This window comes from Arthrobacter sp. ASL1, from assembly GCF_056680475.1.
On record NZ_CM155284.1, the window covers coordinates 57672 to 171719 of the forward strand.

Below are 114048 nucleotides of genomic sequence, written 5' to 3' on the forward strand. Positions count from 1 at the left end.
CGCTGTTGCCGATAGCCGTGCACCTGCTCGTATACCGCTGGCGGGGCAGCCTCGTTCCTGCCGGCTGGGTCGTGGTTCGGGCGGCGGTGCCCTATGCGGTCATGGCTGGGGGCCTGCTGGCGGCCCGCGGCATCACCGCACAGCTGGAGCCGAACCTGCTCGTGCGTGCTGCCAGCAGCCCCGCCATCTGGCTCGTGGTGGCGTGCCTGGCGGCCCACTTCGGCCCGGGACAGCGCGATGGGTCCGCCGGCCGCGACGGGGCACGTTTCGACCACCGCGCGGCGGCGGCCTACCGCAGCTGGAAGCCTGTAGGCATCGTGACCCTCTGCTTCACGGTGCTTGGATCCCTGCTCGCGGCGACCGGCATGGGTGCCGCGCTGGGTGCGGCCCTGGCCAGGATGGGCGGCAGCTACCTGATCCTCGCGCCCTCGGTGAATGCACTGGCGGGATTCATCACCGGGTCGAACACTGCAGCCAATGCCATGTTGACGGTCACCCAGGCCCAGGTCGCCACCGAGCTGGGCAGTTCGGTCCTCCAGATCGTCGCCGTCACCAATGTGGCTGCTTCCCTGGCCACGATGGCCGCCCCATCGCGCCTCCTGCTCGCCTATGAGCTGGCCAAGGCGACGCCGGCTCCTGCGGTGACCACCCCCGGAGGGCCTACTGCCGCAGGCCCCGCTGCCGCCGATTCCGAATCCCGGGTCAACCGATGGGTCCTGCCCCGGGTCTTCGCCCTGGTGGCGTCGGTGTCGCTGCTTCTCGGACTCGCCACGTGGTGGATGGCCTAGCCGGTCTTGTTGAGCGTGTCCGTCGCCACGAGGGCGGGCTCCGGTGCTTCCGGCGGGTAGACCCACGTCACCAGAACCACCGAAATGATCATCAGGAGCAGCCAGGAGCCCAACTTGGCCACGGAGACCAACTGCCAGCCCGCAAGCTGGTCGGGGTAGGCCCAGGCATTGGACCAGGTGGCGATGTTCTCGGCGAGCCAGATGAACACGGCCACCAGGAGGAAGGCCAGGACCAGCGGCATGCGCAGGCGCACGCGGAAAACCCGGAAGTGCATCCAGCAACGGGCGAACACCACCAGGACGGCAGCCAGCAGCGGCCAGCGCAAATCCCAGATGTAGTGGTGGGTGAAGAAGTTCAGGTAGATGGCCGTGGCCAACAGGGCAGTGACCCACCGGCGCGGATAGCGGTCGAATCGCAGGTCGAAGAGGCGGAACACGCGGACCATGTAGGAGCCGACGGCCGCATACATGAAGCCGCTGTACAGCGGGACGTTGCCCAGGTGGAGGAACCCCTCGCCCTGGTAGATCCAAGAGCCGACACTGGTCTTGAACAGCTCCATTCCGGTACCCACCAGATGGAACAAGATGATGACCCGCAGCTCCCGCAGGGTTTCCAGTCGGAACGCCACCATGAGGACCTGGATGACGATGGCTGCCAGTGTGACGGCGTCGTTGCGGGCCAGGGAGATGCCGTCGGGGTACCAGAGGCGGGTCGCGAAGAGCACGGCCAGCATCGCGGCGCCAAAGACGCATGCCCACGCCTGCTTGAGCGTGAAGACGGCGAGCTCGACGAGGATCCTGGCCCCCGTGCTCTGCGGGAACCTCGCAATCACCCGATGGGCGGCGGCGTCGATCCGCTGCTCGAGTGGTGTGGTGGTACTCCCGTTCACCAGGGTCTCCTTCGCTGGGCCGATGAGGGAAACCTACCGTAAACGGGCAACTGCGCAGGCATCCTGTCCGGCCGGGGCAGACCGGTCTACGCTGGGGCCAGTACACGGGAAAGGGGCCAGGCCATGGCCACTGTCAGGGTCCGTTACATCGTCGACGATGTCGATGCAGCCCTGGAGTTCTATTGCGGCGAGCTGGGCTTCACCGAGGACATGCATCCGGCGCCGACTTTCGCCATGCTGTCCCGTGGCGGACTCCAGCTGGTGCTCAGCGCGCCGGGCGGACCCGGCGGCGGTGGGAGCGACATGCCCGATGGCAGCCGTCCGGGGCCGGGTGGGTGGAACCGGTTCGTGCTGGAGGTCCGGGACCTGGATGACACCGTGGCCATCCTCCGCCGGCACGGGGTGGGGTTCCGCAACGACGTCGTCACCGGCATGGGCGGGCGGCAAATCCTGGTCACGGACCCCTCCGGCAAACTGGTCGAGCTCTTCGAGCCGACGATCCCCGCGGCGTATCTCGCCGGCGACTGATGTGCCGACGGCGGCGCGGTTTCCGGCCGTTCTAACCGGCGGCAACCTCCGCGCGGATGGCCGCGGCGAAGCGGTCCACGTCCTCCTCGGTGGTGTCGAAACCACACATCCAGCGCACTTCCCCGGTGGCTTCGTCCCAGTCGTAGAACCGGAAGTCCTCCCGGACGCGGTCAGCGGCGGCCGAGGGCAGCTTTGCGAACACGGCGTTGGATTCGGTCGGCTGGGTGACCTCCAGCCCGTCGATGTCCTCGACCGCGGCGCGCAGTCGTTGGGCCATGGCGTTGGCGTGGGAGGCCGAACGCAGCCAGAGGTCGCCCTCGTAGAGCGCGATGAGCTGCGCGGAGATGAAGCGCATCTTGGAGCCGAGCTGCATGTTCATCTTGCGCAGGTACTTCAGGCCGCTGGCAGCCTCCGGATCCAGGACGACGATGGCCTCGCCGTACATCAGCCCGTTCTTGGTGCCGCCCATGCTCAGGATGTCGATGCCTGCGTCGCGGGTGAAGGCGCGGAAGGGAACGCCCAGTGCGGCCGCGGCGTTGGACAGCCGTGCGCCGTCCATGTGGACCTTCATGCCCCGTTCGTGGGCGTGGGAGGTGATGGCCTTCAGCTCCTCCACCGTGTAGAGGGTGCCGAGCTCGGTGGACTGGGTCAGCGACACGGCCAGCGGCTGGGCGCGGTGCTCGTCGCCCCAGCCCCAGGCCTCGCGGTCGATCAGTTCCGGGGTCAGCTTGCCATCGGGCGTGGGCACGGAGAGCAGCTTCATCCCGCCGATGCGCTCCGGGGCACCGTTCTCGTCGACGTTGATGTGCGCGGTATCGGCGCAGATGACAGCGCCCCAGCGGGGGAGTACTGACTGCAAGGAGGTCACGTTGGCGCCGGTGCCGTTGAAGACCGGGAAGGCCTCGGCGGCGGGGCCGAAGTGCGAGAGGATCACATGGCCGAGACGTTCGGTGTATTCGTCCTCGCCGTAGGCGATCTGGTGCCCGCCATTGGCGGCATTGATGGCTTCCAGGACTTCCGGGTGGACGCCGGAGTAGTTGTCCGATGCGAAACCGCGGACCATGGTGTCGTGCAGGGAAGTGCTCACGTTTATCCTCAGGAGTTGCTGGCGGGAAGTGGATTCAGTCTATGCCCGGGGCACCAGTGACAGCCGGGTGCCGTTCAGTGCCGCGGCGTCCGCGTCGAACAAGCCGGCGACCGCGGTTCCGAAGTCGGCCACGTCGGTGAAACCGGCGAAGTCATTGTCCGGCTCCCGGCGGCGGGCTGCGGGGTCGACGAAGGCCTTGATGACCAGCACGACGGCGGCCGAATGCTGGGCGACGGGGTCCGACTTCTTGCCGGACTGGGCCGCCCGCAGGCCGGCCGCGGCAGCCATGGTCCAGGCCTCGGCCGCAGCCTTGGCGGCGACGTAGTTCGCCCCGGAGCCGGTGGGGTGCTGGACGGCGGTCGCGGAGACGACCGCCAGGCGCCCCACCGGCGAGGCGGCGATGTCGGCGTAGAAGGCCCGGGAGGTGTTGCGCAAGGTGGTGACCACGTTGCGGTGCAGGAAGTCGTAGTCCTCGTCCGACTGCCCGGCCAGCCCCTTGCCGCCGCGCCATCCGCCGACGAGGTGGATGAGCCCGTCGAGGGCGCCGAAATCGCCGTGGATCCGGTCGGCCAGTGCGTTCGTGGCCGCCGGATCCGCCAGGTCGGCGGCGTACCGTGCCGCGGCGAAGGGCAGGCGCTCGGCGAGCCGCTCGGCACTGGTGCCGGCGACGAGGACCCGGGCACCGGCGTCGTGCAGGGCCTGTGCGGCGGCGACGCCGGAGGCGGAGGTGGCTCCGGCGATGAGGACGGTGGGGGACTGCGCGGTGGTCATGGGTGCAGTCTAGGCCGCGGCCGGCTCATCGGCTGCGGTGATGCCCAGGGTGGACTCGATGACCGGCTTCATCTTCTTGTCCAGCGCCTCGTAGAACATTGAGAGCGGGAACTCGTCGTCCAGGACCTGGTTGGTCATCTCCTTCAACGGTTCCGTCAGCGGCAGCGCGTCCTTGCCCTTGGCCCAGACCGAGGCAGGGTGCGGGGTGACGGTCGCGGTGACGAGCTCGTAGGCGGCCAGCCAGTGGGCGAGCTTCGGGCGGTCGATGGAGCGCCAGTAGAGCTCGTCGATGGCATCGCCCAGGGCGCAGACGACGTCCGGGACGGCATCCCAGTCGATGGTGAGCTTCGTGTCGGTCCAGTGCAGGACGTGGTGCTGGTGCATCCAGGCGAAGAGCAGCTGTCCGCCCAGTCCGTCGTAGTTGCGTACCCGGTTGCCGGTGATGGCGAAGCGGAAGATGCGGTCGAAGATGACCGCGTACTGCACCAGCCGGGCGTGGCGGGCGGCCTCGGGTGCGGAGTCCGGGTTGGCGGCGATCTTGACGCATTCGCGGAACGCGGTCAGGTCGCAGCGCAGCTCCTCGAGCGAGTAGAGGAAGAAGGGCATGCGCTGCTTGATCATGAACGGGTCGAAGGGCAGGTCCCCGCGCATGTGGGTGCGGTCGTGGATCATGTCCCACATGAGGAACGTCTCCTCCGCCAGGCGCTGGTCCGCGACCAGTTCGGCGGCCTCGGCGGGCAAGTCGAGGCTGGTGATCTCGGCGGCGGCGGCGACGACGCGGCGGTAGCGGGCCGCCTCGCGGTCCTGGAAGATGGCGCCCCAGGTGAACGCCGGGGTCTCGCGCATGGCGACCGATTCGGGGAAGAGGACAGCGGAGTTGGTGTCGTAGCCGGGGGTGAAGTCCAGGAAGCGCAGCGGGACGAAGAGCCGGTTGGAATAGGCCCCGGCCTCGAGTTCGGCAATGAAGTCGGGCCAGATGACCTCGACCAGCAGGGCCTCCACGAAGCGGTTGGCCGAGCCGTTCTGCGTGTACATGGGGAACACGACCAGGTGGCGCAGCCCGTCGACGCGGTCCAGCTGCGGCTGGAATGCCTGCAGCGCGTCGAGGAAGTCGGGGACGCTGAAGCCGGCGTCGGCCCAGGCCCGGAAGTCCTCCACGACGTGGTCCAGGTAGGCTCCGTCGTGCTCGAAGTGGTGGCGCAGCCCGGCGATGGCAGTGGTGATGGTGGCGGTCAGTTCAGCGGCCCGGGCGTGGTCGGCCGGTTCGGGGACCGAACCGTCCTTGACCTGTAGTTCCTGCAGTGCGGTGGCCGCTGCCTTCAATTGAAGCCAGGCCGGGTCGCGGGCGAGGTCGCCGTCGTGTCCGGTGTGGGTGTCGTGCGTGATGGTTGCCTGGGACATCGTCCTGCACCTCGAATCGTCTCCGGGGCCGCGCCGGTTGCTGCGGCCTGCTGCCGTGATGGTCTTTCCAGCGTAGGAGAGATCAAGCAGCACTGGCGTCGAGATGGAACGAGCCTAAGAATCCGTCATGCTCGGGAGCCGGGGCGGACGCCGCAGGCCCAGCGGACGTCGCGCTCCCTAGGCCTGGGCGGGACGCAGGTTCAGCGAGACGGAGTTGATGCAGAACCGCTGGTCCGTGGGGGTGTCGTACCCCTCGCCCTCGAAGAGATGGCCCAGATGCGAATCGCACGTGGCGCACCGCACCTCGACGCGCTCCATGCCCAGGGTCGAATCGTGCAGGTACCGCACGGTCCCCTCGGCCAGCGGGGCGTAGAAGGAGGGCCAGCCGCAGTGCGAACCGAACTTCTCCTTGCTGGTGAACAGCTCGGCACCGCAGGCGCGGCAGGCGTAGACGCCCTCGGTCGTCGAGTCCCAGTACTCGCCGGTGAAGGGCCGTTCGGTTCCCGCCTGGCGCAGCACCTGGTACTCCTGCGGCGTCAGCTCTTGCTTCCATTCGTCGTCGGTCTTGACCACGGGGACGGCTGGGGCGTTCGAATCAGAAAATGTACTCACACCCACCCCAACGTCCCGGACCGCCGGGTCATTCCCGAACGAGCCGCGCAGCCGGCGCCGACCGCGCCGGAACTTGGCCGCGAACCGATGACTTGCAATGATGGGGTCATGCGCGAGTACACGTCGACCGCCGCCCCTGCCGAGACCAAGGCCCCCCTGCTGCGGTGGGCCGTGCTGGGTGCCGGCGTGGGCGTCGCGGCCGGATCCCTGCTGGCGGCCAGCGCCTCGGCACTGGCCGGATACTTCGCCCGTCAGGTGGTGACCCCGGGCCGCAAGACCGAGGACCTGGCGATCCTCGCCGTCGTGCGCGGTGCCGAGGGGCTCGAGGTGATCCTGCCGGCCACCGCGGAAACCACCGCCCCCGGAACGTATTCGCTCTACTTCCAGGTCGGCCGCGGCCATGCCCGGATCGGCGAGGTCCTCTCCTTCGCCCCGGCCGAGGGCACCGTCGCCCGTCGCGTCGAGCACGTCTACGCCGGGGAACTGGCCACCGCGGTGCGCGGCTGGTGGTCCGGCGTCGTCTACGAGACCCCCGAGGACGCCGGCGTCACGGCCGAGCGCGTCGGGATCCCCACCCCCGTCGGCGAGGCCCCGGCCTGGCTGGTCGGCGGGACGGCCCGGCCCGACACCTGGGCGATCATGGTGCACGGGCGGGGCGCCTCGCGCACCGAGGGGCTGCGCGCGCTCGCCACCACCGGCGACCTGGGCATCACCTCGCTGCTGATCTCCTACCGGAACGACGGCGTGGCCCCCTTCGCCGCGGACCAGCGCTACGGGCTGGGCAGCACCGAATGGGAGGATGTCGAAGCGGCCATCGACTTTGCCTTGGCCCAGGGGGCCCGCGACATCATCCTCATGGGCTGGTCCATGGGGGCGGCGATCTGCCTGCAGGTCGCGGACCGTTCACGGCACAAGCGCCACATCCAGGCGCTGGTGCTCGACGGGCCGGTGGTGAACTGGATCGACGTGCTGCTGCACCAGGCGAAGGTCAACCGCATACCGGAGGCCGTGGGCCGGATGGGGCAGTGGATGCTGTCCAACCGGGCCGGCCGTGCCATCACCGGGCTGGCCACCCCGCTGGACCTCAAGGCGCTGAACTGGATTGCCAAGGCCGACCAGTTGCGGGTCCCGACGCTGATCCTGCATAGCGAGGACGACGATTTCGTCCCCGTCGGCCCCTCGGCCCAGTTGGCCGAGCTCAATCCGGACATGGTCACGTTCGAACGCTTCACCGTGGCCGGCCATACCCTTGAATGGAACGTCGACCCGCAGCGCTGGGAAAGCACGGTCACCGAGTGGCTGGCCCGGATGATGCGGGCTCCGCGACCCGGTGCCGGCCAGGGCGGCCGATCCGCCGGCTAGGACCCGGCCAGCGGTGCCGTCACCGCGCCCGCCAGGCGGATCAGGTCGTCCGGGGCCAGCTCGATTTCCAGCCCCCGGCGCCCGCCGGAGACGAAGATGGTTGCCCAGGTGGCCGCTGATTCATCCAGCAGGGTGGGGGAGCGGTGGCGTTGCCCCAGCGGCGAGATCCCGCCGAGGACGTAGCCGGTGCGGCGCTGGGCATCGGCCGGATCGGCCATCCAAACCTTCTTGGCGCCCAGCGCCGTGGCCGCCGCCTTCAGGTCCAACGACCCGTTGACCGGCACGATGGCCACCGCCAGGGCATCGGCGCCACCGCGACCGGTGTCGAGAAGCAGGGTCTTGAACACCCGGGCGGGGTCCACCGCCAGGGACTTGGCGGCCTCCATCCCGTACGACGGCGCCGCCGGGTCATGGGCGTAGGCGTGCGTCATATAGGCCACGTCCCCGGCATCCAGGGCCAGGGTGGCCGGCGTCCCGGAAACTTCATGGCGGCGGTGGGCCCTGGACATCGTTGTGGCGCCGGCTAACCGGCCAGCGCCTCGTTGACCTTGCGCTTGATCCGGGCGAGCATCGAGGTCATCCCCCGCATGCGCAGCGGGGTGATGGCGCGGGTCAGGCCCAAGCGATCGGGCATGTCGTCGGGCACCGCGAGGATCACGGCGGCCGGCAACCCGTCGAGCCCCTCCTGCAGCACGCCGGCGAAACCCCGGGAGGTCGGCGCCTCCGGGGGAGCGGAGAAGAACAGGCTGACCTCGTGGGCGTCCGTTGCGGCGATCTCCACTGTCAGGAACAGCGGCGCCTGGCACTCCATGACCTGCTCGAGCAGTTCCGGATGCTCGGAGAAGCGCTCCGGCAGGGCGGGCAACTCGTCGGAAAACTCCAGCAGCAGTTCCAGGCGTTCGCGCTCGGTCACCGCGTTGAAGTCGTCGATGATCTCCGCCAGGGCTGCGGGAACGGCTGTATCGCTCATGGGCGGATGCTCCTTCGTTGGCGGTGGTGGGTCAGTCGCGGGCTGAGGCGGGCACGGCGCCGCGGTCGGTGCCGACGGCAATGGGGGCCCGAACAGCGTTGCCCCATTCGGTCCAGGAGCCGTCGTAGTTGCGCACCGTCTCGAATCCGAGCAGGTGCTTGAGCACGAACCAGGTGTGGCTGGAGCGTTCGCCGATCCGGCAGTAGGCGATGACGTCGTCGCCGGGGGCAAGCCCGGCTTCGCCCAGGTACAGGGCCTCCAGCTCGGCGCGGTCGCGGAACGTGCCGTCCGCGTTGGCCGCCTTGGCCCAGGGGACCGACGCGGCGGTGGGGATGTGTCCGCCGCGCAGCGTGCCCTCCTGCGGGTAGGCCGGCATGTGGGTGCGTTCACCGGTGTACTCCTCGGGCGAGCGCACATCGATCAGCGGCTTGCCGAAGTGGGCGGTGACGTCCTCGCGGAAGGCGCGGATGGCGTCGTCATTGCGCGGCACCACCGGGTAGTCGGCCGGTGCCGGCGACGGCGCCTGGCGGGTGGTCGCGCGTTCCTCGGCCAGCCACTTGTCGCGTCCGCCATCGAGCAGGCGGACATCCTCGTGGCCGAACAGGGTGAAGACCCAGAGGGCGTAGGCGGCCCACCAGTTGCTCTTGTCGCCGTAGACCACGATGGTCGTGCCGCGGGAGATGCCCTTGGCCGACATCAGCGCCGCGAAGGCCTCCCCGTCGATGTAGTCGCGGGTGACCTCGTCGTTCAGGTCGGTGTGCCAGTCGATGTTCACGGCCCCGGGGATGTGCCCGGTGGAATAAAGCAGGATGTCCTCGTTCGACTCCACCACGACGATCCCCTCGTCACCCAGATGCGCGGCCAGCCAGTCGGTGGAGACCAGGCGCTCGGGGTGGGCGTAGGCGGCGAACTTCTCGGCGGTATCGGGGGCAATGCTCATGACTGTTCCTCACTTCACGCGACGGTAGGGATCTGGCATCCAGCCTAGTCCGTTGCCCCCCGGGAGCGGGCCCCGTGGGTCATCTGCGGCGGCCGATTGCGCGTGGGGCGTAAACTTGGCCCCGGTGCGCCCCGCGCGCCGGCCCGTCCCCGCACCTAAGGAACCGACCCAGCCCGTGGCACACATCGAACACCTGACCGAACGCACACCTCAGGTCTCCCCGGATGAGCTCCTGGCCGGGTTCCACCCCTCGTACCGGTTCGGGGTGGTGTCCTTCGATACCTATCGTCCGGACCCGGCGCAGCCGACCCAGACCGAAGCGGTCCAGGCCCTGGAGGCGTTCGCGGCCGGCATTGGCACGGGGAAGAAATCCCTGATGGGACGGATCTTCGGTGGCAAGGCGCCCAAGACGAAGGCCGGGATCTACCTCGACGGGGGTTTCGGCGTCGGCAAGACCCACCTGCTGGCCTCGCTCTGGCATGCCGCGCCCGGGCCCAAGGCCTTCGGGACGTTCGTGGAATACACGAACCTGGTCGGCGCCCTGTCCTTCCGCAAGACCGTCGAGGTCCTCAGCGGGTACCAGCTGGTCTGCATCGACGAATTCGAACTCGACGACCCGGGCGACACCGTGCTGATGTCCCGGCTCATGCGTGAATTGTCCGACGCCGGGGTGAAGCTGGCCGCGACCTCCAACACGCTGCCCGGGTCCCTGGGCGAGGGACGCTTTGCGGCAGTGGACTTCCAGCGGGAGATCCAGGTCCTCGCCGACCAGTTCGACGTCCTGCGCATCGACGGCGACGACTTCCGCCACCGCGGCCTGGCCGAGGCACCCGAACCGGAGGACGACGCCTCCCTCGAGGACACCGCCATTGGGCGGTACCCGGACCAGGTCCTGGCCGTCGACGATTTCGGCGCCCTCGTCAAGCACCTGGCCACCGTGCACCCGAGCCGCTACCGCCAGCTGGTCGCGGACATCGACGTGCTGGTGCTGCACAACGTCCACACGATCACCGAACAGGCCCTGGCGCTGCGCTTCGTGGTCCTGGCCGACCGGCTGTATGACAAGGACGTCCCGATCGTCGCCAGTGGCAAGCCCTTCAGCGAGCTCTTCACCGAGGAGATGATGGCTGGGGGCTACCAGAAGAAGTACCACCGTTCCGTGTCCCGCCTGACGGCCCTGGCACGCGAGGGGCAGCAGGTCGAGGAAGCAGCGCTCTAGGAAGTTTCTCCGCCCCTCGGTAGAATGCCCCCACGGGTCCCAAGCCCAGCGCGGACCGCGCCCGCGGCCGCGACAGCAGGTGGTGGCGATGACCGAATCTGCAGCCCTCGGGCTGGCACGAACGGCCTTCCGGGAGCGGTCATGGGCGGAGGCGCACCGGCAATTCGGGACGGCGGATCTCGGCGGGGACCTGTCCTCGACCGACCTCGAGTCCTACGCGCGGGCCTGTTCACTGATTGGCTGCGACGACGACTGCGTGCAATTGCTGGACCGGGCCTTCCGCCAATGGATCGACAGCGGGGAACGCGAACAAGCCGCCGAATGCGCCTTCTGGCTGGGATTCAACTTGATGAACCAGGGCCAGATGGCGCCAGCCGGTGGCTGGTTCGCCCGGTCGGGGGAGCTGGCGGGGGCCGGACCCGACACATCGGCGCTGCGCGGCCTGCTGCTCCTGCCCCCGGCGCTGCTGGAGCTCATGCAGGGGGACGCGGCGAGCGCACTCGGGCTCTTCTCGAGGGCCCACGAGGTCGGGCGTACCGTCGGGCATGCGGAACTATTGGCCCTGAGCGGTCTGGGGATCGGCCAGGCGAAGATCGCCGTGGGCGAATGGGCCGCGGGTCTGGTCAAACTGGACGAGGTCATGGTGGCGGTCACGGCCGGCGAAGTCTCGCCGATCGTAGCGGGCCTGGTGTACTGCGCCGTCATCATCGCCTGCCATGACACCTTCGACGTGCGTCGGGCCGCGGAATGGACCGGGGCGCTCAGCCGATGGTGCGCGGCGCAACCGGCCCTGGTCCCGTTCCGGGGTGAATGCCTCGTCCACCGCGCCCAGATCCTCATCCTGAACGGCGACTGGCACGAAGCGGCGGAACAGGTGCGCGATGCCTGCCAGCGCCTGGCGTCCCCGCCCGGGCAACCGGGCATCGGCACGGCCTACTACGAGGCGGCCGAGCTGCACCGGCTGCGCGGCGAATTCGCCGCCGCCGAAAACTCGTATCGCCGCGCGAGCGCATGCGGACACGAGATCCAGCCGGGGTTCGCGCAGCTCCGTCTCGCCCAGGGCCGCGTTGATGCGGCGCTGTCTGGGATCCGGCGGGCACTGGAAGAGCCCGGGCCGGCGTTTAGCCGCCCGCGGGCCCTGGCCGCTTCCGTGGAGATCGCGCTGGCGGCGGGACAGACCACGCCCGCCCGTGCCGCGGCAGAGGAACTCGCAGCCATCGCAGCCGCAGGGGAGGTGCGGCTCCTGCAGGCGATGTCCAGCCAAGCCGTCGGGTCCGTGCTCCTCGCCGAGGGCGATCCCCGGCGGGCGCTCGACGAGCTGCGCCGTGCCTCCGATATCTGGCGGAACCTCAATGCCCCCTACCAGGGAGCCCGTGTTCGAGTCCTCCAAGGCGAATGCTGCCGGGAACTGGGCGATCTGGACGGCGCGCACATGGAGTTCGATGCAGCCGCGACCGTTTTCGGGCAACTCGGCGCCAGACCGGACACGATGGCGTTGCAGGGGGTGGCCACGCCGGGTATCGAAACGGAAAGGCAAAGCCTCACACCACGCGAGATCCAGGTGCTGCGCGCCGTGGCCACGGGGAACACCAACCGGACGATTGCCGAGACGCTGTTCCTGAGCGAAAAGACCGTTGCCCGGCATCTCAGCAACATCTTCGCCAAGCTCGACATCTCCTCGCGCTCCGCCGCCACCGCATATGCCTACCAACACGAACTGATGTAGCTTCCAGCCCCGGTCCGCCCACGCGGGCGTACATCAAATGACCCATCGTCCGGGCCTGTGGAAATGGGAAATTCGCCCGACGCGCCCAATGCATCCACCGGCCTAACTTTAAGGAGTTGGCGAGGCGGACGGGAGGTGGGTGCGGTGGAGTTGACCCTTCCCCTGGTCGCTGGATCGCTGTCCACGGCGATCTTCGCCATCAGCACGCTACCGATGCTCGTCAAGGCGGGCCGGAGCAGGAACATGGGCTCCTACAGCCTGGGGAACATCGCGCTGGCCAATGTCGGAAACCTGGTGCACTCCGTGTACGTGTTCAGCCTTCCGATCGGACCCGTGTGGGTCCTGCACTCCTTCTACCTCGTGTCCACGGTGCTGATGCTGGTCTGGTACCTGCGCTACGAGGGCTCCCCGGCACACCGGAATGCCCCCTCGGGCGCTCATCCGGATCCGGCCCACGCGCCGGACGGACCCCCGACACCGCAAACCCTGCGCTGAACGGCCACACCACTACTGCAGGAGAACATCATGAACACCCAGACAGAACGCCCGGACCAACATTTCGACGCCGTCGTGATCGGCGCGGGCCAGGCAGGGTTGGCTGCCGGCTACCATCTGCAACGCCACGGAGCGAAGTTCATCATTGTCGACGCCAACGGTCGAGTCGGCGACAATTGGCGGTGCCATTGGGACTCGCTCCGGCTCTACAGCCCGGCAGGGTACGATCGGCTCCCGGGGCTTGATTTCCCGGCGGAGCCGCACTCGTATCCGACGAAAGACGAAGTGGCCGACTATCTGGAAGCCTATGCCGGGCGATTCGACCTTCCGGTGCGCCACCACAGCCCGGTGCGGCGCCTGGCACGCAACGGACCAGGATACGTCGTTGAACTTCCCGGTCGCCGGTACGAAGCCGACAACGTCGTGATCGCGACGGGGACCTTCGGCCGCAGTCCGCGCCTGCCGTCGGCCGGTGCCGACCTCGACCCGCAGATCGTCCAGCTGCACTCGAGCGAGTATCTCAACCCCGGGCAATTGCGCGACGGAAAAGTGCTCGTCGTGGGGGCTTCGCACTCCGGGGCGGACATCGCCATGGAAGTGGCACGGTCCCATGAGACCGTCCTCTGCGGCCGGGACACCGGTCGGATCCCCATCCGCCCGGATTCCCGCCGGTTCCGGGTCGCCTTCCCCGTCATGTGGCAGGTGTGGGGGCACGTCCAGTCGGTGCGGACCCCCATCGGCCGGAAAACCCGGTCCTTCGTGCGTACCCACGGGGCCCCGCTGCTCCGCGTCACCAATTCCGACCTGGAGGAGGCGGGCGTTGAACGCGTGGTCGAACGGCTGACCGGTGTTCACGAGGGGCTCCCGGTCCTCGGCGAGAACCAGGTGGCCGGCGTGGCCAACGTGATCTGGTGCACCGGATTCCAGCACGACTTCAGCTGGATAGACGTGCCGGTCATCGGCGATGATGGATGGCCGATGGAAGAGCGGGGCGCGGTCCCCTCGGCGCCGGGGCTCTATTTCACGGGGCTGTCGTTCCAGTCCTCGTTCCGGTCGATGTTGATCGGTGGCGCGGGAGCGGATGCCGAACATGTCGTCAGCCACCTCTTGTCCCGGTCCCATGCCCGCCAATCGTCCTCCGCGGCTGCGGACTGAGGCTGGCCACCGCGGCGGCGCCCCCACATAGCACGGTGCCGGTCCCGTCTCGCGACGGTACCGGCACCATGTTTGCCGTGCTCGTGGGCAGGCATGCGCCCTTGGCGCGCTGGGAAATCCTAGGCGGGTGGGGCGGTGTCGTTGCCGCCAGCCTTGTCGAGCAGGCCGTTGGCCGAATCCTGCAGGTGGTTCACCTGGTCGGAATACTTGCCACCGGTCTTTTCGTCGACAAAATCGCCAACGCCATCTACGGCACCGCGGAGCTTTTCGGCTCCGCCCTCGGCCGCCTCGGCGGCCTTGTCCTTGAGTTCCCCGGCCTTGCCCTTGAGCTCGTCAAGAAAAGCCAAGTGGCACCTCCTCTCATGCGGGAGGCCAAAGACGCCTCCATGTAACAACCATCCTAGGGAGGTGGATCCGGAAAATTCGAGGGGTTGACGGAAAAACTTCTGCGCCATCGGCGAAATGTCGTGGAATCGACGTGGCGGCGGAAGGTTGGCGATGCGGTTTGGGGGAAGCAAAAAACCGCCGGGGCCCAGGGGGCCAACCGGCGGTTCGTGGAGCGGACAACGAGATTCGAACTCGCGACCTCCACCTTGGCAAGGTGGCGCTCTAGCCAGCTGAGCTATGTCCGCATAAAAAAACTCCGCCGTGGCGGAGCCTTTTCAGTGGGCGATACTGGGATCGAACCAGTGACCTCTTCCGTGTCAGGGAAGCGCGCTACCGCTGCGCTAATCGCCCTCTTCAGGGTGCAACATTACCGTATGTGAGGTGGGGACGGGATTCGAACCCGCGTATACGGCTTTGCAGGCCGCTGCCTAGCCACTCGGCCACCCCACCGTGACCCGAATTGGTTTCCCGATTCCGGCTTGGACGACGAATCGACCATTACAGTGACTTGCGAGCGGACAACGAGATTCGAACTCGCGACCTCCACCTTGGCAAGGTGGCGCTCTAGCCAGCTGAGCTATGTCCGCATGTTGATTTCCTGCACCGTTTCGGCCCTTTTTGAGTTGCCGTTCCGCTGCGTTCCAACGAGTAAAAACTCTATACGACGTTTCCCCGAAGTTCCAAATCGACACGACCGCCGCAGCGTGTCCCGCGGCTTTTCGGGGAAACTGCCCTTCCACAGGGCACGACGCCGGTACGCAACCCGTCGGGACGGCATGCCAGAATCGTGGTCATGACTTCACCCGCCCTGGCCCACCAGACGTCGTATGGCCGCATGTACTCCCGCAAGATCGACGGCCTGCCCGAGGTTCCCTCGATCACCACGGTGATCGGGCAGGCTTCCATGTCCCTGGACGGGTGGATCGGGCACATGGCTGCCACCGCGGTCACCCAGGACGATCGTTTGGCGGCTGCTGTCGGCAACGCCGCCAAGCTGCGCACCGTCGCCCGCGACGCCTCGAACGCCGCGGAGGTGTACCGCAATTCCGCGGCCGAACGGGGGGACCGCGTCCATACCTACTGCGAGCAGGTGGCCCTGCGGGCGCTCGGCCGCCCCCACACCGCGGCCGAAGCGCGTGAGGCCCTGCTGGAGAAGGACGAGGGCGGGTTCGCCTCGCGCTTCGATGACTGGTGGGACCTGTACCGGGTCGAGCCCATCGCGGCCGAGGTCACCGTCTGGAACCACACCGTCGGTTATGCCGGGACCCTTGACCTGGTGGCCCGCATTGGCGGGCGGCTGTGCCTCATCGACTACAAGACCAAGGGCACGGACCGGGACGGGCGTGTGAAGGCCCTGGATCCCAAGGTCGTCATGCAGCTGGCTGCCGGGTACAAGGCCGAGGAAGTGGTCGTCGATGCCACGTCAGGCACCTGGGAACCATGGCCGCATGGCGATGACCCGATGCTGCTCGGCGTCGCGGTGGGCGAGACGGAGGTGCGCACGCTGATGGCCGCCCCCGAGGTCCTGCCCGCCTATTGGAGCCGGTTCTTTGCCCTGCGGCGCGTGTGGGAATCGGGCATGAAGGTCGCCGAGGCCGGGGCACCGCTGCGTCCCGTGGGCCCGCCTCCGGCCCCGTAGACTGGTGGGGCGCATCGGACCGGCCCCCAGGGCGTCCGTGCGACTTTCCACAGCACATTGCCGGGCACTCGGCGTCAGGAGCATGAAGTCATGACGATTCTGGAAATCCGCATCGTGGGCGATCCCGTCTTGCGCACCCCCGCCTCCGAGGTCACGGCCTTCGGGCCCGAACTGGCCCGGCTCGTGGGGGACATGACCGAGACGATGGACGCCGTCGACGGCGCCGGGCTGGCCGCACCCCAGGTGGGGGTCGGCCTCCGCGTCTTCACCTACCGGGTCGACGGACATGACGGACATGTCGTCAACCCCGTTCTGGAAATCGGCGGAACCGAGGACCACGGTGCATCCGAAGGCTGCCTTTCGGTCCCCGGGCTCGGATACCGCCTGCCGCGCGGCAGCTGGGCCAGGGTCACCGGGTACGACGTCACCGGTGGCCCGGTCGTCGTCGAGGGCGAAGGCACGCTGGCACGCTGCCTGCAACACGAAACCGACCACCTGGACGGCCGCCTCTACATCGACCGTCTCCGCGGACAGGACAAGAAGGACGCGTGGGGCAAGATCCGCACCACCACCTACAACGCCGTGGCCGACCGGACCCGAAGCGACCGGGCCCCTTCGGTCGGCTCGAGCTTTGGCGGCACGTTCGGAGCCGACCGATGAGGGTCCTGTTCGCGGGCACCCCCAGCGTGGCCGTGCCCTCCCTCGACCGCCTCATCGCCGACGGCCTGGACGTCGTGGCAGTGCTGACCCGCGAAGACGCACCCCAGGGCCGCAAGCGCGTCCTGGCCCCGTCGCCGGTGGCAGCCCGTGCCGTCGAGCTCGGCCTGCCGGTCATCAAGGCCAACCGGATCGATGCGGCAGCCATCGCGGAAATCACCTCGGTGGTGGCCGACGTCGCGGCCATCGTCGCCTACGGGGGACTCGTCCCCGCCGGGGCACTCGACGTGCCACTCCACGGTTGGGTCAACCTGCACTTCTCGCTGCTGCCCGCCTGGCGTGGCGCGGCACCGGTCCAACACGCGATCATCCACGGCGACGATGTCACCGGCGCGGTGACCTTCCGGCTCGAGAAGGGCCTGGATACCGGACCCGTGTACGGCACGCTCACCGAGGACATCAACCCGGACGACACCGCCGGCGTCCTGCTCGACCGGCTCGCCAGGAGCGGATCCGTCCTGCTGTCCCAAACGCTGCACGGGATCGACGCGGGCGCGTTGGCACCGGTACCGCAGACCGGCGACGTGAGCCTGGCCCCCAAGCTACTGCTCGAGGACGGCCACGTCTCCTGGGGCCAACCGGCACTGGCAATCCGTCGTCGCATCAACGGCACCACCCCCGAGCCCGGCCCCTGGACGGAACTGGACGGGCAGCGGTTCAAACTCGGCCCCGTCACCCCCTGTCCGGACGTGACCGACCTGGCCCCCGGCGTCGTTCGGGTCCTGCCCGGCCGCCAACCCCAGGTGCTGGTGGGCACCGGTTCCCACGCCGTGGAACTCGGGCAGGTCCAGCCACCGGGTAAGAAGATGATGCCAGCGGCCGACTGGGCCCGCGGGCTGGGCGCCGGAACCACCGATACCGGGAAGCAGGTCTCCTTCGCATGACCAACGAACCACGGCGTGAACGCCGCAATGACGCCGGCCGCCAACGCAACCGCGGCGGTACCGGAAGCCGCCACTTCAGCACCGCAGCGCCCTCGCAGCGCCGCCGCATCGCCGACCCGGCCCGGCTGGCCGCCTACGAGGTGCTGCGCGCCGTCGTCGAGCAGGACGCCTACGCCAACCTCGTGCTTCCCGGCCGGATCCGTGACCATGGATTGAGCGGCCGCGACGCCGGGTTCGCCACGGAGCTGGCCTACGGGGCATTGCGCGGCCGCGGCCTGTACGACGCCATCCTCGCCCGGTGTGTCGACCGTCCGCTGGACAAGCTGGATCCCGCCATCCTCGACGCGCTGCGCCTCGGGGCGCACCAGCTGCTGGCCATGCGCGTTCCCCACCACGCGGCACTGGACGAAACCGTCGCCCTCGCCCGGGCGGTCATCGGCGCCGGGCCCTCGGGGCTCGTCAACGCCGTGTTGCGCAAGGTCGCCCGCCAGGACGCGGCCGCCTGGATCGTGGAACTGCTCGATGGCGTCGAGGACCCGGTGGCCCGTCTCGCGCTGGAACACAGCCATCCGGAATGGGTCGTCCGGGCCATGCGGCAGGCGCTGGTGGCCCACGGGCGCACGGCGGATGACGTCACCGCGTTGCTGGAGGCGGACAACCTGGCCCCGGTGGTCAACCTCGTGGCCCTGCCCGGCATCGGCTCCCTGGACGAGGCGTTCGAATCCGGGGCCACGCCCGGTACCCTCGTCCCCGATTCGGCCTACTACGCCGGCGGGGACCTGTCGAGGATGTCCTCGATCCACCGCGGCACCACCCGCGTCCAGGATGCCGGTTCGCAACTCGTCGCCCGGGCCGTGGCCGCGGTGGCCATCGAGGGTCGGGACACGGACTGGCTGGATCTCTGCGCCGGCCCCGGTGGCAAAGCCGCGCTCCTGGCCGCCCTCGCCGCCGAACGCGGCGCCGAGGTCACCGCCAACGAGCCGGCACAGCACCGCGCCGAACTCGTCCGCAAGGCACTGCGTCCCGTGGACCATGACGCCTGGAACGTCGTGGTCGGCGATGGGCGCCGCTACGTGGACGTCCCCGCCGACCAGCGCTTCGACCGCATCATCGTGGACGCACCCTGCAGCGGGCTGGGGGCGCTCCGCCGGCGTCCGGAATCCCGCTGGCGAAAGCGCCCCACGGACATCGCCGAGCTCACCACGCTGCAGGGTGAACTGCTCGACGCCGCCCTGAAGGCGCTGCGCCCCGGCGGCGTGCTGGCCTACGCCACCTGCTCGCCGCATCCGGCAGAAACGCTGGCCGTCCTCGACGATGCACTCCGGCGCGCCCCCGGGGCCCGCCTGCTCGATACGGCAGCGACGGTCAACGCCGTCGCCCTGGACGGCGGGATCGAGGGCACCGCCCATGTTTCCGGCGGCACGACCGTCCAGCTCTGGCCGCACGTGCACTCCACGGACGCCATGTTCCTGGCCCTGATCACGCTCGACGCCGACGAAAACCCCGCGCCAACGAAAGGCTGACCCATGTCCGGTTGCCGGATCCACCCCAGCATCCTCTCCGCAGACTTCGCCAACCTCGAGGCGGAACTGCACCGCATCGACACCGCAGACGCCGTCCACGTCGATGTCATGGACAACCACTTCGTCCCGAACCTGACGTTGGGCCTTCCCGTCGTGGAACGGATCGGCCAGGCCAGCCCGCTGCCGCTGGATGTGCACCTGATGATCAGCGACGTCGACCGGTGGGCACCCGGCTACGCCGACCTCGGGGTCCAGTCCGTCACCTTCCACGCCGAGGCCTCGGCGGCCCCGGTCCGGCTCGCCCGGGAACTGCGCTCCCGGGGCACCCGGGCGGCCATGGCCCTGCGCCCGGCCACCGCCGTCGAACCGTACCTGGACATGCTCGAAGAGCTGGACATGCTCCTGCTCATGACGGTCGAACCGGGTTTCGGCGGCCAGTCGTTCCTGGACATCGTCTTGCCCAAGATCCGCCGGGCCCGTGCGGCCATCGACGGCGCCGGGCTGCCCCTGGCGCTGCAGGTCGACGGCGGCATCACCCGGGACACGATCCTGCGCGCCGCCGAGGCGGGGGCCGACGTCTTCGTCGCCGGATCCAGCGTCTACGGCACCGAGGACCCGGCCGCCGCCATCGACGCACTGCGACATGTAGTGGCAGCGGGCGGAACGGGACTATAGTTTAGCTTTACAAGTAAACACACGTGCTCCGGGGTCGGTGTAAGTCCGAACCGGCGGTTATAGTCCGCGACCCGAGGTGCCTCATGGCGCCACGGTTGAACCGGTGGAATTCCGGTACCGACAGTTAAAGTCTGGATGGGAGAAGCACGTACAGGGCTGGTCCGTTGACCGGTACGTCACCGACGTCCCGCCAACGATTCCCTCGCTGTCGTACCCCCGGAGCCGCCGCGGCTCACGAGGAGGAACGATGGAAGCCCTGCGGTGGCTCATTGATTTGTTCAACGCCAACATCCCCGTCGGCAACAGCTCGCTGCTGGTGCGCGAGGTCGTCGGGAACGTTTTCGGCCTGGCCAGTGCCATCGGCGGCATGCGCCGCAAGGTCTGGGCCTGGCCCGTCGGGATCATCGGCAACCTGCTCTTGCTCACCGTTTTCCTGGGCAGCGTCTTCGATACCGGCCATGCCGCCAACCTCCTCGGACAGGCCGGGCGCCAGATCATGTTCATCGCGGTGTCGTTCTACGGCTACCACCGGTGGAAGCAGGCCCGCGGATCCGGCTCCGGGACCGCCATTTCGCCCCGCTGGGCCACGCCCCGCGAACGCTGGACGCTGCTCATCGTGCTGGTGGTCGGGACCATCGCGCTGACCCCGCTGTTCCGCATCCTGGGCTCCTACGAACCCGTGTGGGCCGACGCCTGGACCTTCGTCGGTTCGCTGCTGGCCACCTGGGGGATGGCCAAGGGGTGGGTCGAGTTCTGGTTGCTCTGGGTGGCCGTGGACATCGTCGGCGTCCCGTTGCTCTTCAGCGCCCAGTACTACGCCAGCGCCTTCATGTACCTCTTCTATGGAGGCTTCACGCTCGCCGGATTCTTCGTCTGGTGGCGGGTCAGGAACCGCGAACAGGCCATCGTGCAGACGGCGATGCCCGACCCGATCACCCGGAGCACGCCATGACCGGGCGTCCCGCGGCCGCTGGCTTCAACTCCTCCGAACGGGCCGGCATGGAACGCGCCCTCCACCTCGCCGGACAGGGGGTCCGCGGCGCCAACCCGCTGGTCGGCGCCGTCATCCTCGATGAGGACGGGACAGTGCTCGCCAGCGGGACACACCACGGGGCGGGAACGCCCCACGCCGAGGCCGCAGCCCTGGCCGAACTCGGGCCCCTGCCCGCCGAACGTGCGGCCCGGCTGACCATGCTGGCCACGCTGGAACCCTGCAGCCACACCGGCCGGACCGGGCCCTGCGCCGAGGCGATCATCCGTGCCGGCATCGGCCGCGTCGTCTACGCCAGCGCCGACGGCACCGACCGGGCCGGTGGCGGGGCCGGCATGCTGGAGCGGGCCGGCATCGGGGTCGCCGGTGGGCTGTTCGGCGACAGGGCGCGGGAGCTGAACCACCGCTGGTTCACCGCCCGGGCCGCCGGCAGGCCCTTCACCACCCTGCATCTGGCCCAGAGCCTGGATGGACGGATCGCCGCCGTGGACGGCACCAGCCAGTGGATCACCGGGGAGGGGGCGCGCGGGCATTCGCACGCCGTCCGCGCCCGGGCCGAGGCGATCATCGCGGGCACCGGCACCATCCTGGCCGACAACCCGCGCCTCACCGCCCGGACCCCCGAGGGGACGCCGGCGGCCCGGCAACCGTTGCGCGTCGTCATGGGCCACCGCGACCTGCCCGCGGGCGCCGCCGTCACGGTCGGGCCGGCGCCCCTGCACCTGCGCGAACACGATCCCGCCGCGGTGCTGGCCACCCTCGCGGACCGGGGCATCGACCACGCCATGGTCGAGGGCGGCGCCTCCATCGCCACCGCATTCCTCGCCGCCGACCTCATCGACGAGATCTGGCTCTACCAGGCCCCGCTGTTTCTGGGCAGAGGACGCCACGCCGTCGGGGACCTGGGGGTCGGCACGCTTGCCGATGCCACCCGCTGGCGATACGACGACCGCGGCGGCCCGGCCCACCAACTGCTGGGCGCGGACGCCGTCCTGCACCTCGAACCCACGCCCCTACCCCGACCCGTACAGGTCACCGAACACGAAAGGACCCGCTAATGTTCACGGGCATCATCACCGGACAGGGCCGCGTCGACGACGTCGCGGATGTCCCCGGCCAGGACGCAGCCGTGCTGCGCATCAGCGCCCCCGGCCACGCCGCGGATCTGGGGATCGGCGGCTCCATCGCCGTGAACGGCGTCTGCCTGACCGCCACGGCCATCGACGGCGACACCGTGGATTTGGACGTCATGGGGGAGTCCCTGCGCCTGACCACCACCGGCGCCCTGCGGGCCGGCGACCCGGTCAACCTCGAACGCTGCGTGCGCGCCGGCGGACGGCTGGACGGCCACGTCGTCCAGGGCCACGTGGACGGCACGGGCACCGTGCTCGAACGCGAGGACGAGGGCAACTGGGTGCGCCTGCGCTTCGGGTTGGCCCGCGATCTGGCCCGCTACGTCGCGCGGAAGGGATCCATCGCCGTCGACGGCGTCTCCCTGACGGTGACGGCCGTCTCGGACGCGGGGGACGCGGAGCAGTACTTCGAGGTGGGCGTCATCCCCACCACGCTGCGCGAAACCGTCCTGGGCGCCCGCAAGCCCGGGGACGCAGTGAACCTCGAGGTCGACGTCATGGCCAAATACGCCGAACGACTGGCCGCCTTCGCGGACGGGGCGACACGATGAGCGCCCCGCAGGGCGGCGGCACCACCGCCGCGGATCGCGACGGCAGCCTGCTGGACCCGGTGGACGCCGCGATCGCCGCGATGGCCGCCGGACGCCCCGTCGTCGTCGTCGACGACGAGGACCGCGAGAACGAAGGCGACATCATCTTCGCCGCCGAATTCGCCACCCCCGAACTGCTGGGCTGGACGATCCGGTACTCCTCCGGCGTGCTGTGCGTGCCGATGAACGGGGACCGCGCCGACCGCCTGGGCCTGCCGCCCATGGTGGAGCACAACCAGGACGCCAAGGGGACCGCCTACACGGTCTCCTGCGACGCCGCCGCCGGGGTCACCACCGGCATCAGCGGCGCCGACCGCGCCCTCACCGCCCGCATCCTGGCGGACCCGGCCAGCGAGCAGGGCTCCATCAACCGGCCCGGCCACATGTTCCCGCTGCGCGCGGTCGACGGCGGCGTCCTGGAACGCCGCGGCCACACCGAGGCCAGCGTCGATTTGTGCCGCCTGGCCGGGGTCCAGCCGGTCGGGGTCATCGCCGAACTCGTGCACGACGACGGGACGATGATGCGGGTGCCCGCGCTGCGGGCCTTCGCCGACGAGTTCTCCATCCCGCTGATCAGCATCGAGGACCTGGCCGCGCATCTGGCCCGCAACGGCGCCACGTCTCCCGAACCGGCCAGCTCCTCGGCGGTGCTCGGCGGCCCGGTGGTCGCCGTCCCCACCGCCCACGGCACCTTCGCCGTGCAGGCCTGGACCGAACGCGGCAGCGGGCAGGAACACCTCGTGCTGACCGCACCGATCCCGCAGCACGCCGGCCCCGAGGCCCCGCTGGTGCGCCTGCACTCCGAATGCCTGACCGGGGACGTCTTCGGTTCCTACCGGTGCGACTGCGGCGAACAGCTCGACGCCGCGCTGGCCGCCATCGCCGAATCCGGGGGGACCATCGTCTACCTGCGCGGCCACGAGGGACGGGGCATCGGGCTGGCCAACAAGATCCGCGCCTACTCCCTGCAGGACGGCGGGGCGGACACCGTCCAGGCCAACGAACAACTCGGCCTGCCCGTCGATGCCCGGCGCTACGATGCCGCCGCGGCCATCCTCCATGGGATGGGGCTCGAGCGGATCCGACTGCTCACCAACAACCCGCTGAAGGCCGCCTGGTTGCGAGAGGCCGGCATCGACGTCGTCTCGCTGGTCCCGAGCACCATCGCCGCCCGGCCGGAGAACACCCGGTACCTGCAGACCAAGCGCGAACGCATGTCCCACCAGATCCTGGCCGAGGCATTCACCGCGGCCACCCCCGATACACCGGAAACATCCACCACGAAGGAGCACCACTGATGAGCGGACACGGAGCACCCACCACCGGGACGGAGCAGCTGGCGGCTGCAGGACGCGCCGGGTTGCGCGCGGTGATCGTCGCGGCCAGCTGGCACCAGGAGGTCATGGACGGGCTCGTCGACGGGGCCCTGCGGGCAGCGGTCGACGCCGGCATCGCCACACCGGAGCTCGTCCGCGTTCCGGGGACCTTCGAGCTGCCGGTCGCCGCGGCCCGCTTCGCCCACAACTTCGACGCCGTCGTGGCCCTGGGCGTCGTCATCCGCGGGGGGACCCCGCACTTCGACTTCGTCTGCCAGGGCGCGACGGCGGGGCTCACCGATGTCTCGGTGCGCACCGGCACCCCGGTCGGCTTCGGGGTGCTCACCTGCGACACCGAGCAGCAGGCCCTGGACCGCGCCGGGCTGCCCGGTTCGGTGGAGGACAAGGGGCACGAGGCCATGTCGGCGGCACTGCTGACCGCCCTGGCGCTCTCGGGCAGGTAGCCCGCCGGGCGGCCGCTGACCCGCCCGTCGCTTTCGTCACATTGAAACCGGCGAGTCGGGACGGCGGCCCGCCAACGGCTACCCTTGAGGGGTGAAAACCTTTGACACCCTCTTTGCCGAACTGGCAGACAAGGCACGGGAACGCCCCACGGGCTCCCGCACCATTGCGGAGCTGGATTCGGGTGTCCACGGCATCGGCAAGAAGATCGTGGAAGAAGCCGCCGAAGTCTGGATGGCCGCCGAATACGAAACCGATGCGGAAGCCGCGGAGGAGATCTCCCAGCTGCTGTACCACCTGCAGGTGATGATGCTGGCCAAGGGCCTGTCGCTGGAGGACGTCTACAAGCATCTCTAGCCGCCACGCCCCGCCATCGACGGGGCAGGCGGCAGGTGATGCCAGAGGACCGACCACCAGCACAGCCAGCACAGAAAAGAGCACTTCCATGTTGCGAGTAGCCGTACCGAACAAGGGCGCCCTCTCCGAGGCCGCCACCGCCATGCTCAACGAATCCGGATACCGCCAGCGCCGCGACAACCGCGAACTGGTCATGGTCGACCCGGACAACGACGTCGAGTTCTTCTACCTGCGCCCGCGCGACATCGCCGTCTACGTCGGGCGCGGCATCCTCGACGTCGGCATCACCGGACGCGACCTCTTCCTCGACGCGGGGGTCAACGGCGACGCCGAGGAACTGCTGCCCTTGGGGCTCGGCGCCTCGACGTTCCGCTTCGCCGGACCCGTCGGTGACTTCTCCTCGGTTGGCCAGCTGGACGGCAAGCGAATCGCCACCAGCTACGACGGGTTGCTGCGCGACTACCTGGACCGGGAAGGCATCGACGCCTCCGTCGTCCGCCTCGACGGTGCCGTGGAGTCCTCGGTCCGGCTCGGAGTCGCCGACGCCATCGCCGACGTCGTGGAAACCGGCAGCACCCTGCGCGCCGCCGGCATGGAGACCTTCGGGGATCCCATCCTCGAATCCGAGGCGGTGCTCATCGGCCGCACCGGGGAGAACCCCCATGGCCTGGAGATCCTCACCCGCCGCCTGCAGGGTGTGCTGGTCGCCCGGCGCTACGCCATGCTGGACTATGACATCCGCAAGGACCTCGTCGAGCGGGCCTGCGCCCTGACCCCCGGGCTGGAGTCGCCGACCGTTTCCCCGCTGCAGGACGGCGACTGGGTGGCCGTCCGGTCGATGGTGAAGCAGGCCCAGGCCAACAACATCATGGACGAGCTCTACGAGTTGGGCGCCCGCGCCATCCTCGTGACCAACATCCACGCCATCCGTATCTAAGAGGACCATCCCGTGAGCGTAGCCATCCGTGTCATCCCCTGCCTCGACGTCGATGCGGGACGCGTCGTGAAGGGCGTGAACTTCGAGGGCCTGCGCGACGCCGGGGACCCCGTCGAACTGGCCAAGCGCTACAACGCCGCAGGTGCCGACGAACTGACGTTCCTGGACGTGACCGCCAGCTCGGGCAACCGCGAGACCACCTTCGACGTCGTGCGCACCACCGCCGAGGAGGTCTTCATCCCCCTCACCGTCGGCGGCGGGGTCCGCTCCGCGGACGACGTCGACCGGCTGCTCCGTGCCGGCGCCGACAAGGCATCGATCAACACGGCAGCCGTCGAGCGGCCCGACGTGATCCGGGAAATCACCCACCGCTTCGGATCCCAGGTCCTGGTGCTGTCCGTGGACGCCCGCCGCAGCACCGACCCGTCCCTGCCGTCCGGGTTCGAGGTCACGACCCACGGGGGACGGACCGGCTCGGGCCGGGACGCCGTCGAGTGGGCGCGGGAAGCCGCCGACGGCGGAGTCGGCGAGATCCTGTTGAACTCCATCGACGCCGACGGAACCAAGGAGGGTTTCGACGTCGAGCTGATCGCCGCCGTCAGGGCCGCAGTCAACGTGCCGATCATCGCCTCCGGCGGTGCCGGTGCCCCCGGACATTTTCCAGCGGCGATTGCCGCGGGAGCCGATGCGGTCCTCGCGGCCTCCATCTTCCATTTCGGCCCGGTCGACATGATCGCCCGGGTCAAACAGGCCATCAAGGAGGCAGGTTACCCTGTTCGCTGAACCAGAAGAGCTCGACCGGCTGATGGATGCCGCCTGGCCCGCCCTGGAGAAGAGCGCCCTCGGCGGGTGGACCCTGCGGTTCTCCGCCGGCATCACCCAGCGGGCCAACTCGGTCCTGCCGATCGCCATGCCGAACGACCTCGCGGCCGCGGTCGCCGAGGTCGAGACGCGCAGTGCAGCGCGGTGGCTCAATTCCATCTTCCAGATCAGCCCGGCAGCCCAGCCGACGGGCCTGGACGACTACCTGGCCGCCCGGGGATACACCGTGGGCACGCCCACCCTGGTGCAGGTCATGGACGGCTCCGAACTCGGACGGTTCGCCGAGATCCACCCGGATCCGCGCATTGAGTTCTCCGATGAACCCTCGCAGGAGTGGCTCGAGGTGTTCTGGTATCAGGATGGCCCCGCGGCACCGGATGACCGCGAGGTCTCCCGCCGCATCCTGAAGGGGTCACCGGCCGTCTACGTCGGGCTCCGCGTGGATGGCCGCATCGAATCGATCGCCCGGATGGCAGTGGTGGGGGAGTACGCCGGCATCTACTGCGTGACCACCCGGCCCGAGGCCCGCCGACGGGGCTATTCCCGGCTGATCATGGAAGCCGTTCTCAACGAGGCCTACCGTCGGGTCCTCGGCGGGGTGTGGCTGCAGGTCCGCGAATCCAATGTCGGCGCGATCGTCCTCTACAACTCCCTGGGATTCAGCACGGCCTCGAGCTACCACTACCGCACCCGCAGCCTCTGAGGGCCGGCACCGGACGAACCACGGACCACCGCCAAGCCCCGCCTAGGGGAGGGAACTGGAGAACAGGGCCAGCGCGTCGTCCGATCCCTCGAAGGTCACCAGTGCGTGGTCACGCCGCCCATTGGCGTGCATCATCAACTCGCCCGGAACCCCGGTGATGGCCACCGAGGTGGCCGCCTTGCGGACCACATGCCGCTGGCCGTCCGGGCGGCGCAGGATGATCCCGACGTCGACCCCGCGGTAGTAGAGGGCGGCCCGGCGGATCAGCGCCTCCCACAAAACCTCCGAGTATTCGGCATCGAGCACGCGCGGTGCCCAGCGGTCGACGCCGCGCCGCACGTCCTCGGTGTGGACAAAAAATTCGATGAGGTTGGCCGCGTGCTCCACGGCCGGCAAACCCAGCGGGGACCAGAGCGAGGGACCGCGGCGGAACCGGTCGACGAGTTCGGCATAGTGCCCTGGATCCTCGGCACGGCGGGCCAATCGAGCCAGACGCCGTTCCATGGGGGCCTGGAGCGGGGGAACCGCCAGACCGGCCGCCCAGGGGCTGTGCTCTCGCAGGACCAGATGCGCGGCGAGGTGGCGGGTCTGCCATCCAGCGCACAGCGTCTCCTCATCGGGCCCGGCGGCCTGCAGGACCTCGGCGAGGACTTCACGTGAGGGGGGTACGTATCGCATTACCGTCAAAGTAGCACGATCCCGGGCCCAACGGCGGGTATCTGGGGGCCCCGGACTGCGTGGCGCGGCCCAATCCCCAGTAGACTGGACACGATGCCGCAGAACCCAGACCCCCAGCCCCCGGAACCTGCCCTCGACCCCGGGATCGCCGCGGGACTCAAACGCGACGCCGACGGTCTCGTGGCGGCCATCATCCAGCAACACGACACCGCGGAGGTGCTCATGCTGGGATGGATGGACGACGAGGCGTTGCGGCGCACGCTGACCACCGGACGGGTCACCTTCTGGTCCAGGTCCCGGCAGGAATACTGGCGCAAGGGCGACACCTCGGGCCACCAGCAGCTCGTCCGCTCGGTCGCGCGGGACTGCGACGGGGACGCCCTGCTGATCCGGGTCCACCAGATTGGTGCCGCCTGCCACACCGGGACCCGCACCTGTTTCGAGGGCCGCGCCATCCCTGCCGTCCAGGGCCCCGACCCGGACCCCGTCTAGACCCGCCGACCACGCAAGGAAACCCAGTACAGCATGCATGAATTCGGTGTCATTTCCCCCAGCCTCAAGCAGTTCAGGGGACTCGCGCGGGACCGTAGCGTCATTCCCGTGACCCTGCGCGTCCTGGCGGACACCCTGACGCCCATCGCCGTCTACGAACGGCTCGCCGGTGGCCGGCCGGGCACGTTTTTGATGGAGAGCGCCGCCGCGGGCGGTGTCTGGAGCCGGTTCTCGTTCATCGGATGCGGCTCCCGGGCCACCCTGACCACCCGGGACGGGCGGGCGCATTGGCTCGGGTCCCCACCTGCCGGCGTGCCCACCCAGGGCAGCCCCGTGGAGGTCCTGCGGGACACGGTCGCGATGCTGCGCACCGAACCGCTGGAGGACCTGCCGCCGTTCACCTCCGGTATGGTCGGGTTCGTCGGCTGGGAAAGCGTGCGCCATTGGGAAAGGCTCCCCGACCCGCCACCGGATGACCTGGGGCTGCCGGAACTGGCCATGAACCTGGTCAGCGACATGGCCGTGGTGGACAACCGCGATTCCACCGTCACCCTGATCGCCAATGCCATCAACCAGGACGGTGCCGACACCGGTGTCGACGAGGCCTACGCGGACGCCGTATCGCGACTACATGCCATGCTCGACGGGCTCACCGCACCGGCCCCCGGATCCGCCTCGGTCTTCTCGGGAACCCAGGTCCCCTCCGCCGAGCTCATGGAAGCCGTGACCCATAGCTGGGACGAGGATGGCTACCGGCAGGCGATCCTGCGCGGCAAGGAGGCCATCGTCGACGGCGAGGTCTTCCAGGTGGTCGTCTCGCGGCGGTTCGAACTCGAATGCACCGCCGACCCGTTGGACGTGTACCGCATATTGCGCACCACCAACCCCAGCCCCTACATGTACCTGTACAACCTCCAGGACGCCGACGGAGGCGCCTACGCCATCGTCGGTTCCTCCCCGGAGGCGCTGGTCACCGTCAACGACCGGGACGTCGTGACCCATCCAATCGCCGGCTCGCGGCCACGCGGCGCGACCTATGAAGACGACCACCTGCACGAGAAGGACCTGCTCGCCGACGAGAAGGAACGCGCCGAGCACCTCATGCTCGTGGACCTGAGCCGCAATGACCTATCCAAGGTTTGCGAACCCGGCACCGTGGAAGTCACCCAGTTCATGGAGGTCGAACGCTTCAGCCACATCATGCACCTGGTCTCCAATGTGGTCGGCCGGCTCGACGCCCAGTCGACGGCCTACGACGTGCTGGCGGCGACGTTCCCCGCGGGAACGCTATCCGGCGCCCCCAAGCCGCGTGCCCTGCGCCTGCTGGACGAAGTCGAACCGTATCGCCGCGGCGTCTACGGCGGTGTCGTGGGGTACCTGGACTTCGCCGGCGACATGGACATGGCCATCGCCATCAGGTCGGCGCTGCTCAAGGACGGTCGGGCCTACATCCAAGCCGGGGGCGGGATCGTCGCCGACTCGGACCTGGATGCCGAATCCCAGGAAAGCATCAACAAGGCGGCCGCACCGTTGCGCGCGGTCTGGGCGGCACGCACGCTGCGTCCGGCCATCGCCGAGGAGGACGCATGAGCACCAGTCAAACGCCCACGGAACCGGGACGAAGCTCCGGGAGCCGGTGGATATCCAAGAGATACGTGGTCTTCGCCGGGGTCCTGGGGGGGATCGCCGGCCTTGCCATGAGCACCCGCACCTGGATACACGTGGTGCCGGCACGGGGCGCCATCAACGTCCAACCCTTCGACGTTTCCGGCCAGGATGCGGCGACCGCCGTCGCGGCACTGGCGGTCGTCGCCCTGGCCGGGTCCGTCGCCGCCGCCATCGCCGGTCGTCTGGCCCGCTGGATCATCGCCGTACTGGTCCTCCTCTCCGGGCTGGGTATCGCCGCATCCGCGCTCAGCGCCTTGTCGGACCCGGTGGCCGCCTCCGTTTCGAAGGTCGGTACCGCGGCCGGCACCATGCGGATCCAAGGTGACTACCAGATCACCTTCTGGCCCTGGCTCACCGTCGTCATCGGCGTTTGGATCATGGCCTCGGCCATTTGGCTCGCGGTGGCCGGCCGCCGGTGGAAGACAAGCCGCAAATACACTCCCGCCGTGGGTGCACCGGGTGGAACCGCCGACGATTCCGCCTCGGCGGTGTCCGCGACGGAAGCCGGTGACGGCGATATCCCGGCAGCTGAGCCACACGAATCGACAGCCCTGGACGAAATCGACGGGTGGGACAGCCTCTCGCGGGGCGAGGACCCCACCCGGTGACATGGGCAGGCCACTTCCGCCGCAACATGGCGGCATCGCGCCGAAAAGAGTGGCAGAATAGTAACCAGTTTGGCCCGGTACGACACCGGGATACCCGAGGCACCGAGGAGTAGATCAGAACATGTCAAGCAACGTGACCGCCCGGAACGCAGAGGGTCTTGACCCGGTTCTCACCGAACCCGTCGGACACGGCAACAGCATCGCCGCCTGGACGGCCGTCGGCGTCATGCTCATCGGAACGCTTGTCGGTTGCATCGCCTTTGCACTGCAAGCCGCCATCGGCGTCTACATTGGCATCGCCATCATCGTCATCGGCCTGATCGCCGGTGGCATCATGCGCCAGATCGGTTTCGGCGTCGGTGGCCACCGTTCGAACGGCAACGGCCACTAGGAGTGACCGTTCTCGAGGACATCATCATCGGCGTTCGCGAGGATCTGCACGAACGCCGGCTCCAGGTCAGTGACGCGGCCATCCGTGCCCGCGCCCAAGCGGCCCCGCCGGCCCGCGACGCCTACGCCGCGCTTGGCGGCCATCGTGACCAGAGCCAACGGGACCAGACGCTGCGCGTGATCTCCGAGGTCAAGCGCCGCAGCCCCTCGAAGGGGGCGCTGGCGGACATCCCGGAGCCGGCAGAACTGGCCCGGCAATACCGCGACGGAGGTGCCTCGGCAATCTCGGTGCTCACCGAACAGCGCCGCTTCGGCGGTTCCCTGGCGGACTTCGACGCGGTGCGCGCCGCGGTGGACACCCCGCTGCTGCGCAAGGACTTCACGGTCGACGCCTACCAGATCCACGAGGCCCGCGCCCACGGCGCCGACCTGGTGCTGCTGATCGTCGCCGCGCTGGATGACCACGACCTCGCCTCCTTCCTGGACCTGACCCACGACCTGGGCATGAACGCTCTGGTGGAAACCCACACCCCCGGGGAAATCGAACGCGCCATCCGGGTTGGAGCCCGCATCATCGGGGTCAACGTCCGCAACCTCAAGACGCTCGACGTCGACCGCGACAACTTCGCCCGGCTGGCCGGCGACATCCCGGACTCCGTCGTCATCGTCGCCGAATCCGGCATCCGCACCAGCGACGACGTCGCGCTGTACGGGTCCCACGGTGCCGACGCCGTCCTGGTGGGCGAGGCCCTGGTCAAGGACCACGACCCCATCACCGCACTGCGGTCCTTCATCGAGGCCGGCAACGCCGCCAAGCCACCGCGCGGGCGCTGAACGAACCCGTCGACCCGCCATCCACCCCGCCAGACGTAAGGACGGCCACGCATGAGCCAGACCCCAGAAGAGCCCGACGCAACGACCGGGCAGCCCGCTGATGCCTTCCTGGCCGGACAGCACAGCCTGCGCCACGCGCCAGGCCCGTATTTTGGCGACTTCGGTGGCCGATGGATGCCCGAATCGCTCATCGCCGCCCTGGATGAACTCAACGACACGTTCGAGAAGGCCAAGGCCGATCCGGAATTCATCGACGAGGTCAACGAGCTCAACCGCAACTACTCGGGCCGGCCCTCGTTGCTGACCGAAGCCAAGCGTTTCTCCGAGCACGCCGGCGGCGTGCGGGTTTTCCTGAAGCGGGAGGACCTCAACCACACCGGCAGCCACAAGATCAACAACGTGCTCGGCCAGGCGCTGCTGGCCAAGCGCATGGGCAAGACACGCATCATCGCCGAAACCGGTGCCGGCCAGCATGGCGTCGCCAGCGCGACGGCCGCGGCCCTCATGGGCCTGGAATGCGTCGTGTACATGGGCGCCGAGGACACCCGCCGCCAGGCCCTGAACGTGGCGCGGATGCGCCTGCTCGGAGCCGAGGTCGTCCCCGTGACGGTGGGTTCCCAGACGCTGAAGGACGCCATCAACGAGGCCCTGCGCGACTGGGTGGCCAACGTCGATAACACGCACTATCTGCTGGGTACCGCCGCCGGGGCCCACCCGTTCCCCGCCATGGTGCGCTACTTCCACGAGGTCATCGGCGAGGAGGCCCGGGAGCAGATCCTGGCCCAAACCGGCCGGCTGCCCGACGCGGTCTGCGCCTGCGTCGGCGGCGGCTCCAACGCCATCGGCCTCTTCCACGGTTTCCTCGACGACCCCTCGGTGGCCATCTACGGCTTCGAGGCCGGCGGCGACGGGGTGGGCACGGGGCGCCACGCGGCCCCCATCACCCTGGGGCGGAAAGGCGTGCTGCACGGGGCGCGCAGCTACCTCATGCAGGATGAGGACGGGCAGACCATCGAGTCGCATTCCATCTCGGCGGGATTGGACTACCCGAGCGTCGGCCCGGAACACTCCTACCTGCACGATATCGGGCGTGTCACCTACGAACCGGTCACCGACACCGAGGCCATGGATGCCTTCAGCCTGCTCTGCCGCACCGAGGGCATCATCCCGGCCATCGAGTCGGCCCACGCCCTCGCCGGAGCACTCCGTGTCGGAAGGCAGCTCGCCGAGACCGGCGGCGACCCGCAGGAGAAGACGATCATCGTGAACCTCTCGGGCCGCGGCGACAAGGACGTGGGCACCGCCGCCGACTGGTTCGACCTCATCGACACGCAAGCAGGTGAAGCCAAATGACCCGCATGACCTCCGAGGCTGCGATCGAACGCGCCCGCGGCCAGGGCCGCCCGGCCCTCATCGCCTACCTGCCCGCCGGTTTCCCCGACGTACAGACCACCATCGATGCAGCCGTGGCGGTCGCCGAGAACGGTGCCGACGTCATCGAGATCGGCATCCCCTACTCGGATCCGGTCATGGACGGCTCGGTCATCCAGGCCGCCACCGCACAGGCGCTGGCCCAGGGGTTCCGTGTCGCCCAGGTCTTCGACATCGTCCGGGCCATCACCGACCGCTGCGACGCCGCGGTGCTGGTCATGACGTACTGGAACCCGGTCCTGCGGATGGGCGTCGATGAGTTCTCCCGGCGTCTCGCCGACGCCGGGGGCGCCGGCCTGATCACGCCAGATCTCATCCCCGACGAGGCGTCCGAATGGTTTGCGGCCTCCGACAAGTACGGCCTCGAACGCGTCTTCCTGGTCGCCCCCAGTTCCACCCCCGAGCGCATGGACACCACGGTCAGGGCCAGCAGTGGTTTCATCTACTGCGTCTCCATCATGGGCGTCACCGGCGCCCGGACCTCGGTCTCCTCCGCCGCCCGTGCGGTGGTCGAGGCGGCCCACCATGCCGGCGCCCCGCGTGCCTGCGTCGGCCTCGGCGTCTCGAAGGCGGAGCATGTCCGCGAGATCGGCGAGTACGCCGACGGCGTCATCGTCGGCACCGCGCTCGTCGCCGCCCTGCGCGACGGCGGCGTCGAGGCCGTGGGCGCACTTGCCGCCGAACTCAGCGGCCGCAGCGCCTCCCCGGCGCGCTCCTGAGTACCGCCGAGGACGGCGGGACCCACCCGCCGTCGTCGGCTTCCCCCCACGGTGCCCTACTGCTTGCCCCCACATGGCACCGTGGCGGCCGCGGCCGGGGCACCCTGCCACGACACAATTGCCCGTCGAATGTAAACGTTATGTTTCCGGCAGCGGCCGCGGGTCTTTGAGGTGCTAATCTCCCTTTAAGTTTCCCGCCCGATCGGCACGTCTGCGATCCCGTGGGAACAGCGGAAGCAGCCCCACCGGCCACCACAAGTGGACGCGGCTGCCCTTCACGACGACGTGGACCCGCCGGCCCGGTCCCGATTCGCCATCCCCTGGCATCGACCCCGCCGGCCGAAGGCCACGATGCTCCACACCCCAGGTTCAGCGTCCTTCGGGCCCCCTGCCACCGCCCGCACCCCGTCCTGCCCGACGGGGCCCGGGCATCCCGATTGAGAGGAACCCCATGAACCTGACTGGAGACCAGCAGAATGCCTCGCGAGTCCCAGGCGAGGTCGCGACCTCGCCCTTCACCCGCTTTGCAGCACTACCCGAGGCACAGGGCCTCTACCACCCCGACCAGGAAAAAGACGCCTGCGGGCTGGCCATGGTCGCCACCCTGCACGGCAGGCCCACGCACCAGATCGTGGACAACGCCTTGCGCGCACTTCGCAACCTCGAACACCGCGGAGCCGTGGGCGCCGACGAGGGATCAGGCGACGGTGCCGGGATCCTGACGCAGATGCCCGACGAGTTCTTCCGCGCCGTCGTCGACTTCGACCTCCCCGCCCCCGGCCGCTACGCCGCCGGGATGGCGTTCCTGCCCGATGAACCGGCCGCCGAGGCCGCCACCCGCTCCGGCCTCGAGGAACTGGCCGTCCAGCAGGACCTGCAGGTCCTGGGCTGGCGCGAGGTCCCCATCGACGGCGACCTGATCGGTGCCATGGCCCGCTCCTGCATGCCCCGACTGGTCCAGTTCTTCGTCGGAGTCGACGCAGCGGACAACGGGATCGACACCGCAGAACTCGACGCGCGGGCCTTCCGGCTGCGCAAACGCGCCCAGAACAAGCTCGGTGTCTACTTCCCCTCCCTCTCCTCCCGGACCATGGTCTACAAGGGCATGCTCACCACCGCCCAGCTCGAACCGTTCTACCCCGACCTGTCCGATCCGCGCTTCACCAGCGTGCTGGCCATCGTGCACTCGCGCTTCTCCACCAACACGTTCCCCTCCTGGCCGCTGGCCCAGCCCTTCCGCACGATCGCCCACAATGGCGAGATCAACACCGTGCGCGGCAACCGCAACTGGATGCGTGCCCGGCAGTCCCAACTGGCCGCACCGTTGTTGGGGGAGGACCCCGAGGAGCTCTTCCCGATCTGCACCCCCGGCGCCTCGGATTCGGCGTCGTTCGACGAGGTCGTCGAACTGCTCATGCTCTCCGGGCGACCCATCACCCAGGCGATCATGATGATGATCCCCGAGGCGTGGGAGAACCACACCACGATGGACGAGGACCGCCGCGCGTTCTACCGGTACCACTCCATGCTGATGGAACCGTGGGACGGTCCCGCCGCCGTCTCCTTCACCGACGGCCGGCTGGCCGGGGCGGTGCTGGACCGCAACGGCCTGCGACCGGCCCGCTACTGGGTCACCGATGAGGGTCTGGTGGTGCTGGCCTCCGAGGTCGGCGTCCTGGACATCCCCGAGGAACGCATCGTACGCAAGGGCCGGGTGTCACCGGGCAAGATGTTCCTCATCGACACCGATGCCGGACGCATCGTCGAAGACGAGGAGATCAAGGCCGAGGTCGCCGCCGCCAACCCGTGGCGCGAATGGGTCCAGGAGAACCTCATCTCGCTGGCCGACCTGCCCGAACGCGAGCACGTCTCGCACAACCCCGCCTCCGTCCAGCTGCGCCAGCGCACCTTCGGCTACACGGAGGAGGAGAAGCGCATCCTGCTGGCCCCCATGGCACGCGCCGGGGCCGAACCCCTCGGCGCCATGGGCACCGACACCCCCATCGCGGTCCTCTCCCAGCGACCACGACTGCTCTTCGACTACTTCGTGCAGTCCTTCGCCCAGGTCACCAACCCGCCGCTGGACTCCATCCGCGAGGAACTGGTCACCAGCATGTCCACGTCGATCGGGCCCGACGGCAACCTGCTGGACCTGGAACAGGTCGGCACCCGGCACGTCTCGCTGGACTTCCCGGTCATCACCAACGACGAATTGGCCAAGATCGCGAACATCCGCGGCGCCGACGGCGCCAAGGCCTCGCTGAAAGTCCGCGGGCTGTACCGTCCCGAGGGCGGGGCGGCGGAGCTGAAGAACCGGCTGCAGGAGATCTGCGAACAGGTCTCCGCCGCGATCAACCGTGGCGTGAAGTTCATCGTCCTCTCCGACCGTGATTCCAACGCCCAGTGGGCACCGATTCCGTCGCTGCTGCTGACCTCCGCCGTGCACCACCACCTGCTGCGCAGCGCCAACCGCACGAAGACCTCGCTGGTCATCGAGACCGGCGACGTCCGCGAGGTCCACCACGTGGCCGTACTCATCGGGTACGGCGCCTCGGCGATCAACCCCTACCTGGCACTGGAGACGGTCGAGGAGATGGCCGACGCCGGGATCCTCGGCGGCGTCGGTGTCGAGGCGGCCCACCGGAACCTGATCAAGGCGCTCGGCAAGGGCGTGCTGAAGATCATGTCCAAGATGGGCATCTCCACGGTGGCCTCGTACTGCGGGGCCCAGACCTTCGACGCCCTCGGGCTCTCGGGCGCGGTCATCGACCAGTACTTCACCGGAACCCACTCCCCGCTCGGCGGCGTCGGCCTGGACGTCATCGCCGCCGAGACCGCCGCACGCCACCGCTTCGCCTACCCCTCCGACGGGGTCGAGGAGCCGCACAAGCGGCTCGAAACCGGCGGCGAGTACCAGTGGCGCCGGGACGGGCCGTCCCACCTGTTCAACCCGGAGACGGTGTTCCGCCTCCAGCATGCGACCCGGGAGCGCCGCTACGACATCTTCCAGGCCTACACCCGCGGCATCGACGACCAGTCGAAGGAGCTGATGACCCTGCGCGGGCTGCTCAAGTTCAAGACCGGCGTCCGCGAACCGGTCCCGATCGAGGAGGTCGAACCCGTCGCCGAGATCGTCAAGCGCTTCGCCACCGGGGCGATGAGCTACGGCTCCATCTCCCAGGAGGCCCACGAGACGCTGGCGATCGCCATGAACCGGCTGGGCGGCAAGTCCAACACCGGCGAGGGCGGCGAGGACGTCGACCGGCTGATGGACCCCGAACGCCGCTCCGCGGTCAAGCAGATCGCCTCCGGCCGATTCGGGGTGACCAGCCTGTACCTGACCCAGGCCGAGGACATCCAGATCAAGATGGCCCAGGGCGCCAAACCCGGCGAGGGCGGCCAGCTGATGAGCCAGAAGGTCTACCCCTGGGTGGCCCGCACCCGGCATTCCACCCCCGGCGTGGGCCTGATCTCCCCGCCCCCGCACCACGACATCTACTCGATCGAGGACCTCGCCCAGCTGATCTACGATGCCAAGCGCGCCAACCCGCGGGCCCGCATCCACGTGAAGCTGGTTTCCGGAATCGGGATCGGCACCGTGGCCGCCGGCGTGACCAAGGCGCGTGCCGACGTCGTGCTCATTTCAGGGCACGACGGCGGCACCGGGGCCTCGCCACTGAACTCGCTCAAGCACGCCGGCGCCCCCTGGGAGCTCGGGCTCGCCGAGGCGCAGCAGACGCTGCGGCTCAACGGGCTGCGCGACCGCGTCGTCGTGCAGGTCGACGGGCAGCTGAAGACCGGCCGCGACGTCGTCATCGCCGCCCTGCTCGGAGCCGAGGAATTCGGCTTCGCCACCGCCCCGCTGGTGGTTTCGGGCTGCGTCATGATGCGTGTCTGCCACCTGGACACCTGCCCGGTCGGCGTCGCCACCCAGAACCCGCTGCTGCGCTCGCGCTTCACCGGGAAACCGGAGTTTGTGGTCAACTTCTTCGAGTTCCTGGCCCAGGAGGTCCGCGAACTGCTGGCCGAACTGGGGCTGCGCAGCATCGAGGAGGCCATCGGCCAGGCCCACCTGCTGGACACCGCCGAGGCCATCCGGCACTGGAAGACCGAGGGCCTGGACCTCACCCCGGTCCTCGACGACTCCGTCGGCGGCGACGCACCGGTGCGCAACCTGGTGAAGCAGGACCACCAGCTCGAGGCGCACTTCGACAACCAGCTGATCGAACTCAGCTCCGACGCCTTCGACACCCGGCAGCCGGTGCGCATCTCGCTGGATGTGGTGAACACCGACCGTTCGGTGGGCACCATGCTCGGCCACGAGGTCACCCGCCGGCTCGGCATCGAGGAACTGGCGACCGACACCATCGACGTCACCCTGACCGGCAACGCCGGGCAATCGCTGGGCGCCTTCCTTCCGGCGGGTATCACGCTGCGGTTGAACGGCGACGCCAACGACTACGTCGGCAAGGGGCTCTCCGGCGGTCGGGTCATCGTGCGCCCGGGCCGCGGAGAACGCCTGGTCGCCGAGAAGAACGTCATCGCCGGAAACGTCATCGGCTACGGCGCCACCAGCGGGGAAATGTTCATTCGCGGGCTCGTCGGCGAACGCTTCCTGGTCCGCAACTCCGGGGCCACCGCGGTCGCCGAGGGCATCGGCGACCACGGGTGCGAGTACATGACCGGCGGCACGGCCCTGATCCTGGGGCCGACCGGACGCAATTTCGGTGCCGGCATGTCCGGCGGCACCGCCTACCTGCTCGACGCCGACCGCGGCGCCTTCAACCGACAGGCACTCGACGCCGGGGAGTTGGACCTGCGGCCGCTCGATGCTGCGGACCGCGAGCGGGTCAAGAACCTGTTGACCCGCCACGCGGAGGAGACCGGATCGACGTTGGCCGCCTCCCTGCTGATCGATTTCCCCGATACCGCGGCACGCATGACCGCTGTGGTCCCCGTCAACTACGCGGCGGTGATGGCCACCTTGCAGGATGCCGAACGCGAAGGACTCGACCCGGACGGCGAAACCGTCTGGACCCGGATTTTGGAGGCAAACCATGGCTGATCCCCGCGGATTCCTGACCATCACCGACCGCGTGACGCAACCGCGCCGCCCCGTGCCGGTCCGCATCATGGACTACGCGGAGGTGTACGAACGCCAACAGGACGACGTCCTGAAGGCACAGGCCTCGCGCTGCATGGATTGCGGCATCCCCTTCTGCCACCAGGGATGCCCGTTGGGCAACCTGATCCCCGAGTGGAACGACCTGACCTGGCAGGGCCGACGCGCCGAAGCCAGCGACCGGCTGCACGAGACCAACAACTTCCCCGAGTTCACCGGGCGGCTCTGCCCCGCCCCCTGCGAGAGCTCCTGCGTGCTGGGCATCAACCAGCCGGCGGTGACCATCAAGCAGGTGGAGGTCTCCATTGCCGAGCAGGCGTTCGAGGACGGCTCCGTCGTCCCGGTGCCGGCCGAGCGGCATACCGACCAGACGGTGGCCATCGTCGGTTCCGGCCCGGCGGGATTGGCCGCCGCCCAGCAGCTGACCCGAGCCGGGCACACCGTCGCGGTCTACGAACGCGACGACGCCATCGGCGGGCTGCTGCGCTACGGCATCCCCGACTTCAAGATGGAAAAGGAGGTCCTGGAACGCCGGCTGGACCAGATGCGCGCCGAGGGCACCCGCTTCCGCACCAACGTCGAGCTGGGGCGGGACATCTCCTGGGACCAGCTGCGCCGGCGGTACGACGCCGTCGTGGTGGCCACCGGGGCCACGGTACCGCGCGACCTGCCGATCCCGGGCCGTGAGCTGGAGGGCGTGGAGTTCGCGATGGACTACCTCGTCCCCTCCAACCGGTCGGTGGCCGGGCAGGAGGATCCCGGCCTGATCGACGCAGGGGGCAAGCATGTGGTCATCCTCGGTGGCGGCGATACCGGTGCGGACTGCATCGGCACGGCCCACCGCCAGCAGGCCGCATCGGTCACCACGTTGGCGATCGGCAAGCAACCGCCGGGGGAGCGTCCGGGGCACCAGCCCTGGCCGATGTTCCCGACATTGTTCGAGGTCGCGTCGGCGCATGAGGAGGGCGGTGAACGCACCTACCTCGCATCTACGGTAGAGTTCCTTGGAGAGGACGGTCGTGTGACCGGCGTCATGGTTTCCGAAACGGAATTCATCGACGGTGCCCGTCGGCCCAAGGCCGGGACGGAGCGCGTGATTCCCGCCGACCTCGTGCTTCTGGCCCTGGGCTTCACCGGGCCCGAACCGGCTGGCCTGGACGAACAGGCCGGGATCGATTTTGATGACCGGGGCAACGTCGCCCGTGACGGTTACTACATGACCAACACGCCCGGCGTGTTTGCTGCCGGCGACGCCGGCCGCGGACAGTCGCTGATCGTGTGGGCCATCGCGGAAGGGCGCTCCTGCGCCGCCGCGGTGGACAAGTACCTGATGGGCGAAACCCGGCTGCCCGCCCCCGTGGCGCCAACCGACCAACCCATCGACATGATCTGACGGGGTGCGGATCCGTTCGCATCCCTCTTCCGGACGAGTAAAGGCGGATAGGCTTTCGGTATGAGACGCGCAAAGATTGTGGCCACTTTCGGGCCGGCCATTGGGACCTACGAAAAGACGCTGCAGGCGATCCAGGCCGGTGTCGATGTCGCCCGGCTGAACATGAGCCACGGCGAGTACTCGACCCACGCAGAGAATCTGGCGAACGTCCGGCAGGCCTCGGAAGAGCTCGGGCGTCCAGTCGGCGTGTTTGCCGACCTGCAGGGACCCAAGATCCGACTGGGCCGCTTCTCCGACGGCCCGCACCTGCTGGCCGCGGGCGACCGGTTCACCATCACCATCGATGACATCGAGGGCACCAAGGACATTTGCTCGACCACGTTCAAGGGCCTGCCCCAGGATGTCGCCGTCGGTGACCGGCTGCTCGTCAATGACGGGCGCGTGGCACTGCGCGCGGTGGAGGTCGATGACCGCAATGTCGTCACCGAGGTCGTCACCGGGGGAGAGGTGTCCAACAACAAGGGCATCAACCTTCCCGGGGTGGCCGTCAACGTCCCCGCGTTGAGCGAAAAAGACGAAGACGACCTGCGCTGGGCGCTGCGCGCCGGGGTCGACATGATCGCCCTGTCCTTCGTGCGCAACGCCTCGGACATCCAGCGCGTGCACGAGATCATGGAGGAGGAAGGCCGGCGCCTGCCCGTCATCGCCAAGATCGAGAAGCCGCAGGCCGTCGACAACCTCGAGGAGATCATCGACGCCTTCGATTCCATCATGGTGGCGCGTGGCGACCTCGGCGTGGAGCTCCCATTGGAACAGGTCCCGCTGGTCCAGAAGCGCGCCGTCGAGCTGGCCCGCCGGTGGGCCAAGCCGGTCATCGTGGCCACGCAGGTCCTCGAATCGATGATCGAATCCCCGACGCCGACCCGCGCCGAGGCCTCGGATTGCGCGAATGCCGTCCTCGATGGTGCCGACGCGGTCATGCTGTCCGGCGAGACCTCGGTGGGTGCCTACCCGATCGAGACGATCGAGACCATGGCCCGCATCATCACGGCCACCGAAGACCACGGGCTGGAGCGGATCCCGCCCCTGGGGACGCGCCCGCGGACCCGAGGCGGCGCGATTACGCGTGCCGCTGTGGAGATCGCGGACCAGCTTGACGCGAAGTACATCGTGGCCTTTACCCAATCCGGCGACTCGGCCCGCCGGCTCTCGCGTCTGCGCCCGTCAAAGCCGGTGCTCGGGTTCACCCCGTTGAGGCAGACCTACAACACCCTGACGCTGGTCTGGGGTGTGCAGCCGCGTCTGGTCGCGTTCGCTGACCACACGGACAAGATGACCGCCCAGGTCGACGAGGCGCTGCAGAAGGAGGGGCTGGCCGAGGTCAACGACATGGTCGTCATCGCCGCCGGGTCCCCTCCCGGACAGGCCGGATCGACCAACTCCCTGCGCATCCACCGCGTGGGCGACATCGCCGATGCCGGACAGCTGTTGGACGGCAGCAAGACGCAGTCGCCCAAGGAGAAGGTCGGCCCCTGGCGGACCAAGGAGCAGGCGGACGATGACCACGCCGCACTTCGCCGCGAGGAGAAGGGCGACTAGTTCCCGCCGGGGCCTGCGCCCCCCACTGAGAATTCCGACGGCGGTCGGCCCACCGAAGTGGGCCGACCGCCGTCGGGCTCTGTGTGGAACGTTGCCGCTGGAGACTTTTGTTACTTCACCTGGGCGATGATCGTCTCGGCGACCTCGCGCATGCTCAGTCGGCGGTCCATCGACGTCTTCTGGATCCAGCGGAAGGCCTCGGGCTCGGTCAGGCCCATCTTTGTGGTGAGGACCGACTTGGCGCGCTCAACCAGCTTGCGGGTGGCGAACTGCTCCTGGAGGTCACCGACCTCCTTCTCCAGCGCAATGATCTCCTCGTGTCGGGACAAGGCGATCTCGATGGCGGGGATGAGGTCGTTCGGGCTGAACGGCTTGACGACGTAGGCCATGGCGCCTGCCTCGCGGGCACGCTCAACCAGTTCCTTCTGGCTGAAGGCGGTCAACAAGACGACCGGGGCGATGCGTTCCTTGACGATGGTCTCGGCAGCGGTGATGCCGTCCATGACTGGCATCTTCACGTCCATGAGCACCAGGTCCGGGCGGTGCTCGCGCACCAATTCCACCGCCTTCTCGCCGTTGTCCGCTTCGGCAACGACCTCGAACCCCTCTCCGGTGAGGATCTCGACGATGTCCAGCCGGATGAGCGTTTCGTCCTCTGCGACAACGACCCGGCGGGCGGGCGTCGACGTGGCCTCGGGGGCGGCTTCTGTCATGGTGTTACTCCTGGCTGCCCGGGGAACGGGGCGGTGGGTTCTTGGATTCCTGATCAAGCCTATCGGCATGTAGAGTTGTTTAGCGCAACGCATCCCTGTGATGTTTTCCTTGTCGTCACGGCGGCATGGACTCCGGGGACGATGTGCAGGCCCGAGTGGCGGAATGGCAGACGCGTCGCACTCAAAATGCGATATCGAAAGGTGTGTGGGTTCGAGTCCCACCTCGGGCACCAACGGCCCCGATCCCTTGCACGACAAGGGATCGGGGCCATTTCTTTTATGCCCCGCGCTCGCCGTGGTTTTCGGTTTGGTGGTAGTTCTGGTGGTAGTTCAGTCATAGAACGCCTTCTCCATCTTCTCCGCGGCGTCCCGGGCCAGCTTGGGGATGACGTGGGAGTAGGTGCCCAGAGTGAGGAGGATCGTGGAGTGCCCGAGGATCTCCATGGCCACGCGCGCGGGCACTCCCTGGGCGAGCATCATGGTCGCGGCGGTGTGCCTGGCGTCGTGGAGACGGACTGCAGGGACGCCGGCGGCCGCAATCAGCTTCTTCCACTGGTCGTTGTCGGCGGCGTCCCCGATGGGCCGGCCGTAGCGACTGGTGAAGACGGGGTCGTAGCGGCGCCCGTCCTGTTCGTAGCCGACCCAGTGGGGGCCTTCCCGCAGGCGGGTTCGGTTCTGCTCGAGGCGGTGGGCCTTGAGCCCGCGGAGCATGCCGACGGGCAGCGTGATGGTGCGGCTGGAGCTGCTGGTCTTCAGGTCTCCGAGCCGGAGGGGGTGGCCCCCGTTGGCGCGGAACCAGGCGCGGGAGATGCGGATGGTTCCGGCGTCGAGGTCGACCCTGTCCCACTAGAGCCCCAGGGCCTCGCCCTGCCGCAGTCCAAGGGCCAGGGCCATAGACCACCGTGCGGCGTTCCGTGGGCGCTGTAAGGGCCGTCCTGTGCTGCCAGCGGGTTTGGCTGCAACGGGGTAACGAAGACCGGTAAGGGTTCATTCACTGCGGTCAATGACCTCGATTCGGCTGTGCAACGCCTTTTTCAGACCAAGGCTAGCGACGACCTGAATGACTTCTTCTCCTACGTCTTCGCAGGACGGGAAGGAGGCGGGGAAGCCGCACGCGGCGAGATCCTCCAAATGGACGAAGCCGTGGCCGGACTTGTGAAGTCCGGAAACACGGAAGACGCGGCTGCAGGGTTCGAGCTCTTGTACGACAAAGCGTCGGCCATGTACGTCCCGGTCAAGGACATCATCGACCTGATGCCCACGTACCGGGACGCGATCTTGGATGCCATGACCGCGAACGGCGAAACGCAGGTATCTCAGAAACGCCTTGCTGAAGCGATGCGCAACGGTGTCCCAGCAGCCAACGAAGCCGCCGGCGGCACGGATTCCCTCACCGGCGTGATGGACAGCGCATCGACGGCCGCCGCGGCCAGCTCCGAGAGCCAGGAAGCCTTGGCAGACCGCCTCGAGGAAACGGGCGTCACGACCGAAGGCGTCGTCGAGGACATGCAGAACTTCGTGGACCTGCTGTTCCAGACCGGCATCCTGACGATGTCCACCCGGGATGCGCAATTCGCTTACGGGGAGCAGCTCCGGCAAGTCGACGAAGCGGTGAAAACCATCACCGATTCGGGCGGCAAGATGGGCAGCATCCTCAACAAGAACAAGAGCGACTTCAACGAGAACACCGATGCCGGGAAGCTCGCCAACGACACGTTCCAAGGTCTGGCACGCGGGGGCATGGAAGAAGTCAGGGCCATGGCCGAAGAAGGCGTTGGGCAGGACAAGCTCCAGGCGAAACTAGGCCAAACGTACAGCGACCTTGTAAAAGCAGGCGAGGGTTTTGGGCTGTCGGAAACGGCGACGAAGAAGCTCGCCCGAGAGGTCCTAGGCGTCCCGGACGGTGTGAAGATCAGCTCTTGGATGTCCACAAGGGCACGCGACGAAGCCGAGCAGACAAAGGCGGCGGTTGGCCGGGTTGATGGGACGACAGCGAATGTCTACCTGAACACGCACAAGACGACGTTCGTTGACGTCAAGCGTTCCGACTCCGTCAATACGGGCATGGGCACTCTTCGCAAGGGGCCGGTCCGTAACGAGACGGGCGGCAAGCTGCCCGGGTTCGACGGCGGTGGCCAGCTCCCGGCCTATGGGCTGGGGACCGACACGATCCTCGGGCTGGACTTCAAGACCGCACAACCCGTCGCATGGTTGGACGACGACGAATGGGTCATCAACGGGGCGAACTCCTGCAAGTACGACCGGGAGCTCGCCGCGATCAACACCGGCACGTTCCCGAAGTTGCCGGGGTATGCGGACGGACGGGCGATCAACACGGCCCCGCCGTCGTCCTTTGTCCCAACGGTGGTGAACAACTTCTACACCTACAACCCCGTCGCTGAGGCGGTGTCGAAGACCCGGGAAAAGAACTCGGCCCACCTGGCGATCGACACTGGAGGCTTCTGATGTACACCCTCGACGGGTTGCCCCTGGACGACCCGCAAGGGCGTTGGTACCTCAACGACAAGACGGGGGCCCGGAACATGCCGGGGGAATGGCCAACGGCGCCACCCTCCCCGGCAGGGACGGGAACCTCCCATCCCTCGGGTCGCGCTTCGAACCAGGCCTCGTCCCACTCGGACTCTCAATCCGCAGGGCCATCCACGCCGACATGATGGCCGGCATCGAAACCCTCTACGTCGTCCTCGGCCAACGCCACCGCCTTATGCCCCTCGTCCAGGACTACGGCAACGGCCAAAAACGCGAAGCCATGATCGAGGTCCTCACCCAAATCGACCCCGAACGTCTCCTCACCGGTTTCTCCCGCGGGCTCGAACGTGCTCGCCAACGTGGTTAGCAACCGCGGCTCTGGCCCGATGTTCACCCTCAACCCGGACTTCACCACCGGGGCTGGCCGGTTTCGGCTGACCGTAAAGGGTGTCTTCAACGAAACCACGGCCCCATTGGTTACAGCCCGGGCTAAACGGTCATCCCCATAGGCGTGGTGACGCAGCAGCGCGAAAGGAAAACCATGAGCGAGATTATCGCGCCCGCCGAAATACTTTCGGGCGTCGCGCATCGATTGCGAGCCATCGTCCAGGGGATCGATGAAACCGAGGTCGAATCGCCTGAAGGATGGGGGAAACATCTACTGGCGCGGACTTTGGTGCAGGGAAATTGAAGGAGCTAAAGGCATTCGTCGTAAACCTCTTAGCTTCCTCAGACAAGGCCCAAGGCGCTACGGCATCAAATCGGGTCGCTGATTCGCAAGGGAAGCGAGGAGTTCCCACGCGATGGATCTGACGGACGCGGGGACGGGGCTCCCCAAAGCGGTTAGATCTTCTTCACCTTCGAAATGCTCGGGGAGCTGCGCGTTGGGGACTAGTGGTATCGGGCCGAAAGAAAGGTTCCCGTCCGAGGTCTGTGAGACTTGCAACGAGTTCATGCGCGAAAGCGCGTGGTAAGCACTATCGAGGCTAGGGTCGACGTGTCCACCGCCGTCTGTATCAGCCAACGCGTGAACCAGCGTGCGCCGCGCGAACTCATTCCCGAACGAGTCCTTCATAACTGGCTGCTCCCACCACTCTTCGAATCGTAAATGAAAGCCCGCCGGACGCGGGATCTTTTGCCCTCGAAGTAGAGCGTGGACTTGGAGTTCTGGAGGGGCAGCCGGCACGCGTGGAATGTCACCGAGGGTGGACCCGTAAGTAGCGACAGGCACGCCGCCCTGAGTCGACATTTGCATGATGACAAGATTCATGGAAGACAGCATGTTTTGTGGGTCAACCTCTCCTGCTGTGTCTTCGTACCAGAGCGAATCCTTGATCCCCAATTGCGAGAAAAGCGAGTGTGAGTTTCTCCCCCGATCATTCAGGAGAATCCGGAGGGAGAGAGCCATACGTTTCGCCTCTCCGCTGTGTCCGGAGTCGAACCTCCTGGCGGATTCCGTCAGAAAATCTATTTGCTCGTGAAATGCCTCTGCCGTCTCCGACTGTGCGCGCTGAACCCTTATGCATGTCAGGTTACTTCAAAGCGCCACTACGAGTCGGACCCGGATCTGAACTATCAGGGGAGGCGCAGCGCACTGTTCCTGCCCGATTCCATCCCCCAGCTGTCTCTCCGCTTTTGCCCCTGGGAGGGTCTATTTTGCGTACCCGTCTTGTCCCGTGCCGAAATCGGGGTGGCCGCACTCGACCGCACCTAGTCCTGGTACCGTTCCCCGCCTCGTGCTTGTCGACAACCCACGCGGATCCGCCATGGCCGGCGACCTGGACGAGGAACGTCTCGTTGCTACTGCGCAGGATCCGCTCCAGCAGCGCGATGGGGTGCGTGAGAGCAGCTCCAGCGGCCGGGCAGCCTCCATGACGTTTGCGTTCACCGTGCCTCTACCCGCTCGGGGTTCCAAGACCGGGTTCATCGTCAGTATGGCAGGGGACTGGCCGGGGGCCGTGAGACGACGGCGACCGATCCCGGGTTGATGGAGATGCGCTGGAAGTGGTCCAGGGGTGTTCCCAAGGCATGGGCAACGGCGGCCTTGATTGGGGCTGAATGGGAGAAGCAAAGGATGACACCTCCCAGGTGCCCGGCAAGGTGGACGGGGCCGCTGGGTGGTCCGCCGCTCCGGCAGCGCCGACAGATCCGCCTGCAGCGTCCCCGTCTATTCCCCGACGTCGCATCGGTGAGGCCAGCGGCCTCGACGACGTCGAGCCCCGCACCTGCCGCAGTCGGACGGGTCGTTTCGAGGGGCCGCTCCCGGGGCGAGGAATAGACGGTGTCGATCGGCACCCCGGCGAGCCGCCCGGCCACCTGTCCCGCCTGTGCGCCTCCCCGACCGGAGAGGGAAGTCCCGGAACCCTCCCGGGCGGGACAGTGCCCGTGCTGGATGTCGCCTCGTGGCGCATCAGGCTCAGCAGAGTCGACGGCGTCGGGGGTGCCGGCATGGCTTCGGGGGCCATCAGCATTCAGGGAGGATTTGTCCGCATCCTGCGCGGGGGCAAGTGCGGGCGCCCCGGGCCCTCGATTACCGCGCAGCCGAGGACTACGGTTGAACCGTGAGTGATCGCCCTGATATCTCCACCCTGGGTGGACTGCGCGAATCCGGCTATGTCCACCGGGACCTGCGCCATGAGATCCGTGGGAACCTGTTGGACGCCCTCTCCGCGGGACGTGATCCGTGGCCGGGAATGTACGGCTTCGGGCGCACGGTACTGCCCCAACTTGAACGGGCGCTGATCGCGGGGCATGACGTGGTCCTGCTCGGCGAGCGCGGGCAGGGTAAGACCCGGCTGTTGCGCACCCTGGTGGGCCTGCTCGATGAATGGTCGCCGGTGATCGAGGGGTCCGAACTGAACGAGCACCCGGACGAACCGATCACCCAATCCTCCCGTGCCCGCCTGCTCGCGGAAGGGGACAGCCTGCCCGTGGCCTGGCGCCATCGGTCGGAACGCTACGTGGAAAAGCTCGCCACCCCCGACACCTCCGTGGCGGACCTGATTGGCGACGTCGACCCGATGCGGGTGGCCGAGGGCCGTCGGCTCGGCGATCCGGAGACCATCCACTACGGCCTCGTCCCGCGCGCCAACCGGGGAATCATCGCCATCAACGAATTGCCCGATCTGGCCGAACGGATCCAGGTCGCCATGCTCAACGTCATGGAGGAACGTGACATCCAGATCCGGGGTTACGTGCTCCGACTGCCCCTGGACGTCCTGGTCGTGGCCTCCGCCAACCCGGAGGACTACACCAACCGCGGACGGATCATCACGCCGCTCAAGGACCGCTTCGGCGCCGAGATCCGCACGCACTACCCGAATGAACTCGAGGACGAGGTGGCCGTGATCCGGCAAGAGGGCCGGCTGGTCGCCGACGTACCCGACGTGCTGCTCGAGATCCTGGCCCGCTATACCCGTGCCCTGCGTCAGTCCCCGTCCGTCAACCAGAGCTCGGGCGTCTCAGCCCGATTCGGCATCGTGGGGGCCGAAACGGTAGCCTCCGCCGCCCGGCGGCGCAGCGCCCTGCGTCGCGAGCCCGAAGCCGTGGCGCGCATCGTCGACCTGCAGAGTGCGGTCGACGTGCTTTCCGGAAAGATCGAGTTCGAATCCGGTGAGGAGGGCCGTGAGCGGGCCATCCTCGACCACCTCGTCCGCACGTCGACGGCCGATGCCGTCCGCGTGCATTATCGGGGACTCGACTTCGGTCCGCTGGTCGAGGCCTTGGACGGACACACGACGGTGGCGACGGGAGAGGACGTCACCGCCCAGGAGTTCCTGTCCAATCTCCCCGCCCTCGACGGTTCGAAACTGTACGACGAGGTGGTTGCCCGGTTGGGGGCCACAAGCGACGGCCAGCGGGCCGCCGCCATCGAATTGGCGCTCGAGGGGCTCTTCCTCGCCCGGCGGATCTCGAAGGAATCCGACGAGGGCGAAACCGTCTATGGCTAGGCAGGGCCAGGAAAGGAGCAGCAACCATGGTGGCTCACCACGGCGCCTCCCGGTATGGCCGCTACACCGGCGGACCTGACCCGCTCGCTCCGCCGGTCGATCTGGCGGAGGCGCTCGATGCCGTGGCGGCGGACGTGATGGCCGGGTACTCGCCGCGCCGGGCGCTCCGGGAGTCCCTCCGACGTGGTGCGCGCGGCGGGGAAGGGCTCGACGGGCTGGCCGGACGCGTCCAGCAGCGCCGCCGCGATCTACTCGGCCGCCACCGCCTGGACGGAACGCTGGACCAGATTCGGAAGCTGCTGGACACGGCAGTGCTGGAGGAACGCAAACAGCTCGCCAGGGACGCCTTGATGGACGATACCGACCGTTCCTTCCGCGAAATGCAGATGCAGAACCTGTCGCCTTCCACGGCTGCTTCCGTCAAGGAGCTGGCCGCCTACGACTGGCAATCCGGAACGGCACGGGATGCCTACGAACAGATCAAGGATCTGTTGGGCCGCGAGGTCCTCGATCAACGGTTCGCCGGCATGAAGGACGCGCTGGAGAACGCCACGGACGAGGACCGGGCCGCCGTGAACGAGATGCTCCGCGACCTCAACGCGCTGCTCGCCAAACGCCGTCGCGGTGAGGACACCGACGCCGACTTCGAGGAATTCATGGAACACCACGGTCGCTTCTTCCCCGAGGACCCGCAGTCGCTTGACGAACTCGTCGACGTCCTGGCTGCGCGGTCGGCAGCAGCCCAGCGGATGATGCAGTCCATGTCCCCGGAACAGCGTGGTGAACTGATGCGCCTGTCGGCGCAGGCGTTCGGCTCGCCCGACACCATGGCGCAGCTGGATGAACTCGACGCGAGCCTGCGCGCCTTGCGTCCGGGGGAGGACTGGTCCGGTGCCGAGCGGTTCGAGGGCCAGGAGGGACTGGGGCTGGGTGATGGCACCGGCGTCTTGCAGGACCTGGCCGACCTCGACCAGCTCTCCGACCAGCTGTCCCCGTCCTCCGGCGGATCCGGGTTGGAGGACCTGGACCTGGACGCGCTGGCCCGCCAGCTTGGACCGGAAGCGGTGGTCTCCGCCCGCGCCCTGGCCGACATCGAAAGGGCCCTGCAGGACGCCGGCTACCTGCAGCGCGTCGCCGACGGTGACCTCCGGCTGTCACCGCGGGCCATGCGCCGGCTCGGGAAATCGCTGGCACAGGATGCCGCCCGGCACCTCACGGGAAGACAGGGGCAACGGGAAGCACGTGAGGCCGGTGCCACCGGGGACATGACCGGATCCAGCCGCAGCTGGCAGTTCGGGGACACCGAGTCGTGGGACGTCACCCGGACGATGACCAACGCCATCCACCGCACCATGGCCGGGGGCGGTGACCCGAGCCGTGGGGTGCGCCTGACCGTGGACGACATCGAGGTCTCGGAAACCGAGGCACGGACCCAGGCGGCCGTGGCCCTGCTCGTGGACGTGTCCTTCTCCATGGCCGCGGAGGGGCGATGGGTTCCGATGAAACGCACGGCGCTCGCCCTTCACCACCTCATCACCACCCGATTCAGGGGGGACCGGCTACAACTCATCGCCTTCGGCCGCTATGCCCAAACCATGGAGATCGGGGAGCTTACGGCGCTTCCGGCGGTGCGCGAACAGGGGACGAACCTGCATCACGGACTGTTGCTGGCGAACCGGTTCTTCCGGCAACACCCGTCCATGCAGCCGGTCCTCCTGACGGTCACCGATGGGGAGCCCACGGCACATCTCGTGGGGGACGGCGAATCCTGGTTCTCCTGGCCGCCCGAACCCGAGACGATCCGCCTCACGATCACTGAGCTGGACCGCCTCGGAAGAACCGGGACCCGGGCCACGTTCTTCCAGCTCGGTGATGACCCCGGGTTGGGGGAATTCCTTCAACGCATCGCGCGCCGCATCGGCGGACGCGTCGTTGCCCCGGACGTCGACAACCTCGGTGCCGCGGTCGTCGGGGCATACCTGCGTGCCCACCGGGATGAGCCCGAGGCCGACGACCCTCCGGTCTAGCGCCGACCACCCCAGGAGGCACCGCCGTCGTGCCTAGTCCTATTCGAAGGGGGAGGGGTCGCCCATGCCGACGCGCAGGATCTCCGGGACCCCGGTGGAGAAGTCGACGACGGTGGTGGGTTCGGTGCCGCACTCCCCGGAGTCGACGACCGCGTCGACCTGGTGGTCCAGGCGTTCCTTGATCTCCCACCCCTGGGTCAGGGGCTCCTCCTCATCCGGCAGCAGCAGCGTCGTGGACAGTAGCGGCTCACCCAGGGCCGAGAGCAGGGTCTGCACGACGGCGTTGTCGGGGATCCGCACGCCCACCGTCTTCTTCTTCGGGTGCAGCAGGCGGCGCGGCACCTCGGGGGTGGCCTTGAGGATGAAGGTGTAGCTCCCGGGGGTGGCGGCCTTCAGGCTGCGGAAGACGGCGTTTCCCATCTCCACGAACTGCCCCAGCTGGGCGAAGCTGCTGCACATCAAGGTGAAGTGGTGCTTGTCGTTGAGGTGCCGGATGGTCCGGATCCTATCCAGGGCCTCGCGGTTGCCCAATTGGGCACCGAGGGCGTAACAGGAGTCGGTGGGATAGGCGATGAGCGCCCCCTGCTGCAGCAGGTCGACGATCTGTCCCACGGCACGCGGCTGGGGGTCCTGCGGGTGGACATCGAAGAATCTGGCCATGACAGGAGACTACGACCCGGAGGCCGATCTTGCACGCACCCCGCCGGCGCCGTGGCGTCCGCCACAGCGGGGACCCAGCTGCCGGGGGCAAATGGCGCGGCCGGTTAAATGTGTGTGACCATAGAATGAATTCTGGGTCGGACCCGTTCCCCCGTTCGGCCGTGCACCTCAGCCATCCCCAGATTGGTTCCTAGATGGAAATCTCCCTCATCGTTGTCCTGGTCATCGCCCTGGCACTGTTCTTCGACTTCACGAACGGTTTCCATGACACCGCAAACGCCATGGCGACCCCGATCGCCACCGGTGCCATCAAGCCGAAGACGGCGGTCACCCTGGCGGCAATCCTCAACCTGGTCGGGGCGTTCCTCTCCACCGAGGTGGCGACCACGATCTCCTCCGGCCTGATCAAGGAGGGGGACAACGGCTTCTCGATCAGCCCGGCCATCATCTTCGCCGGCCTGATGGGCGCCGTGGTCTGGAACATGCTCACCTGGCTGCTCGGCCTGCCCTCCAGCTCCTCCCATGCCCTGTTCGGCGGACTCATCGGCGCGGCCATCGCCGGTGCGGGATTCGGTGTCGTGAATTACGGCACCGTGGTCTCCAAGGTCCTGCTGCCGGCACTGGTGGCGCCGGTAATCGCCGGCCTGGCAGCGTACCTGTGCACGAAGCTGGCCTATGGGATCACCAAGCGGCCCTCCGGGGTCTCCTCGCCCAAGCGCGGCGGCTTCCGGGTGGGCCAGATCTTCTCCTCGTCTCTGGTGGCCCTGGCGCACGGCACGAACGACGCGCAGAAGACCATGGGCGTGATCACCCTGGCCCTGGTCGCCTCGGGCCTGCAGGAATCCGGCAGCCACGTGCACTTCTGGGTCATTGCTGCCTGCGCCCTGGCCATCGCCCTGGGAACCTACGTGGGCGGCTGGCGCATCATCGCCACCATGGGCACTGGCCTGACCGAGGTCAAGCCCGCCCAGGGCTTCGCCGCCGAATCGTCAACTGCCGCGGCCATCCTGGCCTCCTCGCACCTCGGGTTTGCCTTGTCGACCACCCAGGTCGCCTCCGGCTCCGTCATCGGTTCCGGACTCGGCCGCAAGGGCGCCTCCGTCCAATGGCGCACCGCCGGAAAGATCGCCACCGGGTGGCTGTTCACCCTCCCCTGTGCCGCCATCGTCGGTGCCGCGGCCGCGGCCTTGACCTATCTGGGGAACATCGGGCTCATCCTGGTGGCCGTCATCGGGTTCGGCGTCGTCCTGCTGATCTGGTGGCTCTCCCGCAAGGAGTACATCGGCCCGCACAGCGTCGTATCCGACGTCGAAGAGGCCGGCGGGGCCGTGAGCATCCCGACCAAGAAACAGCGCCGGAAGATGCGCAAGGCCCAGCGTGAGGCGGAGCGTTCCGAGACGGAGCGCATGGCCCGCAAGGCCGGGAAACTGGGGTTCGACGATGAGAAGGCCCCGGCAGCAACCACGGCGGATCGTCCGTCAACCGGTCCGGAGGAGACCCGATGAACATTGAATGGCTCTCGTTCGTGACCGTCACGGTGGTCACCCTGGTCGCCGCCGTATCGCTGGTGACCCTCTACTCGTCAGCGGTGCGCCTGAAGGCCATCGCCGAGGATGGCGGCCGCGGGGCGTCGCTGGCCAAGGGCGGCGCCGTGGCCTGCTTCGTGCTGTGTGGCTGCCTGGTCCTGCTGGGCATCTACCTGATCGTCCCCCAACTCGGCGGCTCCGGAGGACACTGACACCTGCCCGCCGTGGGTGGGGCCCGATGTGGCAGCATGGGGGCATGACACGCTTCCGCTACCTCGTGGCCGCCAGCGTCGACGGCTACATCGCCGATGATCACGACTCGCTGGAATGGCTGTTCGCGTTCAACGACTACCACGTGGGTTTCGGTGACCCCGTGGAGGCCTTCATGGGGGAGATCGGCTCCTTGGTGATGGGTGCCGACACCTACCGGTGGCTAACCGCGCACATGCGCACCTCCGGTGATCCGTGGCCGTACCCCGACCTGCCCTGCTGGGTCTTCACGCATCGTGAACTGGCCGCCGAACCCGGTGCGGACCTGACCTTCATCCGTGGCGACGTCGACGAATGGGTGGCCGACATCGAAGCCGACGCGGGCGAGCGCGATGTCTGGGTCCTCGGCGGCGGCGGGCTGGCCGGCCAACTGGCCGAAGCCGGGCACCTCGACGAGCTGATCCTCTACACCATGCCCCTGCTGCTGGGCGGCGGACGGCCCCTGGCCAGCCTCCGGGCGCCGCTGTCCCTCACCCCCACCTCGAGCCGCGAATATGGCATGGGGGTGCGGGAGGCACGGTACGACGTCCGAAAACCCCCTGCCGCCGGTCGCGCCGAATACTGAAGCCGCCGGGCGCCCGACCCCTCGACTGGCGTCCGGCCGTTGGCCGTTCTAGGCTCGAACACGACCTCTGTACGCATCGAAAGGACATGTCCCATGAAACTCAGCCACCTGCCATTGCGCTTGACGACCGGTGCCTTCATCCTCAATTCCGGCGTCGGAAAGCTGCAGCTTGACGGCGAATCGGCCGCTGGCCTGCAGAAGATGGGCGCCTCGGCGTTCCCGCAGCTTGCGGACCTTGACCCCGAACAGTTCGGCAAGGTCCTCAGCGCCGCGGAGATCGCGCTGGGCGCTGCCCTGTTGCTGCCCTTCATCCCCAGCCGGCTGGCCGGCCTCGGTTTGACCGCCTTCTCCGCGTCGATGGTCACCATGTACCTGAAGACCCCGGGTTTGACCCAGGAGGACGGCATCCGGCCGACCCAGAACGGAACCGCCGTGGCCAAGGACTTCTGGATGCTGGGCATCGGACTGGCACTGGTCCTCGATTCCGCGAAGAAGAAGCGCAAGGGCAAGTAGTCTCGGCCGCGCCGCTGGCCGCATCCCCCGCTTAGGGCAGGGGAATGCGGCCAGTTGTGTTAACACCCTCCAGCCAACGCCGCGTCTGGGCGGGTGAGCGGAAGACGATGACCTTTCGGGGGCCGTGGGTTTCCGACAACGAGCGCATCCGCTGCCGCTTCCCGCCAAACGACCTGGCGTGCCAGAGCAGGATGGAGTCGTGCGAGAAGAGCTGCGCCCAGGTCTCAACGTTTCCGTTGCAGACCGGCTCGGCCCGGGTGACGCGCCGGACGCTTCGCCGGACCAAACGGCCCCAGGAGACCAGCCGCGGATAGTCCAGGCAGATGATCAGCTCAGCCCGCTCGGCGATCTCCTGGTGGTAGTGCCCGTAGGCGCTGTCGAAAACCCACACAGGTGCCGCAGCCCGCTCCAACGCCATACGCCGCTGCTCGGCCTGTTCGCGTTGGACCCAGCCCGGCAGCCATCCGATCTCCTCGTCGACCAGATGTACCGGCAGCCCTGCCGCCTGGCCCAGCCGACGGGCCAACGTCGATTTCCCGGAGCCGGTGACGCCGACGAGCAGGATCCGGCGCGGGCCCGACCCGTCGGTCCCCGGGGACGACGGTGCCTCCCGGCGTCCGCTCACGCGGGGCCCAGCAGCATGTTGGTGATCCGGGCCGTGCACACCCGCCGGCCCGCCTCGTCGGAGACGACGATCTCGTGAGTGGTCGTGCTCCGGCCCCGGTGGACGGGCGTGCAGACTCCGGTGACCAGTCCGGAGGTCCCGGCCCGGTGGTGGGTGGCATTGATGTCCAAGCCCACCGGACGTCGGCCGGGGCCGGCGTGCAACGCCGCCCCGAAGGAACCCAGCGTCTCGGCCAGGGCAACGCTCGCCCCGCCGTGCAGGATGCCGGCCACCTGCTGGTTGCCCTCCACCGGCATGGTCGCCACGACCCGTTCCACCGACATCTCGGTGAAGACGATCCCCAGCTTCTCCACCAGTGTCCCGACGCCGTGGGTCCCGAGCATCTGCCACATGTGCACTGGCACCCCGTGGCGGGTGAGCTGCTCCCGGAAGGGGTTCACGTCGCCGTCGTGCTCCGGTCCCGTGGCGTCCGGGCCGAGAGTGTATTTGTCTGTCATGGGAACTAGGCTGGCACCTGTGAGTCCAGCAACCAAAACAGACGCCCCCGACGCCCCACGCCTGCTCGTCCTCGACGGGCATTCCATGGCATTCCGCGCCTTCTACGCGCTGCCGGCGGAGAACTTCGCCACCGACACCGGACAGCACACCAACGCGGTCTACGGTTTCGTCTCGATGCTCATCAAGATGATTGAACAGCGCAAGCCGACCCACGTCGCCGTGGCCTTCGATCTGGACACCCCCACGTTCCGCTCCCAGGAGTACGCCGAATACAAGGGCGGCCGGAACAAGACCCCCGAGGAGTTCTACGGGCAGATCGACCTCATCCAGAAGGTCATGGAGGCCATGAACATCCCCTCCATCACCATGGACGGCTTCGAGGCCGACGACATCATCGCCACGCTGGCGCACATCGGCGAAGGCGCCGGCTGGGATGTCCTGGTGGTGTCGGGGGACCGCGACGCCTTCCAGCTGATCACCGAGAAGACCACCGTGCTCTACCCGAAGAAGGGCATCTCGGACATCCCGCCGATGGACATCGCCGCCGTCGAGGAGAAGTACTTCGTGCGTCCGGAGCGCTACCCGGACCTGGCGGCCCTGGTGGGGGAGACCGCGGACAACCTTCCCGGCGTTCCCGGGGTGGGCCCGAAGACCGCAGCCAAGTGGATCAACCTCTACGGCGGGCTCGAGGGCGTCCTGGAGAACATGGGATCGATCAAGGGCAAGGTCGGCGACTCGTTGCGCGAGCACGTCGACGCCGTCCGCCGCAACCGGCACCTGAACCACCTGCTCACCGATCTGGACCTGCCCGTCGGCCTCGAGGCCCTGGAACTGGAAAACCCCAACCGGGACTCCATCGAGGAGCTCTTCGACGCGCTGCAGTTCAACACCCTGCGCAAGCGCCTGTTCGACCTGTTCGGCGAGGACGAGGGCGAGCCGGAACCCGAGATGGAGATCCCGGAACCGTCACTGCTCGACTCGGCAGCCACGGTCAACGCATGGTTCCACGAACACGGGGCCCACAACATCGGCCTGCACCTGGAGACCGTCCGATCCGCCGGCGGGGGAGACGACGTGGTCGGCATCGGCCTGGCTGCGGAGTCCGCAACGGCCTACGCGGGGCTTGAGACGCTCGATCCCGACGCCGAAGCCGCCCTGGGGCGGTGCCTGGGCTCGCCCGACTACAAGCTGGCGATCCACGACTACAAGGCCGGCTACAAGCTGCTGGCTGCCCGCGGCATCGAACTCGGGCCGGTCGTCGACGACACGATGATCTCCGCCTACCTGATCCAGCCGGACCGCCGCAGCCACGAGCTCGCGGATATCGCCCAGCACCACCTGCGGATCCAGCTCGCCGCCGAACCCGCAGAGGATGACGGGCAACTGGCCCTGGACCTGCAGGGCCCGGCCAACCACCTGCCGGTGGTCCGCGCGGCGCATGTCGTCCGCGAGCTGAGCATCTACCTGACCGGGCAGGTCCTCGAACGCGGTGCCAGCACCCTGCTCGCCGACATGGAACTCCCCCTGTCGGTGGTCCTGGCCCGGATGGAACGCATCGGCATTGCGGTGGACGCCGGCCGCCTGGAGAACTTGCTGGACGACTTCGGCACCACCATCGAGACCGCCACCGCCGAGGCCTATGCGGCCATCGGACACGAGGTCAACCTCGGGTCCCCGAAGCAGCTGCAGGTCGTGCTCTTCGAGGAACTGGAACTGCCCAGGACCAAGAAGATCAAGACCGGTTTCACCACCGACGCCGATTCGCTGGCCGACTTGCTCACCAAGACCCGGCACCCGTTCCTGGCCTCCCTGATGGCCCACCGCGACGCGTCCAAACTGCGCCAAACCGTCGAGGGGTTGCAGAAGGCCATCGCGGACGACGGGCGGATCCACACCACGTACGCCCAGACGATCGCCGCAACCGGCCGGCTGTCCTCGCTGAACCCCAACCTGCAGAACATCCCCGTGCGCAGCGAGGCGGGCCGGCGGATCCGCGAGGTGTTCATCGTCGGGGAGGGCTACCAGACCCTGCTGACCGCCGACTACTCGCAGATCGAGATGCGCATCATGGCGCACCTCTCCGGCGACGAGGCGCTCATCCAGGCCTTCAAGGACGGCGAGGACCTCCACCGGTTCGTCGGCTCCCACGTCTTCGGCGTCGAACCGGCCGACGTCACCGGCGAGATGCGCGCGAAGGTCAAGGCCATGTCCTACGGCCTGGCCTACGGGCTGAGCTCCTTCGGCCTGTCCAAGCAGCTCAATGTCCCCGTCGACGAGGCCCGCGGGCTGATGAAGGACTACTTCTCCCGGTTCGGAGCCGTCCGCGACTATCTGCGCTCCGTCGTCGACCAGGCCCGCAAGGACGGTTACACCTCCACCATCGAGGGCCGGCGCCGCTACCTGCCCGACCTGGCCAGCGACAACCGGCAGCTGCGCGACATGGCCGAACGCGCCGCCTTGAACGCCCCCATCCAGGGCTCCGCCGCCGACATCATCAAACGCGCCATGCTCGGCGTCGACGCCGGCCTGCGGGAACAACGGCTCGGCTCGCGCATGATGCTGCAGGTCCATGACGAACTCGTCCTGGAGGTCGCCCCCGGCGAACTCGAGGCCGTCACCGCGCTCGTGCGCGAACAGATGGGAACCGCGGCCGACCTCTCGGTTCCGCTCGACGTCCAGGTCGGTACCGGCCACAGCTGGCAGGAGGCCGCACACTGATGACCACCACTGAAACCACGACCACCACGAACACAGGAGCCAACGGATTGCGCCACGAACTCTTTACCGCGGGACTTCTCCCGGCCGAGGGCGACGGCGAACCGCAGGTAGACCAGCGCACCGCCGACTGGTTCCGTGCGGTGCGCACCGGCTTCCACGAACAGCCCTACACGGCTCCCGAGGTCGCCCGCCTGGCGGCCTCCTACCAGGTCGACGGTCGCGTGCTCCTCGGCGTGTACGACGACGATGCCCCCACGCCGTCGTTGGATGCCGGGATCCCGGTGGCCACCTTCGCCGAATTCCGCAAGACCCTGAACACCGGTGCCGGGAACCTGGTCGAGTGCAGCCTCATCACCGTTGTCACCGTCCGGCCCAGCCACCGCCGCCGGGGCATCCTGCGCCGGATGATGACCGATTCGCTGGAGCGTGCCCGGGCCGCCGGCCTGCCCATCGCCGCGCTGACCGCCTCCGAGGGAACCATCTACGGCAGGTTCGGCTTCGGTCCCGCCACGACGTTGGATTCGGTCCGGGTCGACGTGAAGGGCGGACTGCCCATCCTGGCGCCCGTCGAGGGCCAGGTCGTCTCCGTGGACCCCGCGTCCCTCCAGGAGCTGGCCCCAGCACTTTTCGAACGCTTCCATGCCGGACACCGCGGGTCCATCGGCCGCCAGGAGGCCTACACGTTGCGGGCGACCGGCCGACTGGCACCCGACGCGGCCAAGGACGACCCCACGCTGCGCGCCGCGGTCCACCTCGACGCCAGCGGTGAACCCCAGGGCTTCCTGACCTATTCCTTCGCCGGGTGGGACACGTCCCCGGTCACCATGAAGATCCGCGACCTGGTCGCAGCCACCGGTGCCGCGCGGCGCGAGCTCTGGCGCTATCTGGGGGCCCATGACCTCGTCGAACGCATCGAGTACGGTGCGGCGGCCCCCGATGATCCGCTGCCATGGACCGTGGAGGACCCCCGCCGGGTCACCGTCACCGAGACCGAGGACTTGCTCTGGCTGCGCATCCTCGACGTCCCCGCCGCCCTGCGCGCCCGGGAGTACGCGGCCGACGGTGCGCTGCGGATCCGGGTCACCGACCCGCTCGGCTACGCCGCCGGAACCTACGACCTGGCCGTCGACGGGGGTACCGCCCGCGTGGAGGTTGTTGACGACGCAGCACCGGCGGATCTGGAACTCGACGTCGCCCTGCTTGGCTCCTTGTACCTGGGCGGCACCGGCGTCCGGGTGCTGGCCGAGGCGGGACGGTTGCGGGCTTCCTCGGAGGAGGTGTTGGCGCGGGCTGCGGCACTGCTCGACCTGTCCGGGGCACCGTACGCGATCAACGGTTTCTAGGGGCAGCCGGGCCGCCGGGACCGCCGCGCGGCCAAGTCGGGAAGCGACGCGCCAGGCGTTTTGACCGGCCGCCAATCGGGGGACTAAACTCAAGTGGTGACTGCTGGGGTGTTCCATGCCCTGCGTCGCAACAATTTCAGTTCCATCTTCGGAGCATGCCGGGACTTCCGGCCCTTCGACTGACGCAATCTATCCACATCGGAGCCCCTACTACATGACCATCACCTCCAACGAGAAGACCGGTACCCCGCAGGTCGCCATCAACGACATCGGGACCGCTGAAGACTTCCTCGCAGCCGTCGACGCCACCATCAAGTACTTCAACGATGGCGACCTCGTCGAAGGCACCGTCGTCAAGGTCGACCGCGACGAAGTCCTGCTCGACATCGGTTACAAGACCGAGGGTGTCATTCCTTCCCGCGAGCTTTCCATCAAGCACGACGTCGATCCCGGTGACGTCGTTGCCGTCGGCGACAACGTCGAAGCCCTCGTCCTCACCAAGGAGGACAAGGAAGGCCGCTTGATCCTGTCCAAGAAGCGCGCTCAGTACGAGCGTGCCTGGGGCGACATCGAGAAGATCAAGGAAGAGGACGGCGTCGTCACCGGCACCGTCATCGAGGTGGTCAAGGGTGGTCTCATCCTCGACATCGGCTTGCGCGGCTTCCTGCCGGCATCGCTGGTCGAGATGCGCCGCGTCCGCGACCTGGCTCCGTACATCGGCCAGGAAATCGAAGCCAAGATCATCGAGTTGGACAAGAACCGCAACAACGTGGTCCTGTCCCGCCGTGCCTGGCTCGAGCAGACCCAGTCCGAGGTCCGCTCCACGTTCCTCAACAAGCTGGAAAAGGGCCAGGTCCGTCCCGGCGTCGTTTCCTCCATCGTCAACTTCGGTGCCTTCGTGGACCTGGGTGGCGTGGACGGCCTCGTGCACGTCTCCGAGCTGTCCTGGAAGCACATCGACCACCCGAACGAGGTTGTCGAGGTTGGCCAGGAAGTCACCGTCGAGGTCCTCGAGGTCGATCTGGACCGCGAGCGCGTCTCCCTGTCGCTGAAGGCGACCCAGGAAGATCCGTGGCAGACCTTCGCCCGCACCCACGCCCTGGGCCAGGTCGTGCCGGGCAAGGTCACCAAGCTGGTTCCGTTCGGTGCGTTCGTCCGCGTCGAAGACGGCATCGAAGGCCTCGTGCACATCTCGGAGCTGGCCGTGCGCCACGTCGAGCTGGCCGAGCAGGTCGTCTCCGTGGGCGACGAGCTCTTCGTCAAGGTCATCGACATCGACCTGGAACGCCGTCGCATCAGCCTCTCGCTGAAGCAGGCCAACGAGGGCGTCGACCCCGAGGGCACCGAATTCGATCCGGCTCTCTACGGCATGGCCGCAGAGTACGACGAAGAGGGCAACTACAAGTACCCGGAGGGCTTCGATCCGGAGACCAACGAGTGGCTCGAAGGCTTCGACGCCCAGCGCACCGTCTGGGAGCAGCAGTACGCCGACGCCCAGACCCGCTGGGAGTCCCACAAGAAGCAGGTTGCCGAGCACCTGGTCCAGGACACCGCCATCAGCGAAGGCGTCACGTCCGAGTCCGCCTCGAGCAGCTACTCCTCCGAGGCCCCGGCCCCCGAGGCCGGCACGCTGGCTTCCGATGAGGCCCTCGCCGCACTGCGCGAGAAGCTCACGGGCGCCTAGGTCTGCAGCGTTCGCGCTGAGGCTTGCCTCGCCGGGGCCCATGCACCTTCGGGTGTGTGGGCCCCGGCCTTTTTAACCACCAGGACCTGGCCCGGACGAGCGGACCGACGGAAGGACGCCATGGACGCCTCTGGATGGCTGGCCACCATGCGCGCGGACGGGGAAACCGTCGGCCACCTGGAACCGCTGACCGAGGACTACGCCCTGGTCCGGCCACGCAGTCTGCTCGGACACATCGTGGGCGCACCCGCGGATTTTCTGGAAGCGGGGGAACTGCTCATCGAGCGCGGCATCTCGGAGCTCGCCGAGCGGTGGATGCTACGAGGTGCCACGGACGAGCTGCGGGGCGGCGTCGTCATCCTCGAGGCGTCGGCGGAGGGGATCGTCGTCGCCCACGTGGACCTGGCCAAGGCCGACGACGGGAAGGACAGTTAGCGGCGGGTCGAAACCGTCACCGTGAATTTCGGGTTCCTCGCCACCTGGCGCGTGGGGCCCACAAGCCGGGTGAGGTGGCCACGGTAGGCCAGATGTGAATTCCACACGCACCACAGTTCCCCGCCCGGAGCCAGGACTCGACCCGCATCGGCCATGAGCTTCACGGCGATGCCCGCATGGACCGCGTTGCCCACGTGGAACGGCGGATTCAGGACCACCAGGTCCCGTGAACCGGTGGGGAGGGCGCCGAGCGCATCGTCGCGGACACAGTGCAGGCGGTCCTGCACGTCGTTGGCCACGGCGGTCGCCCGGGTCGAGGCGATGGCCGATGCCGACTGGTCGAAGGCCGCGACGTGGACGTGCTGCCGCGTGAGCGCCAGATAGGCGGCTATCGTGCCGTTGCCGCAGCCCAGGTCGACGGCGTCCTCCGCGCTGCGGGCAGCCTCCAGGTGGGGGAGCAGGAACCGGGTCCCGGGATCGAGTTTCGCCCCGCCGAAGGTGGAGGCAAAGGCGCGCAGTTGCAGTGGATCTGCCAGCCCGATGTCGTGCTGGGAAGCCAGCGGGAAACGGGGGGCCGGCAGTGACCCCGCCGGCCGGGGACCGGTGGCGGTGAGTATCCGCGACTTCCGTGCCGCCCGGCTGGCCATGACGATGCCGAAGTACCGTTCCAGGATGGAATTCATGGCCAGGGTCATGTGCTTGACCCGGCCTCCGGCCAGGACGACCACTCCGGCGGTGGCATGGCGGGCGATCAGATCCGCGATCTCCTCGAGGGCGTCGAGCGAACGGGGCAACTGCAGGAGGACGACTGCGGCCCCGTCGAACAGCTGGGGCCCCAGTGGCAGGTGCGCATACCGGCCGGCTGCCCCGTCCCACCGTGATGCGTTGGCGTCCACGGCCCGTTCCCCGGACAGGGCGTCCTGGTGAACGCGCAGGCCGTCGGTGCCCCGGGAGATCGCACCCAGGGTGAGCGCCCCGTAGTGGTCGTTGACGACGACCACCGATCCCGGGTCCCCCTGGAGCAGTCCGCGTTCCGCCGCGGTTTCGAGCAACAGCAGGTCGGCGCCGTCGTACGCCTGCAGTTCGGGGGATTCGATGTCGGGCCAGCGGCGCAGGGCGGCCGGGTCGAAGCCATTCACGGAGCTGCCCCGATGGCCGTGTCGATCCACGCGACGCCGTTCGGCACCGCCGTGGCGCGTCCCGCGGTGAGGGTGGCCAACCGTGCGGAGAAGGCGGATGCGGTTCCCGGGCCATCGGGTATGGCGACGTGCAGGGTGGCGATGGCCGGTCCGTAGTCGGTGCCCGTCACGGTGGTCCCCTCGGCACGTAGCTCGTTCTCGAGCCGCCCGGCATCGGCATGGTCCGCATCGATGCCGAAGAGCGCCATGCGGCGCCGTTGGACCAGGGAGGCCGCGTCCAGCGCGGAGGAGACGGCCTGGGAATAGGCGCGCATCAGGCCCCCGGAGCCGAGTAGGACGCCGCCGAAATACCGCACAACCACCGCGGTGATGTCGGACAGGTCCGCCTCCCCGCTGGGGGTCGCCCGTTTGGCCAGCGCCTCGAGCATGGGCGGGCCCGCGGTGCCGGAGGGTTCGCCGTCGTCGTTGCTGCGCTGGATCTGGCGGTCCGGGCCGAGCACGAAGGCCGAGCAGTGGTGCCGGGCGTCGTGGTGTTGTCTGCGTAGCCCCGCGAGGGCGGCGCGGGCCGCGTCTTCGGTCTCGGTGCGGAAGAGGTAGGCGATGAACTTGGAGCGTTTGATCTCGAGTTCATGGGCATGGGCATGGTCCGCGTCCAGCGTCACGTAGGTCGTCGCCTGGCTTTCTGTAGCGGTCACCGAATCAGTCTAGTGGCGGTGGCGGTCCTCTTGTTCACCGTAGGGCGCGGTGCGAAAATGGCTCGTGGGGGGCGGTGAGGGAAGGCCGCGGTCGTGCTGCAGTTGAATTTGCTGGGTGAACAGCGTCTCACGGAGGCGGGCGCCGATGTGGGAGCCGGAACCAGCCGCGCCATGGAGCTTCTTGCCTACCTTGTCTTGCATCCGGACTTTCTCGTGGCCCGCCTGGTGGTGGCCGGGACGTTCTGGCCCGAGTCGACCGATGCGCAGGCGCTGACGAACTTGCGCCGTGAACTGCACAACCTACGTATTCTGCTGGGCGGTGTGCGGGGGCTGAGAACGGCCAACGGGGCCATCGGCTGGGTTCCCGACGCCGCGGTGAGCATCGACGTCGAGAATTTTGCGGCCGAGCATGCGGCCGCCCGGGATGCCACGGAACGAGCGGATGCCCCGGCTTTCCTGCGCCATGCTTCGGCGGCCCTGGCCGGATACCGCGGCGAACTGATGCCGGGGAACTATGCGGATTGGGTGGGACCGATACGCGAGTCACTGCAGCTGTCATGCGCCCGGCTCTGCGCCCAAGCGACCTCGGGGTGGCTGGCCGCGGGGCATGCGGAGCGGGCACTGGAGCCGGCCCGGCGCGGCATCCAGATCGCACCGCTGTCCGAGGGGGCACACCGGGATCTGATCCGGGTACAGCTGTCACTGGGGGACGATGCGGCAGCGCTGCACAGCTACCACAGCTGTTGCCAGATGCTTGAACGGGAACTCAGCGTCGGACCGGGAGAGGAGACCTTGGCCCTGGTCGCTGACCTGCCCGGTGAACGCACGGATGCGCTACGGCCAGGTCGCCCGCAGATCCCGATCGGTCGGGCCCAGGAGGTGGCCCACTTGCAGGCGGACTGGGTACGCGCAGCGGCCGGACGGAACTCCGTCGCGGTGCTGACCGGGGCGCCGGGGGTGGGCAAGACGCATGTGGCCGAGCACGTGGCCGCGTGGGCGGCGGCCCGTGGGGCACTGGTCGCCCGGGCACGCTGCTTCGAGGGAGGGGGGTCGGTTCCCCTGGCACCCGTTGCGGCATGGCTGGGCTCCAGCGACATGGCCCCGGTGCTGCGTGGCCTCCCGGCCCGGATACAGGCTGATGTGCGGCGGATGGTGCCGGAACCGGGTTGGGGCCGGGATCCGTTTCCGCTCGTCTCCGCAGACGGGGCACATGCAATGGTCGACGCCTGGCAGCGCTTCGGGTACTTCGAGTCGCTGGCCCGTGGTATCAGTGCCGCGGGCCGTCCCACCCTGCTGGTGCTCGATGACCTGCAATGGTGCGACGATGAAACAGCTGCCTGGATTTCCTTCTTGTCTGCCAGGACGTATGCGCCCCGGCTCATGCTGGTCGCCACGATGCGCACCGGAGGCCAACACCTGACCGCGGCGGTCGGGGGGATGCTGGCTTCGCTGCGGGGCCTGGGTTTGCTGCACGAGATGGCCGTCGCCCCGTTGGACGAAGCGGATACGGGGACTCTCGCCGGTGCCCTGCGTGGCCGCCCCGTGGGGGCCGGACGGGCCCGGATGCTCAGGGCGGCCACGGGCGGCTATCCGCTGTTCATCATCGAGGCGGCCCGGATCGATACGAGAGTAGCCCCGGGGGAGAACCACGAGTTGGGCGCGATGCTGCACCGGAGGATCGCCGGCCTGGGTCGGGATGCACGGGCGGTCGCCAGCGTCGTTGCAGCAAACGGCAGGGAAACCGGCATGCGGCTGCTCAGCGCGTCGACGGACCTGACGTCTTCCGGCCTCGTCGCGGCCGTGGATGAGCTCTGGCGCCTGGGCATCCTGGTTCCGGTCGGGAACGGGTACTACTTTGCCCACCGGTTGCTGGCCGATGCCACCTACCGTCTCCTCACGCCGGCCCAGCGCTGGCTGCTGCACAGCCGGATCGCGGCATCGCTCGAGCAGCTGCACGCGACGGACCCGGATGCCGTGGCAGCCCGGCTCGCCGAACAGCACGCCCTGGCTTCCAACCCCGACCGGGCACTCCACTTCAGAATGCGCGCGGGGGCCGTCGCGGCCAGGGTGTTCGCCAGCGCCACGGGCCTGGACAGCTACCGACAGGCGCTGGCGATCGTGGATGCCATGGACCCCGGCGGCGTGCGCGACGCGGCGGAACTGGATGCCAGGCGCGCCATGTCGCCGCTATTGACGGCACTGCATGGATACTCCTGCGCCGAGCTGTTGGACAACCTTGAACGATCGGTCGTCCTCGGGGAGCGGCTGGGGCTCCGCGACGTCGTGGCGGCGAGCTTCGTCGGCCTGTTTTGCGGCCGCTACGTACAGGGGCGGATCGGAGAGGCCTACGAGCTGGGACAGCGCGCCCTTGTACTCGGGGTTGGAGACGGCAAGCTGCTGGCCCAGGGGCACTTTGCGGTAGCCGGTGCCGCCCTCGCCCTCGGCCGGCCTGCCGAGGCCATCGAGCACTTTGCGGCCTGCTATACCGCGGTCACTCCCGGCTACTCCACTGTCCTGGGGACCCGCATCGAAATACATGCGCGCGCCTGGGCCGCACATGCGCACTGGCTGGCGGGGGACCGGCCCGGCGCCCGGCGTCTGGCCGCGGAGGCGCTGGAGCGATCCATTGCCGCGGCGCACCCGTATACGCGCGCCGTGGCGTTGGCCTATGCCGCCCTGTTGTACCAGTTGGACGCCGATGCCGCGGAGCTGGACAAGGTCGTCGACGAGTTGCTGACGCTGTGCCAACGGTACGACATCGCCTATTACGGGCAGTGGGCGGAAGTCTTCGCCGGGTGGAGCGCGGGCTCTGCGGCGGGGGTCCTCAGGATCCGGGCGGCTATGCGGGCCCTGGTCGGCCAGGATGCGGTGGTCCGCATGCCCTATTGGCATTCCTTGCTGGCCGATGCCCTGACACGCGACCACCAGCCTGACGCCGCCCTGGGCGAACTCCACACGGCCCTGCAGATCGCCTATGAGCGCCAGGAGAATTGCTGGGTGGACCTGCTGGCCGGACAGTGCGAGCTCATCTCCGGCCCCGGCGAACGCCCAGCGAACGGTCGTCCTCCTAGCGTGGTGGGCACCACCATCCACCACCTACCTGGGAGCACCCCATGAGCCTCGCGACCCCCACCCCCATCACCACCCACCCTGACTTCATCGAGCTCGCGGAGCGGCTCCGCGGATCCCTGGTTCTCCCGCAGGACGCCGGATACGACACGGCCCGCGCCGTCTACAACGCCATGATCGACAAGCATCCGGCGGCCATCGCCCAGGTGGCCGACACCGCCGACGTCGTCGCCTGCGTCGACTTCGGCCGCACGCATTCGCTCACCGTGGCCGTACGGGGCGGTGGACACAACGCCGGCGGCCTGGGCATTGCCGACGACTCGCTGGTCATCGACCTGGGGAACCTCCGTGCCACGACCATCGACCCGGCCGCCCACACCGTGCGTGTCGATGGGGGCGCCACCTGGGGCGATGTCGACCATGCCACGGTGCCCTTCGGCATGGCCACGCCGAGCGGGTTCATTGCCTCGACCGGTGTCGGCGGTCTGGCGCTGGGTGGGGGCATCGGCTACCTATCCCGGCGCTTCGGACTCAGCGTGGACAACCTGCTCTCCGCCGACGTGGTGTTGGCCGACGGCACGCTGGTGACGGCCGACGCCGACCGCCACCCCGACCTGTTCTGGGCCCTGCGCGGCGGCGGGGGCAACTTTGGCGTCGTCACCTCGTTCGTCTTCCGGACCCATGACATCGGCGAACACGGGGTGGTCATCGGCGGCCCGGTGCTCTACGACCTGGCCGACACCCCGGAGGTCATGCGCTGGTACCGAGAACTGCTTCCCACCCTGCCGGAAGAACTCAGCGGCTGGATTGGCCTCTTGACTATCCCGCCGGCGGCCCCGTTCCCCGAGACGCTGTGGGGCAGGAAGGCGTGCGCGATCATCTGGTGCTACACCGGATCCCACGACCGTGCAGACGAGGTGCTGTCACAGGTCAAGGAGTTCGGCGACCCGCTGCTGGTGGGCCTGCACGAGTTGCCCTTCAACGCACTGCAACAGGCCTTCGACGGCCTCTACCCCGCGGGTCTGCAATGGTATTGGCGGGCCGACTTCGTCGAGGAGATCACCGACGAGGCGATTGAGATCCATACCCGGCACGCGGCCGCCTTGCCCACGGGGCATTCCACGATGCACTTGTATCCCATCGACGGGGCAGTGGCCAGGGTGGCGTCGGAGGACACTGCCTTTGCCTACCGGAACGGCGGCTGGGCCGGGGTCATCGTGGGCGTCGACCCGGATCCCGCCAACGCGCAGCTCATCAGCGAGTGGGCCCGTGCCTACTCCGATGAACTGCACCCCACCACCGCCGGCGGAGCCTACGTCAACTTCCTGATGGACGAGGGCCAGGACCGCGTCCGCGCGGCCTACCAGGGGAACTATGACCGGCTGGCACGGATCAAGGCCATCTACGACCCCGCCAACCTGTTCCACGTCAACCAGAACATCCCACCGTCCGGGGGCCGATGATGAAGGCGCTGCAATGGTGGCGGGCATCGTGGTGTGCCTTGCGCAACCCCGCGACAACGGCCCGCGCCTCGTCCTCGGCGGGGACTCGGCAGTAAGCCTGCTTTGCCCCCGGGAGTGCATGATGCGAGGGCGGGCCGCGGACAACTAGGCCGGCGGGGCGAAGAACTCCAGCGCATTCCCATCCGGGTCCTTGAACGAGAGGCCAGAGCCGTACGCCGCGTCCACGATGCCGCCGTGCCCGATGTCCAGTTCGTCGAGCCGCGACTGCCAGGCGGCCAGTTCCTCGCGGTCAGCGCAGGCAAAAGCGATGTGATCCAGCCCGGCGCGGTGCGCGTCGAACCGGTCATGCGCCTCGGTTTCGGGGTGTGCGTGCAGCCCCAGAAGCATGCCGCCGTCCAGTGGGTAGACCTTGTGCCAGAAGCCGCCGGCCTCCTCGTCAAGTGCCGGGGAAACCCCCATCAACCGCTCGTACCATTTGGCGCTCGCCTCCAGGTCCGTGACGGTCAGGGCGACATGGGTGATTGCGGGAAAAGCCATGGCGGGTCTCCTTGAAGTGGGGCGCTTTGGACCCGCCAACCGCGACGGCTCCCTCTATCGTCAAGACTACGTCCCGCCCCCACGTTCGACCACGTTTCGACGGTCCCCGCGATCGCCCCCACGCCCGGCCCCGCGCGCCGGACGGCCACTCGGCGTGCCGTAGGCTGGGTCCATGCTTGATGTGGGACTCACCGGCGGGATCGCCGCCGGTAAATCGGCGGTCGCGGCCCGGCTCGTGGAGCTCGGTGCCGTGCTCGTCGACGCCGACGCCATCGCCCGCCGGGTCGTCGAGCCCGGCACATCCGGACTGCAGCGGGTCGTGGAGGCCTTCGGAGCCGACGTGCTGGACGACAAGGGCCGGCTCGACCGTCCCCGGCTCGGCCAAATCGTCTTCGACGACACGGCGGCGCGGGAACGGCTCAACGGCATCGTCCACCCCCTGGTCCGGGCCGAAGCAAACCGCATTCGCGGGGAGGCCGCGGCCGGTGAGGGCGCGGCCCGGCCCGTCATCCTCGTCCAGGACATCCCGCTGCTGGTCGAGACCGGTCAACCAGGCTCCTTCGACGTCGTCGTCACCGTGCAGGCCCCGCACGCCGAACGGATCCGTCGCATGGTGGCGGATCGGGGGATGACCGCCGAGGACGCTGCGGCACGGATGGCGGCCCAGGCCACCGACGAGGAGCGTGCCGCCGTCAGTGATGTCGTGCTCGAGAACGCGGGGACGACGGCGGAGTTGCTGGCTGCCGTCGACGAGCTCTGGACCAGCCGGCTGTTGCCCGCCGCCGTCGGCACGGTGCCCGCACCTCCGGGGCAGGGCGCATGAGCGCGGCCAAGCCCGTGGGCTACCGCTTCGACGGTGGCATGAGATGGGTGACCTGGTTGTTCGTGGCCACCGGGGTGCTGTGGGTACTGGCGATCGTGCTGTGGCTCGCCGCCGGCGGCCGCGACGAATTCACCACGGGCCAGGGACCCTGGACCTGGCGGGTTCTTGTCCCGGCCTGGATGACCCTGGCGGGAATCGTCTCCGCGCTGGCGGGGTGCGTGGTCTTCGCGCAGCAGATGTTCGTGGCCATCCTCGGTCGGTTCGCGAACAACGGTTTCCTCGAGGCCCCTTCCACACGGTCCCGTGCCCCCAAGGGCCCGCCCAGCTGAGTTCCGCCGTCGTGCATCCACCCCCGGCCGTTAAGCCCTCGGCGGGAACCGTGCGTCGTATCGGAGCCGGGGCGTAGCCTTGATCCATGAGTCTTGCCCAGGAGATCAACCGTGTCGTCGCGCCGTTCGAGGTCATCAGCGACTACCAACCGGCGGGCGACCAGCCGCAGGCCATCAAGGAACTGGCCGAACGGGTCAACGGCGGCGAGAAGGACGTGGTCCTGCTCGGCGCCACCGGTACCGGCAAGAGCGCGACGACCGCGTGGCTGATCGAGAAGATCCAGCGGCCCACGCTCGTGCTGGTGCAGAACAAGACCCTGGCGGCCCAGCTGGCCAACGAGTTCCGCGAACTGCTGCCGAACAACGCCGTCGAGTACTTCGTCTCCTACTACGACTACTACCAGCCCGAGGCCTACGTCCCGCAGACCGATACGTTCATCGAAAAGGACTCCTCGGTCAACGAGGAGGTCGAACGGCTGCGGCACTCGGCCACGAACACGCTGCTGACCCGCCGCGACGTCATCGTCGTCGCCACGGTCTCCTGCATCTACGGCCTGGGCACGCCGGAAGAATACGTCGCCGGCATGGTGACCCTGCGCAAGGGCATGGAGATGAACCGCGACGACCTGCTGCGCAAATTCGTCTCCATGCAGTACGCCCGCAACGACATGGACTTCCACCGGGGGACCTTCCGCGTGCGCGGAGACACCGTGGAGATCATCCCGATGTACGAGGAACAAGCCCTGCGCATCGAATTCTTCGGCGACGAGATCGAACAGATCCATACGCTGCACCCGCTCACCGGAGACGTGATCCGCGAGGAGGAGGAGATGTACGTCTTCCCCGCCAGCCACTATGTCGCCGGGCCCGAACGGATGAATCGGGCCATCACCGACATCGAGGATGAGCTGCGCGTGCGGCTGAACGAACTCGAGGGCCAGAACAAGCTGGTGGAGGCCCAACGCCTGCGCATGCGCACCACCTATGACCTCGAGATGATGCAGCAGATGGGCTTCTGCAACGGCATCGAGAACTATTCGCGCCACATCGACGGCCGCGGCCCCGGGACCGCCCCACATTGCCTGTTGGACTACTTCCCGGACGACTTCATGTTGGTCGTGGACGAGTCCCATGTGACCATCCCGCAGATCGGTGCCATGTACGAGGGGGACATGTCGCGCAAGCGGACCCTGGTCGAGCACGGCTTCCGGCTGCCCTCCGCCATGGACAACCGGCCGCTGAAATGGGACGAGTTCCTCGAACGCATCGGCCAGACCGTGTACCTCTCGGCCACTCCGGGCAAATATGAGTTGGGCAAGGCCGATGGTGTCGTCCAGCAGATCATCCGCCCGACCGGCCTGCTGGATCCGGAGATCGTGGTCAAGCCCACCAAGGGGCAGATTGACGACCTGCTCGAGGAGATCCGCACCCGGACCGGAAACAACGAACGCGTCCTGGTCACCACCTTGACCAAGCGGATGGCCGAGGACCTGACCGACTACCTGACCGAACACGGGGTCAAGGTCCAGTACCTGCACTCCGACGTCGACACGCTGCGCCGCGTGGAGCTGCTGCGCGAACTGCGCATGGGCGTCTTCGACGTGCTGGTCGGCATCAACCTGCTGCGTGAGGGTCTGGACCTTCCCGAAGTTTCGCTGGTGGCCATCCTCGATGCGGACAAGGAAGGATTCCTGCGCTCGAGCACCTCGCTGATCCAGACCATTGGCCGCGCCGCGCGCAATGTCTCCGGGCAGGTGCATATGTACGCGGACCGGATCACCGATTCCATGGCGCATGCCATCGAGGAGACGAACCGTCGCCGTGAGGTCCAGGAGGCGTACAACAAGGAGCGCGGCGTGGACCCCATGCCGTTGCGCAAGAAGATCGCCGACATCACCGACCAGCTGGCCCGCGAGGACGCCGACACCCAGGAACTGCTGAACAACCAGCGGCTCGCCAAGGGCGCCCGCAAGTCCACTGCGAAGACCCATCAGGCCGAGGCCGGGGTCCGGCGCGACGGTCTGGCCGCTGCGCCGGCGGAGGACCTCGTGGACCTGATCACCCAGCTGACCGAGCAGATGCACGGTGCCGCCGGCGAATTGCACTTCGAATTGGCGGCCCGGCTGCGCGACGAGGTGGGGGACCTGAAGAAGGAGCTGCGCCAGATGCAGCAGGCAGGCCACGCGTAGGCCCCATGCTGTAGGATTTCCGGGAGCGTAGGGGAGTATCCCAAACACTGTGGACGTCAACACGCGGGGCATCGATGCCCCGCCGGGCACAGCGGCCGCCCCGGGGACCGGGTCGGCGGAGAGACTTGCGGCCATGCCCCATATCCCCAGCCGGCGCCGAGCGCGCCCGGAAAGGTTACCGTGTCGGAACACCTGACAATCCAATTCGAAGTGATCTCGTTCGTGGCCCTCGGCCTGATCCTGCTCTTCGATCTGCTCTATGTGGTCAAGCGGCCGCATGAGCCCTCCATGAAGGAGGCCGGCCTCTGGGTCGGCTTCTACGTGACCCTGGCCATCCTCTTCGCCGGACTGTTGTGGTGGCAGGCCGGCCCGGACTACGGCCAGGAATTCGTGGCCGGTTGGGTGACCGAGTACAGCCTGAGCGTGGACAACCTGTTCGTGTTCATCATCATCATGGCCCGGTTCTCCGTACCGCGGAAGTACCAGCAGGAAGTGCTGATGTTCGGCATCATCATCGCGCTGATCCTGCGCGGCATCTTCATCCTGCTCGGCGCGGCACTCATCGAGAACCTCACCTGGATCTTCTACATCTTCGGCATCTTCCTGCTGTGGACCGCCTGGAAGCAGGCCACCGGCAGCGATGACGACGAAGACGAGGGCGAAAGCGGGCTGGTCTCGAAGCTGACGGCCAAGCTGCCGGTCAGCAAGAACTTTGACGGCAACAAGCTGCGCACCACCATAGACGGCAAGCGGATGTTCACGCCGATGGTCATGGTCTTCATCACGATCGGGATGACCGACCTGCTGTTCGCCGTCGACTCGATCCCGGCGATCTTCGGCCTGACACAAAGCGCGTTCATCGTGTTCACGGCGAACATCTTCGCCCTCATGGGCCTGCGGCAGCTCTACTTCCTGCTGGGTGGGTTGATGGAACGCCTGATCTTCCTGAAGCACGCGCTGTCGATCATCCTCGCCTTCATCGGCGTCAAGCTGATCTTCCACGCCATGCACGAGAACGAGCTGCCCTTCATCAACGGCGGCGAGGGCATCCTCTGGGTGCCGGACATCAGCACCGGCTTCTCACTGATCGTCATCGTCGGCACCCTGGTCGTCGCCACCGTGGCCAGCCTGATGAGCCCGGCCGGCAAGCGCGCCGCCGCGGAGGCCCAAGAGGCCAAGGAGAAGGCAGCAGCCGAGCAGGGCAACGGGGAGGACCAGGAGAACAACTCCTAGCCTCCGGCCGGCGGCCCGTTCCCCGGGACGGATAGGCCTGACGGGCCCGGACCACGGTGACCAGTCCGAGTTCACCGATGGACCGGGCCCTTTGCCATGCCCGGCGGTCCCCATCGGCGAGTGCCGTGACCCTTGGTAGGCTGCTCGGGTGACCGAAACCGCCGCGGCAGACGACCCATCCGCCGTCGTGCGCCGCCAGCAGCGCCGGGTCGTCACGACCCTGTCGTTGGCCCAGCTGCTCAGCGGCATCGGCAACGGCTCCGGCCTGGCCCTGGGGTCGCTGATGGCCGTGGAGCTGACCGACAGCAACGCATTCGCCGGGGCTCCGACCATGGCGATCTCCGTGGCCGGAGCCGTCACCGCCCTGCCGTTGGCCGGAATGGCCATCCGCCGGGGACGGCGCATTGCGCTATCCACCGGCTTGCTGATCGCCGCCCTCGGCGCCGTCGGCATGGCCCTGACACCGGTCGTGGGCAGCATCGGGCTCCTCCTGGTCTCCGCGGCACTGCTGGGGGTCGGCAACGCCGCGAACCTGCAGGCCCGCTTTGCCGCGACGGACCTCGCAGCACCCCAGAGCAGGGCCCGCGACCTGGGCCTGGTCGTCTGGGCCATCACGATCGGAGCCGTGGCGGGCCCCAACCTGATCGGGCCCGGCGCCGCACTGGGGGCGCGGCTCGGGCTGCCGGAGATGAGTGGTCCGTTCCTGTTTTCGTTGACCGGGATGCTGCTCTCCGTCGTCGTGCTCAATATCGGGCTACGGCCCGACCCGCTGTCCATGGTCAGGGCCGAGCGGGCCGCGGGGGGAGTACAGGGTCCCGCCCCTTCGGCGATCCGCGGCGGACTGGCGATCCTGCGGGCCAACCCGGCAGCCCGGCTGGGCGTCCTGACCATCACCGCATCCCACCTGGTCATGGTGGCCGTGATGTCGATGACGCCCGTTCACCTGAAGGACCTCGACGCCCTGGCCTCCGGCGGGGGCACCGCCATGACCGGGCACCATCCCAGCCTGGACGTGCTGGTGCTGATCGGATTCACCATCTCATTGCATATCGCGGGCATGTACGCGCTCTCTCCACTGGTCGGGCTGCTGGCCGACCGGCGCGGACGGATCACCACGATGCTCATCGGCGACGCGGTCCTGGTCGCGGCACTGCTGACCGCCGGACTGGGCGCCTCCCACACGCCGGCGGTCACCACCGGACTCGTGCTGCTCGGGATCGGCTGGTCGATATCGACGATCGCGGGGTCTGCCTTCGTCGCCGAAAGCGTCGCCGCCGGCCACCGGGTCCCCATCCAGGGGCTATCCGATGCGTTGATGGGCGTTGCCGGGGCGCTCGGCGCCGCGGGATCCGGGGTGGTGCTCGCCCTCATCGGGTTCCGCGGGCTCGGTTTGGGCTGCCTGGTGGTGGTGCTGCTTGTGGCCACCATCGCAGTGTGGCACGCCCGCCGGCCGGGAACAGACGTGCACGCCGCCGCCGCTTCCCCGGCGCGCGGTGCCGACGTGGCCGACTAGTCGGCGCGTTCCCCGGGAGTGGTCATGCTCAACAGCCGGGCAAAGATGTCGGCCCCCTCGTCGGCGATCCCGTCATGGTGGAAGTCGGCGGTCTCCCAGACCTGGAGTCCGCGGACCCGCTCGGCCGTGGCCCGGCTGATGTCCCGGTCCACGTAGACGTCGTCGGTGTACACCGCGGCCGCCACCGGCACCGCGTTGGAGGCAAGCTGTCCGACGTCGTATAGTTTCGGCCAATCCGCGCGTTCGGCCAGGATCCGGGCCACGTCTTCCAACGGCCGCAGTGCGGGATCATCCCGGAAGTACCAGCTGTAGACCATCTCGCCGGTCAACAGTGGTTCGGTGGACGTGGGGTCGAAGGCCGGGAATTCGGCGGCGACGCGTTCGGCTGCCCAGCCGGTGGCGTGCCCCTGGGCGTAGATCGATTCGTGCATCAGGGCGTAGAGCGGGTTTGCGGCCCGGCTCGCCTGATGGGACAGGACGTCGGCAAAGGCGTCGGAGAGCCGCGGGCCGGCCGGGGTGGGGATGAACGCTGATTCGAAGACGTAGTGGAGCTGGTCCATGCGCGTGTTGCCGCCCAGGAACTGCCCGAGCATCTGGACCAGGCCCCCGGTGATCCGGCGGCCGTCGGGAAGCAGTTCGTGCTCCTGCTCGACGTGGCGCATGATCCGGTTCAGCACGATCCGGTCCTCCGGGTAGCGCGTGAAGTACTCGGCGTTCCGGGCGGCCATGCGGGCGTAGGTGGCACGGTAGACGTCCTCGGGGCGCCCCTGCAGGGGGCCGAGGCCGCCGGTGACCAGACAGCGGTCCAGGCCCTCGGGGGCCTGCGAGAGATAGGTGAGCGTGCAGAAGCCGCCGTAGCTCTGCCCGAAGGTGCTCCACGAGGTGATGCCCAGGGTGGCCCGGATGGCTTCGGCGTCGTGCACGATCGAGTCGGCCCGGAAGTGCGCAAGATAGGAGGCCTGGGCGGCGGCGTCGCCACGCAGCGGCAGGGATTGCCGGTTGGCCGGGGTGCTCAGGCCCGTGCCGCGCTGGTCCAGCAGCAGGATGCGGAACGTCTTGGCTGCCTCGGCCATCCAGCCGGTCAGGCTGGACACCCGGGGGCCCTGTCCGCCGGGACCGCCCTGCAGGTAGAGCAGCCATGGCAGCGCATCGGGAACCTCATGGTCGAGTGAGCTGATTTCGCGGGCGAAGACGGTGATCGATTCCCCGCCCGGGCGGGCATGGTCGAGGGGAACGGTGAAATAGTGTTCGACGGCGCGCAGGCCGCGGAATTCGTGGGTGGCTGCCACGCGGTGCATCAGGGCGGTCATGTGATCAACACTACCGGGCACGACGGCGCGCGGCGGCTCCGACTTGTCGGTGACGGTGCCTAGGGTGGGAACGCGCGGTGGCCTCCCCGGGGGGACGGGGTCGGCCACCGCGTGTCCGGCCAATATTTCGAGCGAAAGCGAGCCTCCGCCCATGATGGGAGGACATCATGCAGCCAGCGGTGCCGCCGTCTGGATTGCCGCCACCACGCAGCCCGTCATCGCCTGGGGGCCGCTGGCCGAGCGCTTTGCCATCCTGCCCGCCCAGATGCCGCTGGGGTTCGGGCTGCTCGATGTCACCCCCGCGGGGGTCCTCGCCGGCGCCATGGCCTGCGCGGGGGCGGCCTTGCTGCCCGATGCCGACCATCGGCACGCCACCATTGCCCAGTCCCTGCCGCCGGTCTCCAACGTCGTCTGTGCCGGGATCGGGGAGGTGGCCGGTGGGCACCGCAACGGGACCCATTCCCTGTTCGGTATCGTGGTCTTCACCGGGATCGCCTACCTGCTGGGGCTGTGGCAGATCGAACTCCCGCGCTACGGCACGGTCTTTCCCGGTGCCGGACTGTCTGCGGTCCTGCTCATCGCGTTTGCGCTGAAGGCCCTGAAGTTCATCCCGGACTCCATGCGGCGTCTGCCGTGGCTGGTCTCGATTCCCGCCGGTGCCTTCGTGGCGCTCTTCGCCCCCGAAGAGCAGTACTGGTTCGTGCTCGCCATGCTGCTGGGCACCGCGACGCATATCGCGGGGGACCTGCTGACCGTCGGCGGCTGCAACCTCATCTGGCCGCTGAAGATCCGGGCGCCGCGCATGGTGCGCCGGCTCCCGGTTCTGCGGCACATCTGGCGCAGGAGCGGCCGGCTGTCAATCCCCGTGTTGGGCACTGCCGGGTCGTGGCGTGAATGGCTGCTGTGTGTGCCGATCTCCCTCTACGCGTTCCTGGGGATCATGCTGCCGGCCATCGACATCGCGCGGACCCGGACGGAGCCGCTGGTGGCACTCCTGCCGTGACCGCAGCGGTGCCTCAGCCCAGCCGGCCGACGCCCGTCACGGTGACCACTGCGGAGCCGGTCTCGTCGGAGTCCGCCAGGTTGACCACTGCGTCGATGCCCCAGTCGTTGTTCCCGGCGGGGTCCTTGAAGATCTGCCGGATCTTCCACTCGGTCCTCGTCGGGGTGATGATCAGCAGCTGGGGGCCGCGTGCCGCCGGACCGTCGTCGATGTCATCGTGTTCGTCGAAGTAGGCGTCCATGGCGTTGGCCCAGGCATCTGCGTTGAACCCGTTGTGGCCATCGAGGTCCCCGAGTGTCCCGTCCTGTTCATCTGCGAAGAGCTGGACCCGCCGGAACATCTCGTTGCGGACCATCACGCGGAAGGCCCGCTCGTTGGAGGTCAACCGCTCCGGTGCCGGCGGCGTGATCTCAGCGGCCATGTCGTCGGGCAGCTCGCCCTGGGAGAGCTTCTCCCACTCGTCGAGCAGTGAGGAGTCCGTTTGCCGGACAAGTTCGCCGAGCCACTCGATGAGGTCCTCCAGGTCTTCACGCAATGCATCGCGGGGGACCGTCTGGCGCAGGGCCTTGAACGCGTCCGTGAGGTAGCGCAGCAGGATGCCCTCGGAGCGTGCCAGAGAGTAGAACTGGATGTACTCGCCGAAGGACATGGCCCGCTCGTACATGTCGCGCACCACGGACTTGGGGGACAACTCGAAGTCGCCCAACCACGGTGCGCCCTGCCGGTACGTCTCGAATGCCTCGCCCAGCATCTCGGCCAGCGGCTGCGCGTAGGTGACCTCGTCCAGCGCGTTCATCCGCGCCTCGTATTCCATGCCCTCGGCCTTCATGGCCGCGACGGCTTCGCCCCGGGCCTTCTTCTCCTGGGCGTTGAGCACTTGGCGGGGCTTTTCCAGGGTGGCCTCGATGATGGAGACCACATCGAGGGCATAGGTGGGGGCCTCGCGGTCCAGCAGTTCCAGGCTGGCCATGGCGAACGGGGAGAGCGGCTGGTTCAGGGCGAAGTTCTGCTGCAGGTCAACGGTCAGGCGCAGCAGGTTGCCGTGCTCGTCGGGCTCGGAGAGGCGCTCCACCACACCGGTGGCCAACAGCTCGCGCAGGATGCCCAAGGCCCGCCGGAGCAGGACACGTTGCCGTGCCGGCGGTTCGTGGTTCTCGGTGAGCAGTCGCCGGGCTGCGACGAAGGAGTTGCCGGGCCGCTCCAGCAGATTGAGCAGCATGGAGTGGGTGACGGTGAACGATGAGCTCAAGGGTTCAGGCGTGGAGGTCACCATCTTGTCGAAGGTCTTCTCCGACCAGGAGACGAAGCCCTGCGGTGGCTTCTTCTTCACGACCTGGCGCAGCTTCTTCTGGTCGTCGCCGAACTTGGCGACCGCCTTGGTCATGGACTTCTTGTTCTCGATGGCGAACTCCGGGGCCTGGACCACCACCGTTCCCGCGGTGTCGTAGCCGGCCCGTCCGGCACGGCCGGCGATCTGGTGGAATTCGCGGGCATTGAGCGGCCGGGTGCGTACGCCGTCGTACTTGGACAGTGCAGTGAGCATGACCGTGCGGATCGGGACGTTGATTCCCACGCCCAGGGTGTCGGTTCCGCAGATCACCTTGAGCAGCCCGGCCTGGGCGAGCTGTTCGACCAGGCGGCGGTACTTGGGCAGCATGCCCGCGTGGTGGACGCCGATCCCGTGGCGGACCAGGCGGTTCAGGGTCTTGCCGAAGCCGGTGGCGAAGCGGAACCCGGCGATGAGCTCGGAGATCCGGTCCTTTTCCTCCCGGGTGCAGACGTTGATGCTCATCAGCGACTGCGCGCGGTCGATGGCCTCGAGCTGGCTGAAGTGCACCACGTAGACGGGGGACTGGTTGGTGGCCAGCAGCTCCTCCATGGCTTCCTGGACCGGTTCTTCCGAGTAGTAGTTGTGCAGGGGGATCGGCCGTTCGGCGTTGGCCACCGTGGTGGTCTGCCGGCCGGTACGCAGCGTGAGCTCGTCCTCGAAGCGGGTGACCTCGCCCAGGGTGGCGGACATCAGCAGGAACTGGGCCTGGGGCAATTCCAGTAGGGGGACCTGCCACGCCCAGCCGCGCTGCGGGTCCGAGTAGAAGTGGAACTCGTCCATCACGACCGGGCCCAAGTCCGCGTTTTCCCCCTCACGGAGAGCCACGTTGGCCAGGATTTCCGCGGTGCAGCAGATGATCGGGGCGTCCTGGTTGACCGAGGAATCACCGGTGACCATGCCGACGTTCTCGGCGCCGAAGATCTCGCACAGTGCGAAGAACTTCTCGGAGACCAACGCCTTGATCGGGGCCGTGTAGTAGCTCCGTTCGCCCCTGGCCAGCGCGTGGAAGTGCGCGGCGACCGCCACCAATGACTTCCCCGACCCCGTCGGGGTGGCCAGGATGACGTTGTTGCCCTCGACGATCTCCATCACCGCCTCGTCCTGCGCCGGATAGAGGGCGATGCCGCGATCCTCGGTCCAGGTCAGGAACGAGGCGTAGGTGGATTCGGCGGTCGCCCCGCGCGGTGGCGTGTCGGGCAGGAGCTCAGTGAGTTTCATGGTGGATCCAGCCTATCGCCCGCGGGCCACGACGGCGCAGTGGTCGCGGATCCGTGGAGATGTGTGGGCATGGCGCGACGCTGTTCGCGACGGGTGCGCGATCGCCAGCGGACTATCGATGGGGCAAAAGGCCCGTTGCCGAGGGCCCCGGTCGTGCCGCGGCTGCCAGTAGTGGCGTTGATCAGGCGTCACGGCGATAGCTGGTCGCTGTCTGCGTTTTCCTCCAGAAACAGGAAGAGCGCCTCCCGGCCTGTTCGTGATCGTCGAATCGTTGAGCGGCCGCACCCGTCCACCCGCTGTAAGAGGGGCAAACGAGGACTTGGACGCGACGGTACTTCCGGGAGCATCGCTGCCGAGGGGTTGGCGTTGGATCGCATGGCGCCGTAGGTCCCTCCATTGACCGTGAGGAACCTACGGCGCCCAAACGGCGGGAGTTACCTGCTTTCGGAGGCAGCCGCGTTCGACGGGCGGGTCCAGGGTCCGGTGATCGCGAGCGTGAAGCCGGGGGACTGGATATTGGCGAAGAGCCACCTGCCATCCGTGCTAAATGCGGGGCCGCAGAACTCCGAATCGTTGAACTCGTTGCGTGCTAGCGGGTAGGACTTACCTTGTTCGGTAACGCCCACCAGATGGGATACGCCGTTTCCGTCCTCGGCCAGAATGAGCCCGCCCTGCGGTGCCACGGTGATGTTGTCCGGACCGTCGAAATGTCCGTCCAGTTCCGGAGCGGGGTTGACGCCGAAGATGGTCTTCAGGGTGATGCTTTCGGCGGCAGGATCGTAATGCCACACTTGGCCGTCGTGTTCGTTGACCGAACCATCTGAGGTGCGGGCGAAGCTGGAAACGAAGTATGCGCCGCCGTCGCTCCACCACTGTCCTTCCAGCTTGCGGGCCCTACTGATCTGATCGTTGGTGAACTGCTGGCGGACGGACGTGGTGCGTGCATCTCGGTCAGGCACATCGATCCATTCGACCTTGAGGCGGGTACCCACCTGGGTGGCTTCGGAAAGGTCCTTGATATGGGTCGAGCCACGGAAGCACTTCATGGCTTGCAATCGACCGGCCCGGTCGCCGCCTGCAGACTGGGCAAGCGCGTGGAGTGAACCCTTGCCGGCGGCAAAACCCGCGGGCGGCGTCCAGCGCAGGTACAGCCCATGGGGATTGCTGGCATCTTCGGTCAGGTAGATCTGGGTCGTGGCCGGGTCGATGGCGACGGCCTCGTGAGAGTAGCGGCCAAGGAATTTCAGCGGGATCGCGGAACGACCCACATTCGCTGCACGGCTCGTGGGATCGACTTCAAACACGTAACCGTGGTCCTTGGTGTTTGAACCGGAGCCTGCACGGGACTCGGTCTCCTCGCAGGTCAGCCAGGTACCCCAGGGCGAGATGCCACCCGCGCAGTTGTTGTCGGTCCCGGCAACGGAGGTGTACTGGCTTACGCGGTTGCCCTCCGCGTCCACAATGATGGTGGACGTGCCACCGGTGGCCCCGGGGTCGTAGGTGATCCCATCGACAACGGGTACGGGAAAGGGCTCGGAACCACTGTTTTCGTGGTTACAGATCAGCACGGACTTGCCACCGGGGGCGTCGAAGACGCCAATGCCGTCAGGATCGGAGGGGTGCACACCGTCCGCAGTTCGTGTCTGTCCGGATCGAGCGACCAGTTTGTAGGAAAAGCCCTTGGGCAGCGCCAGAATGCCCTCGGGGTCGGGAACGAGTGGTCCGTAACCTAGGGCGTTGCGCGTTGCGGCGTTGGCAGGTCTGACGAAGGGGGAGAGACTGCCTGCGCCGGCGAATGCGAACCCCAGGGCGGCGGCTCCTGCACTGGCTCCGAGAAAGTTGCGGCGGGAAACGGGGACGGCCATGGTTTTTGCTCCTGAATCGGTGGGGTGGACATGGTTCCCCCACTCTCTCCGTCGCGCATGAACGGCAGACAACGGTGGGATGTCTTCCGAGGTCACCGTTGCATCAGACCTATCCCTTGGCTCCACGGCAGCGAAGGGCCGAAGGGACGATGGGGTGAGCGCGGGCTCCCTTGCCCTGGTCCATACGCGGCCCGTCCGAGCAGATCCTCGACGCCCTGTATCGCAGGCGCCGGGATATGGAGTCAGCCGCATACTCCTGACACGTTCCATGGCGTTCTCAAGGGACAGGGGATGAGCGGTGGCGAAAAGACCGGCGGAAACTCAAGCCCGTGAAGGCGGACGGCTCCAGCGATGTCATCATGCGCCCACGGACGGGCTGGTTCAATGAGGTAACACTCTGATAATCGCCGATATCGACGCATCCGACAGCGCGACCACCGACGCTTCAGCCCGCCACGGCGACATCATCCGGAGGGCAGCCATGACCGCCAGGGCGGAATGCCTTGGCTTGAGCCGATCGGTACTGTTGGTCCATGAAATGGAACCCCGCCAAATACGTGCAGTTCGCCTCCCACCGGGACCGGCCCTTCTTCGAATTGACCCAGCGCATCGACGCGGCGTCGCCCCGGAAGGTCGTCGACCTGGGCTGCGGCCCCGGCCCGCTCACCGCGGCGCTCGCCGACCGGTGGCCGAAAGCAGAAGTGACGGGGCTGGATGCCTCGGCCGAAATGATCGCCAGTGCCGCCGCCGACCACCGGCAGTCAAACCTGGCGTTTGCCGAGTCCGACGCAATGACGTGGATGCCCGAACCGGGAACCGACGTGCTGGTCAGCAATGCCATGCTGCAGTGGATCCCGGGACATCGCGAGCTGATGGCCGGCTGGCTGGGTGCCCTGGAGCCGGGGGCGTGGTTCGCGGCCCAGGTGCCGGGGAACTTCGGTGCCCCCTCCCATGCGCTCATGCGGGATCTCGCGGGTCGCCCGCATTGGACGGCCCGGCTGGAGGGTCTGACGCTGCGCAAGGATGCGACCGCCGAACCGGAGACGTACCTGCGGCTGCTCCTCGACCACGGTTTCGAGGCCGATGTGTGGGAGACGACCTATTCCCAGATGCTGCAGGGCACGGACCCGGTGTTGGAGTGGGTGCGGGGAACGGCTCTGCGCCCGATCTTGTCGGTCCTGGGGGAGCAGGACGCGAGGGAGTTCGAGGCCGAGTACGCCGCCCTGGTCCGGGAGGCCTACCCGCCGTTCGCCGGCCCCGAGGGGGAGCAGCTGACGGTCTTCCCCTTCCGGCGGATCTTCATGGTCGGGCAGAAGGCCAACGTCCGCTGATTCCCGGCGGTCAGACCGTGGATCCATGACCTGGATCGCACCTCTTCTTTTCGGCTCCTCCCGGTGGTAAAGCCGAAGGTACGGACCGACCATGACCACCAGGAGACCGCCGTGGACCACATCCTTCCCGCCGCCTACCAGAAATACCTCGATGCCGCGCCGGAGCGACAGATCGGCACACTGCGTCCCGTTCTGCTCGAATCAGTGGCGGAGGGCAACACCGGGGTGCTGGTGCGCTTCATGGGGACAGCGGTCCACGCCATGACTTCGGAAAAGATCCCCTTCGGCGAAATACGCGAAGAACACATGGAGTAGGCGCGCCTCCGGCAGTCGCCGGGGCTACCAGCCGCGCTCCCGCCATTCCGTCAGATGGGGGCGCTCGGCGCCCAGGGTCGTACCTTCCCCATGGCCGGGGTGGACCAGCGTGTCATCCGCGTAGGGCACGAACATCCGGTTCACGACGTCGTCGTACAGGGAAGCGAAACGCGCCGGGTCCTTCTCGGTATTGCCGACGCCCCCGGGGAAGAGGCTGTCGCCGCTGAAGATGTGGGTGGGGCCAGCCGGGTCCCGGTAGACGTAGGCGATCGAGCCCGGGGTGTGGCCGCGCAGGTGGACTGCGGTGAGGTCGAACCCCTCGAAGGAGCCCACGTCGCCGTGGTCCAGCGTCACGTCGATCTCGACGCCCACCTGATCGCGAATCCCGTCGGCGTCAGCCGTGCCGGCCGCGGTGCGCACACCGGTCTCGACCGCTAGTTCCTTCAGCGCCCGGATGTGGTCCCAGTGCTGGTGGGTGGTGGCGATCAGTGACAGTTTCGGTGCGACGGGGGCATCATCCGCGGCATCGGCGAGCATGCGGCGCAATGCCGGGGCGTCATCTGCGGCGTCGATGAGCACCTGCGCCCCAGTCTGCTTGTGGGTGATCAGATAGGCGTTGTTGGCCATGGAGGAAACCGAGGTGCTGCGGATCGTGACGTCCGCCAGGTCGTGCAGCAGGGAGTTTTGGGTGCTCATGGTGCCCAGCCTAGGGTGCGGGGCCATACCCCTGCTAGGTGCCCGGGTACTGTGGATGCACCCACACCCACGGCCCGGCAATGGCCGGGACACCCGAGGAGCCATAGTGAACGACGACGATGTGCTGGCCTTTGTCGAGATCCGCAAGGACGCGACCGCCAACCCCTATGACCAGATACGCCAGCAGGTCCTCGACGCCATCGCCTCGGGTCGTCTCGTCCCCGGGACCCGGCTCACCTCCGTCCGGGCGCTCGCCGGACGACTCGGGGTGGCCGTCAACACGGTGGCCAGGTCCTATCGCGAATTGGAGCAGGCCGGGGTCGTGGAGACGCGAGGCCGCCACGGCACCGTGGTCCTCGCCACGGGGTCCGAGGCGGACCGGCGGCTGGCAGGGGCGGCAACAGAACTCGTGCAGCACGCACGGCAATGGGGCGTTGACGAGGGCCGGACCCTGGAATTCGTCCGGGCTGCCTTCCGCGGGCAGTGAACACCGCGCGCAGATAGGCCCGGAATCCCGGGAAAGCGACCGGCACTAGAACGTGTATTCGAACGAGTTTTCGACTACCATCAACACGTGGCTATTACCCCCAGCGCTCTAGAAGCAGATACCGACCCGTCGGCCGTGCGCGCTCACGACCAGTCCCGCCTCGTGGTGAAGGGGGCTCGCGAGCACAATCTGCGCAACGTCGATCTCGACCTTCCCCGCGACGCCATGATCGTCTTCACTGGTCTTTCCGGCTCAGGGAAGTCCTCGCTGGCGTTCGACACCATCTTCGCCGAGGGCCAGCGCCGCTATGTCGAATCGCTCTCCGCCTACGCCCGGCAGTTCCTGGGCCAGGTCGACAAGCCGGATGTGGATTTCATCGAGGGCCTCTCGCCCGCGGTGTCGATCGACCAGAAGTCGACCTCGAAGAACCCCCGCTCCACCGTCGGCACGATCACGGAGATCTACGACTACATGCGTCTGCTGTGGGCCCGCGTCGGCAGGCCCTACTGCCCGGTCTGTGGCGAAGCCGTCACGCGGCAGACGCCCCAGGCGATCGTCGACCAGCTCCTTGAACTCGAGGACGGGACGCGGTTCCAGATCCTCGCCCCGGTCGTGCGCGGCCGCAAGGGCGAGTTCGTCGACCTCTTCAAGGAGCTGGCCGTCAAGGGCTACGCCCGCGCCCGGGTCGATGGGGAAACAATCCAGCTCAGCGACCCTCCCAAGCTGGGCAAGCAGTACAAGCACACCATCGAGGTCGTCATCGACCGGCTCGTGGCCAAGGACGGCATCCGCCAACGCCTCACGGACTCCATCGAAACCGCCCTCGGGCTGGCCGACGGACGCGTACTGGCGGACTTCGTGGACCTGCCCGACGACGATGAGGGGCGGGTCCGGGCCTTCTCCGAGCACCTCGCCTGCCCGAATGAGCACCCGCTGGCCATCGACGAAATCGAGCCACGCTCGTTCTCCTTCAACAACCCGTTCGGCGCCTGCCCCGCCTGCACCGGCATCGGCACGCGGCTCGAGGTCGACGAGGAACTCGTCATCCCGGACCCGTCCAAGTCGTTGGCCGAGGGGACCATCGCCCCCTGGTCGCTGGGGACCGCCACCACGGAATACTGGAACCGGCTGTTGGCCGGCTTGGCCAAGGACCTGAAGTTCGACCTGGAGACCCCGTGGCGCAAGCTCACGGACAAGCAGCGCGAGGCCATCCTCAATGGCAAGGACCACAAGGTCGTCGTCCAATACCGCAACCGCTTCGGCCGCGAACGCAAGTACAGCACCGGATTCGAAGGTGTCATCCAGTACATCCACCGCAAGCACCAGGAGACCGAGTCCGACCACGCGCGGGACCGGTACGAGGAGTACATGCGGCAGATCCCCTGCCCCGAGTGCAACGGCGCCCGGTTGAACCCCGCGTCCCTGTCCGTGCTGATCAACGGCAAGTCCATTGCCGAGGTCTCGGCAATGCCCATGCGCGACTGCTCGGAATTCCTGAACGGGTTGACACTGACCGGCCGCGAAAAGCAGATCGCCCACCAGGTCCTCATCGAGATCCAGGCGCGGCTGCGCTTCCTGCTCGACGTCGGCCTCGAATACCTGAACCTGGAACGCGCCGCGGGGACCCTCTCCGGCGGCGAGGCGCAGCGGATCCGCCTGGCTACCCAGATCGGCTCCGGCCTTGTCGGGGTGCTCTACGTCCTGGACGAACCCTCCATCGGCCTGCACCAACGGGACAACCGGCGCCTCATCGAGACCCTGAACCGGCTGCGCGACCTCGGGAACACGCTCATCGTCGTCGAACACGACGAGGACACCATCCACCAGGCCGACTGGATCGTGGACATCGGCCCCGGAGCCGGCGAACACGGCGGTTCCGTCGTGCACTCCGGTTCCCTGGAGGGGCTGCTGGCCAACACCGAATCGCTGACCGGCGACTACCTCTCGGGGCGCCGGAAGATCGACCTGCCCACCAAGCGGCGCAAGGTGGACCGCAAGCGCCAGGTCACCGTGGTCGGTGCCCGCGAGAACAACCTGCAGGAACTCACCGTGAAGTTCCCGCTCGGCGTCTTCACCGCCGTCACGGGGGTCAGCGGTTCGGGCAAGTCCACGCTGGTCAACGACATCCTCTACAAGGTCATGGCCAACAAGCTCAACGGCGCCAAGCAGGTGGCCGGTCGCCACACCCGGGTCGAGGGCCTCGAGCAGCTCGACAAGGTGGTCCACGTGGACCAGAGCCCGATCGGGCGCACCCCCCGCTCCAACCCGGCGACCTACACCGGCGTGTTCGACCATGTGCGCAAGCTCTTCGCGGAGACCAACGAGGCGAAGGTCCGCGGCTACCTGCAGGGCCGGTTCTCCTTCAACGTCAAGGGCGGCCGCTGCGAGGCCTGTTCCGGCGACGGAACGCTGAAGATCGAGATGAACTTCCTGCCGGACGTCTACGTGCCCTGCGAGGTCTGCCACGGCGCCCGGTACAACCGCGAGACCCTCGAGGTGCACTACAAGGGCAAGTCCATCTCGGACGTGCTGCACATGCCGATCGAGGAGGCCGCCGAATTCTTCGCGGCATTCACCCCGATTGCCCGGCACCTGAACACGCTGGTCGACGTCGGCCTGGGTTACGTCCGGCTCGGGCAACCGGCCACGACGCTCTCCGGCGGCGAGGCACAGCGGGTGAAGCTGGCGTCGGAGCTGCAGAAGCGCTCCAACGGACGCAGCATCTACGTGCTCGACGAGCCCACGACCGGCCTGCACTTCGAGGACATCCGCAAGCTGCTGCTCGTCCTCCAGGGGCTCGTGGACAAGGGCAACACGGTCATCACCATCGAACACAACCTCGATGTCATCAAGAGCGCCGACTGGGTGATCGACCTGGGTCCCGAGGGCGGTTCGGGAGGCGGCCAGGTCATCGCCTCCGGGACACCGGAGCAGGTCGCCAAGATCGAGGCCAGCCACACCGGCGGCTTCCTCGCCGGGGTCGTGGACTGACGATACCGCGCCGCCCGTGGCGGCGGGCCTGACGTTGCGGAGTATTCCGCCGCGGGCATGGTTGCCGTCCCGGCACGGTGGTTCGTGCAACAATATTGCGGTGATGATTCCTGCCCGCGCCGTACTCCTCGACCTCGACGGCACCCTGGTCGACCCGGCGGGCGGCATCACCGGAGGCATACTCCACGCACTGCTGGCCAACGGCATCGCCCACCCCGGCGACGAACACCTGCATGCGCTGGTCGGCCCCCCGCTGGCCAGCGGACTCATGACGATTCCCGGCATGACCGAGGTCCTGCTGCCGAAGGTCATCGCCGACTACCGCGAACAGTATGCCGCCCACGGCATGGCTGCCAGCCGCGTCTACCCGGGGATCGAAGAACTGCTCGTCGCGCTGCGGAACGAGGGTCGGATCCTGGCCGTCGCCACCTCCAAACCCGAGCCGCTGGCCCGCCGGCTCCTGGCCGCGAAGGGGCTCGACGGCTATTTCGACACCATCCACGGTTCGGCACCCGACGAGGTCTCCGCCCCCACCCGGACCAGCGGCAAACCGCATATCGTCGCCGCCGCCCTGGATGCCACCGGCCAGGGCCCGGAGCACACGGTCATGGTCGGGGACCGGCTCCACGACATCGAGGGTGCCCGCGCCAACGGCCTGCCCGCCATCGGCGTCTCCTGGGGCTTCGCCGCGGACGGCGAGCTGGAGGCGGCAGGCGCTGCCGCCGTCGTGCATTCCCCCGCCGAACTGGGACGGCTGCTCGGTGCCGCGGATGCCACCAGCGTCAACGCCCTGCGCGATGGTTCCGCGTAGATGGAACTGTTCGAAGGGGTCCGCGCCGGTTTCCGCGGAACGATCCACACGCTATGCCGTCCCGACATCACCGGGTTGGAAAACGTCCCGACCGAGGGCCCGTTCATCGTGGCCTCGAACCACCTCTCGTTCCTGGACAGCATCATCATCCAGGCCATCTGCCCGCGGCCCGTCGCGTTCTTCGCCAAGGCCGAATACTTCACCACCCCCGGCCTCAAGGGCCGGGTCATGAAGGCGTTCTTCGAATCCGTCGGCTCCATCCCCGTCGAGCGCGGGGAGCAGGCGGCCAGCGTGGCGGCACTGGATGCGCTGGTCGATCTGCTCGAGGACGGGCAGGGCGTCGGGATCTACCCGGAGGGCACCCGATCGCGTGACGGGCGGCTCTACCGGGGCCGGACCGGCGTGGGCTGGCTCGCCCTGTCGACCGGTGCACCCGTGGTCCCGGTCGGGCTGGTGGGCACCGAGCGCCTGCAGCCCGCCGGCAGCAACCGGATCATCCCCCGCAAGTTCACGCTCACCGTCGGGAAGCCGCTGCAGTTCGACCATGTCGGACGCAAGCACCCGCTGCCGCTGCGCCGCCAGGCCACCGACGCCATCGTGGACGCGATCGCCGCGATCACCGGGCAGGAACGCTCGGGCAACTACAACCAGTCGCCCTCCGCGGAGTAGCGTTAACGCATGGCCGATCCCACCAGCTACCGCCCCCGGACCGGTGAAATACCCACCAGTCCCGGCGTCTACCGTTTCCGCGACCCGCAAGCCCGGGTCATCTATGTCGGCAAGGCCAAGAACCTCCGCTCGCGGCTGAACTCCTATTTCGCCAACCCGGCGACGCTGGCGGCCAAGACCCACACGATGGTGCACACCGCGGCGAGCGTCGAATGGACGGTCGTCGGCAGCGAACTCGAGGCCCTGCAGCTCGAGTACACGTGGATCAAGGAATACGCCCCGCGGTTCAACATCATGTTCCGCGACGACAAGTCCTACCCCTACTTGGCGGTCACCCTGGGGGAGAAGTTCCCCCGTGCCCAGGTCATGCGCGGGGACCGGCGCAAGGACGTGAAGTACTTCGGGCCGTTCTACCCGGCGAAGGCGATCCGCGAAACCCTCGACACCCTGCTCCGCGTCTTCCCCGTGCGCACCTGCAGCGCCGGCATCTTCCGTCGGGCCCAGCAATCCGGGAGGCCCTGCCTGCTCGGCTACATCGACAAGTGCTCGGCGCCGTGCGTCGGACGCATCAGCCCCGAGGACCACCGCAAGCTCGCCGACGAGCTCTGCCAGTTCATGGGCGGCGAGGGCACCCGGTTCATGCGTGACCTCGAGTCCCAGATGAAGGCGGCGGTCGCCGAACTCGACTACGAGCAGGCGGCCCGGCTGCGCGACGACATCGCCGCCCTGCGTCGCGTCTTCGAGCGCAACGCCGTCGTGCTCTCCGAGGACACCGAAGCGGACATCTTCGCCGTCGCCGAGGACGACCTCGAGGCGGCGGTCCAGGTCTTCCATGTCCGCAACGGACGCATCCGCGGCCAACGCGGCTGGGTCGTGGAAAAGGTCGAGGAGACCAGCGGTCCCGAATTCATCGAGCACCTGCTGCAGCAGGTCTACGGCGAGAACACCGGGGGCGACAGGATCCCGCGCGAGGTCCTCGTCCCCGTCGAACCCGAAAACCCGGAAGAGCTGGCGATCTGGCTGCGCGGGTTGCGGGGGGCCGCGGTGAACCTGCGGGTGCCGCAACGCGGCGAGAAGGCCACCCTCATGGGAACGGTCAGGGACAACGCGGAACAGTCGCTGCGCCTGCACAAGTCACGCCGCGCCGCCGACATCACCACCCGCAGCGCAGCCCTGCAGGAACTGCAGGAGGCCCTGGGCCTGCCGGTGCCGCTGATGCGCATCGAGTGCTACGACATCTCCCACGTCCAGGGCACCAACGTGGTCGCGTCCATGGTCGTCGTCGAGGACGGGCTGCCCAAGAAGTCCGACTACCGCAAGTTCTCCATCACCGGCGACGCGGCCCGCGACGACACCGCCTCGATGTATGACGTCATCACCCGCCGCTTCCGCCACTACCTGGACGACCAGGCCGCCATGGCCCCGGTCATCAGCGGCGAGATCAGCATCGAGGAATCCGGCGAGAAGGCACCGCCGCGCAAGTTCGCCTACCCGCCCTCGCTCGTGGTGGTCGACGGTGGGCCGCCGCAGGTGGCCGCCGCCGTGCAGGCCCTGACGGACCTGGGGATCGACGACGTCTACGTCGCGGGGCTGGCCAAGCGGCTGGAGGAGCTCTGGCTGCCCGAGGACCCGTTCCCCGTCGTGCTGCCGCGCGCCTCCCACGGGCTGTACCTGCTCCAGCGCATCCGTGACGAGGCCCACCGCTTCGCCATCACCTTCCACCGGCAGAAGCGCAGCGCCGCGATGACCACCTCGCTGCTGGACGACGTTCCGGGGCTCGGGCCGGCCAAACGTCAGGCCATCGTCAAACATTTCGGATCGCTCAAACGCATGCGTACCGCCGGTGCCGAGGACTTCCAACAGGTCAAGGGCGTGGGCCCACGGCTCGCTGCGCACCTGGTCGAGGCCCTCGCGGTCCCCGACACGGCGGATCGGGAGGGGCACGACGACGGGGCGGAACCCGCCGTGAACACCGCCACGGGCGAACTGCTGGACTGAGGAACGAGCGGGTCCCGATCCCGACTAGACTGAAATCATGAGTACCGAGCTGAGCACCGTCAAGCCCGAAGAGTCAGAAATGCTGGTGGTGACCGGCATGTCCGGGGCCGGCCGGACCACCGCAGCCCACGCCCTGGAGGACCAGGGCTGGTACGTCGTGGAGAACCTGCCCCCGCAGCTGTTGCGGACCCTCACCGACCTGGTGGCCCGCAACCCCGGGTCGATCCCGAAGCTGGCCGTTGTCATGGACGTGCGCAGCCGTGACCTGTTCGCCGAACTGCGGGAAAATCTGGGCCAGCTGCGTGCCGCCGGCGTCAAGTACCGGGTGCTGTTCCTGGACGCCAGCGACGATCTGCTCATCCGCCGTTTCGAACAGGGCCGCCGGCCGCACCCGCTGCAGGGCGATGGCCGGATCTCCGATGGCATCACCGCCGAGCGCGAGGTCATGCGCGAGATCAAGGACAACGCCGAGATCGTCATCGACACGACCCCGCTGAACGTCCATGCGCTGGGCCGGTCGATCATCGAGCTCTTCTCCGATTCGGGCCCCGTGGTCCTGCGCCTGAACGTCATGAGCTTCGGATTCAAGTACGGGTTGCCGACCGACGCCAACTTCCTGGCCGACGTCCGCTTCATCCCCAACCCGCACTGGGTGCCCGCGCTGCGCCCCCACACGGGCCAGGACGCCGTGGTCAGCGACTACGTGATGGAAGCCGAGGGAACGGCCGAGTTCATCACCCACTACCTGGCGGCACTCGATCCCGTGCTGGATGGTTACCGCCGGGAAAACAAGCACTATGCGACCATTGCCATCGGCTGCACCGGGGGCAAGCACCGCTCCGTCGCGGTGGCCGAGGAGATGGCCCGACGCCTCCGCCAGGTGCCCAACGTGACCGTGCTGGTCAACCACCGCGACCTGGGCCGGGAGTAGCCGCTGTGACCTTCCTGACGGGCCAGATGCCCATGCTTCCACCGCGGGCCACGGGGGACACCGTGACGGCCACGCGGGTCGCCGCCCTCGGCGGGGGCCACGGGCTGGCCGCCTCCCTATCGGCACTGCGCCGATTGACCAACGACATCACCGCCATCGTCACCGTCGCCGACGACGGCGGTTCCTCGGGGAGGCTGCGCCGCGAGCTCGGCGTCCTGCCGCCGGGGGACCTGCGCATGGCCCTGGCCGCGCTCTGTGACGAGTCCGACTGGGGACGCACCTGGCGTGATGTCATGCAGCACCGCTTCAAGGCGGTAGACGGGGCCGAGAGCTCGCTGGACAACCATGCCCTGGGCAACCTGCTCATCGTGACCCTCTGGGAGCTCCTCGGGGACGCGGTGGCCGGGCTGCGCTGGGCCGGGGCACTGCTCGGCGCCCGGGGCGCCGTCCTGCCGATGAGCGCCGTCCCGCTGAACATCTCCGGCGAAGTGCTCACCACGGCCGACAACGGCAGCCTGGTCCGACGCCGGATCGAGGGCCAGGCCGCTCTGGCAGCCGCGGGCCACGACACGTTGGTCAACAACGTGACGCTCACGCCCACCGATGCCTCCGCCTGTCCCGAGGCCCTCGAAGCCATCGAGCTCGCGGACTGGATCATCCTCGGCCCGGGGTCCTGGTACACCTCGGTGTTGCCGCACCTGCTCCTGCCCGAGGTGCGAGAGGCCCTGCAGAACACCCCCGCCCGCCGGTTGCTGACCATGAACCTCGCGATGGATACGGGGGAGACCGCCGGCCTGACCGCGGCTGGCCACCTTGACGTGATTGCCCGGTACGCTCCGGACCTGCGCATCGACGCGGTACTGGCCGATCCGTCGTGCATCGATGACCAGGCGGCGTTCACCGCGGCAGCCCGGCGGCTGGGTGCCGAATGCTTTTTCGGTAAGGTGGCTAGTGGGCATGATCGAGCCGTCCACGAGCCCCTGCGGCTGGCGGCGGAGTATCAGGACGTCTTCGAGACGTTCGCCCGCAATCCAATGCGAAGTGAGGAAGAGAAGCCATGGCACTGACAGCCTCGGTCAAGGACGAGCTGTCCCGGCTGGACATCAAGAAGTCCTCTGTCCGTAAAGCCGAAGTGTCGGCAACCCTGCGCTTTGCCGGGGGACTGCACATCATCTCCGGACGCATCGTCATCGAGGCGGAGGTCGACCTCGCCGCGACGGCCCGTCGCCTGCGGCAGGCCATCGCCGAGGTCTACGGCCACACTGCCGAGATCATCGTCGTCTCCGGTGGCGGACTCCGCCGCGGCAGCCGCTACGTCGTCAGGGTCGTCCGCGAGGGCGAATCCCTGGCGCGCCAGACCGGCCTGCTCGACGGCCGGGGCAGACCCGTCCGCGGACTGCCCTCCGTGATCGTCAACGGTTCCGCCGGTGACGCGGAAGCGGTCTGGCGTGGTGCCTTCCTGGCCCACGGCTCGCTCACCGAGCCGGGGCGCTCATCCGCCCTCGAGGTCACCTGCCCGGGCCCGGAAGCGGCCCTGGCCCTGGTCGGGGCAGCCCGGCGGCTGGACATCGTGGCCAAGGCCCGTGAGGTGCGCGGCGTCGACCGCGTCGTCATCCGTGACGGGGACAGCATCGCGGCCCTGCTCACCCGCATGGGCGCCCACGACACCCTGCTGGTGTGGGAGGAACGCCGGATGCGCAAGGAGGTCCGGGCGACGGCCAACCGCCTGGCAAACTTCGACGACGCCAACCTGCGCCGCTCCGCCCAAGCGGCCGTCGCCGCCGGCGCCCGCGTCGAACGCGCCCTGGAGATCCTCGGCGACGACGTCCCGGACCATCTGCAGTATGCAGGCCAGTTGCGGGTCGCCCACAAGCAGGCCAGCCTGGACGAACTCGGGCACCTCGCCGATCCGCCGATGACCAAGGACGCCATCGCCGGCCGGATCCGCCGCCTCTTGGCGATGGCCGACCGTCGTGCCACTGAGCTGGGAATACCCGGCACGGAGGCAAGCGTTACAGCAGATATGCTCGACGGCTGATTTTTGCCGCTGGATTTCCGCGCCCCAGGGCCGGGATGCATTACCCACCAGCACGTCCGGCCCCCGGACGTGCACGACGAATGGAGGAGAACATGGTCAAGTACGAACTTCCCGAGCTGCCGTATGACTACGCCGCACTGGAGCCGCACATTTCCGCGCGCATCATGGAGCTGCACCACAGCAAGCACCACAACGCCTACGTCACCGGTGCCAACACCGCACTGGACAAGATGGCCGAGGCACGCGACAAGGGTGACGCCGCCGGCGCCGCCAAGCTGTCCAAGGACCTGCAGTTCAACCTCGGTGGCCACGTCAACCACTCGATCTTCTGGAACAACCTGTCCCCGGAGGGTGGCGACAAGCCCGAGGGCGAACTGGCCGCTGCCATCGACGATGCCTTTGGTTCCTTCGATGCCTTCCGCGACCACTTCACCAGTGCCGCCACCACCATCCAGGGATCCGGTTGGGCCATCCTGGCCTACGAGCCCCTCGGCGGGAACATCGTCATCGAGCAGATGTACGACCAGCAGAACGGCGTCCCCGTGGCGACCACCCCGCTGCTCATGCTGGACATGTGGGAGCACGCCTTCTACCTGGACTACCAGAACGTCAAGGCCGACTACGTCAAGGCCTTCTGGAACATCGTGAACTGGGCCGACGTCTCGGCACGATTCGCCGCCGCACGTTCCGGGGCCAAGGTCCTGGTCGTTCCGGGCAAGTAGCAGCAACCCCCCTGGTCCGAGCGGCCCGGGGGACAAGGGCAAGTTAGATTGCTCACACATCTGGCGCCAGATGGCGTAGGATGTGGTCAACGGTTCCCGCGGGCCCCGTATCCGGTTTTCCCCGGATCGGGAGCCCGCGGGACCGGCCGGCCCACCGGCCAACGACACAACGGGGTGTCCCATCACCAGCAATGCCACCCCGCGTCAATCTCTCCTTATTTGGAGCACGGTGGTGGCTACCACCCGGCAAGGAGAATACTCACGTGACTACCCGTGTTGGCATCAATGGCTTCGGACGCATCGGCCGCAACTACCTGCGCGCCGCGCTCATGAACCAGGCAGACCTCGAGATCGTCGCCATCAACGACCTGGCCCACATCGACAGCCTGGCCATGCTGCTCAAGTACGACTCCGTCATGGGCCGCCTGGCCGAAGACGTCACGGTCGACGGAAACTTCCTGGTCGTCGGCAACCAGCGGATCCGCATTCTCTCCGAGAAGGATCCCGCCCACCTGGGCTGGGGCGAGCTCGGAGTCGACATCGCCATCGAATCCACCGGCATCTTCACCAAGGCCGATGGGGCGCGCAAACACCTCGAAGCCGGTGCCAAGAAGGTCATCATCTCTGCCCCAGCCAAGGGCGAGGACCTCACCATCGTGATGGGCGTCAACGACGGGCGGTACGACCCGGAGAAGCACCACATCATCTCCAACGCCTCCTGCACCACCAACTGCCTCGGCCCCGTGGCCAAGGTCCTCAATGACCAGTTCGGCATTGTGGATGGCCTGATGACCACCATCCACGCCTACACCGCCGACCAGAACCTGCAGGACGGCCCGCACAAGGACCCCCGCCGTGCCCGTGCCGCAGCCCTGAACATGGTCCCCACCTCGACCGGAGCCGCCAAGGCCATCGGCCTCGTGCTCCCGGAGCTCAAGGGCAAGCTCGACGGCTACGCCATGCGCGTACCGGTCCCGACGGGTTCCGCCACCGACCTGACCGTCACCCTGGCCCGCGAGGCATCGGTGGAGGAGGTCAACGCCGCCTTCCGCAGCGCCTCGGAGGAGGGCCCGCTGGCCCCGTACCTGAGCTACAACGAGGACCCGATCGTCTCCAGCGACATCGTCACCGATCCGCACTCGGCGATCTTCGATGCGCCCATGACCAAGGTCATCGGCAGCACCGTGAAGGTCATCGCCTGGTACGACAACGAATTCGGCTACTCGAGCCGGCTGGTCGACCTGACGGAATTCGTCGGCTCGAAGCTGGCGTAACGGCGGCGATCCGATAGCCTGAAGCCATGACTTCCCACACTCTCGACGATCTGCTCGCCGATGGTGTCCGCGGGCGGCACGTTCTGGTCAGAAGTGACCTGAACGTGCCGCTCGACGGTTCCACCGTCACCGACGACGGCCGCGTCCGTGCGTCCCTTCCCGTCCTGTCCAAACTGTCCGACGCCGGTGCCCGGGTCATCGTCATGGCGCACCTGGGCCGCCCGAAGGGCGTCCCGGAACCGAAGTACTCCATCCGGCCCGCCGCCAACCGGCTGTCCGAACTGGCCGACTTCGACGTCACGATAGCCGATGACGTGGTCGGCGACAGCGCACGAAAGCTCGCTTCCGCGCTGGCAGACGGCGGGGTCCTGGTTCTGGAGAACGTGCGCTTCGATGCCCGGGAGACCAGCAATGACGACGGCGAACGCGCAGCTTTCGCCGCCGAACTCGCGGCCCTGACCGGGGACAACGGCGCCTACGTCGACGACGCCTTCGGTGCGGTGCACCGCAGGCACGCCTCGGTGGTCGACATCGCGGCCGTGCTCCCGGCCTACCAGGGCGATCTGGTCCGCACCGAGGTCGAGGTCCTGCACCAGCTCACCGAGGCGCCCAAGCGGCCCTACGTCGTCGTCCTGGGTGGTTCCAAGGTCTCGGACAAGCTGGCCGTCATCGACAGCCTGCTCGGCCGTGCCGACCACCTGCTGATCGGCGGCGGCATGGCCTTCACCTTCCTCAAGGCGATGGGCCACGAGGTTGGCAAGTCGCTGCTGGAGGCCGACCAGCTCGACACGGTCCGCGGATACCTTTCACGGGCCAAGGAGGTGGGCTGCGACATCATCGTGCCCACCGACGTCGTGGTCGCCTCCAAGTTCGGGGCAGACGCCGAACACGAGGTGCTCCCGGCCGACGGGATCGAATCCGGGCGCTTCGGGAGCACCGGCCTCGGACTGGACATCGGCCCGGCCTCGGGCGAGGCATTCGCCAGCTACATCCGCTCGGCCAACACCGTCTTCTGGAACGGCCCGATGGGCGTCTTCGAGATCGAGGCCTTCGCCGGCGGAACCCGCGCCGTGGCCCAGGCCCTGGCCGACTCCGAGGCGTTCAGCGTCGTCGGAGGCGGCGATTCCGCCGCCGCGGTGCGCACGCTGGGCTTCGACGAGGACGATTTCGGCCACATCTCCACCGGAGGCGGCGCCAGCCTCGAATACCTCGAGGGCAAGGAATTGCCCGGCCTCACCGCGCTCGAAGGGAAGTAGCCCCACATGACCACCTCCACCAACGGGCAATTCGTCCGCAAGCCGCTCATTGCCGGCAACTGGAAGATGAACATGGACCACGTCCAGGGCATCACGCTGCTGCAAAAGCTGGCATGGACGCTTGAGGACGCCAAGCACGACTTCGACCGGGTCGAGGTCGCCGTCTTCCCGCCCTTCACCGACCTGCGTGGTGTCCAGACCCTCGTTGCCGGCGACGACCTTCCGGTGGTCTACGGCGGGCAGGACCTCTCACCCGAGGCCTCCGGCGCCTACACCGGCGACATCTCCGGTGCCTTCCTGGCCAAGCTGGGGGCACGGTACGCCCTGGTCGGACACAGCGAACGCCGCAGCATCCACGCCGAACCAGACGAACTGCTCTCCCGCAAGGTGGCAGCGGCCTACCGCCATGGGCTGGTGCCGGTGCTCTGCGTCGGGGAGGGCCTCGAGGTGCGCCAGGCCGGAAACCATGTCGAGCACACCCTGGAGCAGCTGCGCGGGTCACTCGCCGGGCTGGGGACGGAACAGGCAGCACGCCTGGTCGTCGCCTACGAGCCGGTGTGGGCCATCGGCACCGGGGAAGTCGCGGGACCGGAGGACGCCCAGGAAATGGCGACGGCACTGCGCGCCGAACTCGGAAAACTGTACGACGCCGACACGGCGGCCGGGATCCGGCTGCTCTACGGTGGGTCCGTGAAGGCCGCCAATGCCGCTGCGATCCTCCGTGGTGCCGACGTCGACGGGCTCCTCGTCGGGGGTGCCAGCCTGGACGCCGCGGAATTTGCTAACATTGTCAGGTTCGAGCATCATCTGGTGACGGACTAGCGGTCCCGGCCGTAGTCGACCGAAAGGTAGTAGTGGATACACTCAAGATTGTCCTGCAGGTGGTGTTGGGACTCGTCAGCCTCCTGCTGACCCTGCTCATTTTGCTGCACAAGGGGCGCGGCGGCGGCATGTCGGACATGTTCGGCGGTGGCATGACCACCAGCCTGGGTTCCTCCGGCGTCGCCGAACGGAACCTCAACCGCATCACGGTCGTCCTCGGTCTGACCTGGGGAGCCGTCATCATCGCCCTCGGCGTCATCATGCGCTTCAGCGCCGAGTCCTAGGACGCCAACGCACGAAGGGCTGCCCACAGCACCATCTGGTGCGGTCTGCACGGCCCACACGCGAGGCGGTCACCCCGAAGGGTGGCCGCCTCGTCGTCGTCCGCGCCCGGGTGTTCCGCGAACCCGCTCAGCGTTCGCTGGCGGTCACGCTGCGCAGGTTCGTCTGGGCGAGGCCTTCGCGCAGCACCTCACCGAGGATCTCATCCGGATCCAGCCGGCGCAGCTCCTCGGCCAGACAGGAAGAGGTGTTCCGGCGGGGGAGCGAGACGCGCTGCACTGGCTGGCCCGGCTGGTACAGCTCCGCGACATCGTCGTGGGGGCGCGTGAGCACCACGTCGCCGTCGGAGCGGGAGAAGCGCACGCTGCGCACGCCGGTGCCGCGGACGGACGCGGCGATGGTCACCGGGATGTCCAGCCGCAGGGTCAACCACGCGGCCAGCAGGACGACGCTGGGGTTCGATGCCGCCCCCTTGACGGTCGCCGCCGTCAATTGTGACGGGTCGAGCTGGTCCAGCACCGCGGCCAGCTGGGCCCGCCAGAGGGTGAGCCTGGTCCAGGCCAGGTCGGTGTCGCCGGCGGCATAGCTCTCCGCCAACGCAAAGAGCGCCTTTTGCGGTTCATGGGCGGTGCTGCTGTCGGTGATGCGCCGATGCGCGATCTTCCCGATGGCCGTCTCCGAGGCGCAGGTCGGCATGCCGTGCGGCCACCACGCGACGATCGGTGCGTCGGGGAGCAGGAGGGCGTTCACCAGCGACTCGTTCGCCGTGGCCAGTTCGCCATCGGCGTGCAGCACGATGACCTCCGAGGCGCCGGCGTCGCCGCCGACACGGATCTGGGCACTGAGCTCGGTCGGCGACGAGGGGTTGCCCTCGACGACGACGACGATGCGGCACGGGTGCTCGCGGCTGGCGAGGTTCGCGGCCGCGATGGCCTCCTCCTCGAACCCGGCCTGGGTGACCACCACCAGGGTCAGGACCCGGCTGAGGGCCACCACCCCTCCGGTCTCACGCAGGTTCATGACCTTCTTCGCCACCTTGGAGGTGGTCGTCTTCGGCAGGTCCACGATCATGGCCGACGCCACATCCTTCCGTCTCGGGCCAGCAGCTCGTCCGCGGAGGCCGGCCCCCAGCTTCCGGGTGCATAGGGTTCGGGCTGTTCATCCAGACCGGCCCAGTAATCCTCGAACGGGTCGAGGATCTGCCAGGACAGTTCGACTTCCTGGTGGCGCGGGAACAAGGGCGGCTCACCCAACAGCACGTCGAGGATCAGCCGCTCGTAGGCCTCGGGGCTGGATTCGGTGAAGGAGTGCCCGTAGCCGAAGTCCATGGTGACGTCGCGGACCTCCATCTGCGTCCCCGGCACCTTGGACCCGAAGCGGATGGTCGCCCCCTCGTCGGGCTGCACGCGGATCACGACGGCGTTCTGGCCGAATTCCTCGGAGGAGTTGTCGCGGAAGAGCAGGTTGGGCGCCCGCTTGAAGACGACGGCGATCTCCGTGACCCGACGGCCCAGGCGTTTTCCGGCGCGCAGGTAAAACGGAACCCCGGACCAGCGTCGGGTGTTGATGTCGACCCGGATCGCCGCATAGGTCTCGGTCCGCGACTCGGGGTTGAATCCCTCCTCGTCGAGGAAACCGGTGACTTCCTCACCGCCTTGCCACCCTCCCGTGTATTGCCCGCGGGCGGAATGGCGGGACAGGTCGGCCGGCAGCTTGACGGCAGCCAGCACCTTTTCCTTCTCGGCGCGCAGATGGTCGGCATCGAAGGAGATGGGCTCTTCCATGGCCGTCAGGGCGAGCAATTGCAGCAGGTGGTTCTGGATGACATCGCGGGCGGCGCCGACGCCGTCGTAGTACCCAGCCCGGCCGCCGATGCCGATGTCCTCGGCCATCGTGATCTGGACATGGTCGACGTAGTTGGCGTTCCACAGTGGCTCGAAGAGCTGGTTGGCAAAGCGCAGCGCCAACAGGTTCTGGACCGTTTCCTTGCCGAGGTAGTGGTCGATCCGGAAGACCGCGTCGGGCGGGAACACCGACTCGACGATCGTGTTGAGTTCGCGGGCCGACGCCAGGTCATGGCCGAACGGCTTCTCGATGACCACCCGGCGCCAGGGCTGGGAGCTGCCCGCACCATCGTCGTGCACCGGCGCGGCCTCCGGCCGTGCCTCTTCCTTGCTGCCGTCGTCGGCGGCGGTGCGGATCTGGTCCGGCTGGGCCAGGCCGTGGCGGGAGAGCTGCTCGCAGACCTGCTCGAAGGAATTGGGGGGGATGGACAGGTAGAAGACGTGGTTTCCACGCGTGCCCCGGGAGCCCTGGAGCTCGTCGAGGGTCAGTCCCAGCCGCTCGTAGGCATCCTCGTCGGCGAAGCCGCCGGTGACGAACCGGAATCCGCCCGAGAGCTGGGCCCACACGGTTTCGTTGAACGGCGTGCGGGCGTTGGCCGTGACCCATTCGCGGGCCTGGGCGACGAAGTCGTCGGCGGACCAGTCGCGGCGGCCGAAGCCGACGACGGCGAATCCCGGCGGCAGCAGGCCCCGGTTCGCGAGGTCGTAGACGGCGGGGAGGAGCTTCTTGCGGGCCAGGTCGCCGGTGACACCGAAGAACACCAGGGCCGACGGCCCGGCAATGCGGTTCAGCCGACGGTCCCGACGGTCGCGCAGGGGATTGTGCGCGGCGGTATCTGCCATGGGGTACTTTCTCTGTCGAAGCAGGGGGAGAGCGAACGGCGGGCGGCCGGAAGTGGCCGCCCGCCGTGTGGCCGTTACCGGTGGAGTCCGGGCAACGAACCGATCGCGGCGCGCAGCTGGCGGATGCCCTCATCACGTGAGGTGAGGTGCAGGCGCAGCACGGGACGCCCCAGATCCGCGAGGACCTGTGCGTCGCCGGTGGCCTGGGCGGAGATCAGCTGGCCGAAGGTGAACGGCCGGTCGGGGATGCTGATGTCCATGTCGGAATCCGCCGTGATCTGCAGGTAGACACCGATCCGCGGCCCACCCTTGTGGAACTGCCCGGTGGAGTGCAGGAACCGCGGCCCCCACCCGAAGGTGGTGGGACGGTCCGAGGCGGAGGCCAGGTCCTCGCGCAGGGTCGCCAGCTCGGCGTGGCCGATCCGGTCCAGGTAGGCCTGGATGCTGACATAGCCGTCGGCCGGGAGCGCGCCCAGCAGGTTGGCCAAGGCATCGGTGACGCCGGCTGCTCCTTCGAGCAGGCCCTCGGTGGCGCGCAGCTCGATGTCGCCGTCCACCAGCTGGGCCGGTTCCGGCTCCGGGGTGGCATCCAGCAAACCGCGGGCCGCGATCTTGGCCGCTTCGACGTCGGGCTGGTCGAACGGATCGATCCCGAGCAGTTTGCCGGCCACGACCGTTGCATATTCCCACAGCAGCAGTTGGCTGCCGAGCGAACCGGACACGTACACGTGGTGTCCGGTGGTGGCGACGACCGGATCCTCGTCATCGGCCACCAGGTGCACCAGCAACACGTCGTCGGCCTGGTGCACGGTTTCCTCCGCGCCGGGTTCCACGACCACGGGCAGCAGCCCGGTGCCGTGCTTGCCCGTGGATTCGGCGATGAGCTGCTCGGCCCAGTCGGCAAAGCCGACGATTCCGGATCCCTCGTCGACGAACACGATCTTGTTGCGCAATGGCTTGGTGCCGCCCAGGGCGGCACCCAGGGCGAGGCCGAGGTTGTCCTCGTCATCGTCGGAGAGGAATTCTGCGGCTTCCTCGGCATCGTCGAGCAGCGCGGCGATGTCGACCCCGGCTAGCCCGGAGGGCACCAGGCCGAACGCCGTGAGCGCCGAATAGCGTCCGCCCACGTTGGGGTCCGCATTGAAGACGGCACGGTAGCCGGCCTTGCGCGACGCCTCGTCCATCGGTGATCCCGGGTCGGTGACGACGACGATGCGGGAGGCCGCATCGATCCCTGCGTCCTCGAATGCCTGCGAGAACACGCGGCGTTGCGAGTCGGTCTCGACCGTGGAACCCGACTTCGAGGACACGACCAGGACGGTGGTGGCCAGGCGGTCGGTCAGCGCGTTCCCGACCATTTCCGGGTCGGTGCTGTCCAGGACGACAAGTTCCACATCGGCTGTGGCGGTGATGACCTCGGGAGCCAATGACGAGCCGCCCATCCCGGCCAGCACAATCCGGTTGATGCCCTCGGCACGCAGCTCGTCGCGCAGCTCGAGGATCGGCGATACGAGGGGTCGCGATGTCTCGGCCAGATCGACCCAGCCCAGACGTTTCGCGGCCTCCGATTCGGCCTCCGGACCCCACAGGGTGGCGTCCTTGGCGGCGATGCGCGATGCCGTGTTCTCGGCGACGAGGCCGGGGATGTGGGTCCGGATCGCCTCCCGGGCGGCACCGGTTGCCGTGAACCCCAGGGCACTCATGCCGTGGCCTTGCCGGCGGACTCGAGGGCGTCGCGGACGTCGACGAGCAGTTCCTTCCAGGCGGCATCGAACTTGTCGACGCCTTCGGTCTCCAACAGGGCAACGACGTCGTTGTAGTCGATGCCCTGGGCGGCTAGATCGTCGAGGACCTGATTGGATTCGTCGTAGGTGCCGGTGACGGTGTCCCCGGTGATTTCGGCGTGGTCCGCCGTGGCGTCCAGCGTCTTTTCGGGCATGGTGTTCACGACCTGCGGGGCGACCAGACCGGTGACGTAGAGCGTGTCCGGCAGGGACGGGTCCTTCACCCCGGTGGAGGCCCACAGTGGACGCTGGGGACGGGCACCGGCGGCGGCCAGGACACCCCAGCGCTCGGAGGAGAAGTCCTCCTCGAAGACCTGGTAGGCAAGGCGGGCGTTGGCCAGACCGGCCTTGCCCTTCAGTGCCGTGGCCTCGTCGGTGCCGATCGCGTCGAGCCGCTTGTCGATCTCGGTGTCGACGCGGGAGACGAAGAAGGATGCGACGGAGTGGATCTTGGTGAGGTCGTGTCCGTTCTCCTTGGCCTGTTCCAGACCGGTCAGGAAGGCGTTGATGACCGCCCGGTAGCGCTCCAGGGAGAAGATCAGCGTGACGTTGACGCTGATGCCCTCCGCCAGGGTCGCGGTGATGGCCTCCAGGCCCTCGACGGTGGCCGGGATCTTGATGAACACGTTGTCGCGGTCGACCTTGGCGAAGAGCTTCTTGGCCTCGTCGACCGTTGCGGCGGCGTCGTGGGCGGAACGCGGGTCGACCTCGATCGAGACGCGCCCGTCGATGCCCTTGCTCGCGGTGGCAACGGGGGCGAACAGGTCGCAGGCGGTGGTGACGTCGTGGGTGGTGATCTGGAAAACCGCTTCCTCGACGTCGGCACCCGATGCTGCGAGTTCGGCGACCTGGGCTGCGTAGTCGGCGTCACCCTTGGACAGGGCTGCGGCAAAGATGGACGGGTTCGTGGTCACGCCGACCACGTTGCGGCCGCCGATGAGGTCCTTCAGGGAGCCCGAGGTCAGACGCGAGCGGGAGAGGTCGTCGAGCCAGATGGACACTCCTGCGTCGGAGAGGGCCTGGGTGTTGGGGTTGCTCATGGGGTGGATCCTTCCGGAGGTGGGACAAGGTTCGTGTCGCTCCGCGGCCGGGCCGCAGGAGGGTTCCGGCCGGCCCGATACGGGCCGGCCGGCTGGGGGCTAGTTCGTGGCGGCGATGGAGTCACGGGCCGCCTGGGCGACGGCCTCGGCGGTGATGCCGAACTCGGCGTAGAGGCGCTGGTAGTCAGCGGAAGCGCCGAAGTGGTCCAGCGAGACGATCCGCCCGCGATCACCCACCAGTTCGCGCCAGCCCAGCGCGATGCCGGCCTCGACGCTGACCCGTGCGGTGACGGCGGAGGGCAACACGGACTCGCGGTAGGCCTGGTCCTGGCGGTTGAACCACTCGATCGAGGGCAGCGAGACGACCCGTGCCGCGACGCCTTCGGCGGCTAGCGCCTCACGGGCGTCCACGGCCAGCTGGACCTCGGAGCCGGTGCCCAGCAGCACGACGTCGGGATCGACGACCTGGCCATCCCGCATGGCATCGACGAGGACGTAGCCGCCCCGGGCGACGCCGGAGGCAGCACCGAAGCCGGGCCGGGAGCGGTCGTACACCGGAAGGTTCTGGCGCGAAAGGACCAGGCCGGCGGGGTTCGACGTGTTCTCCAGGATCGTCTTCCACGCCCACGCCACCTCGTTGGCGTCCGCGGGGCGGACGACGTCGAGGTTCGGGATGGCACGCAACGAGGCGAGCTGCTCCACCGGCTGGTGGGTCGGGCCGTCTTCGCCCAGGCCGATCGAGTCATGCGTCCACACGTAGATGGACGGCACTCCCATCAGGGCCGACAAGCGAATGGCCGGGCGCTGGTAGTCCGAGAAGATCAGGAACGTCCCCGAGAACGGGCGCGTCGGCGACGCCAGGGCGATGCCGTTGACGATCGAGGCGGCGGCGTGCTCACGGATGCCGAAGTGGAGGACACGGCCAAGCGGATTGCCCTTCCACGAATTCGTCTGCTTCGTGGCGGGGATGAACGACGGCGCACCCTCGATCGTGGTGTTGTTCGAGCCGGCCAGGTCGGCGGAACCGCCCCACAGCTCGGGCAGCACCTCGGCGATGGCGTTGATGACCTTTCCGGAGGCGGCACGGGTGGCCAGGTCCTTGCCGGCCTCGAACTCGGGAAGCTTCGATTCCCAGCCCTCGGGGAGCTTGCCGTCGCTGAGCCGCTGGAGGAGGGCGGCGTTGTCCGGGTTGGCTGCCTTCCACGCGTCGTAGCCCTGCTGCCATTCGGCGTGGAGTGCCGCACCGCGGTCGCCCACCTCGCGGACATGGGCCAGCACCTGGTCGTCGAGGGCGAAGTGCGCCTGCGGGTCGAAGCCCAGTTCCTTCTTCAGGGCCTCGAGCTCGTCGGTGCCGAGCTTGGAGCCGTGGATTCCGCCGGTGTTCTTCTTGGTCGGCGACGGCCAGCCGATGATGGTGCGCAGGGAAATGATCGACGGGCGGCTGGTCTCCGCCTTGGCCTCGTTGATCGCCGCGTGCAGGGCCTCGATGTCCTCGACGTATTCTCCCGTGCGGGTCCAGTCCACCCGCTGGGTGTGCCAGCCATAGGCCGCGTACCGTCCCAGGACATCCTCGGTGAAGGCCACGTCGGTGTCGTCTTCAATGGAGATGTGGTTCTCGTCGTAGATCACGACCAGGTTGCCCAGTTCCTGGTGCCCGGCCAGTGACGAGGCCTCGGAGGTGACGCCCTCCTGCAGGTCGCCGTCGGAGGCGATGACGAACACGGAATGGTCGAAGGGACTGGTGCCCGGGGCCGCGTCCGGATCGAGCATGCCCCGCATGCGCCGTTCGGCGTAGGCGAAGCCGACAGCGGAGGCCAGGCCCTGGCCCAGCGGGCCGGTGGTGATCTCCACGCCGTCGGTGTGCCCGACCTCCGGGTGACCCGGGGTCAACGATCCCCAGGTGCGTAGGGATTCGATGTCCTTCATCTCCAGGCCGTAACCGGAGAAGAACAACTGCAGGTACAGCGTCAGCGAGGTGTGCCCGGGGGAGAGGACGAAGCGATCTCGTCCGATCCACTGCGGATCGCTGGGGTCGTGGCGCAGGTGCTGCTGGAACAGGAGATACGCCGCAGGTGCCAGGCTCATGGCCGTGCCGGGGTGGCCGCTGCCCACCTTTTCCACGGCGTCGGCTGCGAGGACACGGATGGTGTCCACCGCCTTCTGGTCCAATTCCGTCCACGACAATTCCCGAACGTCTGACTGTGGCGCCACGTGGCGGCCCCTCTCTCTGGTCCTGTTAGGCGGTCGGTGCCGGACGAGTGAAGGTGATGGAAGCGCAGATGCTGCACGCCCATGTATGAATACTGAGCTTCAGCGCTCCGGCACATCAGCTTCAACCATAACGCTTTGGGGGTATCGGGGGCCCGTTTGGTCGGATAATTTCGCCCCCGTTCGCGCAGGGGGGAACCAGCCCCAATTTCTACACCTTGTAAAAGGGTATGATGGGGGTTGTCTGTGTATACCCCGCGAAGAACTGAGTGGCATGTCCGTGAAGACCGTACCGACCGACGCCGAGCTCGCACCTCGTGCGTCACGTCAACCCGACGAAAGCCTGGGCGGCTACGTCGGTCGCAAGGCCAGGGCCTATGTCGCCCTGACCAAGCCGCGCGTCATCGAACTGCTTCTGGTCACCACGCTGCCGACCATGATCTTCGCCCACCGGGGTTTCCCGGATCTGCTCACCATTCTGGCAACTTTGGTCGGCGGCGCCTTTGCCGCCGGCAGCGCCGGGGCCTTCAACTGCTACTTCGACCGCGACATGGACAAGCTCATGAACCGGACCTCGAAGCGGCCACTGGTCACCGGTGAGGTCACACCGCGTGAGGCGTTCGTCTTCTCCTGGCTGTTGGGGATCGCGTCGATCGCGATCCTCTGGGCCGGCACGAACCTGTTCACCGCGGTCCTCGGCCTCGTGGCGATCCTGCTCTACGTCGTCTTCTACACGCTCATCCTCAAACGCCGCACCTCGCAGAACATCGTCTGGGGTGGCGTTGCCGGGTGCATGCCCGTGCTCATCGGCTGGGCCGCCGTCACGGGGACCCTCGCCTGGCCAGCCATCATCCTCTTCCTCATCATCTTCCTGTGGACTCCACCGCACTACTGGCCGTTGTCCATGAAGTACGCGGACGACTACAACAACGCCCACGTCCCGATGCTCGGCGCGATCGCCGGTGCACGTACGGTATCCGTGCAGGTGGTCCTCTACGCGTGGGCCACCGTGGTGTGTTCCCTGCTGCTGGTCCCCATGGGCAACGCAGGCATCGTCTACACGGTCCTGGCCGCCGTTTCCGGTGGCTGGTTCATCTTCGAATCGCACGTCCTGTACCGCGAGGCGCAGCGCGAGCACCTGCCGCAGGACATGAACCGCAAGGCGATGAAGGTCTTCCACATCTCCATCACCTACCTCACGATCGTGTTCGTGGCCCTGGCCATTGATCCTTTCGTGGGCCAACCGATCTTCGGCTGAGCGCACGTTCTCGGAGGGGGCCGGACCGCACTGGCGGACCGGCCCTCTTTTTCTTGCCCCGGGCGAGTCCATAAAGCCCCTCCGGCGGATGCGGCCCACCGTCGGGGTTGCTCCGCAGGTACGGCGCGGGCAGACGTGGCAGGTGCTGCTGCGCCAAGTCCTACGGCGGCGCCCGGGTCGTCGAGTCGGCGGGGCCAGCGAGGCCCTGTTCTTCGATGCGACGCAACTTCCTCCACGGAACCCAGGTTCGTGCGGACTATTGGCTAATACGCTTGACCGACCTTCTCGTTGAATAATCTGGTCCTCTCGCGAATGAGATAGTCCCAGAGTGGGAGGACCTCACCGGAATGAAAGGAATCACATGAAAATTGGCATTCTCGGAGCTGGATCTATCGGCGCGACTCTCGCCCGCAAGCTCAGCGGTGCAGGACATGAGGTGAAGATCGCCAACTCCCGCGGCCCGGAGACCATCGATTCAGAGATCGTGGCAGCGGGCGCCCGTGCAGTAGAGGCCGCCGACGTCACCACCGGCGTCGAAACTCTCATCATCTCCCTGCCGCTAAGTCGCATCCCCGACATCAAACCCCTCATCGCGGACCTTCCAAGCGATGCGGCCATCCTCGATACCTCGAACTACTACCCGATGCGCGATGGGCAGGTGCAGGCACTCGACGAGGGGCACGTCGAAAGCGTGTGGGTCACGGAGCAGCTCGGACGTCCCGTCACGAAGGCCTGGAACGCCATTGGAGCGGGGTCTTTCGAGGCCAAGGGCAAGGCAGCAGGAGACCCGGATCGCATCGCAATTCCCGTCGCCGCGGACCGCGAGGCCGACAAGGCTCTGGCAATGCGCCTGGTGGAGGACACCGGCTTCGATGCCGTCGACTCCGGTTCCCTGGCCGATTCGTGGCGCCAGCAGCCCGGAGCCCCCGTGTACTGCACCGATCGCACACGCCAGGAAGTTCCCAATGCCCTGGCAGCTGCCAGGAAGGATCTGATCCCGCAGCGAAGGGACCGCGCGATCTCCGCGATCACGGAGAAGATCGAGAAGGGCGAGACCCTCATCTCCGATGACCTGGTCGAGCTCAACCGAGGCCTCTACAGCTAAAGACACTCACCGCCATTTTCCTCGGTTAGATGGCGGCCGACCCAACGGGAGCGCCCCCTGCGTGCGCTGTGGGCGCTCCCGTTTAATTCCAGAATGGCCGACAGCGCGACAGCGGCAGCGAATGCAGGTGCAGCCGTCTTGCAACCCTTTGCCGGGAGGTCACGCGCAGATCCGCGGCGCAACTGCTTGTGGACTTTCGCTCCGCGGCGGCCTCACTTCCAGCGGGCGGCGGTAATGCCAGCGGTGTCCATGCGATCCGCAAGCCGATCGGCTCGGGGATTAGTTCCGAGAAAGCCCGCACTGGCAGCAGCCGCAACCAACCGAAGGATGCTCCAGGGGCCACCTCCATTGGGCCCCGGCGCACCGCCCCGCGAGCGCCTCGCGGCATTTGTTGATGCGTACATCCACCACATTTTAGATAACATCGACCTGATCATGCTCGCGGAATCCACAACACCCGGTGGTCGACTCGGCCGCGAAGTCTATCCGTTCTGGCGTCATCACGTGGAGATCCTGCTCGCCACAATCGGGGTCCCGAATGCCAGATTCCGTGCCGAGTCGATCATGGCCGTACTTGCCGCCGATCAGCTTCATCACTGGAAGGAAGCGCCAGGATGGACAGACGAATCGCTGATCAAGGCCATTCAAGAATCGGTCGACCTACTTGCATCTCCAGATATATAGCCCAACCGCAAAAAAGCAGGTCAGGTTACTGGGCCGCACCAGACGACCTCGCGGATGCGCTAGGGCCGGGAGTCGTCGCTGAAGTCCGGTGCCTTGAAACCGAATTCCATTGCGATGATGGCGTCTTCGCGGAAACTTTTGACGGTGCGACCGACGATTTCCTCGTTCTCGCCCCAGCCGTACATTTCGGCTGTATCGAAGTCGGTGGCGCCCAGATCGCCGGCCCTCTGAATCGCCGCGGTGCCGCCTTCTGCGTTACCGGGTCCGCAGGAGAGTGAGATCCCCGTCGAGCCATAGCCGATCTCGGACGTGGCCAGGCCCCGTCGGACAATGCTGTCCCGGCGTGCCGTCAGTCGGCGCTGATCTGGAGCCGGAAACGGTCCCGTTTGGTGTGCATATCCCATAGGTGTCCGGCCAGTACCTCGGGGTCCTTTTCCGGGTCGCCAGCGATGATGCGGCCACCAATGACCAGTTGGGAGACCTGGATGCCTTCCTCTCCGAGGACTTCATGGAGGAGTTGGGCATAGGCGGCCTGGCCGGCAAACGCCACGGAGGTGCCGGTGACGTTGCGGCCCGGGGAGACGGCCGAACCGCCGTTGACGAACAGGACTGTCCCCCGGTTCTTGCCCAGGAACCGCATGCCGGGCAGGACCTGATGGACCGCAGCGACGGGACCGTAGATCGAGAACTCGATGGGCCCCACGAGATCGGCCGGTGTCGTCTCCAGCACCGGGCGCATGAAGTCCTTTTGCGGCAGCGGGCTGTACTGAAGCACCTCGATCGGCCCGAGCGCCTCCGTTGCGTGTTCCAGAACCTTGGCCAGGGACGACGGGTCCCGGACATCCGCCGCGAATCCCTTGGCCTCGATGCCTTCGGCTTCCAGTTCCCCTGCAAGGGCGTCCACGCGTCCCTGATGGCGGGAAATGAGGGCAACGCTGAAACCTTCCGCGCCAAAGCGCCTCGCTACGGCTGCCCCGAGGCCTGATCCTGCTCCGATGATTGCGATAGTAGTCATAGTGGATACAAGTGCCCGCGTCCGTGGTGTATTCCTGAACCGAACCCCGGCCGGCTTTTGTCCGGGAACAGTTCGATACGATGCCGCCCGGCTCACTGCTCCAGGATGTGTGCAGATTGTCGTCTATCGAGATCTTTTGCACGGAGTGTCCGGAGCCTGCGGCTCTCACGGCCCCCTGCCGAGATTCGCGAGGGTCCCAGAGTGGTGGCACAAGCCGCGATTCCCGCGACCGGAGCGCCCCGTCCCCGCGGTGGACACGGAGGGGAAGGGGCCAGATACCGGGCGGTGAGCGGCGGCCTACAGCGGGACGATGCCTGTGGAGCGGTCCCACACGTTTGTTGCCGCGGCCGTCAGCACGGCGGTGCCGACCATGTGCAGCAGGACCACGCCGATGGGCAGGCCCAGGAAGAACTGGGTGTAGCCGATGGCCGCCTGTGCGAGCACGGCAAAGACCAGGAGGAGGTAGCCGCGCTTGAGCGCTGATGCTGCCCGGGTCCGGAACACCAGGTACAGGCCCAGCAGGGTGGCGATGACCAGCAGGTAGACAGGGACGACGTGGATGCGCGTCACCAGGTACAGGTTGAAGTCATGGCGGGGCGAAGACGGATCCCCGGCGTGGGGGCCGGTCCCGGTGACGACCGTCCCCAGGATCAGGGCCAGCGCCGAGGTGATCGCGACGGTCCAGCCGAGCGCGCGCATCGTCCCGGTGATCGGACCCGAAGCGACCTGTGCCTCGCCGCGGGATTCACGACCGGTGCGGTTCACCAGCAGCGTCGCGACGGCGACCAGGGCGATCGAGGCCAGGAAGTGGAGGCTGACGACCCACGGGTTGAGGTGGGTCAGGACGGTGATGCCGCCGATGACCGCCTGGATCGGGATGAAGCAGAGCAACGCCACCGAGAGCCAAAAGATGGTGCGGTGGGTGCGTCGGATGCGCCAGACGGCGATGATCATGGCCAGGGCTACGGCCGCGAGCACGAACGTGAGCAGCCGGTTGCCGAATTCGATCAGCCCGTGGACGCCCATTTCCGGTGTCGGGGTCATCGTTCCGGGCATGCAGTTCGGCCACTGCGAGCAGCCGAGCCCGGAAGCGGTCAGGCGGACGGCGCCCCCGGAAACGATGAGGATGGCCTGGGTCACCAGCGATGCGATCGCCAGCCGGTGGGTCCCCGGTCCGACGGACAGGGGGAGCCGGTCGTACCAGCGCGTGGCCACGGGCGTTGTCATGATGTCATTCTCCATTTCGAACACGGTGAGGTCGTGTGAACGCGCGTCAGTTCCACTTGAACCAGCGGGTGGCGGCCAGGCCGGCGGCGATGGTCCAGACCAGCAGGATCAGGCAGGCGCCGATGTTCATTGTCCCACCGATGAGGGCGTCGCGCAGAGCGTCGCCGAGTGCGGAGGACGGCAGGACGGCCACGATGTCGGACAGCACCCCGGGCAGTCGGCTGCCCGGGATGAGGATCCCGCCGCCGGCGGCCAGGAGGATCCATGCGAGGTTCGTGATGGCCAGGGTGGCCTCGGGCCGCACGGTGCCGGCGATCAGCAGCCCGAGCGACGTGAAGGCCGCGGCGCCGAGAACCAGGAGCACGACCGCGATGGGTGCGCCGGAGAGGTCTGGGCGCCACCCGAGGATGAGAGCGGTTCCGCCGACGAGCACTATCTGGATCACGAGCACCGCGAGCACGGCCAGCGCCTTGCCAAAGATCAGTCCTGCCCGCCCCAGTGGTGTAGTGGCCAGGAACCGCAGCACGCCGTAGCGGCGGTCGAAGCCGGTGGAGATCCCCTGGCCGGTGAAGGCGGTCGACATGACGCACAGGGCCAGCACCCCGGGGGTTGCCGCGTCGATGCGTTCTGCGGCGATTCCGTCGAGGATGTCGGTGAACGTCAAGCCGAACAGAGCCAGCAGGGGCAGGACGACCGCGAGAACGAGCTGTTCGCCGTTACCGAGCATCGCCGCGGTCTCGTAGCGGCCATGACGCAGGATGCGGCGGGCCAACGGCGCCGCGTTGGTGCTCGCTTCCCGATCGGCGGGGGCAACGGGCAGGCCGTTGTGGCGCGGCTCAACCACGGGTGCCTCCTTCGGCAATGTCCAGGAAGACATCTTCGAGGTTCTTCGGTTCCATGCTGATTGACGTGGGGAGGATGCCCTGTTCGACCCACCAGGAGGTGATTTCTGCCAGGGCGGCCGGCGAGCGGATCCCCTCGACCCGGTATTGGCCGGCGGCCTCCTCGACCAGCGAGCCGGCGTCGTGCAGCTCGGGGGAGGGCAGGCCGGGCGTGGCGGTGAAGAAGAGCGTGCGGCTGTCGGTGGCCGTGGTGGCCTCTGCCGTCAGTTCGGCAACTGTCCCCTGGGCGACGTTGCGGCCGTTGTCGATGATGTACACGTAGTCCGACAGACGCTGGGCGTCCTCCATCAGGTGCGTGGTCAGCACGATGCAGAGTCCGCGTTCACGCAGCTCGGCGATCAGGTCGAAGACGGTTTGGCGGGATTGCGGGTCCAGCCCGGCACTTGGTTCGTCGAGGAAGACCACTTCCGGATTGCCGACGAGCGCCGCGGCCAGGCCCACCCGTTGGCGCTGGCCGCCGGAGAGCCGCCGGATCGTGGTGTGTGCGAAGGAGTCGATTCCCAGGCGTTGGGCCAGGGCATCGATATTGACGGGATGGGCGTACATGCCCGCGACATGTCGCAACAACGCCATGGGCTTCACGGAAGGGGGCAGGCCGCCGTCCTGGAGCATGACGCCGACCCGCGAGCGCAGGGAGCTGCCACCGGAGAACGGGTCGTGGCCGAGCAGGCGCACGGTGCCGCCGTCGGGCTTGAGGAGCCCCTGGGCGCATCCGAGGGTGGTGGACTTTCCAGCGCCATTGGAGCCGAGCAAGGTGGTGACCGATCCGGCGTGGGCCGTCAGTGAGATACCGTTGAGGACCCGGACCATGCGTCCGTCCAGTGCGGCAACGGGACCGAAGTCCTTGCGCAGCGAGTCGACGACGAGATGGGGTTCTGTTGTTGGCACGCAAGCATTCTACGTCACGTAGAGAAGGCCGGGGGCTGGCCAGGTGCCCCGCGGATTTCCGCCGGGAGGGAACTAAGCCACGCCTTACTGGCGGAGTCCGGCACATTAGGTCATGATTGTGTTGTGTATTCATCGCAATTGACTCCTCCTGACACGGACGCTCAGCCGACCGTGCCGCGGATGGTGCCCGAGGCCGAGGAACGCACCCGGGACCGCGTGCTGCAGGCCGTCCTCCATCAGGGCCCTGTCAGCGCCGCCGAACTCGGGGAGAATCTCGGGTTCACCCCGGCGGCCGTGCGGCGCCACCTCGACGCGTTGAGCCGGGACGGCTTGGTCGAGGTCAAGCTCGTGGCCAACCAGCCAGCCGGTGCCGGACGTCCCGCACGACGTTACGTTCTGAGCCACCGCGGCCAGACAAAGCTCGGCAACGACTACCTCGACATCGCCACCTCGGCGCTGACCGATCTGGCCGATGCCGCAGGCGACGAAGCCGTCCGGGCCTTTGCCGCCCGGCGCTTCGAGAAGATGGAACGCCGTTACCGGCCAGCCGTTGAAGCCGCGGGGGAAGAGTTGGCGGATCGGGCCGAGGCCCTCTCGCAAGCACTCAGCGGCGACGGGTTCGTGGCATCGACCCGCAATGTGGGCTTCAACCAGCCGGCAGCGACGATGCAGAGCATGCAACTGTGCCAAGGGCATTGCCCCATCCAGGATCTGGCCCGGGAGTTCCCGGCGTTCTGCGATGAAGAAACCAAAGTCTTTGCCCGTCTGCTGGGGGTCGACGTCCGTCGACTATCGACCCTGGCATCCGGCGGGCATGTTTGTACGACCCATATCCCCATGGGGCGTAACCAGACTCCTCAGCACGCTGAGAAGAGAACAC

103 protein-coding genes, 5 tRNA genes and 1 riboswitch (2 of these 109 running past the window's edge) are annotated in these 114048 nt (G+C 67.9%); of the genes, 70 read left to right on the forward strand and 38 right to left on the reverse strand.

Annotation, left to right across the window (positions count from 1 at the left end):
- Positions 1-788, forward strand: partial view of an L-lactate permease gene (locus AC1MEQ_RS00230; protein WP_479792896.1) — the 3' portion only. Its footprint begins 34 nt before the window's first position; the window shows 788 of its 822 coding nt (coding positions 35-822); its start codon lies beyond the left edge, outside the window; the stop codon is at positions 786-788.
- Here AC1MEQ_RS00230 and AC1MEQ_RS00235 read toward each other — a convergent pair.
- A complete protein-coding gene (locus AC1MEQ_RS00235; protein WP_479792898.1) occupies positions 785-1678 on the reverse strand; it encodes a DUF817 domain-containing protein in 894 nt (297 codons plus the stop codon). The two genes, AC1MEQ_RS00230 and AC1MEQ_RS00235, sit on opposite strands and share 4 nt — an antisense overlap.
- Before the next feature lie 123 nt (positions 1679-1801).
- Between AC1MEQ_RS00235 and AC1MEQ_RS00240 the strand changes: the two genes are divergently transcribed.
- A complete protein-coding gene (locus AC1MEQ_RS00240) occupies positions 1802-2206 on the forward strand; it encodes a VOC family protein (RefSeq protein ID WP_479792900.1) in 405 nt (134 codons plus the stop codon).
- Positions 2207-2237: 31 nt separating this feature from the next.
- Here the strand turns inward: AC1MEQ_RS00240 and AC1MEQ_RS00245 are convergent, their stop codons facing one another.
- The 4 genes from AC1MEQ_RS00245 to msrB all read right to left on the reverse strand — a co-directional run bounded on the left by AC1MEQ_RS00245 (position 2238) and on the right by msrB (position 6077).
- Positions 2238-3269 carry a threonine aldolase family protein gene (locus tag AC1MEQ_RS00245; RefSeq protein ID WP_479796187.1) on the reverse strand — a complete coding sequence of 344 codons (1032 nt, stop codon included), beginning with the start codon at positions 3267-3269 and terminating at the stop codon, positions 2238-2240.
- Positions 3270-3332: 63 nt separating this feature from the next.
- Positions 3333-4064, reverse strand: coding sequence for an SDR family NAD(P)-dependent oxidoreductase (locus AC1MEQ_RS00250; RefSeq protein WP_479792902.1), 732 nt, complete (start codon positions 4062-4064; stop codon positions 3333-3335).
- A gap of 9 nt (positions 4065-4073) precedes the next feature.
- Complete coding sequence (locus tag AC1MEQ_RS00255; protein WP_479792904.1) at positions 4074-5465, reverse strand: DUF6421 family protein; 1392 nt, start codon at positions 5463-5465, stop codon at positions 4074-4076.
- A gap of 177 nt (positions 5466-5642) precedes the next feature.
- Positions 5643-6077 (reverse strand): peptide-methionine (R)-S-oxide reductase MsrB, encoded by a 435-nt coding sequence (gene msrB / locus AC1MEQ_RS00260; RefSeq protein WP_479792906.1) that lies wholly within the window; start codon positions 6075-6077, stop codon positions 5643-5645.
- A 108-nt stretch (positions 6078-6185) separates the two neighbouring features.
- On the opposite strand from msrB, the gene AC1MEQ_RS00265 reads away from it, so the two are divergent.
- Positions 6186-7439 (forward strand): alpha/beta hydrolase family protein, encoded by a 1254-nt coding sequence (locus AC1MEQ_RS00265; RefSeq protein ID WP_479792908.1) that lies wholly within the window; start codon positions 6186-6188, stop codon positions 7437-7439.
- Here AC1MEQ_RS00265 and ybaK read toward each other — a convergent pair.
- From ybaK to AC1MEQ_RS00280, 3 genes are read right to left on the reverse strand one after another with little or no spacing between them, the layout of a single operon-like run.
- On the reverse strand, positions 7436-7948 hold the full coding sequence (ybaK, locus tag AC1MEQ_RS00270) for a Cys-tRNA(Pro) deacylase (protein ID WP_479792910.1): 513 nt from the start codon (positions 7946-7948) through the stop codon (positions 7436-7438). The genes AC1MEQ_RS00265 and ybaK overlap by 4 nt on opposite strands.
- A 14-nt stretch (positions 7949-7962) precedes the next feature.
- Positions 7963-8409, reverse strand: coding sequence for a SufE family protein (locus tag AC1MEQ_RS00275; protein WP_479792912.1), 447 nt, complete (start codon positions 8407-8409; stop codon positions 7963-7965).
- 31 nt (positions 8410-8440) lie between these two features.
- The gene (locus tag AC1MEQ_RS00280; RefSeq protein ID WP_479792914.1) at positions 8441-9349 is read right to left on the reverse strand and encodes a sulfurtransferase; all 909 of its coding nucleotides are present in this window, start codon (positions 9347-9349) and stop codon (positions 8441-8443) included.
- 175 nt (positions 9350-9524) lie between these two features.
- Here AC1MEQ_RS00280 and zapE point away from each other — a divergent pair, with 175 nt between their 5' ends.
- From zapE to AC1MEQ_RS00300, 4 genes are all read left to right on the forward strand, one after another.
- The gene (gene zapE, locus AC1MEQ_RS00285; protein ID WP_479792916.1) at positions 9525-10568 is read left to right on the forward strand and encodes a cell division protein ZapE; all 1044 of its coding nucleotides are present in this window, start codon (positions 9525-9527) and stop codon (positions 10566-10568) included.
- Between the two features lie 88 nt (positions 10569-10656).
- Complete coding sequence (locus AC1MEQ_RS00290; RefSeq protein ID WP_479792918.1) at positions 10657-12294, forward strand: helix-turn-helix transcriptional regulator; 1638 nt, start codon at positions 10657-10659, stop codon at positions 12292-12294.
- Between the two features lie 144 nt (positions 12295-12438).
- Positions 12439-12789, forward strand: coding sequence for a hypothetical protein (locus tag AC1MEQ_RS00295; protein ID WP_479792920.1), 351 nt, complete (start codon positions 12439-12441; stop codon positions 12787-12789).
- Positions 12790-12819: 30 nt separating this feature from the next.
- Positions 12820-13944: a flavin-containing monooxygenase gene (locus AC1MEQ_RS00300; protein WP_479792921.1), complete on the forward strand. Its 1125-nt coding sequence runs from the start codon at positions 12820-12822 to the stop codon at positions 13942-13944.
- Positions 13945-14063: 119 nt separating this feature from the next.
- On the opposite strand, the gene AC1MEQ_RS00305 is transcribed toward AC1MEQ_RS00300, so the two are convergent.
- The 5 genes from AC1MEQ_RS00305 to AC1MEQ_RS00325 form a co-directional block, all read right to left on the reverse strand.
- Positions 14064-14291: an antitoxin gene (locus AC1MEQ_RS00305; protein WP_479792923.1), complete on the reverse strand. Its 228-nt coding sequence runs from the start codon at positions 14289-14291 to the stop codon at positions 14064-14066.
- A 208-nt stretch (positions 14292-14499) separates the two neighbouring features.
- A tRNA-Gly gene (locus AC1MEQ_RS00310) sits at positions 14500-14576 on the reverse strand.
- A 34-nt stretch (positions 14577-14610) separates the two neighbouring features.
- Positions 14611-14682, reverse strand: a tRNA-Val gene (locus tag AC1MEQ_RS00315).
- Between the two features lie 28 nt (positions 14683-14710).
- Positions 14711-14781 (reverse strand) — tRNA-Cys (locus tag AC1MEQ_RS00320).
- Between the two features lie 63 nt (positions 14782-14844).
- Positions 14845-14918 (reverse strand) — tRNA-Gly (locus AC1MEQ_RS00325).
- Positions 14919-15124: 206 nt separating this feature from the next.
- Here AC1MEQ_RS00325 and AC1MEQ_RS00330 point away from each other — a divergent pair.
- From AC1MEQ_RS00330 to AC1MEQ_RS00395, 14 genes are all read left to right on the forward strand, one after another.
- The gene (locus tag AC1MEQ_RS00330) at positions 15125-15970 is read left to right on the forward strand and encodes a cytochrome (RefSeq protein WP_479792925.1); all 846 of its coding nucleotides are present in this window, start codon (positions 15125-15127) and stop codon (positions 15968-15970) included.
- Positions 15971-16060: 90 nt separating this feature from the next.
- Positions 16061-16630, forward strand: coding sequence for a peptide deformylase (gene def / locus AC1MEQ_RS00335; RefSeq protein WP_479792927.1), 570 nt, complete (start codon positions 16061-16063; stop codon positions 16628-16630).
- Complete coding sequence (locus AC1MEQ_RS00340; RefSeq protein WP_479792929.1) at positions 16627-17571, forward strand: methionyl-tRNA formyltransferase; 945 nt, start codon at positions 16627-16629, stop codon at positions 17569-17571. The genes def and AC1MEQ_RS00340 overlap by 4 nt, the downstream gene beginning before the upstream one ends.
- Positions 17568-19094, forward strand: coding sequence for an RsmB/NOP family class I SAM-dependent RNA methyltransferase (locus tag AC1MEQ_RS00345; RefSeq protein WP_479792931.1), 1527 nt, complete (start codon positions 17568-17570; stop codon positions 19092-19094). The genes AC1MEQ_RS00340 and AC1MEQ_RS00345 overlap by 4 nt, the downstream gene beginning before the upstream one ends.
- Positions 19095-19097: 3 nt before the next feature.
- On the forward strand, positions 19098-19769 hold the full coding sequence (gene rpe, locus AC1MEQ_RS00350; RefSeq protein ID WP_479792933.1) for a ribulose-phosphate 3-epimerase: 672 nt from the start codon (positions 19098-19100) through the stop codon (positions 19767-19769).
- A gap of 19 nt (positions 19770-19788) precedes the next feature.
- Positions 19789-19921: riboswitch (FMN riboswitch) on the forward strand.
- A 95-nt stretch (positions 19922-20016) separates the two neighbouring features.
- Positions 20017-20721, forward strand: coding sequence for a nicotinamide riboside transporter PnuC (gene pnuC, locus AC1MEQ_RS00355; RefSeq protein WP_479792935.1), 705 nt, complete (start codon positions 20017-20019; stop codon positions 20719-20721).
- Complete coding sequence (ribD, locus tag AC1MEQ_RS00360; RefSeq protein WP_479792937.1) at positions 20718-21818, forward strand: bifunctional diaminohydroxyphosphoribosylaminopyrimidine deaminase/5-amino-6-(5-phosphoribosylamino)uracil reductase RibD; 1101 nt, start codon at positions 20718-20720, stop codon at positions 21816-21818. The genes pnuC and ribD overlap by 4 nt, the downstream gene beginning before the upstream one ends.
- The gene (locus AC1MEQ_RS00365) at positions 21818-22444 is read left to right on the forward strand and encodes a riboflavin synthase (RefSeq protein ID WP_479792938.1); all 627 of its coding nucleotides are present in this window, start codon (positions 21818-21820) and stop codon (positions 22442-22444) included. Before ribD ends, AC1MEQ_RS00365 begins: the two co-directional genes overlap by 1 nt.
- Positions 22441-23781 carry a 3,4-dihydroxy-2-butanone-4-phosphate synthase gene (gene ribB / locus AC1MEQ_RS00370; RefSeq protein ID WP_479792940.1) on the forward strand — a complete coding sequence of 447 codons (1341 nt, stop codon included), beginning with the start codon at positions 22441-22443 and terminating at the stop codon, positions 23779-23781. Before AC1MEQ_RS00365 ends, ribB begins: the two co-directional genes overlap by 4 nt.
- Positions 23781-24263 (forward strand): 6,7-dimethyl-8-ribityllumazine synthase, encoded by a 483-nt coding sequence (gene ribH, locus AC1MEQ_RS00375; protein WP_479792942.1) that lies wholly within the window; start codon positions 23781-23783, stop codon positions 24261-24263. Before ribB ends, ribH begins: the two co-directional genes overlap by 1 nt.
- 91 nt (positions 24264-24354) lie before the next feature.
- Positions 24355-24618: a phosphoribosyl-ATP diphosphatase gene (locus AC1MEQ_RS00380; protein WP_343902213.1), complete on the forward strand. Its 264-nt coding sequence runs from the start codon at positions 24355-24357 to the stop codon at positions 24616-24618.
- Between the two features lie 88 nt (positions 24619-24706).
- On the forward strand, positions 24707-25555 hold the full coding sequence (gene hisG / locus AC1MEQ_RS00385) for an ATP phosphoribosyltransferase (RefSeq protein ID WP_479792944.1): 849 nt from the start codon (positions 24707-24709) through the stop codon (positions 25553-25555).
- Between the two features lie 12 nt (positions 25556-25567).
- Positions 25568-26338: an imidazole glycerol phosphate synthase subunit HisF gene (hisF, locus tag AC1MEQ_RS00390; RefSeq protein WP_479792946.1), complete on the forward strand. Its 771-nt coding sequence runs from the start codon at positions 25568-25570 to the stop codon at positions 26336-26338.
- A 22-nt stretch (positions 26339-26360) separates the two neighbouring features.
- Entirely contained in the window at positions 26361-27080 is a 720-nt protein-coding gene (locus AC1MEQ_RS00395; protein WP_479792947.1) for a GNAT family N-acetyltransferase, read from the forward strand.
- 42 nt (positions 27081-27122) lie between these two features.
- Here AC1MEQ_RS00395 and AC1MEQ_RS00400 read toward each other — a convergent pair whose 3' ends face one another.
- Positions 27123-27758: a TIGR03085 family metal-binding protein gene (locus tag AC1MEQ_RS00400; RefSeq protein WP_479792948.1), complete on the reverse strand. Its 636-nt coding sequence runs from the start codon at positions 27756-27758 to the stop codon at positions 27123-27125.
- Positions 27759-27851: 93 nt separating this feature from the next.
- Between AC1MEQ_RS00400 and hisI the strand changes: the two genes are divergently transcribed.
- The 10 genes from hisI to pyk all read left to right on the forward strand — a co-directional run bounded on the left by hisI (position 27852) and on the right by pyk (position 42014).
- Positions 27852-28250: a phosphoribosyl-AMP cyclohydrolase gene (gene hisI / locus AC1MEQ_RS00405; RefSeq protein ID WP_479792950.1), complete on the forward strand. Its 399-nt coding sequence runs from the start codon at positions 27852-27854 to the stop codon at positions 28248-28250.
- Positions 28251-28283: 33 nt separating this feature from the next.
- A complete protein-coding gene (locus AC1MEQ_RS00410; RefSeq protein ID WP_479792952.1) occupies positions 28284-29840 on the forward strand; it encodes an anthranilate synthase component I in 1557 nt (518 codons plus the stop codon).
- Entirely contained in the window at positions 29837-30526 is a 690-nt protein-coding gene (locus tag AC1MEQ_RS00415; protein ID WP_479792954.1) for a Trp biosynthesis-associated membrane protein, read from the forward strand. The genes AC1MEQ_RS00410 and AC1MEQ_RS00415 overlap by 4 nt, the downstream gene beginning before the upstream one ends.
- 121 nt (positions 30527-30647) lie before the next feature.
- Positions 30648-30917: an HGxxPAAW family protein gene (locus AC1MEQ_RS00420; RefSeq protein ID WP_479792956.1), complete on the forward strand. Its 270-nt coding sequence runs from the start codon at positions 30648-30650 to the stop codon at positions 30915-30917.
- A gap of 2 nt (positions 30918-30919) precedes the next feature.
- Positions 30920-31750: an indole-3-glycerol phosphate synthase TrpC gene (gene trpC, locus AC1MEQ_RS00425; RefSeq protein ID WP_479792958.1), complete on the forward strand. Its 831-nt coding sequence runs from the start codon at positions 30920-30922 to the stop codon at positions 31748-31750.
- A gap of 51 nt (positions 31751-31801) precedes the next feature.
- Entirely contained in the window at positions 31802-33103 is a 1302-nt protein-coding gene (gene trpB / locus AC1MEQ_RS00430) for a tryptophan synthase subunit beta (RefSeq protein ID WP_479792959.1), read from the forward strand.
- Complete coding sequence (gene trpA / locus AC1MEQ_RS00435; protein WP_479792960.1) at positions 33100-33900, forward strand: tryptophan synthase subunit alpha; 801 nt, start codon at positions 33100-33102, stop codon at positions 33898-33900. Before trpB ends, trpA begins: the two co-directional genes overlap by 4 nt.
- Before the next feature lie 451 nt (positions 33901-34351).
- Entirely contained in the window at positions 34352-38965 is a 4614-nt protein-coding gene (gene gltB / locus AC1MEQ_RS00440) for a glutamate synthase large subunit (protein ID WP_479792962.1), read from the forward strand.
- The gene (locus AC1MEQ_RS00445) at positions 38958-40415 is read left to right on the forward strand and encodes a glutamate synthase subunit beta (protein ID WP_479792963.1); all 1458 of its coding nucleotides are present in this window, start codon (positions 38958-38960) and stop codon (positions 40413-40415) included. Before gltB ends, AC1MEQ_RS00445 begins: the two co-directional genes overlap by 8 nt.
- Positions 40416-40475: 60 nt before the next feature.
- Positions 40476-42014: a pyruvate kinase gene (gene pyk / locus AC1MEQ_RS00450; RefSeq protein WP_479792965.1), complete on the forward strand. Its 1539-nt coding sequence runs from the start codon at positions 40476-40478 to the stop codon at positions 42012-42014.
- 110 nt (positions 42015-42124) lie between these two features.
- Here pyk and AC1MEQ_RS00455 read toward each other — a convergent pair whose 3' ends face one another.
- Positions 42125-42727 (reverse strand): ANTAR domain-containing response regulator, encoded by a 603-nt coding sequence (locus tag AC1MEQ_RS00455; RefSeq protein WP_479792967.1) that lies wholly within the window; start codon positions 42725-42727, stop codon positions 42125-42127.
- A gap of 149 nt (positions 42728-42876) precedes the next feature.
- Between AC1MEQ_RS00455 and AC1MEQ_RS00460 the strand changes: the two genes are divergently transcribed.
- A tRNA-Leu gene (locus AC1MEQ_RS00460) sits at positions 42877-42960 on the forward strand.
- Between the two features lie 97 nt (positions 42961-43057).
- On the opposite strand, the gene AC1MEQ_RS00465 is transcribed toward AC1MEQ_RS00460, so the two are convergent.
- Complete coding sequence (locus AC1MEQ_RS00465) at positions 43058-43438, reverse strand: tyrosine-type recombinase/integrase (RefSeq protein ID WP_479792969.1); 381 nt, start codon at positions 43436-43438, stop codon at positions 43058-43060.
- A gap of 309 nt (positions 43439-43747) precedes the next feature.
- Between AC1MEQ_RS00465 and AC1MEQ_RS00470 the strand changes: the two genes are divergently transcribed.
- Entirely contained in the window at positions 43748-45193 is a 1446-nt protein-coding gene (locus AC1MEQ_RS00470) for a hypothetical protein (protein ID WP_479792971.1), read from the forward strand.
- Positions 45194-45371: 178 nt separating this feature from the next.
- On the opposite strand, the gene AC1MEQ_RS00475 is transcribed toward AC1MEQ_RS00470, so the two are convergent.
- A complete protein-coding gene (locus AC1MEQ_RS00475) occupies positions 45372-45875 on the reverse strand; it encodes a hypothetical protein (RefSeq protein ID WP_479792973.1) in 504 nt (167 codons plus the stop codon).
- A 1271-nt stretch (positions 45876-47146) separates the two neighbouring features.
- On the reverse strand, positions 47147-47533 hold the full coding sequence (locus AC1MEQ_RS00480) for a histidine phosphatase family protein (protein ID WP_479792975.1): 387 nt from the start codon (positions 47531-47533) through the stop codon (positions 47147-47149).
- A gap of 245 nt (positions 47534-47778) precedes the next feature.
- On the opposite strand from AC1MEQ_RS00480, the gene AC1MEQ_RS00485 reads away from it, so the two are divergent.
- The gene (locus AC1MEQ_RS00485) at positions 47779-49167 is read left to right on the forward strand and encodes a sigma 54-interacting transcriptional regulator (protein WP_479792977.1); all 1389 of its coding nucleotides are present in this window, start codon (positions 47779-47781) and stop codon (positions 49165-49167) included.
- Between the two features lie 26 nt (positions 49168-49193).
- Positions 49194-51194 carry a vWA domain-containing protein gene (locus AC1MEQ_RS00490; RefSeq protein WP_479792979.1) on the forward strand — a complete coding sequence of 667 codons (2001 nt, stop codon included), beginning with the start codon at positions 49194-49196 and terminating at the stop codon, positions 51192-51194.
- Between the two features lie 39 nt (positions 51195-51233).
- Here the strand turns inward: AC1MEQ_RS00490 and AC1MEQ_RS00495 are convergent, their stop codons facing one another.
- A complete protein-coding gene (locus AC1MEQ_RS00495; RefSeq protein ID WP_479792981.1) occupies positions 51234-51854 on the reverse strand; it encodes an L-threonylcarbamoyladenylate synthase in 621 nt (206 codons plus the stop codon).
- Between the two features lie 194 nt (positions 51855-52048).
- Here AC1MEQ_RS00495 and AC1MEQ_RS00500 point away from each other — a divergent pair, with 194 nt between their 5' ends.
- From AC1MEQ_RS00500 to AC1MEQ_RS00515, 4 genes are all read left to right on the forward strand, one after another.
- Positions 52049-53359 carry an inorganic phosphate transporter gene (locus AC1MEQ_RS00500; RefSeq protein ID WP_479792983.1) on the forward strand — a complete coding sequence of 437 codons (1311 nt, stop codon included), beginning with the start codon at positions 52049-52051 and terminating at the stop codon, positions 53357-53359.
- On the forward strand, positions 53356-53592 hold the full coding sequence (locus AC1MEQ_RS00505; RefSeq protein ID WP_479792985.1) for a hypothetical protein: 237 nt from the start codon (positions 53356-53358) through the stop codon (positions 53590-53592). Before AC1MEQ_RS00500 ends, AC1MEQ_RS00505 begins: the two co-directional genes overlap by 4 nt.
- A 44-nt stretch (positions 53593-53636) precedes the next feature.
- A complete protein-coding gene (locus tag AC1MEQ_RS00510) occupies positions 53637-54215 on the forward strand; it encodes a dihydrofolate reductase family protein (RefSeq protein WP_479792987.1) in 579 nt (192 codons plus the stop codon).
- Between the two features lie 93 nt (positions 54216-54308).
- Complete coding sequence (locus AC1MEQ_RS00515; protein ID WP_479792989.1) at positions 54309-54728, forward strand: hypothetical protein; 420 nt, start codon at positions 54309-54311, stop codon at positions 54726-54728.
- 31 nt (positions 54729-54759) lie between these two features.
- Here the strand turns inward: AC1MEQ_RS00515 and AC1MEQ_RS00520 are convergent, their stop codons facing one another.
- Together AC1MEQ_RS00520 and AC1MEQ_RS00525 are read right to left on the reverse strand one after the other, a co-directional pair.
- Positions 54760-55353, reverse strand: coding sequence for a P-loop NTPase family protein (locus tag AC1MEQ_RS00520; protein WP_479792991.1), 594 nt, complete (start codon positions 55351-55353; stop codon positions 54760-54762).
- On the reverse strand, positions 55350-55850 hold the full coding sequence (locus tag AC1MEQ_RS00525; RefSeq protein ID WP_479792993.1) for a hotdog fold thioesterase: 501 nt from the start codon (positions 55848-55850) through the stop codon (positions 55350-55352). The genes AC1MEQ_RS00520 and AC1MEQ_RS00525 overlap by 4 nt, the downstream gene beginning before the upstream one ends.
- 85 nt (positions 55851-55935) lie before the next feature.
- On the opposite strand from AC1MEQ_RS00525, the gene polA reads away from it, so the two are divergent.
- The 4 genes from polA to AC1MEQ_RS00545 all read left to right on the forward strand — a co-directional run bounded on the left by polA (position 55936) and on the right by AC1MEQ_RS00545 (position 62031).
- Entirely contained in the window at positions 55936-58569 is a 2634-nt protein-coding gene (polA, locus tag AC1MEQ_RS00530; RefSeq protein ID WP_479795985.1) for a DNA polymerase I, read from the forward strand.
- Entirely contained in the window at positions 58569-59912 is a 1344-nt protein-coding gene (locus tag AC1MEQ_RS00535) for a GNAT family N-acetyltransferase (protein ID WP_479792995.1), read from the forward strand. The genes polA and AC1MEQ_RS00535 overlap by 1 nt, the downstream gene beginning before the upstream one ends.
- A gap of 214 nt (positions 59913-60126) precedes the next feature.
- Positions 60127-61596 (forward strand): 30S ribosomal protein S1, encoded by a 1470-nt coding sequence (rpsA, locus tag AC1MEQ_RS00540; protein ID WP_479792996.1) that lies wholly within the window; start codon positions 60127-60129, stop codon positions 61594-61596.
- A gap of 120 nt (positions 61597-61716) precedes the next feature.
- Positions 61717-62031: a hypothetical protein gene (locus AC1MEQ_RS00545; protein WP_479792998.1), complete on the forward strand. Its 315-nt coding sequence runs from the start codon at positions 61717-61719 to the stop codon at positions 62029-62031.
- Here the strand turns inward: AC1MEQ_RS00545 and AC1MEQ_RS00550 are convergent.
- Positions 62028-63170 (reverse strand): class I SAM-dependent methyltransferase, encoded by a 1143-nt coding sequence (locus tag AC1MEQ_RS00550; protein ID WP_479793000.1) that lies wholly within the window; start codon positions 63168-63170, stop codon positions 62028-62030. The genes AC1MEQ_RS00545 and AC1MEQ_RS00550 overlap by 4 nt on opposite strands.
- The gene (locus AC1MEQ_RS00555) at positions 63167-63865 is read right to left on the reverse strand and encodes an IMPACT family protein (protein WP_479793002.1); all 699 of its coding nucleotides are present in this window, start codon (positions 63863-63865) and stop codon (positions 63167-63169) included. The genes AC1MEQ_RS00550 and AC1MEQ_RS00555 overlap by 4 nt, the downstream gene beginning before the upstream one ends.
- Positions 63866-63958: 93 nt before the next feature.
- Here AC1MEQ_RS00555 and AC1MEQ_RS00560 point away from each other — a divergent pair, with 93 nt between their 5' ends.
- Positions 63959-66982 carry an ATP-binding protein gene (locus AC1MEQ_RS00560; RefSeq protein ID WP_479793003.1) on the forward strand — a complete coding sequence of 1008 codons (3024 nt, stop codon included), beginning with the start codon at positions 63959-63961 and terminating at the stop codon, positions 66980-66982.
- Entirely contained in the window at positions 66979-68397 is a 1419-nt protein-coding gene (locus AC1MEQ_RS00565; protein ID WP_479793005.1) for an FAD-binding oxidoreductase, read from the forward strand. The genes AC1MEQ_RS00560 and AC1MEQ_RS00565 overlap by 4 nt, the downstream gene beginning before the upstream one ends.
- Positions 68398-68541: 144 nt before the next feature.
- Here AC1MEQ_RS00565 and AC1MEQ_RS00570 read toward each other — a convergent pair whose 3' ends face one another.
- Positions 68542-68934 carry a VOC family protein gene (locus tag AC1MEQ_RS00570; RefSeq protein ID WP_479793007.1) on the reverse strand — a complete coding sequence of 131 codons (393 nt, stop codon included), beginning with the start codon at positions 68932-68934 and terminating at the stop codon, positions 68542-68544.
- Positions 68935-69106: 172 nt separating this feature from the next.
- Here AC1MEQ_RS00570 and coaE point away from each other — a divergent pair, with 172 nt between their 5' ends.
- The 5 genes from coaE to AC1MEQ_RS00595 all read left to right on the forward strand — a co-directional run bounded on the left by coaE (position 69107) and on the right by AC1MEQ_RS00595 (position 75021).
- Complete coding sequence (coaE, locus tag AC1MEQ_RS00575; protein WP_479793009.1) at positions 69107-69757, forward strand: dephospho-CoA kinase; 651 nt, start codon at positions 69107-69109, stop codon at positions 69755-69757.
- Positions 69754-70086: a hypothetical protein gene (locus AC1MEQ_RS00580; protein WP_479793011.1), complete on the forward strand. Its 333-nt coding sequence runs from the start codon at positions 69754-69756 to the stop codon at positions 70084-70086. The genes coaE and AC1MEQ_RS00580 overlap by 4 nt, the downstream gene beginning before the upstream one ends.
- A gap of 86 nt (positions 70087-70172) precedes the next feature.
- A complete protein-coding gene (uvrB, locus tag AC1MEQ_RS00585) occupies positions 70173-72275 on the forward strand; it encodes an excinuclease ABC subunit UvrB (RefSeq protein WP_479793013.1) in 2103 nt (700 codons plus the stop codon).
- Positions 72276-72455: 180 nt separating this feature from the next.
- A complete protein-coding gene (locus AC1MEQ_RS00590) occupies positions 72456-73508 on the forward strand; it encodes a TerC family protein (RefSeq protein WP_479793015.1) in 1053 nt (350 codons plus the stop codon).
- 148 nt (positions 73509-73656) lie between these two features.
- Positions 73657-75021 (forward strand): MFS transporter, encoded by a 1365-nt coding sequence (locus tag AC1MEQ_RS00595; RefSeq protein WP_479793017.1) that lies wholly within the window; start codon positions 73657-73659, stop codon positions 75019-75021.
- Here AC1MEQ_RS00595 and AC1MEQ_RS00600 read toward each other — a convergent pair.
- The gene (locus tag AC1MEQ_RS00600) at positions 75018-76331 is read right to left on the reverse strand and encodes an alpha/beta fold hydrolase (RefSeq protein ID WP_479793019.1); all 1314 of its coding nucleotides are present in this window, start codon (positions 76329-76331) and stop codon (positions 75018-75020) included. The two genes, AC1MEQ_RS00595 and AC1MEQ_RS00600, sit on opposite strands and share 4 nt — an antisense overlap.
- A gap of 151 nt (positions 76332-76482) precedes the next feature.
- On the opposite strand from AC1MEQ_RS00600, the gene AC1MEQ_RS00605 reads away from it, so the two are divergent.
- Positions 76483-77334, forward strand: a complete 852-nt coding sequence (locus AC1MEQ_RS00605) for a metal-dependent hydrolase (RefSeq protein WP_479793021.1) — start codon at positions 76483-76485, stop codon at positions 77332-77334.
- Positions 77335-77347: 13 nt separating this feature from the next.
- On the opposite strand, the gene AC1MEQ_RS00610 is transcribed toward AC1MEQ_RS00605, so the two are convergent.
- Together AC1MEQ_RS00610 and AC1MEQ_RS00615 are read right to left on the reverse strand one after the other, a co-directional pair.
- The gene (locus AC1MEQ_RS00610) at positions 77348-79882 is read right to left on the reverse strand and encodes a DEAD/DEAH box helicase (RefSeq protein ID WP_479793022.1); all 2535 of its coding nucleotides are present in this window, start codon (positions 79880-79882) and stop codon (positions 77348-77350) included.
- Positions 79883-80316: 434 nt separating this feature from the next.
- Positions 80317-81843 (reverse strand): alkaline phosphatase PhoX, encoded by a 1527-nt coding sequence (locus AC1MEQ_RS00615; RefSeq protein ID WP_479793024.1) that lies wholly within the window; start codon positions 81841-81843, stop codon positions 80317-80319.
- Between the two features lie 437 nt (positions 81844-82280).
- Between AC1MEQ_RS00615 and AC1MEQ_RS00620 the strand changes: the two genes are divergently transcribed.
- The gene (locus AC1MEQ_RS00620; RefSeq protein WP_479793026.1) at positions 82281-83078 is read left to right on the forward strand and encodes a trans-aconitate 2-methyltransferase; all 798 of its coding nucleotides are present in this window, start codon (positions 82281-82283) and stop codon (positions 83076-83078) included.
- A 111-nt stretch (positions 83079-83189) separates the two neighbouring features.
- Entirely contained in the window at positions 83190-83393 is a 204-nt protein-coding gene (locus tag AC1MEQ_RS00625) for a hypothetical protein (protein WP_479793028.1), read from the forward strand.
- 24 nt (positions 83394-83417) lie between these two features.
- On the opposite strand, the gene AC1MEQ_RS00630 is transcribed toward AC1MEQ_RS00625, so the two are convergent.
- The gene (locus AC1MEQ_RS00630; RefSeq protein WP_479793030.1) at positions 83418-84089 is read right to left on the reverse strand and encodes an MBL fold metallo-hydrolase; all 672 of its coding nucleotides are present in this window, start codon (positions 84087-84089) and stop codon (positions 83418-83420) included.
- A 106-nt stretch (positions 84090-84195) separates the two neighbouring features.
- On the opposite strand from AC1MEQ_RS00630, the gene AC1MEQ_RS00635 reads away from it, so the two are divergent.
- The 13 genes from AC1MEQ_RS00635 (at position 84196) to secG (ending at position 98372) form a co-directional block, all read left to right on the forward strand.
- Entirely contained in the window at positions 84196-84576 is a 381-nt protein-coding gene (locus AC1MEQ_RS00635; protein ID WP_479793032.1) for a GntR family transcriptional regulator, read from the forward strand.
- Between the two features lie 93 nt (positions 84577-84669).
- The gene (uvrA, locus tag AC1MEQ_RS00640) at positions 84670-87567 is read left to right on the forward strand and encodes an excinuclease ABC subunit UvrA (protein WP_479795987.1); all 2898 of its coding nucleotides are present in this window, start codon (positions 84670-84672) and stop codon (positions 87565-87567) included.
- Positions 87568-87670: 103 nt separating this feature from the next.
- Entirely contained in the window at positions 87671-88378 is a 708-nt protein-coding gene (locus AC1MEQ_RS00645) for an HAD hydrolase-like protein (RefSeq protein ID WP_479795989.1), read from the forward strand.
- Positions 88379-89047, forward strand: coding sequence for a lysophospholipid acyltransferase family protein (locus tag AC1MEQ_RS00650; RefSeq protein ID WP_479793034.1), 669 nt, complete (start codon positions 88379-88381; stop codon positions 89045-89047). It abuts the gene before it with no gap.
- A gap of 9 nt (positions 89048-89056) precedes the next feature.
- Positions 89057-91045: an excinuclease ABC subunit UvrC gene (gene uvrC / locus AC1MEQ_RS00655; protein WP_479793036.1), complete on the forward strand. Its 1989-nt coding sequence runs from the start codon at positions 89057-89059 to the stop codon at positions 91043-91045.
- A 37-nt stretch (positions 91046-91082) separates the two neighbouring features.
- Positions 91083-91976, forward strand: coding sequence for an RNase adapter RapZ (rapZ, locus tag AC1MEQ_RS00660; RefSeq protein ID WP_479793038.1), 894 nt, complete (start codon positions 91083-91085; stop codon positions 91974-91976).
- Between the two features lie 5 nt (positions 91977-91981).
- Positions 91982-93043 (forward strand): gluconeogenesis factor YvcK family protein, encoded by a 1062-nt coding sequence (locus tag AC1MEQ_RS00665; RefSeq protein ID WP_479793039.1) that lies wholly within the window; start codon positions 91982-91984, stop codon positions 93041-93043.
- Complete coding sequence (gene whiA, locus AC1MEQ_RS00670; RefSeq protein ID WP_479793041.1) at positions 93034-94014, forward strand: DNA-binding protein WhiA; 981 nt, start codon at positions 93034-93036, stop codon at positions 94012-94014. Before AC1MEQ_RS00665 ends, whiA begins: the two co-directional genes overlap by 10 nt.
- 92 nt (positions 94015-94106) lie before the next feature.
- Entirely contained in the window at positions 94107-94736 is a 630-nt protein-coding gene (locus tag AC1MEQ_RS00675) for a superoxide dismutase (protein WP_479793042.1), read from the forward strand.
- A 263-nt stretch (positions 94737-94999) separates the two neighbouring features.
- Positions 95000-96010, forward strand: a complete 1011-nt coding sequence (gene gap / locus AC1MEQ_RS00680; protein ID WP_479793044.1) for a type I glyceraldehyde-3-phosphate dehydrogenase — start codon at positions 95000-95002, stop codon at positions 96008-96010.
- A gap of 26 nt (positions 96011-96036) precedes the next feature.
- Positions 96037-97266: a phosphoglycerate kinase gene (locus tag AC1MEQ_RS00685; RefSeq protein ID WP_479793046.1), complete on the forward strand. Its 1230-nt coding sequence runs from the start codon at positions 96037-96039 to the stop codon at positions 97264-97266.
- Between the two features lie 6 nt (positions 97267-97272).
- Positions 97273-98088 carry a triose-phosphate isomerase gene (gene tpiA, locus AC1MEQ_RS00690; protein WP_479793047.1) on the forward strand — a complete coding sequence of 272 codons (816 nt, stop codon included), beginning with the start codon at positions 97273-97275 and terminating at the stop codon, positions 98086-98088.
- A gap of 32 nt (positions 98089-98120) precedes the next feature.
- The gene (secG, locus tag AC1MEQ_RS00695; protein ID WP_479793048.1) at positions 98121-98372 is read left to right on the forward strand and encodes a preprotein translocase subunit SecG; all 252 of its coding nucleotides are present in this window, start codon (positions 98121-98123) and stop codon (positions 98370-98372) included.
- 127 nt (positions 98373-98499) lie between these two features.
- Here the strand turns inward: secG and AC1MEQ_RS00700 are convergent, their stop codons facing one another.
- The 5 genes from AC1MEQ_RS00700 to tkt all read right to left on the reverse strand — a co-directional run bounded on the left by AC1MEQ_RS00700 (position 98500) and on the right by tkt (position 106092).
- The gene (locus AC1MEQ_RS00700) at positions 98500-99441 is read right to left on the reverse strand and encodes a glucose-6-phosphate dehydrogenase assembly protein OpcA (RefSeq protein ID WP_479793050.1); all 942 of its coding nucleotides are present in this window, start codon (positions 99439-99441) and stop codon (positions 98500-98502) included.
- Positions 99438-101057, reverse strand: a complete 1620-nt coding sequence (zwf, locus tag AC1MEQ_RS00705; RefSeq protein ID WP_479793051.1) for a glucose-6-phosphate dehydrogenase — start codon at positions 101055-101057, stop codon at positions 99438-99440. The genes AC1MEQ_RS00700 and zwf overlap by 4 nt, the downstream gene beginning before the upstream one ends.
- A 74-nt stretch (positions 101058-101131) precedes the next feature.
- Complete coding sequence (locus tag AC1MEQ_RS00710) at positions 101132-102760, reverse strand: glucose-6-phosphate isomerase (protein WP_479793053.1); 1629 nt, start codon at positions 102758-102760, stop codon at positions 101132-101134.
- Positions 102757-103881 (reverse strand): transaldolase, encoded by a 1125-nt coding sequence (tal, locus tag AC1MEQ_RS00715; protein ID WP_479793054.1) that lies wholly within the window; start codon positions 103879-103881, stop codon positions 102757-102759. The genes AC1MEQ_RS00710 and tal overlap by 4 nt, the downstream gene beginning before the upstream one ends.
- Positions 103882-103980: 99 nt before the next feature.
- A complete protein-coding gene (gene tkt, locus AC1MEQ_RS00720) occupies positions 103981-106092 on the reverse strand; it encodes a transketolase (protein ID WP_479793056.1) in 2112 nt (703 codons plus the stop codon).
- A 271-nt stretch (positions 106093-106363) separates the two neighbouring features.
- On the opposite strand from tkt, the gene AC1MEQ_RS00725 reads away from it, so the two are divergent.
- The 3 genes from AC1MEQ_RS00725 (at position 106364) to AC1MEQ_RS00735 (ending at position 109136) form a co-directional block, all read left to right on the forward strand.
- On the forward strand, positions 106364-107347 hold the full coding sequence (locus AC1MEQ_RS00725; protein WP_479793058.1) for a heme o synthase: 984 nt from the start codon (positions 106364-106366) through the stop codon (positions 107345-107347).
- A 361-nt stretch (positions 107348-107708) separates the two neighbouring features.
- Positions 107709-108452, forward strand: coding sequence for an NADPH-dependent F420 reductase (locus AC1MEQ_RS00730; RefSeq protein ID WP_479793060.1), 744 nt, complete (start codon positions 107709-107711; stop codon positions 108450-108452).
- A gap of 327 nt (positions 108453-108779) precedes the next feature.
- The gene (locus AC1MEQ_RS00735; RefSeq protein ID WP_479793062.1) at positions 108780-109136 is read left to right on the forward strand and encodes a hypothetical protein; all 357 of its coding nucleotides are present in this window, start codon (positions 108780-108782) and stop codon (positions 109134-109136) included.
- Between the two features lie 59 nt (positions 109137-109195).
- Here AC1MEQ_RS00735 and AC1MEQ_RS00740 read toward each other — a convergent pair whose 3' ends face one another.
- The 5 genes from AC1MEQ_RS00740 to AC1MEQ_RS00760 all read right to left on the reverse strand — a co-directional run bounded on the left by AC1MEQ_RS00740 (position 109196) and on the right by AC1MEQ_RS00760 (position 113168).
- Positions 109196-109540, reverse strand: a complete 345-nt coding sequence (locus AC1MEQ_RS00740; RefSeq protein ID WP_479793064.1) for an aldo/keto reductase — start codon at positions 109538-109540, stop codon at positions 109196-109198.
- Positions 109486-110151, reverse strand: a complete 666-nt coding sequence (locus AC1MEQ_RS00745; protein WP_479793066.1) for an SDR family NAD(P)-dependent oxidoreductase — start codon at positions 110149-110151, stop codon at positions 109486-109488. Before AC1MEQ_RS00745 ends, AC1MEQ_RS00740 begins: the two co-directional genes overlap by 55 nt.
- A gap of 297 nt (positions 110152-110448) precedes the next feature.
- Entirely contained in the window at positions 110449-111378 is a 930-nt protein-coding gene (locus AC1MEQ_RS00750) for a COX15/CtaA family protein (protein ID WP_479793068.1), read from the reverse strand.
- 46 nt (positions 111379-111424) lie between these two features.
- Positions 111425-112255, reverse strand: coding sequence for an ABC transporter permease (locus AC1MEQ_RS00755; RefSeq protein WP_479793070.1), 831 nt, complete (start codon positions 112253-112255; stop codon positions 111425-111427).
- Positions 112215-113168, reverse strand: a complete 954-nt coding sequence (locus AC1MEQ_RS00760; protein ID WP_479793072.1) for an ABC transporter ATP-binding protein — start codon at positions 113166-113168, stop codon at positions 112215-112217. The genes AC1MEQ_RS00755 and AC1MEQ_RS00760 overlap by 41 nt, the downstream gene beginning before the upstream one ends.
- Positions 113169-113348: 180 nt before the next feature.
- On the opposite strand from AC1MEQ_RS00760, the gene AC1MEQ_RS00765 reads away from it, so the two are divergent.
- Positions 113349-114048 carry the 5' portion of a helix-turn-helix transcriptional regulator gene (locus AC1MEQ_RS00765; protein WP_479793074.1) on the forward strand. The gene runs 35 nt beyond the window's last position, so the window shows 700 of its 735 coding nt (coding positions 1-700); its start codon is at positions 113349-113351; its stop codon lies beyond the right edge, outside the window.

Excerpts from the sequence above, each read along its gene's own strand:
- AC1MEQ_RS00240 (WP_479792900.1), top strand. The coding sequence starts at position 1,802 with ATGGCCACTGTCAGGGTCCGTTACATCGTCGACGATGTCGATGCAGCC.
- AC1MEQ_RS00245 (WP_479796187.1), bottom strand. The coding sequence starts at position 3,269 with ATGGTCCGCGGTTTCGCATCGGACAACTACTCCGGCGTCCACCCGGAA.
- AC1MEQ_RS00250 (WP_479792902.1), bottom strand. The coding sequence starts at position 4,064 with ATGACCACCGCGCAGTCCCCCACCGTCCTCATCGCCGGAGCCACCTCC.
- AC1MEQ_RS00255 (WP_479792904.1), bottom strand. The coding sequence starts at position 5,465 with ATGTCCCAGGCAACCATCACGCACGACACCCACACCGGACACGACGGC.
- AC1MEQ_RS00265 (WP_479792908.1), top strand. The coding sequence starts at position 6,186 with ATGCGCGAGTACACGTCGACCGCCGCCCCTGCCGAGACCAAGGCCCCC.
- ybaK (WP_479792910.1), bottom strand. The coding sequence starts at position 7,948 with ATGTCCAGGGCCCACCGCCGCCATGAAGTTTCCGGGACGCCGGCCACC.
- AC1MEQ_RS00275 (WP_479792912.1), bottom strand. The coding sequence starts at position 8,409 with ATGAGCGATACAGCCGTTCCCGCAGCCCTGGCGGAGATCATCGACGAC.
- AC1MEQ_RS00280 (WP_479792914.1), bottom strand. The coding sequence starts at position 9,349 with ATGAGCATTGCCCCCGATACCGCCGAGAAGTTCGCCGCCTACGCCCAC.
- AC1MEQ_RS00290 (WP_479792918.1), top strand. The coding sequence starts at position 10,657 with ATGACCGAATCTGCAGCCCTCGGGCTGGCACGAACGGCCTTCCGGGAG.
- AC1MEQ_RS00300 (WP_479792921.1), top strand. The coding sequence starts at position 12,820 with ATGAACACCCAGACAGAACGCCCGGACCAACATTTCGACGCCGTCGTG.
- AC1MEQ_RS00330 (WP_479792925.1), top strand. The coding sequence starts at position 15,125 with ATGACTTCACCCGCCCTGGCCCACCAGACGTCGTATGGCCGCATGTAC.
- def (WP_479792927.1), top strand. The coding sequence starts at position 16,061 with ATGACGATTCTGGAAATCCGCATCGTGGGCGATCCCGTCTTGCGCACC.
- AC1MEQ_RS00340 (WP_479792929.1), top strand. The coding sequence starts at position 16,627 with ATGAGGGTCCTGTTCGCGGGCACCCCCAGCGTGGCCGTGCCCTCCCTC.
- AC1MEQ_RS00345 (WP_479792931.1), top strand. The coding sequence starts at position 17,568 with ATGACCAACGAACCACGGCGTGAACGCCGCAATGACGCCGGCCGCCAA.
- rpe (WP_479792933.1), top strand. The coding sequence starts at position 19,098 with ATGTCCGGTTGCCGGATCCACCCCAGCATCCTCTCCGCAGACTTCGCC.
- pnuC (WP_479792935.1), top strand. The coding sequence starts at position 20,017 with ATGGAAGCCCTGCGGTGGCTCATTGATTTGTTCAACGCCAACATCCCC.
- ribD (WP_479792937.1), top strand. The coding sequence starts at position 20,718 with ATGACCGGGCGTCCCGCGGCCGCTGGCTTCAACTCCTCCGAACGGGCC.
- AC1MEQ_RS00365 (WP_479792938.1), top strand. The coding sequence starts at position 21,818 with ATGTTCACGGGCATCATCACCGGACAGGGCCGCGTCGACGACGTCGCG.
- ribB (WP_479792940.1), top strand. The coding sequence starts at position 22,441 with ATGAGCGCCCCGCAGGGCGGCGGCACCACCGCCGCGGATCGCGACGGC.
- ribH (WP_479792942.1), top strand. The coding sequence starts at position 23,781 with ATGAGCGGACACGGAGCACCCACCACCGGGACGGAGCAGCTGGCGGCT.
- hisG (WP_479792944.1), top strand. The coding sequence starts at position 24,707 with ATGTTGCGAGTAGCCGTACCGAACAAGGGCGCCCTCTCCGAGGCCGCC.
- AC1MEQ_RS00395 (WP_479792947.1), top strand. The coding sequence starts at position 26,361 with ATGGATGCCGCCTGGCCCGCCCTGGAGAAGAGCGCCCTCGGCGGGTGG.
- AC1MEQ_RS00400 (WP_479792948.1), bottom strand. The coding sequence starts at position 27,758 with ATGCGATACGTACCCCCCTCACGTGAAGTCCTCGCCGAGGTCCTGCAG.
- hisI (WP_479792950.1), top strand. The coding sequence starts at position 27,852 with ATGCCGCAGAACCCAGACCCCCAGCCCCCGGAACCTGCCCTCGACCCC.
- AC1MEQ_RS00410 (WP_479792952.1), top strand. The coding sequence starts at position 28,284 with ATGCATGAATTCGGTGTCATTTCCCCCAGCCTCAAGCAGTTCAGGGGA.
- AC1MEQ_RS00415 (WP_479792954.1), top strand. The coding sequence starts at position 29,837 with ATGAGCACCAGTCAAACGCCCACGGAACCGGGACGAAGCTCCGGGAGC.
- AC1MEQ_RS00420 (WP_479792956.1), top strand. The coding sequence starts at position 30,648 with ATGTCAAGCAACGTGACCGCCCGGAACGCAGAGGGTCTTGACCCGGTT.
- trpB (WP_479792959.1), top strand. The coding sequence starts at position 31,802 with ATGAGCCAGACCCCAGAAGAGCCCGACGCAACGACCGGGCAGCCCGCT.
- trpA (WP_479792960.1), top strand. The coding sequence starts at position 33,100 with ATGACCCGCATGACCTCCGAGGCTGCGATCGAACGCGCCCGCGGCCAG.
- gltB (WP_479792962.1), top strand. The coding sequence starts at position 34,352 with ATGAACCTGACTGGAGACCAGCAGAATGCCTCGCGAGTCCCAGGCGAG.
- AC1MEQ_RS00445 (WP_479792963.1), top strand. The coding sequence starts at position 38,958 with ATGGCTGATCCCCGCGGATTCCTGACCATCACCGACCGCGTGACGCAA.
- pyk (WP_479792965.1), top strand. The coding sequence starts at position 40,476 with ATGAGACGCGCAAAGATTGTGGCCACTTTCGGGCCGGCCATTGGGACC.
- AC1MEQ_RS00455 (WP_479792967.1), bottom strand. The coding sequence starts at position 42,727 with ATGACAGAAGCCGCCCCCGAGGCCACGTCGACGCCCGCCCGCCGGGTC.
- AC1MEQ_RS00465 (WP_479792969.1), bottom strand. The coding sequence starts at position 43,438 with ATGCTCCGCGGGCTCAAGGCCCACCGCCTCGAGCAGAACCGAACCCGC.
- AC1MEQ_RS00475 (WP_479792973.1), bottom strand. The coding sequence starts at position 45,875 with ATGTTTCCCCCATCCTTCAGGCGATTCGACCTCGGTTTCATCGATCCC.
- AC1MEQ_RS00490 (WP_479792979.1), top strand. The coding sequence starts at position 49,194 with ATGGTGGCTCACCACGGCGCCTCCCGGTATGGCCGCTACACCGGCGGA.
- AC1MEQ_RS00495 (WP_479792981.1), bottom strand. The coding sequence starts at position 51,854 with ATGGCCAGATTCTTCGATGTCCACCCGCAGGACCCCCAGCCGCGTGCC.
- AC1MEQ_RS00500 (WP_479792983.1), top strand. The coding sequence starts at position 52,049 with ATGGAAATCTCCCTCATCGTTGTCCTGGTCATCGCCCTGGCACTGTTC.
- AC1MEQ_RS00505 (WP_479792985.1), top strand. The coding sequence starts at position 53,356 with ATGAACATTGAATGGCTCTCGTTCGTGACCGTCACGGTGGTCACCCTG.
- AC1MEQ_RS00510 (WP_479792987.1), top strand. The coding sequence starts at position 53,637 with ATGACACGCTTCCGCTACCTCGTGGCCGCCAGCGTCGACGGCTACATC.
- AC1MEQ_RS00515 (WP_479792989.1), top strand. The coding sequence starts at position 54,309 with ATGAAACTCAGCCACCTGCCATTGCGCTTGACGACCGGTGCCTTCATC.
- AC1MEQ_RS00525 (WP_479792993.1), bottom strand. The coding sequence starts at position 55,850 with ATGACAGACAAATACACTCTCGGCCCGGACGCCACGGGACCGGAGCAC.
- polA (WP_479795985.1), top strand. The coding sequence starts at position 55,936 with ATGGCATTCCGCGCCTTCTACGCGCTGCCGGCGGAGAACTTCGCCACC.
- AC1MEQ_RS00535 (WP_479792995.1), top strand. The coding sequence starts at position 58,569 with ATGACCACCACTGAAACCACGACCACCACGAACACAGGAGCCAACGGA.
- rpsA (WP_479792996.1), top strand. The coding sequence starts at position 60,127 with ATGACCATCACCTCCAACGAGAAGACCGGTACCCCGCAGGTCGCCATC.
- AC1MEQ_RS00545 (WP_479792998.1), top strand. The coding sequence starts at position 61,717 with ATGGACGCCTCTGGATGGCTGGCCACCATGCGCGCGGACGGGGAAACC.
- AC1MEQ_RS00565 (WP_479793005.1), top strand. The coding sequence starts at position 66,979 with ATGAGCCTCGCGACCCCCACCCCCATCACCACCCACCCTGACTTCATC.
- AC1MEQ_RS00570 (WP_479793007.1), bottom strand. The coding sequence starts at position 68,934 with ATGGCTTTTCCCGCAATCACCCATGTCGCCCTGACCGTCACGGACCTG.
- coaE (WP_479793009.1), top strand. The coding sequence starts at position 69,107 with ATGCTTGATGTGGGACTCACCGGCGGGATCGCCGCCGGTAAATCGGCG.
- AC1MEQ_RS00580 (WP_479793011.1), top strand. The coding sequence starts at position 69,754 with ATGAGCGCGGCCAAGCCCGTGGGCTACCGCTTCGACGGTGGCATGAGA.
- uvrB (WP_479793013.1), top strand. The coding sequence starts at position 70,173 with ATGAGTCTTGCCCAGGAGATCAACCGTGTCGTCGCGCCGTTCGAGGTC.
- AC1MEQ_RS00600 (WP_479793019.1), bottom strand. The coding sequence starts at position 76,331 with ATGACCGCCCTGATGCACCGCGTGGCAGCCACCCACGAATTCCGCGGC.
- AC1MEQ_RS00605 (WP_479793021.1), top strand. The coding sequence starts at position 76,483 with ATGATGGGAGGACATCATGCAGCCAGCGGTGCCGCCGTCTGGATTGCC.
- AC1MEQ_RS00610 (WP_479793022.1), bottom strand. The coding sequence starts at position 79,882 with ATGAAACTCACTGAGCTCCTGCCCGACACGCCACCGCGCGGGGCGACC.
- AC1MEQ_RS00620 (WP_479793026.1), top strand. The coding sequence starts at position 82,281 with ATGAAATGGAACCCCGCCAAATACGTGCAGTTCGCCTCCCACCGGGAC.
- AC1MEQ_RS00630 (WP_479793030.1), bottom strand. The coding sequence starts at position 84,089 with ATGAGCACCCAAAACTCCCTGCTGCACGACCTGGCGGACGTCACGATC.
- AC1MEQ_RS00645 (WP_479795989.1), top strand. The coding sequence starts at position 87,671 with ATGATTCCTGCCCGCGCCGTACTCCTCGACCTCGACGGCACCCTGGTC.
- AC1MEQ_RS00650 (WP_479793034.1), top strand. The coding sequence starts at position 88,379 with ATGGAACTGTTCGAAGGGGTCCGCGCCGGTTTCCGCGGAACGATCCAC.
- uvrC (WP_479793036.1), top strand. The coding sequence starts at position 89,057 with ATGGCCGATCCCACCAGCTACCGCCCCCGGACCGGTGAAATACCCACC.
- rapZ (WP_479793038.1), top strand. The coding sequence starts at position 91,083 with ATGAGTACCGAGCTGAGCACCGTCAAGCCCGAAGAGTCAGAAATGCTG.
- whiA (WP_479793041.1), top strand. The coding sequence starts at position 93,034 with ATGGCACTGACAGCCTCGGTCAAGGACGAGCTGTCCCGGCTGGACATC.
- AC1MEQ_RS00675 (WP_479793042.1), top strand. The coding sequence starts at position 94,107 with ATGGTCAAGTACGAACTTCCCGAGCTGCCGTATGACTACGCCGCACTG.
- AC1MEQ_RS00685 (WP_479793046.1), top strand. The coding sequence starts at position 96,037 with ATGACTTCCCACACTCTCGACGATCTGCTCGCCGATGGTGTCCGCGGG.
- tpiA (WP_479793047.1), top strand. The coding sequence starts at position 97,273 with ATGACCACCTCCACCAACGGGCAATTCGTCCGCAAGCCGCTCATTGCC.
- AC1MEQ_RS00700 (WP_479793050.1), bottom strand. The coding sequence starts at position 99,441 with ATGATCGTGGACCTGCCGAAGACGACCACCTCCAAGGTGGCGAAGAAG.
- zwf (WP_479793051.1), bottom strand. The coding sequence starts at position 101,057 with ATGGCAGATACCGCCGCGCACAATCCCCTGCGCGACCGTCGGGACCGT.
- AC1MEQ_RS00710 (WP_479793053.1), bottom strand. The coding sequence starts at position 102,760 with ATGAGTGCCCTGGGGTTCACGGCAACCGGTGCCGCCCGGGAGGCGATC.
- tal (WP_479793054.1), bottom strand. The coding sequence starts at position 103,881 with ATGAGCAACCCCAACACCCAGGCCCTCTCCGACGCAGGAGTGTCCATC.
- AC1MEQ_RS00725 (WP_479793058.1), top strand. The coding sequence starts at position 106,364 with ATGTCCGTGAAGACCGTACCGACCGACGCCGAGCTCGCACCTCGTGCG.
- AC1MEQ_RS00730 (WP_479793060.1), top strand. The coding sequence starts at position 107,709 with ATGAAAATTGGCATTCTCGGAGCTGGATCTATCGGCGCGACTCTCGCC.
- AC1MEQ_RS00735 (WP_479793062.1), top strand. The coding sequence starts at position 108,780 with ATGCTCCAGGGGCCACCTCCATTGGGCCCCGGCGCACCGCCCCGCGAG.
- AC1MEQ_RS00740 (WP_479793064.1), bottom strand. The coding sequence starts at position 109,540 with ATGGGATATGCACACCAAACGGGACCGTTTCCGGCTCCAGATCAGCGC.
- AC1MEQ_RS00745 (WP_479793066.1), bottom strand. The coding sequence starts at position 110,151 with ATGACTACTATCGCAATCATCGGAGCAGGATCAGGCCTCGGGGCAGCC.
- AC1MEQ_RS00750 (WP_479793068.1), bottom strand. The coding sequence starts at position 111,378 with ATGACAACGCCCGTGGCCACGCGCTGGTACGACCGGCTCCCCCTGTCC.
- AC1MEQ_RS00755 (WP_479793070.1), bottom strand. The coding sequence starts at position 112,255 with ATGTCTTCCTGGACATTGCCGAAGGAGGCACCCGTGGTTGAGCCGCGC.